The organism is Providencia alcalifaciens, from assembly GCF_020271745.1.
In the GTDB taxonomy this organism is placed as follows: domain Bacteria; phylum Pseudomonadota; class Gammaproteobacteria; order Enterobacterales; family Enterobacteriaceae; genus Providencia; species Providencia alcalifaciens_B.
On the sequence record NZ_CP084296.1, the window covers coordinates 57,672 to 173,014 of the forward strand.

100 protein-coding genes and 1 other RNA gene (2 of these 101 cut by a window edge) are annotated in these 115,343 nt (G+C 42.3%); 32 read left to right on the top strand and 69 right to left on the bottom strand.

Annotated features, from left to right (window positions below):
* From LDO51_RS00265 to LDO51_RS00290, 6 genes are all read right to left on the bottom strand, one after another.
* Positions 1–175, bottom strand: partial view of a carbamate kinase family protein gene (locus tag LDO51_RS00265; protein WP_225575916.1) — the 5' portion only. 776 nt of this gene lie to the left of the window's left edge; 175 of the gene's 951 nt are visible here — the first part of the coding sequence; its start codon is at positions 173–175; its stop codon lies beyond the left edge, outside the window.
* A gap of 74 nt (positions 176–249) precedes the next feature.
* A complete protein-coding gene (locus LDO51_RS00270) occupies positions 250–1,812 on the bottom strand; it encodes a xanthine permease (RefSeq protein ID WP_225575917.1) in 1,563 nt (520 codons plus the stop codon).
* Between the two features lie 156 nt (positions 1,813–1,968).
* Positions 1,969–3,384, bottom strand: a complete 1,416-nt coding sequence (locus LDO51_RS00275) for a DUF1116 domain-containing protein (RefSeq protein ID WP_225575918.1) — start codon at positions 3,382–3,384, stop codon at positions 1,969–1,971.
* Positions 3,384–4,934: an acyl-CoA synthetase FdrA gene (gene fdrA / locus LDO51_RS00280; RefSeq protein WP_225575919.1), complete on the bottom strand. Its 1,551-nt coding sequence runs from the start codon at positions 4,932–4,934 to the stop codon at positions 3,384–3,386. Before fdrA ends, LDO51_RS00275 begins: the two co-directional genes overlap by 1 nt.
* Positions 4,924–5,847 (bottom strand): DUF2877 domain-containing protein, encoded by a 924-nt coding sequence (locus tag LDO51_RS00285; RefSeq protein WP_225575920.1) that lies wholly within the window; start codon positions 5,845–5,847, stop codon positions 4,924–4,926. The genes fdrA and LDO51_RS00285 overlap by 11 nt, the downstream gene beginning before the upstream one ends.
* An 18-nt stretch (positions 5,848–5,865) precedes the next feature.
* Complete coding sequence (locus tag LDO51_RS00290; RefSeq protein ID WP_225575921.1) at positions 5,866–6,471, bottom strand: ankyrin repeat domain-containing protein; 606 nt, start codon at positions 6,469–6,471, stop codon at positions 5,866–5,868.
* Positions 6,472–7,071: 600 nt separating this feature from the next.
* Between LDO51_RS00290 and LDO51_RS00295 the strand changes: the two genes are divergently transcribed.
* Positions 7,072–8,007 (top strand): LysR substrate-binding domain-containing protein, encoded by a 936-nt coding sequence (locus LDO51_RS00295; RefSeq protein WP_225575922.1) that lies wholly within the window; start codon positions 7,072–7,074, stop codon positions 8,005–8,007.
* A 145-nt stretch (positions 8,008–8,152) separates the two neighbouring features.
* Entirely contained in the window at positions 8,153–9,337 is a 1,185-nt protein-coding gene (locus tag LDO51_RS00300) for a cyanate transporter (protein ID WP_423810952.1), read from the top strand.
* A 41-nt stretch (positions 9,338–9,378) separates the two neighbouring features.
* On the opposite strand, the gene LDO51_RS00305 is transcribed toward LDO51_RS00300, so the two are convergent.
* Positions 9,379–9,822, bottom strand: a complete 444-nt coding sequence (locus LDO51_RS00305; protein ID WP_225575923.1) for a PACE efflux transporter — start codon at positions 9,820–9,822, stop codon at positions 9,379–9,381.
* Positions 9,823–9,918: 96 nt separating this feature from the next.
* On the opposite strand from LDO51_RS00305, the gene LDO51_RS00310 reads away from it, so the two are divergent.
* The 7 genes from LDO51_RS00310 to LDO51_RS00340 all read left to right on the top strand — a co-directional run bounded on the left by LDO51_RS00310 (position 9,919) and on the right by LDO51_RS00340 (position 17,310).
* Entirely contained in the window at positions 9,919–10,803 is an 885-nt protein-coding gene (locus LDO51_RS00310) for a LysR family transcriptional regulator (RefSeq protein ID WP_225575924.1), read from the top strand.
* Positions 10,804–11,023: 220 nt separating this feature from the next.
* Positions 11,024–11,215, top strand: coding sequence for a hemin uptake protein HemP (gene hemP / locus LDO51_RS00315; RefSeq protein ID WP_336432177.1), 192 nt, complete (start codon positions 11,024–11,026; stop codon positions 11,213–11,215).
* A gap of 377 nt (positions 11,216–11,592) precedes the next feature.
* The gene (locus tag LDO51_RS00320; RefSeq protein WP_225575925.1) at positions 11,593–13,617 is read left to right on the top strand and encodes a TonB-dependent hemoglobin/transferrin/lactoferrin family receptor; all 2,025 of its coding nucleotides are present in this window, start codon (positions 11,593–11,595) and stop codon (positions 13,615–13,617) included.
* A gap of 25 nt (positions 13,618–13,642) precedes the next feature.
* Positions 13,643–14,692, top strand: a complete 1,050-nt coding sequence (locus LDO51_RS00325) for a hemin-degrading factor (RefSeq protein ID WP_225575926.1) — start codon at positions 13,643–13,645, stop codon at positions 14,690–14,692.
* A gap of 15 nt (positions 14,693–14,707) precedes the next feature.
* Positions 14,708–15,529, top strand: coding sequence for a heme/hemin ABC transporter substrate-binding protein (locus LDO51_RS00330; protein ID WP_225575927.1), 822 nt, complete (start codon positions 14,708–14,710; stop codon positions 15,527–15,529).
* On the top strand, positions 15,526–16,527 hold the full coding sequence (locus tag LDO51_RS00335; protein ID WP_225575928.1) for a FecCD family ABC transporter permease: 1,002 nt from the start codon (positions 15,526–15,528) through the stop codon (positions 16,525–16,527). The genes LDO51_RS00330 and LDO51_RS00335 overlap by 4 nt, the downstream gene beginning before the upstream one ends.
* A 3-nt stretch (positions 16,528–16,530) precedes the next feature.
* Positions 16,531–17,310, top strand: a complete 780-nt coding sequence (locus LDO51_RS00340) for a heme ABC transporter ATP-binding protein (protein WP_225575929.1) — start codon at positions 16,531–16,533, stop codon at positions 17,308–17,310.
* A gap of 78 nt (positions 17,311–17,388) precedes the next feature.
* Here LDO51_RS00340 and LDO51_RS00345 read toward each other — a convergent pair whose 3' ends face one another.
* Positions 17,389–18,306, bottom strand: a complete 918-nt coding sequence (locus tag LDO51_RS00345) for a bestrophin family protein (protein ID WP_225575930.1) — start codon at positions 18,304–18,306, stop codon at positions 17,389–17,391.
* 495 nt (positions 18,307–18,801) lie between these two features.
* Between LDO51_RS00345 and LDO51_RS00350 the strand changes: the two genes are divergently transcribed.
* The gene (locus tag LDO51_RS00350) at positions 18,802–19,743 is read left to right on the top strand and encodes an ATP-grasp fold amidoligase family protein (protein ID WP_225575931.1); all 942 of its coding nucleotides are present in this window, start codon (positions 18,802–18,804) and stop codon (positions 19,741–19,743) included.
* A gap of 79 nt (positions 19,744–19,822) precedes the next feature.
* On the opposite strand, the gene LDO51_RS00355 is transcribed toward LDO51_RS00350, so the two are convergent.
* Together LDO51_RS00355 and prpR are read right to left on the bottom strand one after the other, a co-directional pair.
* Positions 19,823–20,965, bottom strand: coding sequence for an MFS transporter (locus LDO51_RS00355; protein WP_225577318.1), 1,143 nt, complete (start codon positions 20,963–20,965; stop codon positions 19,823–19,825).
* Positions 20,966–21,625: 660 nt separating this feature from the next.
* Positions 21,626–23,203, bottom strand: coding sequence for a propionate catabolism operon regulatory protein PrpR (prpR, locus tag LDO51_RS00360; RefSeq protein ID WP_263869883.1), 1,578 nt, complete (start codon positions 23,201–23,203; stop codon positions 21,626–21,628).
* Positions 23,204–23,514: 311 nt separating this feature from the next.
* On the opposite strand from prpR, the gene prpB reads away from it, so the two are divergent.
* The 3 genes from prpB to LDO51_RS00375 all read left to right on the top strand — a co-directional run bounded on the left by prpB (position 23,515) and on the right by LDO51_RS00375 (position 27,103).
* The gene (gene prpB, locus LDO51_RS00365; protein WP_225575933.1) at positions 23,515–24,405 is read left to right on the top strand and encodes a methylisocitrate lyase; all 891 of its coding nucleotides are present in this window, start codon (positions 23,515–23,517) and stop codon (positions 24,403–24,405) included.
* Between the two features lie 74 nt (positions 24,406–24,479).
* The gene (prpC, locus tag LDO51_RS00370; RefSeq protein ID WP_225575934.1) at positions 24,480–25,634 is read left to right on the top strand and encodes a bifunctional 2-methylcitrate synthase/citrate synthase; all 1,155 of its coding nucleotides are present in this window, start codon (positions 24,480–24,482) and stop codon (positions 25,632–25,634) included.
* A gap of 14 nt (positions 25,635–25,648) precedes the next feature.
* The gene (locus LDO51_RS00375; protein ID WP_225575935.1) at positions 25,649–27,103 is read left to right on the top strand and encodes a bifunctional 2-methylcitrate dehydratase/aconitate hydratase; all 1,455 of its coding nucleotides are present in this window, start codon (positions 25,649–25,651) and stop codon (positions 27,101–27,103) included.
* A gap of 248 nt (positions 27,104–27,351) precedes the next feature.
* Here the strand turns inward: LDO51_RS00375 and dbpA are convergent, their stop codons facing one another.
* The 3 genes from dbpA to LDO51_RS00390 all read right to left on the bottom strand — a co-directional run bounded on the left by dbpA (position 27,352) and on the right by LDO51_RS00390 (position 30,907).
* A complete protein-coding gene (gene dbpA / locus LDO51_RS00380) occupies positions 27,352–28,725 on the bottom strand; it encodes an ATP-dependent RNA helicase DbpA (protein WP_225577319.1) in 1,374 nt (457 codons plus the stop codon).
* A 64-nt stretch (positions 28,726–28,789) separates the two neighbouring features.
* The gene (locus tag LDO51_RS00385; protein WP_225575936.1) at positions 28,790–29,830 is read right to left on the bottom strand and encodes a galactose-1-epimerase; all 1,041 of its coding nucleotides are present in this window, start codon (positions 29,828–29,830) and stop codon (positions 28,790–28,792) included.
* Between the two features lie 147 nt (positions 29,831–29,977).
* Positions 29,978–30,907: a cation diffusion facilitator family transporter gene (locus tag LDO51_RS00390; RefSeq protein WP_225575937.1), complete on the bottom strand. Its 930-nt coding sequence runs from the start codon at positions 30,905–30,907 to the stop codon at positions 29,978–29,980.
* A gap of 377 nt (positions 30,908–31,284) precedes the next feature.
* Here LDO51_RS00390 and LDO51_RS00395 point away from each other — a divergent pair, with 377 nt between their 5' ends.
* The gene (locus LDO51_RS00395) at positions 31,285–31,722 is read left to right on the top strand and encodes a universal stress protein (RefSeq protein WP_225575938.1); all 438 of its coding nucleotides are present in this window, start codon (positions 31,285–31,287) and stop codon (positions 31,720–31,722) included.
* Positions 31,723–31,783: 61 nt separating this feature from the next.
* Here LDO51_RS00395 and eco read toward each other — a convergent pair whose 3' ends face one another.
* Positions 31,784–32,260, bottom strand: coding sequence for a serine protease inhibitor ecotin (gene eco, locus LDO51_RS00400; RefSeq protein ID WP_225577320.1), 477 nt, complete (start codon positions 32,258–32,260; stop codon positions 31,784–31,786).
* 265 nt (positions 32,261–32,525) lie between these two features.
* Between eco and LDO51_RS00405 the strand changes: the two genes are divergently transcribed.
* From LDO51_RS00405 to LDO51_RS00415, 3 genes are all read left to right on the top strand, one after another.
* A complete protein-coding gene (locus tag LDO51_RS00405) occupies positions 32,526–32,738 on the top strand; it encodes a DUF465 domain-containing protein (RefSeq protein ID WP_225575939.1) in 213 nt (70 codons plus the stop codon).
* Positions 32,739–32,981: 243 nt separating this feature from the next.
* Positions 32,982–33,338 carry a nitrous oxide-stimulated promoter family protein gene (locus LDO51_RS00410; protein WP_225577321.1) on the top strand — a complete coding sequence of 119 codons (357 nt, stop codon included), beginning with the start codon at positions 32,982–32,984 and terminating at the stop codon, positions 33,336–33,338.
* Positions 33,339–34,229: 891 nt separating this feature from the next.
* Complete coding sequence (locus LDO51_RS00415; protein ID WP_225575940.1) at positions 34,230–35,045, top strand: helix-turn-helix transcriptional regulator; 816 nt, start codon at positions 34,230–34,232, stop codon at positions 35,043–35,045.
* Positions 35,046–35,196: 151 nt separating this feature from the next.
* On the opposite strand, the gene LDO51_RS00420 is transcribed toward LDO51_RS00415, so the two are convergent.
* The 7 genes from LDO51_RS00420 to xerD all read right to left on the bottom strand — a co-directional run bounded on the left by LDO51_RS00420 (position 35,197) and on the right by xerD (position 47,220).
* Positions 35,197–39,918 carry a hypothetical protein gene (locus tag LDO51_RS00420; RefSeq protein WP_225575941.1) on the bottom strand — a complete coding sequence of 1,574 codons (4,722 nt, stop codon included), beginning with the start codon at positions 39,916–39,918 and terminating at the stop codon, positions 35,197–35,199.
* On the bottom strand, positions 39,915–40,415 hold the full coding sequence (locus LDO51_RS00425) for a hypothetical protein (RefSeq protein WP_225575942.1): 501 nt from the start codon (positions 40,413–40,415) through the stop codon (positions 39,915–39,917). Before LDO51_RS00425 ends, LDO51_RS00420 begins: the two co-directional genes overlap by 4 nt.
* Positions 40,416–41,103: 688 nt before the next feature.
* Positions 41,104–42,621 (bottom strand): lysine--tRNA ligase, encoded by a 1,518-nt coding sequence (gene lysS, locus LDO51_RS00430; RefSeq protein WP_036951129.1) that lies wholly within the window; start codon positions 42,619–42,621, stop codon positions 41,104–41,106.
* 7 nt (positions 42,622–42,628) lie between these two features.
* A protein-coding gene (gene prfB, locus LDO51_RS00435; protein ID WP_225575943.1) for a peptide chain release factor 2 occupies positions 42,629–43,730 on the bottom strand; the annotation gives its coding sequence in 2 pieces (ribosomal slippage) (positions 42,629–43,651 and positions 43,653–43,730; 1,101 coding nt in all).
* A 126-nt stretch (positions 43,731–43,856) separates the two neighbouring features.
* The gene (gene recJ / locus LDO51_RS00440; protein WP_225575944.1) at positions 43,857–45,590 is read right to left on the bottom strand and encodes a single-stranded-DNA-specific exonuclease RecJ; all 1,734 of its coding nucleotides are present in this window, start codon (positions 45,588–45,590) and stop codon (positions 43,857–43,859) included.
* 8 nt (positions 45,591–45,598) lie between these two features.
* Positions 45,599–46,300 carry a bifunctional protein-disulfide isomerase/oxidoreductase DsbC gene (gene dsbC / locus LDO51_RS00445; protein WP_225575945.1) on the bottom strand — a complete coding sequence of 234 codons (702 nt, stop codon included), beginning with the start codon at positions 46,298–46,300 and terminating at the stop codon, positions 45,599–45,601.
* Positions 46,301–46,317: 17 nt separating this feature from the next.
* Complete coding sequence (gene xerD, locus LDO51_RS00450; protein ID WP_225575946.1) at positions 46,318–47,220, bottom strand: site-specific tyrosine recombinase XerD; 903 nt, start codon at positions 47,218–47,220, stop codon at positions 46,318–46,320.
* A 117-nt stretch (positions 47,221–47,337) separates the two neighbouring features.
* Between xerD and fldB the strand changes: the two genes are divergently transcribed.
* Complete coding sequence (fldB, locus tag LDO51_RS00455) at positions 47,338–47,856, top strand: flavodoxin FldB (protein ID WP_154602566.1); 519 nt, start codon at positions 47,338–47,340, stop codon at positions 47,854–47,856.
* A 25-nt stretch (positions 47,857–47,881) separates the two neighbouring features.
* On the opposite strand, the gene LDO51_RS00460 is transcribed toward fldB, so the two are convergent.
* Positions 47,882–48,292: a protein YgfX gene (locus LDO51_RS00460; protein WP_225575947.1), complete on the bottom strand. Its 411-nt coding sequence runs from the start codon at positions 48,290–48,292 to the stop codon at positions 47,882–47,884.
* Positions 48,273–48,539 (bottom strand): FAD assembly factor SdhE, encoded by a 267-nt coding sequence (sdhE, locus tag LDO51_RS00465; protein WP_036951240.1) that lies wholly within the window; start codon positions 48,537–48,539, stop codon positions 48,273–48,275. Before sdhE ends, LDO51_RS00460 begins: the two co-directional genes overlap by 20 nt.
* Before the next feature lie 291 nt (positions 48,540–48,830).
* On the opposite strand from sdhE, the gene ygfZ reads away from it, so the two are divergent.
* Positions 48,831–49,817: a tRNA-modifying protein YgfZ gene (ygfZ, locus tag LDO51_RS00470; RefSeq protein WP_225575948.1), complete on the top strand. Its 987-nt coding sequence runs from the start codon at positions 48,831–48,833 to the stop codon at positions 49,815–49,817.
* A gap of 11 nt (positions 49,818–49,828) precedes the next feature.
* Positions 49,829–50,449, top strand: a complete 621-nt coding sequence (locus LDO51_RS00475; protein ID WP_036951137.1) for an HD domain-containing protein — start codon at positions 49,829–49,831, stop codon at positions 50,447–50,449.
* A 70-nt stretch (positions 50,450–50,519) separates the two neighbouring features.
* Here the strand turns inward: LDO51_RS00475 and gcvP are convergent, their stop codons facing one another.
* The 7 genes from gcvP to LDO51_RS00510 form a co-directional block, all read right to left on the bottom strand.
* The gene (gene gcvP, locus LDO51_RS00480) at positions 50,520–53,396 is read right to left on the bottom strand and encodes an aminomethyl-transferring glycine dehydrogenase (RefSeq protein ID WP_225575949.1); all 2,877 of its coding nucleotides are present in this window, start codon (positions 53,394–53,396) and stop codon (positions 50,520–50,522) included.
* Between the two features lie 188 nt (positions 53,397–53,584).
* Entirely contained in the window at positions 53,585–53,977 is a 393-nt protein-coding gene (gene gcvH / locus LDO51_RS00485) for a glycine cleavage system protein GcvH (protein WP_154602560.1), read from the bottom strand.
* Positions 53,978–54,055: 78 nt separating this feature from the next.
* The gene (gene gcvT / locus LDO51_RS00490) at positions 54,056–55,150 is read right to left on the bottom strand and encodes a glycine cleavage system aminomethyltransferase GcvT (protein WP_225575950.1); all 1,095 of its coding nucleotides are present in this window, start codon (positions 55,148–55,150) and stop codon (positions 54,056–54,058) included.
* A gap of 475 nt (positions 55,151–55,625) precedes the next feature.
* Positions 55,626–56,852, bottom strand: a complete 1,227-nt coding sequence (gene ubiI / locus LDO51_RS00495) for an FAD-dependent 2-octaprenylphenol hydroxylase (RefSeq protein ID WP_225575951.1) — start codon at positions 56,850–56,852, stop codon at positions 55,626–55,628.
* 25 nt (positions 56,853–56,877) lie between these two features.
* Complete coding sequence (ubiH, locus tag LDO51_RS00500) at positions 56,878–58,056, bottom strand: 2-octaprenyl-6-methoxyphenyl hydroxylase (protein WP_225575952.1); 1,179 nt, start codon at positions 58,054–58,056, stop codon at positions 56,878–56,880.
* Positions 58,057–58,093: 37 nt separating this feature from the next.
* Positions 58,094–59,416 carry a Xaa-Pro aminopeptidase gene (gene pepP / locus LDO51_RS00505; RefSeq protein ID WP_225575953.1) on the bottom strand — a complete coding sequence of 441 codons (1,323 nt, stop codon included), beginning with the start codon at positions 59,414–59,416 and terminating at the stop codon, positions 58,094–58,096.
* 163 nt (positions 59,417–59,579) lie between these two features.
* Positions 59,580–60,158 carry a YecA family protein gene (locus LDO51_RS00510; protein ID WP_225575955.1) on the bottom strand — a complete coding sequence of 193 codons (579 nt, stop codon included), beginning with the start codon at positions 60,156–60,158 and terminating at the stop codon, positions 59,580–59,582.
* Between the two features lie 221 nt (positions 60,159–60,379).
* Here LDO51_RS00510 and zapA point away from each other — a divergent pair, with 221 nt between their 5' ends.
* The 3 genes from zapA (at position 60,380) to LDO51_RS00525 (ending at position 61,742) form a co-directional block, all read left to right on the top strand.
* Entirely contained in the window at positions 60,380–60,709 is a 330-nt protein-coding gene (zapA, locus tag LDO51_RS00515; protein ID WP_036951152.1) for a cell division protein ZapA, read from the top strand.
* A 110-nt stretch (positions 60,710–60,819) separates the two neighbouring features.
* Positions 60,820–61,002, top strand: a non-coding RNA gene (ssrS, locus tag LDO51_RS00520) — 6S RNA.
* 137 nt (positions 61,003–61,139) lie between these two features.
* Positions 61,140–61,742 carry a 5-formyltetrahydrofolate cyclo-ligase gene (locus tag LDO51_RS00525; RefSeq protein WP_225575956.1) on the top strand — a complete coding sequence of 201 codons (603 nt, stop codon included), beginning with the start codon at positions 61,140–61,142 and terminating at the stop codon, positions 61,740–61,742.
* A gap of 37 nt (positions 61,743–61,779) precedes the next feature.
* On the opposite strand, the gene serA is transcribed toward LDO51_RS00525, so the two are convergent.
* Positions 61,780–63,030, bottom strand: a complete 1,251-nt coding sequence (gene serA, locus LDO51_RS00530; protein ID WP_154627364.1) for a phosphoglycerate dehydrogenase — start codon at positions 63,028–63,030, stop codon at positions 61,780–61,782.
* A 440-nt stretch (positions 63,031–63,470) separates the two neighbouring features.
* The gene (rpiA, locus tag LDO51_RS00535; protein WP_225575958.1) at positions 63,471–64,130 is read right to left on the bottom strand and encodes a ribose-5-phosphate isomerase RpiA; all 660 of its coding nucleotides are present in this window, start codon (positions 64,128–64,130) and stop codon (positions 63,471–63,473) included.
* A 197-nt stretch (positions 64,131–64,327) separates the two neighbouring features.
* Between rpiA and LDO51_RS00540 the strand changes: the two genes are divergently transcribed.
* On the top strand, positions 64,328–65,248 hold the full coding sequence (locus LDO51_RS00540) for a LysR family transcriptional regulator ArgP (RefSeq protein ID WP_225575959.1): 921 nt from the start codon (positions 64,328–64,330) through the stop codon (positions 65,246–65,248).
* Here the strand turns inward: LDO51_RS00540 and LDO51_RS00545 are convergent.
* The 14 genes from LDO51_RS00545 to nadC form a co-directional block, all read right to left on the bottom strand.
* Positions 65,238–65,966, bottom strand: a complete 729-nt coding sequence (locus LDO51_RS00545) for an oxidative stress defense protein (protein ID WP_225575960.1) — start codon at positions 65,964–65,966, stop codon at positions 65,238–65,240. The two genes, LDO51_RS00540 and LDO51_RS00545, sit on opposite strands and share 11 nt — an antisense overlap.
* 115 nt (positions 65,967–66,081) lie before the next feature.
* Positions 66,082–66,699 carry an arginine exporter ArgO gene (gene argO, locus LDO51_RS00550; RefSeq protein WP_225575961.1) on the bottom strand — a complete coding sequence of 206 codons (618 nt, stop codon included), beginning with the start codon at positions 66,697–66,699 and terminating at the stop codon, positions 66,082–66,084.
* A 218-nt stretch (positions 66,700–66,917) separates the two neighbouring features.
* Positions 66,918–67,790: a small-conductance mechanosensitive channel MscS gene (gene mscS, locus LDO51_RS00555; RefSeq protein WP_225575962.1), complete on the bottom strand. Its 873-nt coding sequence runs from the start codon at positions 67,788–67,790 to the stop codon at positions 66,918–66,920.
* A gap of 152 nt (positions 67,791–67,942) precedes the next feature.
* Positions 67,943–68,308: a YacL family protein gene (locus tag LDO51_RS00560; protein WP_036951163.1), complete on the bottom strand. Its 366-nt coding sequence runs from the start codon at positions 68,306–68,308 to the stop codon at positions 67,943–67,945.
* A gap of 133 nt (positions 68,309–68,441) precedes the next feature.
* Positions 68,442–71,039 (bottom strand): bifunctional aconitate hydratase 2/2-methylisocitrate dehydratase, encoded by a 2,598-nt coding sequence (gene acnB, locus LDO51_RS00565; RefSeq protein WP_225575963.1) that lies wholly within the window; start codon positions 71,037–71,039, stop codon positions 68,442–68,444.
* Between the two features lie 586 nt (positions 71,040–71,625).
* Positions 71,626–71,865: a hypothetical protein gene (locus tag LDO51_RS00570; RefSeq protein WP_225575964.1), complete on the bottom strand. Its 240-nt coding sequence runs from the start codon at positions 71,863–71,865 to the stop codon at positions 71,626–71,628.
* A 72-nt stretch (positions 71,866–71,937) separates the two neighbouring features.
* Positions 71,938–72,162, bottom strand: a complete 225-nt coding sequence (locus tag LDO51_RS00575; protein ID WP_225575965.1) for a hypothetical protein — start codon at positions 72,160–72,162, stop codon at positions 71,938–71,940.
* A 272-nt stretch (positions 72,163–72,434) separates the two neighbouring features.
* Complete coding sequence (locus LDO51_RS00580; protein WP_225575966.1) at positions 72,435–72,794, bottom strand: hypothetical protein; 360 nt, start codon at positions 72,792–72,794, stop codon at positions 72,435–72,437.
* Between the two features lie 325 nt (positions 72,795–73,119).
* A complete protein-coding gene (locus tag LDO51_RS00585; protein WP_225577194.1) occupies positions 73,120–73,464 on the bottom strand; it encodes a DUF3969 family protein in 345 nt (114 codons plus the stop codon).
* 430 nt (positions 73,465–73,894) lie between these two features.
* Entirely contained in the window at positions 73,895–75,322 is a 1,428-nt protein-coding gene (lpdA, locus tag LDO51_RS00590) for a dihydrolipoyl dehydrogenase (protein WP_036951171.1), read from the bottom strand.
* A 205-nt stretch (positions 75,323–75,527) separates the two neighbouring features.
* Positions 75,528–77,390: a pyruvate dehydrogenase complex dihydrolipoyllysine-residue acetyltransferase gene (gene aceF, locus LDO51_RS00595; protein ID WP_225575967.1), complete on the bottom strand. Its 1,863-nt coding sequence runs from the start codon at positions 77,388–77,390 to the stop codon at positions 75,528–75,530.
* Positions 77,391–77,403: 13 nt separating this feature from the next.
* Positions 77,404–80,070, bottom strand: coding sequence for a pyruvate dehydrogenase (acetyl-transferring), homodimeric type (gene aceE / locus LDO51_RS00600; RefSeq protein ID WP_225575968.1), 2,667 nt, complete (start codon positions 80,068–80,070; stop codon positions 77,404–77,406).
* Between the two features lie 212 nt (positions 80,071–80,282).
* The gene (pdhR, locus tag LDO51_RS00605) at positions 80,283–81,059 is read right to left on the bottom strand and encodes a pyruvate dehydrogenase complex transcriptional repressor PdhR (RefSeq protein ID WP_154602546.1); all 777 of its coding nucleotides are present in this window, start codon (positions 81,057–81,059) and stop codon (positions 80,283–80,285) included.
* Between the two features lie 584 nt (positions 81,060–81,643).
* Complete coding sequence (gene nadC, locus LDO51_RS00610) at positions 81,644–82,561, bottom strand: carboxylating nicotinate-nucleotide diphosphorylase (protein ID WP_225575969.1); 918 nt, start codon at positions 82,559–82,561, stop codon at positions 81,644–81,646.
* A 101-nt stretch (positions 82,562–82,662) separates the two neighbouring features.
* Between nadC and ampD the strand changes: the two genes are divergently transcribed.
* From ampD to yacG, 7 genes are all read left to right on the top strand, one after another.
* Entirely contained in the window at positions 82,663–83,199 is a 537-nt protein-coding gene (ampD, locus tag LDO51_RS00615; protein ID WP_263869884.1) for a 1,6-anhydro-N-acetylmuramyl-L-alanine amidase AmpD, read from the top strand.
* 296 nt (positions 83,200–83,495) lie between these two features.
* Positions 83,496–83,921: a prepilin peptidase-dependent pilin gene (gene ppdD / locus LDO51_RS00620; RefSeq protein WP_225575971.1), complete on the top strand. Its 426-nt coding sequence runs from the start codon at positions 83,496–83,498 to the stop codon at positions 83,919–83,921.
* Positions 83,922–83,935: 14 nt separating this feature from the next.
* Positions 83,936–85,330, top strand: coding sequence for an ATPase, T2SS/T4P/T4SS family (locus LDO51_RS00625; RefSeq protein WP_225575972.1), 1,395 nt, complete (start codon positions 83,936–83,938; stop codon positions 85,328–85,330).
* Between the two features lie 4 nt (positions 85,331–85,334).
* The gene (locus tag LDO51_RS00630; protein ID WP_225575973.1) at positions 85,335–86,519 is read left to right on the top strand and encodes a type II secretion system F family protein; all 1,185 of its coding nucleotides are present in this window, start codon (positions 85,335–85,337) and stop codon (positions 86,517–86,519) included.
* 154 nt (positions 86,520–86,673) lie between these two features.
* Positions 86,674–87,279: a dephospho-CoA kinase gene (coaE, locus tag LDO51_RS00635; protein ID WP_225575974.1), complete on the top strand. Its 606-nt coding sequence runs from the start codon at positions 86,674–86,676 to the stop codon at positions 87,277–87,279.
* 8 nt (positions 87,280–87,287) lie between these two features.
* A complete protein-coding gene (gene zapD / locus LDO51_RS00640) occupies positions 87,288–88,046 on the top strand; it encodes a cell division protein ZapD (RefSeq protein ID WP_225575975.1) in 759 nt (252 codons plus the stop codon).
* Between the two features lie 15 nt (positions 88,047–88,061).
* On the top strand, positions 88,062–88,259 hold the full coding sequence (gene yacG / locus LDO51_RS00645) for a DNA gyrase inhibitor YacG (protein WP_225575976.1): 198 nt from the start codon (positions 88,062–88,064) through the stop codon (positions 88,257–88,259).
* Between the two features lie 81 nt (positions 88,260–88,340).
* Here yacG and mutT read toward each other — a convergent pair whose 3' ends face one another.
* The 3 genes from mutT to secM all read right to left on the bottom strand — a co-directional run bounded on the left by mutT (position 88,341) and on the right by secM (position 92,133).
* The gene (gene mutT, locus LDO51_RS00650; RefSeq protein WP_225575977.1) at positions 88,341–88,739 is read right to left on the bottom strand and encodes an 8-oxo-dGTP diphosphatase MutT; all 399 of its coding nucleotides are present in this window, start codon (positions 88,737–88,739) and stop codon (positions 88,341–88,343) included.
* 60 nt (positions 88,740–88,799) lie between these two features.
* Positions 88,800–91,511, bottom strand: a complete 2,712-nt coding sequence (gene secA / locus LDO51_RS00655; protein WP_225575978.1) for a preprotein translocase subunit SecA — start codon at positions 91,509–91,511, stop codon at positions 88,800–88,802.
* A gap of 94 nt (positions 91,512–91,605) precedes the next feature.
* Positions 91,606–92,133, bottom strand: a complete 528-nt coding sequence (gene secM, locus LDO51_RS00660) for a secA translation cis-regulator SecM (protein WP_225575979.1) — start codon at positions 92,131–92,133, stop codon at positions 91,606–91,608.
* An 86-nt stretch (positions 92,134–92,219) separates the two neighbouring features.
* Here secM and LDO51_RS00665 point away from each other — a divergent pair, with 86 nt between their 5' ends.
* A complete protein-coding gene (locus tag LDO51_RS00665) occupies positions 92,220–92,741 on the top strand; it encodes a DUF721 domain-containing protein (RefSeq protein ID WP_225575980.1) in 522 nt (173 codons plus the stop codon).
* Between the two features lie 36 nt (positions 92,742–92,777).
* On the opposite strand, the gene lpxC is transcribed toward LDO51_RS00665, so the two are convergent.
* From lpxC to LDO51_RS00765, 20 genes are all read right to left on the bottom strand, one after another.
* The gene (gene lpxC / locus LDO51_RS00670; RefSeq protein ID WP_006660764.1) at positions 92,778–93,695 is read right to left on the bottom strand and encodes a UDP-3-O-acyl-N-acetylglucosamine deacetylase; all 918 of its coding nucleotides are present in this window, start codon (positions 93,693–93,695) and stop codon (positions 92,778–92,780) included.
* A gap of 99 nt (positions 93,696–93,794) precedes the next feature.
* Complete coding sequence (ftsZ, locus tag LDO51_RS00675; RefSeq protein ID WP_036951193.1) at positions 93,795–94,952, bottom strand: cell division protein FtsZ; 1,158 nt, start codon at positions 94,950–94,952, stop codon at positions 93,795–93,797.
* Positions 94,953–95,009: 57 nt separating this feature from the next.
* Positions 95,010–96,266, bottom strand: coding sequence for a cell division protein FtsA (gene ftsA, locus LDO51_RS00680; RefSeq protein WP_036951194.1), 1,257 nt, complete (start codon positions 96,264–96,266; stop codon positions 95,010–95,012).
* A 44-nt stretch (positions 96,267–96,310) separates the two neighbouring features.
* The gene (ftsQ, locus tag LDO51_RS00685; protein ID WP_225575981.1) at positions 96,311–97,123 is read right to left on the bottom strand and encodes a cell division protein FtsQ; all 813 of its coding nucleotides are present in this window, start codon (positions 97,121–97,123) and stop codon (positions 96,311–96,313) included.
* Position 97,124: 1 nt separating this feature from the next.
* Positions 97,125–98,045, bottom strand: coding sequence for a D-alanine--D-alanine ligase (locus LDO51_RS00690; RefSeq protein WP_225575982.1), 921 nt, complete (start codon positions 98,043–98,045; stop codon positions 97,125–97,127).
* Positions 98,046–98,047: 2 nt separating this feature from the next.
* Complete coding sequence (murC, locus tag LDO51_RS00695) at positions 98,048–99,466, bottom strand: UDP-N-acetylmuramate--L-alanine ligase (RefSeq protein WP_154602698.1); 1,419 nt, start codon at positions 99,464–99,466, stop codon at positions 98,048–98,050.
* Positions 99,467–99,581: 115 nt separating this feature from the next.
* Positions 99,582–100,655: an undecaprenyldiphospho-muramoylpentapeptide beta-N-acetylglucosaminyltransferase gene (murG, locus tag LDO51_RS00700; RefSeq protein ID WP_225575983.1), complete on the bottom strand. Its 1,074-nt coding sequence runs from the start codon at positions 100,653–100,655 to the stop codon at positions 99,582–99,584.
* On the bottom strand, positions 100,652–101,845 hold the full coding sequence (gene ftsW / locus LDO51_RS00705; RefSeq protein WP_225575984.1) for a cell division protein FtsW: 1,194 nt from the start codon (positions 101,843–101,845) through the stop codon (positions 100,652–100,654). The genes murG and ftsW overlap by 4 nt, the downstream gene beginning before the upstream one ends.
* Positions 101,845–103,170 carry a UDP-N-acetylmuramoyl-L-alanine--D-glutamate ligase gene (murD, locus tag LDO51_RS00710; RefSeq protein WP_225575985.1) on the bottom strand — a complete coding sequence of 442 codons (1,326 nt, stop codon included), beginning with the start codon at positions 103,168–103,170 and terminating at the stop codon, positions 101,845–101,847. Before murD ends, ftsW begins: the two co-directional genes overlap by 1 nt.
* Position 103,171: 1 nt before the next feature.
* The gene (mraY, locus tag LDO51_RS00715; RefSeq protein WP_006660755.1) at positions 103,172–104,254 is read right to left on the bottom strand and encodes a phospho-N-acetylmuramoyl-pentapeptide-transferase; all 1,083 of its coding nucleotides are present in this window, start codon (positions 104,252–104,254) and stop codon (positions 103,172–103,174) included.
* The gene (murF, locus tag LDO51_RS00720; RefSeq protein WP_225575986.1) at positions 104,248–105,606 is read right to left on the bottom strand and encodes a UDP-N-acetylmuramoyl-tripeptide--D-alanyl-D-alanine ligase; all 1,359 of its coding nucleotides are present in this window, start codon (positions 105,604–105,606) and stop codon (positions 104,248–104,250) included. The genes mraY and murF overlap by 7 nt, the downstream gene beginning before the upstream one ends.
* Positions 105,603–107,090, bottom strand: coding sequence for a UDP-N-acetylmuramoyl-L-alanyl-D-glutamate--2,6-diaminopimelate ligase (gene murE, locus LDO51_RS00725; protein ID WP_225575987.1), 1,488 nt, complete (start codon positions 107,088–107,090; stop codon positions 105,603–105,605). The genes murF and murE overlap by 4 nt, the downstream gene beginning before the upstream one ends.
* Positions 107,077–108,843, bottom strand: a complete 1,767-nt coding sequence (gene ftsI / locus LDO51_RS00730; protein ID WP_225575988.1) for a peptidoglycan glycosyltransferase FtsI — start codon at positions 108,841–108,843, stop codon at positions 107,077–107,079. The genes murE and ftsI overlap by 14 nt, the downstream gene beginning before the upstream one ends.
* 12 nt (positions 108,844–108,855) lie before the next feature.
* The gene (gene ftsL, locus LDO51_RS00735) at positions 108,856–109,176 is read right to left on the bottom strand and encodes a cell division protein FtsL (RefSeq protein ID WP_036951205.1); all 321 of its coding nucleotides are present in this window, start codon (positions 109,174–109,176) and stop codon (positions 108,856–108,858) included.
* Positions 109,176–110,129 carry a 16S rRNA (cytosine(1402)-N(4))-methyltransferase RsmH gene (gene rsmH, locus LDO51_RS00740; protein WP_225575989.1) on the bottom strand — a complete coding sequence of 318 codons (954 nt, stop codon included), beginning with the start codon at positions 110,127–110,129 and terminating at the stop codon, positions 109,176–109,178. Before rsmH ends, ftsL begins: the two co-directional genes overlap by 1 nt.
* A 2-nt stretch (positions 110,130–110,131) precedes the next feature.
* On the bottom strand, positions 110,132–110,590 hold the full coding sequence (gene mraZ / locus LDO51_RS00745; RefSeq protein ID WP_154602526.1) for a division/cell wall cluster transcriptional repressor MraZ: 459 nt from the start codon (positions 110,588–110,590) through the stop codon (positions 110,132–110,134).
* Positions 110,591–111,313: 723 nt separating this feature from the next.
* The gene (gene cra, locus LDO51_RS00750; RefSeq protein ID WP_225575990.1) at positions 111,314–112,324 is read right to left on the bottom strand and encodes a catabolite repressor/activator; all 1,011 of its coding nucleotides are present in this window, start codon (positions 112,322–112,324) and stop codon (positions 111,314–111,316) included.
* An 84-nt stretch (positions 112,325–112,408) separates the two neighbouring features.
* Complete coding sequence (ilvN, locus tag LDO51_RS00755; protein ID WP_036951209.1) at positions 112,409–112,900, bottom strand: acetolactate synthase small subunit; 492 nt, start codon at positions 112,898–112,900, stop codon at positions 112,409–112,411.
* Positions 112,901–112,902: 2 nt separating this feature from the next.
* Positions 112,903–114,630: an acetolactate synthase 3 large subunit gene (ilvI, locus tag LDO51_RS00760; RefSeq protein WP_225575991.1), complete on the bottom strand. Its 1,728-nt coding sequence runs from the start codon at positions 114,628–114,630 to the stop codon at positions 112,903–112,905.
* A 329-nt stretch (positions 114,631–114,959) separates the two neighbouring features.
* Positions 114,960–115,343, bottom strand: partial view of an AMP-dependent synthetase/ligase gene (locus tag LDO51_RS00765; protein WP_225577195.1) — the end only. 1,374 nt of this gene lie beyond the right edge of the window; the window shows 384 of its 1,758 coding nt (coding positions 1,375–1,758); its start codon lies off the right edge, out of view — the gene reads right to left on this strand; it ends in the stop codon at positions 114,960–114,962.

Consider the following 115,343-nt stretch of genomic DNA (forward strand, 5'->3'; position numbering starts at 1 on the left):
ACCCTACCTGTGGCCCATTACCGTGAGTCAGCACAATATTGTAATTGCCCTTGAGCATATCGCTGATGTGCTGAGCCACTTCTTGAACCGCTTTTTCTTGAGCTTCAATGGATTGGCTGCTGTTATCTTTAATAATACTGTTGCCCCCGATGGCAACAACCACGAGTTCTTTCATGATTAAGGATCCTGATACCGATAATTTAGCAGATAGCAGGTGCACCGCGTGCACCCACTATATGGATTGGCGTATTACGCTGATTTGCTGAGCTTTTCAGCTTTTTCAGCTTGTTGCTGCTCCACTGATTGGCGACCATCTAAAAAATGTTTGATAACAAACAAAGCCGCCATCATGAGGTATGCGTAGACAAACATCAATGTTGAACCTGTCGCAATTCCCACTGCCGGAGAATGAATGATACCGAAAAAGACCAGAACCGCACCCACTGCCGCCGCAATCGCACCACGTAACGGCTTGTTTAAGATAGCGAAGATAGCGATACAGCCCCATAACATACTTGCCAGCGGTGCGCCGTTACCTAAGTGAACCAGACCTTGATAGTAAACACCTTTATGTAACAGAACTTCCGTACCAATGGCGCTTGCAGACGTACCTGCCGCTCCCATGACACTATTAACCATCGTCAATGCCCAGTTCGCAATCCATGGGAATAGACAGATGAAAATCACAGGCACTTCGACTTTCGGTGTTTCTCGTACCACTTGGTTGGCTGTCACTACGCCGATAAACACTAAGATAGGGACAATGGCCGTCATTGGGATCACCGCGAGCATAAATGCTCCGATACCAAATAACGGGACGATAAACATGGTGATACCGGATGCTAAGGTATAACCCACACTCGCGCCCATCGCTTTCCAACCCGCATGACCCACATACACAGTCACAGGGAATGGGTTACCCAGCACGACACCCACGGTTGAAGATAAACCGTTTGCTAACATCACTTTACGTGTGTTGTATTCATCACCCGCTGCGTGAGCACTTTCAATATTTTCAAGGTCGAAGATATAGTTCGCTAAACCTAAAGGTACCGCTGAGGCCAAGTACGGCAGTGCGTGAGGTAAACCTTGGAAGAAGCTATCCACATGGATACTTGGCGGGTTAAAACCAAATGATGCCATTGACGCTGTAATCGCTTCCGGGCTTTGTAAGCCAGAAATCCATGCTAGGGCAGAACCTGCGATAAGCAGTAACAACCCAGTAGGAATACGTGCAAAGATCGGCTTTTTACCAAACCAGTTGATGAAAATTAACAGCAGGACAATAAACGAAACCGTTGGTGCTTCAAATGCTTGTAGCATCGGGTTCATTGCCAGTAACAATAATCCGAGACCCGATAAGCACGATAATAAGACGGTACGTGGGATCATCTTACGGATGGTTTCACCGAGGAAAGATCCACCCACTAAAATCATTGATTCCACAAAGCACCAGACTAACGCAATTTGCAGAGCAAATTCAGGATCTTTGGTGGTTTGGTAAACTGGCATGATCACTAAGAAGGTAACAGTGAAGATAGAAGGTGCGCTTGGCCCTGAAGGTAGTGCCGTGACGTCATTTCGTCCCGTTTGTTTGATCATCTGCTGACCAAAGTAAGCGTAACTTACACTGGCAAGCAATACAGCAAAACCAAACGCTGGAGCGATACGACCATAAACAATTTCCGCTGGGATGCCGACAACAAAAATCAGTAAGCCCATCATGGTGAGTAGGTTTGTGAGGTTATTGGTCATCAAACCAAAATAGGCTGCCAAATCACCACGTTTCCATTTAATATTTAATAGACTCATATTCTTACTCCCATTCCCTTCACACCTTAAGCAGCACGTTGTTGACGGTCTATCTCTTATGCCACTGAATAATTCAGGGAATGCGTTGCTTTATTTTTATCGCCCGACCGAAGCCGGGCATTATTTTTTGCTTAGTGAGTTTTGGGCTCAATACCACTATGCATAGTGTTTCGCGTAAGACAGCATCGCTTTTTCGAAGCAATCAAACGGAGGATGTACAATCCCTGCCCCTATCATTCCAATACCCGCATCTTTATGCGCAATCGCTGTGTTAATCACCGGAAGAATGCCACTAGCGGCAACTTTCGTGATATCAATGGCTGTCGGAATTCCCATAAAACCTAATAATGGAATGGTGACATTCGGGTTCTCTCCAAGGGTGATTTCTCGCATTTGGCGAGAGAAATCCACTGCTTCTTCAACAGTTCCCCCAACGAGTGCGACGATAGCTGGCGCTGTTGCCATCGCAAATCCACCAATACCGTAAGTTTCCGTGATAGCCGAGTCACCAATATCTAAACCTGAGTCTTCCGGTTTATAACCTGCGAACATTGGGCCAATCACTTGCTGAGAGGGACCTGTGAACCATTGCCCCGGTAACCCGCTAATGCGTAAACCAAACTCATAACCATTACGCGCCATGGTGGTCACGACGGTGCTGTATTCAATACCGTGCGCCGCATCCATTGAGGCTTTACACATTGCCATCCATGTAGGACCCGAGAAATAGTCGCTACTTGCAACGAAATCAAACACTTCTTTTTGCTGTGCAACCGTAAAATTAGTTTGAATAATTCCCGTAGTCAGCGCTTGGATCAGCAATGTTGTTCCCGCATTGTTACGGTTATGGCATTCATCACCCATATGTAACGCTTGCGCCAACATTAAACGTAGGTCGATTTCACCCACGATTTTCATGGCGTCACGCAGCATAGGACCCAGCACATCACGCATCCAATTCAAGCGGTCAATAACGCTTTGGTCATTGGCACCCATGCGTAGAATTTTTGCCATCTGCTCACTTAGGTTAGTGAATGCGCGGTTGCCGTAAGTTTTGTTTTCGACAATGTGCATAAACATCGATGCCGATGTCACGCCAGCCATTGAACCTACGCAATCATGTTCATGGCATGGGGAAAAGATAACGTCACCAGAAGCCGCAACACGTTCCGCATCCGCTAAGTCTTTCGCCAATCCTTCAAAAACTAAAGCGCCTGTCACCGCGCCTTTCATCGCGCCACACATATCCTTCCATGCTACTGGCGGACCGGCATGTAGAATGGTGTTTTTCGTCATGCCCGGTACTACATTAATGGCTTGATCATAACCCACGAGCACTGGCTGGGATTGAATAATGCGCTCAAGCGCTTGTGCGTTCGCTGCTGCGATTTTTTCTTGTAACGCGGCGTTGCCTTCAATTTGGTCAAGGGCACGGATCACGGCAATGTTACCTTGTCCCGGCGGCGTCCAGTTCAGTTGAGTCACCGGAACGTGTTGTTTTTTCAGATCATCACTGAACATCTCAATGCCGATATTAATAACGTTCAATGGTTGTTTAAATAATGAAGTCATTACGCTTTCTCCCCTTTCCAGACAAACTCACGTCCTAATAAACCTGTATTGGTACTGCTACTCGCCCAAATCACGCCTGCGTCAGTGAGCATCTTGACCTGTGCATCCATCGATGGCGTATCTTGGTCAGTGCCCAGCACATAGCCGAGGATCACCAGTTCGCGTCCTTCTTGTTTCGCTACCTCTTTTGCCGTTTTAATAGCCTCAATCATGACACCGACCGGATCTTCATGAGAGCCAAAGCCAAGCACGAAATCCATCATGATCACACCAACTTCCGGGTCACGAGCTTCTTGCAATAAACGTTCGATGCGGTTTGTCGGGTCAATCATTGGATGTGGCTTACCGTTGGTAAAATCATCATCACCAAAATCGAGGAAGGTATGGGCGACACTCTTATTGATATCTTTCAGACGGTAGTCAGGGTTAGGCTGAATATTGCTGTAGACATCATCGTATTTTTCCAGCGCTGCAAACATCGCTTCATCACACAATGTACCGCCACAGAAAAGACCGCGAATGTATTTTTGTTCCGGTTTGAGTAACGCTCTAACTTCGTCAATTAAAGGTAAATTAAGAGGATGAAGATCTAAATCCTCTTTGCGAATGCCAGTCAGTAAAACGGCTTTCAGAGCGGCTTCTTTAGTACCTTGGGCAAAGATTAAGCCTGGTTTATCATCCGGTAACGGTTGACTACCTAAGAAACAAACCACCACTGGCTTATGACATTTTTCAGCTTGTTCTAACACTTTTTTGGCAACCATAGGTGCTGGTGGCTTAGAAATGAGTGCAATGACTTGGGTTTCATCATCCGCATCCAGCATTTTAAGTGCATCAATCATCATGATGCCGCCAATTTTTTCACTCAGATCACGACCACCCGTACCAATTAGCTGAGAAACCCCGGCACCGAATTCATGGATACGGACACTCAGTTCTTGGCTACCTGTGCCTGAAGCACCAATAATCCCGATGCTACCGCGGCGAACGTTGTTACCAAAACACAACGCTGTACCATTGATAATCGCCGTACCGCAATCTGGGCCCATCATCAATAACCCTTTTTGACTCGCTAACTGTTTCAGCGCCAGCTCATCATCAATCGAGACGTTATCGGAGAACAGCATCACGTTGAGGTCATTTTCTAGTGCAATACGCGCTTCACGAGCCGCAAATTGCCCATTGACCGAAATAACCGCTAAGTTGGCATCAGGAATGTGCGTTTTTGCAGAATTGATAGTGGCGTATTTGGCTTCATGCTGCCCACCACCTTGGTTTTTCTTATTAAACAGCTCTTCGATTGCAATTAATGTCGCATCATTGGCATCATCACTAGGCCCTTTAATCACTATCATTAAATCGCCATTTTTTGCATCTTCTAATTCCGGCGTTAATAAACCTAAGTTTCTTAAAACGCCCTTATTCATTTCTGTTGCCATTGCCACAAAAGCTTGCTCAACATTATCGAGCTGGTTTGCTTTAGTGGAAATAGACATCAATGACACGGAATCAAAATAAGTATTCTTTTTTATGACAACTTTAGTCGACATGTGTTTCTCCGAAATAATGGGTTAGAAACAGTGCATCGCGAATACCAAATAGCATGTCGCAACCTGAACTAGACCCGATATTTAAAATCTCTAGAATATGTGGATAAATATTTGTTTTTCGCCCATCAACTAAACATTGGATCAGTTGATACATATTTTCGCGATACTCTTGGTTTAATGCTTTTTCTAATGTGATGGCACTAATGGGTGTTGTATTCGCCTTGCTCTGCATAATTCCTTGAACGAAATCAGCACGAAAAGAGTTCGCAGGGTGATGTTTCAACAGCAAAAAGGCCATTAATCCCACTAAATAATCATCTCCCGAAGGTGTTAACCCAATCCCTAGCCCAACAAACTGGCTCACAATATTAGTCAATGCCTGGTGCCGTTTATTGATAAATAAATTAATTAAACTAAAACGTAATTCATTTAATTTTTTGGATGATTCAAGATAAAAACAATTATCCCCTTGATAGTTAAAAAGAGAATCTGTTTGGTTATTTAAAATAGAATCAATTTCGTTAATTGTAGACTTAAGGAAATGACGATATTTTTCCTCGGTTAATTTTTCATTAATAAAATAAACTGTCGATGGAACCCATTTTTTACATAATAAAAATGAAACACTATATTTTTCACCAATATGTATTTCATTATTTAGAATACAAACACAATCCCCTGCCATGATACTTAATGATGAAAAATTTTTATTAATTATTCGGCAGCTATTAGGTGCATTATCCGTTTGCGAGCCAAGCAAGGTATAAAGTTGGTTACCAATAGAAAAATTAATGGCTTTATTAAAAACTTGCTCTACATTCCCTGTTAGTAATGGCTGATGCAAAAGATGCAAGAAATGTGCATCAGCCGTTAACCCATAAATGCTTTGCCGCTGAGATTGGTGTCTGTTCACAATCCCCCTTATGGGTGGTTACGCACCCGCTGCAATCAATAATTCAGCGATTTCGTGATAGCCTTTTTCCTGTGCTAGCTCTAACGGTTTTTTACCGTATTTGTCCGTCATATGTGGGTTAGCACCGTGCTCTAACAGCATTTTTACGATTTGCTGCTGTTTTATACCACCATCATTCAGCACAATCGCTTCTAGCAATGGAGTCCAGCCGACAAAGTTGGTGTGGTTAACATTAATGTCCGTGTTTTCAAGTAATTCACGCACAATTTCCACATGCCCTTTTTCGCTAGCTGGCGTGATCCCAACACCACCAAAACGGGTTAATAAATCTAAATTAGGATTAGCAGGTAATATCAAACGTAATAATGTTAAATCATTATTTAAGCAACTTAATAAAAATGGATTAAAACAGGTTTGGTCTTGTTTATTAATATCAGCGCCAGCATGAATAAGAAAATCAACGCATTCATAGTGCTGATTTAAACTAGCATTCACAATAGCAGTACGACCTTGGCGATTGGTACTATTAATATCAACACCTTTTTCAAGGCAACTTTTTAAAATAGCTAATTGGCCTTGTTCTGCTGCTTTAAGAAAATCTTGAACGAGTGTGTTTTCTGTCATAACGCTCTCCACATTTAGCTATTTAAATTTCCTAATAGCTAAATTAAATATGAATTAAAGATTATTTAGCATGGCTAGAGCATAGCAACTGCCATTAATAAATAGAATCCATTTAAATTTAATTCATCAATCTGCTACCTTATTATTGATTTAAATTCAACAATCTGGCATTTTTGTGCGTGAAAGCATCCTTCACTGACCTTTATTGATGTTTTTTTGTCTATTTTTCACTCAATTTAACCAAATTATTTTGTTAATCTTTTTGCCAATTTATTCTTTCTTCAATTTTGTGACAGCCATCAAGCCAAAGGTTTTTAAATTGTTAAAATTGTGATTTTTTTGTTTATTAACTCAATGTTTCCCAATGGCTAATTTTTCATTTAACTCAATAATATTAATTAGTTTGAATGTAAACATGCGTTTCATTAGTTGCTTTTTGGGGTGACATAAATTAAATACTATTTATTGAACAGAATAGATAAATATCCCCGCAGAGGGCTAGCAAAAACAATCAATAAAAAACCTATTTTTTAAGCTATTGAATTGTATTCACAGAAAACGTTATTTAGGCTAATTTTCACGCACTTTGGGATACGACACATGAACTCTATTTTTACCGAAGAGAATTTATTGACCTACACCACCGCCGCTAAATTTGCCAGTTTCAGCAAAGCGGCTGAAGAACTTGGGATTACCACCTCAGCGGTGAGCTACACCATAAAACGTATCGAAACCTATTTAGATGTCGCACTGTTTATCCGCGATACACGTAATATTGAACTGACCGAAGCGGGATACTATTTTTATCGCAAAGCCACCGACCTTCTGAATAATTTTCATCTCATCAAAAAAAGTATCGATTCCATTGAACAAGGTATTGAAGCTCGTGTTCGTATCTGTATCAATCAGTTAATTTACACCCCTTACCATACAGCGAAATTGCTGCAAATCTTGAAAAAGCAATTTGGTTCCTGTCAGATAACCGTTACCACGGAAGTGTATAACGGTGTTTGGGATGCCATTATCAATAACCATGCGGATATTGCGATTGGGGCGCCGGGTACACTCATGGATGGCGGCGGGATTGATTACACAGAAATTGGTGCCATACACTGGCAGTTTGCCATCGCCTCTAGCCACCCTTTGGCCTTAATGCCTGAGCCAATTGCCGAAAGCCAGCTGCGACTCTACCCAAATATTATGGTGGAAGATACCGCCCATACCATCAATAAACGTGTTGGGTGGCTACTGCACGGGCAAGAGGCGATTCAAGTGCCCGATTTCAACACCAAATGCCAGTGCCAAATCTTAGGCGAAGGGATCGGATTCCTACCCGACTATATGGTCAAAGAACATGTAAAAAACGGTGTGTTAGTCACTAAGCAAATACAAAATCCAAGACAGGATTCTCACATGCTATTAGCCACCCAACACTCTGCTACAGGGCTAGTTACTCAATGGATCAGAAAAGAGTTTATGGCAAACGGGGTATTAACAGAGCTTTACAGTGACTTGCTCAAACCCATCGCCAATTAACGTTGTGCTAGTTTCATTAGTATAAATAAAATCGTACCGAGCCAACTCATCAATGGCCTTATTCAACTACTTGATAAATCTGGAGTACAAGTGAAGCACCGCCCATGCTGTATCAAGCTCAGTGGCAACCGCATCACGCATAAACATGAAAAAACCACTTTCTGCCTCTTTCGGCTTGATTCTGACGATTGCCCTTGTCGGTATCAATTTACGCCCCTTTATGACAGGGCCTGGGCCAGTCATCGATAATATCATTCACACCACGGGAATGAGCTACCAGAGCGTTTCACTGTTAACGCTGATCCCCATGTTACTCATGGGTTTTGGGGCTTTAGTCGTCCCTGCATTAAATCAAAAATTAGGCGACAAACTGGGTATTAGCCTTGCCATGTTATTGCTGCTAATCGGTTCATTTTGCCGATTATTTGTTTCTGATGCGACCGCACTCTTAATGACCGCATTTTTGTGTGGAATCGGAGCGGCTTATATTCAAGCGGTTTTTCCCGGTTTGATAAAATTTTCGTTTCCACACAAAATGGCCGCCATGACGGGGTTATATTCAGCCACATTAATGGTCGGTGGCGCGCTGGGAGCGCAATTAACACCACTGATAACCCACCTTTCAGGAAATTGGCAGAGTGGGCTCGCATGGCTTGCATTTCCAGCACTGATCGCGCTAATTGCCGTCATCATGAATATTCGCTCTTCAGATACGAAAAATACACCAGCTCAGCTCAGTGTATTGACTTATCTTAAGCAGCCCAGAGCCTGGCTATTAATGGCGGGGTTTGGCTTAGTGAATGCAGGTTACGCAACTGCCGTGACATGGCTGGCGCCTTTCTTTCAACAACAAGGATTCAGTGCCACAGAAAGCGGTTCTCTGGTGGCGATTTTAACCATTTTCCAAGCTGCTGCGGCATTGATGATCCCGATATTAGCGTCCCATAATATTGACCGCCGTTTTTGGCTCACTGTCACGCTGGCAAGCCAAGCATTCGGATTTGCGGGGTTAATCCTGTTTCCTAGCACTCTACCATTGCTGTGGGTGGGTCTGCTGGGCTGTGGTTTGGGTGGTTGCTTCGCCTTAACCATTATTACCTCTTTAGATCATATCCCTCATCCTGCCAGCGCAGGGATCCTGACGGCCTTAATGCAAGCAGGCGGTTTTATCATCGCGGCTTTTGGACCTTTGCTTGCGGCAGCATTACAACAATTTAGCCACAGTTTTACCCCTGTTTGGCTGCTGCATTGTGTCCTGGTTATTATCACATTACTGCTATTTTTGCGTTTAAATCCTAAAGGATATCATCAGATTTTTAGTGTCAAATAAGCTTATAACCAAAGAGATGGCTCATTGCCATCTCCTTCACATTACGCCGCGGTTTCTTCTTGTTGCACCAAGGCAGATTTTGGTAACCCAAAAATTTTGTCAAATGCCCAGTTAAAGAAAAAGGTATAAATCGGGATAAAGATAATCAGGGCAAAATCTAAAATAAGTGCCTGCCAGAGTGATATTGATAGCCACCATGCAATCAGTGGGATTAAAAATACCACCAGCGTTAGCTGGAATAACACCGCATGGGCGAAACGACGCCTAAACGTTCTAATTCTTGATTTCTGCTTTGATTCCCAATATTCAAATGCCACATTGAAAATAAAATTCCATGTCACCGCAATCGTGGTGATCACCAGTGCCAAGGGTCCTGTGGTTCCCGTGGAATTCCCCGAAAGAAAAGCCAACGCCAACGATGAAATCATCCAACCAATGACTTCGTAGCTCGTAATAAAAACCACTTTACGTTTAATACCTTGCATTTTTATCTCACCTTCTATTTGCCGAAGACTGGTAAATTAAATCAACATTAATGATAATAAAAGTCAGCTACTATCAACAAAACTGAAAGGTCTAAGATGCCATTTAACAGCGAAAACCTAATGATTTTTTTAACCGTACTCGATAAAGGTTCCTTTTCCGCAGCGGCTAGAGCACTGCATAAAGTGCCTTCCGCGGTTAGTATGGCGATTGCCAACCTTGAAGCAGAGCTTGGTTTTTCGCTGTTTGAACGCCATACGCGAGAACCCAAACCCACAGAACAAGCGCTTTCCCTTGCCCCTTATGCTCGAAATATTGTGGATAACTTGCGTCAGTTGAATGTTTTCTCACGAGAACTTACCCAAGGCGTGGAAAGCACACTCACGATCGGAGTGGCAGAGGGGGTTAATCCCAATGTGTTAGTTGATGCATTGCATACGTTAAGCCAGCGTTACCCTTTAATGCATGTGGAGCTGATCACTGCGCCTCAAGACGATATTTTGCCACTACTGCACAGTGAGCGCGTTCAGTTAGCCATCGCCTTTGGTGGGTTATATGTCAATGCTCAGGAACAATTCGAATGTATTGGCTATGAATCATTAACAGCGACTATCAGCGCCGATTATCCCTCTAATAAACCGAATAATGCACTGTATATCGAAGATCTCGTTCAGACACGCCAAATTATTGTCGCGAGCCCTCACCACCCAATCAGTGATTTTCGCTCTATCGTTTCTAGCCATTATTGGCGCACGGATAGTTTTACCATGGCGTTAGAATTAGTTAAAAAAGGGATGGGTTGGGGAAATTTACCGGCTTCATTAATCAAAGCTGATTTAGAGGTAGGATTACTCAAGCGTTTAGAATTTAAAAACACCCCAAATGGTTTAGTGCTTCCTATCCATGTTGTCTGCTTAAAAGGTCAAGTGCTCAAGCGTGGCGCCCAAGAGTGTATAGAGCTTTTAAAAACAAATATGCTTTAACAATTTTGAACAATTTCAACATCGGCTCAATCCACTATCCCCAAGTCAGGCAAACCTCCATTTACATCATAACGGTAGCCCTCATTCGCGATGCGCCCCTTTTGTTGGTGAGCTGTATTTGTTGATCAATTGTGAAAATCGCTTGATATTGCCAATGGTTTTAAAGATAATAATTATCAATATCATTCTTATTAACAACAAAATCTATGTGGTGAATAACATGACCAAGCCACTTTCTTCCATTATTGAAGAAACCACAAAATCAACATTATTGACTGATTTTGCTGCTAAAGATGGGCTTATTGAAAGCCAAAAGTTATTAGGTGCCTCAGGCAAAATTGCTATTGAGCACCGCGGTGAAATTTATCAATTACGCCAAACTCGAACGGGTAAATTAATTCTGACCAAATAGTATTTTAGTCTTCACAACGCAGTTTGTTTTAAAAATACAGTTTGTTTTAAAAATACAATTAGCTTTAAAAACACATTATATCTCGCAAGCCACCTAAGTCGTCATGCTAGGCAGCCAGCTTAACTCTATACATCAGGACACAGTTTTTATGGTGTTTATTACGGGCTTTGCTGCTGTACATCTGGATAACCTCAAGGCGAACTTTCGAACCCTATCATCACTTGTTGGGTTCAAATACCCCTTTTCCCCCTATTCCATTGCAAGCGTCTTTGTCTCAATACCCTATAAACACACCATAACGCTCTGATGATAAGTCTGTTTTTAACGGTGCATCGCACTCATCAAAGAGTTAACAATTTTTAGGGAGTATCACCTGTATGTCTCAAGTATTACGCTTATCTGTGCTGGCGAGTGCCTTGCTGCCGCTAATGGCGACCGCACAGACTGAAAAATCACCAACTAACAATAACCATTCTCTAACTAACAGTCACCACAATGTGATGACGGTGTATGCCACGGGTAATGAGCGAGATAGCTTTAATACGCCAATGATGGTTACCGTCATTAAAAATGATTCACCAGAAACCAAAACAGCCAACAATGCGAACGATATTTTGCGGAAAGTGCCGGGTATTGCACTGACGGGAACTAGCCGTACTAACGGTCAGGATATCAGTATGCGCGGGTTTGACCGTCGTGGAATATTGACGCTAGTCGATGGCATTCGCCAAGGTACAGATACCGGACACATTAACGGAACATTTCTTGACCCTGCGCTTATCAAACAAGTGGAAATTATTCGCGGCCCGTCAGCGCTGTTATACGGCAGCGGCGCTATGGGTGGCGTGATTGCTTGGGAAACCGTGAATGCAAAAGATTTACTGCGTGAAGGTCAAAACCAAGGTTTCCGCGTCTTCACTCAAGGCGCTACTGGGGATCACAGTTTTGGCTTTGGCGGCTCCGCTTTTGGTAAAACCGATGATTTTGACGGTCTATTCAGCTTTGTGACGAAAGAAAGCGGTGATGTTCGTCTTGGCGGCGGCGAGAAAATGGATAATAAAGAAACCATTGCCAATATGCTGGGTAAAGGAACATGGCAGCTGGATGATGCGCAAACTCTGTCTGGGCAAATTCGTTATTACAATAATGATGCTTATGAGCCAAAAGACCCGCAACAGCTCGCCACCAGCAATGATAATAAACAGGTTAACCGCACGACGCGTCAGCGTGATTTGCAAGCGACCTATCAGTTAAACCCAGATGATAATTCATGGCTTAATTTAAAAGCGACTCCGTATTACTCTGATGTAAATATTACCTCGAAAGGTAAAGAGTCTAACTACGAAGGCCGTAGCCAAAAAACGTATGGTATCAAGTTAGATAACCGCTCCGATATCTATGAGTTACCACTCGCTGCGCATAACTTTACCTACGGCACTGAAGCGTATCGTCAAAAACAGACCCCTTACGCTGGAACCACTCAGTTCCCTGATGCAGAGATAACCTTTGCGGCTGGCTTTATTCAGGATGAGATTACCTTAAAAGATTTGCCTGTTTCCTTCATTTTGGGAACTCGCTATGACAACTACAAGTCCAGCGCCAAGGGCAATAAAGATGTCAAAGAAGATCAATGGTCATCAAAAGCGGCAGTGAGCATCACGCCAACCGAGTGGTCAATGCTGTTTGCGTCCTACTCTGAAGCCTTCCGTGCACCAACGATGATGGAGATGTACAACGATTCTCTTCACTTTAAAGGCGGTCCTATTTCTAACTATTGGCGCCCTAACCCAGACTTAAAACCTGAATCCACACGTACTGCGGAATATGGTTTTGGTCTACGTTTTGACGACTTACTCATGGCTCGCGATAACCTGCGCTTTAAAGCCAGCTATTTCGATACTAAAGCCAAAGATTACATTAACACCTACGTCAATACAGACCGTGTTAACTGGAATAATAACTACACCACATCCATCAATACCAAACGCGCCAAAATTTGGGGAACGGATGTGTCATTGGATTACACCACTGACTACTTTGCGTGGGGGCTCGCCTATAACCACACCGTCGGCGTCAATGAATATACGGGCAAATCCATTGAATCCATTAAACCGGATTCACTCACCAGTAACCTCTCCATTCCAGTTGCAGACAGCGGTTTCTCTGTGGGTTGGTTAGGTGAGTTCACTACTCATACCGATTTCGATAAAACATCCAAATTAAAACAACAACCGGGTTATGCCGTTCATGATTTCTATCTAAATTATCAAGGTGATGGAAGTCTTAAAGGGTTAGATACCAGTGTTGTTTTAGGAAATGCTTTTGACAAAGAGTATTACTCCTCTCAGGGGATTCCCCAAGATGGTCGTAATGCTAAGCTGCTCGTCAGCTTCCAATGGTAATTCACACTACATAAAGGAGAAACCTGTGAATTCAGCACTTTTCGAACGTTATCAACAAGCCAAAGCAGATAATAAAGCTAAGTATGCGAGAGATCTCGCTGCTTATCTGAATGTTTCTGAAGGGGAATTATTACATAGCCGTGTTGGGCGAGATAAAGCTAAACGCCTGAACGTTGATGCGCCAACGTTATTAACTGCTTTGGAAGCTGTCGGTCCAATCAAAGCTATTACCCGTAATGAGTATGTGGTTCATGAGCAAGTCGGTCGCTATGAAAATGCTAAATTTAGCCCTCATGGCGGTTTAATTCTCAATCCACGCGCACTGGATTTACGTATGTTTTTCTCTCACTGGGATAGTGCTTTCGTGCTCACTGAAGAAGCGAAACACGGTGAACGCCACAGTATTCAGTTCTTTGATAAACATGGCGATGCACTGCACAAAGTGTATACCACTGATGAGACCGATATGGATGCATGGAATGCGCTTATCGAAAAATACATGACCACCGAAAACCCACAGTTAACCATTGAAAAAGTACAGCCGCACCACGCACAGCCAATCAGCGATGAGCTGAAACAACAGCTTGACCAAGAGTGGCGCAATATGACGGATGTTCATCAATTTTTCATCTTATTGAAGAAAAATAACTTAAGCCGTCAACAAGTGTTCCACGCGGTCAGTGATGATTTAGCTTGGCAGGTGCCAAATGATTCATTCAATCAGCTCGTTAATACTGCTTTCGCTGATCAAAACGAAATTATGATTTTCGTGGGTAACCGTGGATGTGTGCAGATTTTCACAGGCAAAATCAAACGTTTGATGCCACTCCAAACTGAAGGCTCTGACATCAAGTGGCTGAACATTTTCAACCCTGATTTCACTCTGCATATGATTGAAAATGGTGTTGCGGAGTGTTGGGTTACTCGTAAACCAACGGAAGATGGTTTTGTGACAAGCCTTGAAGTGTTTGATGACCAAGGCAATCAAATCGCACAAATGTACGGACAACGCACTGAAGGAACGCCAGAGCAAGAACACTGGCGCCAGCAAGTCATGTCCCTGCCAAGAATCTAACACAGGTATTTGACTATGAAACAATGGCTTCTAATGGTAATCACACTGGCAACCTCGTTGGTTGCCCATGGCGCTGACCGTTTAGTAACACTCGGTGGCGATGTGACTGAAATAGTCTATGCGCTCGGCGCGCAAGATAGCCTGGTTGGGCGCGACAGTAGCAGTTTACATCCAGAGCAAGCAACCAAGCTGCCCGATGTCGGCTATATGCGAATGCTCAATGCAGAGGGCGTACTCTCTTTGCGTCCGACGTTGATGCTCGCCAGTGAGCTTTCCCGACCTTCTATCGCCTTAACCCAAATAGAAAAAAGTGGCGTTAAAGTGATTAAAGTCACAGGAGAGCCGAAATTAGAAGCCATTCCTGAGAAAATCACCACGATTGCACAAGCAATGGGATTATCCGAAAAAGGGAAAACATTAGTCGAACAATTTAATGCCGAGCTACTCGCCGTTCCCACCAGCCCGATTAACAAAAAAGTGGTTTTCTTAATGAGCCATGGCGGAATACAACCGATGGCCGCTGGGCAAAAAACAGCAGCCGATAGCATGATCAAGGCCGTTGGTGCACAAAATGCAATGCATAACTTCTCCAGCTATCGTCCACTGTCCCAGGAAGGTCTTATTTACAGCCAGCCAGACCTCATTGTGATCTCTGAGCAAGGTGTAAAATCCTTAGGTGGCGTTGAAAAAGTTTGGGAGTTACCGGGGCTAGCACTCACTCCAGCAGGAAAAAACCGTGCTCTTTTAGTCGTGGATGATACTGGCATGCTGAGCTTCAGCTTAAGTACGCCAAAAGTCATGCAACAATTAAGAGAGGCGTTAGAAAAAAGCGAATGAGCCGTTTTAAGCACCCTTTATTTAAAATTTTGATGTTATTGGTGCTACTGGGGGCAGTCACTGTGGCTGCCTCCACCGCTGGCGCAATTCACTTACCTTTAAACACACTTTGGTTCGCACCATCAACCGATCCCGACTGGCAAATTTGGCTCACCATTCGCCTCCCAAGAGTGTTGCTCGCCATTTTAGTGGGGCTAGCTTTAGCGGTTTCCGGCGCGATGATGCAAGGGTTATTTCGCAACCCTCTCGCCGACCCGAGTTTATTAGGGATCAGTAGTGGTGCCGCGTTGTGTGTGGCCGCCTTCATTATTTTACCGTTCTCCTTACCCACATTAATGCTCAATTACGGTCATCTTGGCGCAGCATTCGTTGGCAGTTTAGCGGTTTCGCTGATCATTTTTAGCCTCAATAAAATGTCTAATGGCAATTTGGCACGGCTGCTATTAGCAGGGATTGCCATCAATGCCCTGTGTATGTCGCTAATTGGGGTACTCAGCTATATGAGTAATGACCAACAATTACGCACATTTAGTTTGTGGATGATGGGGTCATTAGGCAGTGTGAATTGGACATCGTTAGCAATTGCCGCCAGCGTGATTATCCCCGCTTGTTTACTCTGCTTTTGGCAAGGCAATACGCTGAATATTCTGCAATTAGGGGATGAAGACGCCCACTATTTAGGGATAAATGTTGAGCGCAGTAAGTTTGTTTTATTATTCCTAAGCGCCCTATTAATTGGCTGCGCCGTCGCCATGAGTGGCGTGATTGGCTTTATCGGCCTCGTTGTTCCTCACTTAATCCGTATGACATTGGGGCCTGATCATCGTTGGCTTATTCCCGGCTCAGCCATTGTGGGGGCTTGCTTACTCTTAGCTGCTGATACCCTTGCTCGTACTTTAGCAATTCCCGCAGAAATCCCCGTGGGCTTATTAACTGGTTTGATTGGCGGCCCTTACTTTTTATGGCTAATACTGCGCCAACCAGCAGGAAGGATCTAACGGATGTCCAATTTACTCGACGCTAAAAACCTCAGTTATCGTATTAATAATCGAACATTAATCGATGATATCAGTTTATCTATACAACAAAATCAAATGGTTGTGATTATTGGTCCTAATGGTGCTGGCAAATCCAGTTTACTGAAATTGCTCACAGGCTACACGTCTCCCTCTCAAGGGGAGTGTCAGCTTGAAGGTCGCTCGCTACCAGAATGGGAGCCACAAAAGCTGGCTAAAAAACGCGCGGTGATGAAACAGCATAGCCATTTACAGTTTGCCTTCAGTGTTGAAGATGTTGTGGCGATGGGAAGAACACCTTACGGTTCAGAACATAAGCAACACGCCATTGATATTGCTATGGAGCAAACTCATTGCACCCCACTACGCCATCACGATTATCGCCTATTATCTGGTGGTGAACAGCAGCGTGTTCAGCTTGCGCGAGTGTTAGCTCAGTTATGGCAACCTGAGCCAACACCAGCCTGTTTATTCCTTGATGAGCCTACTTCAGCCCTTGATTTATACCATCAACAACACAGTTTACGGCTATTGCATCAGCTTACCCGAGAAAGACCACTAGGTGTTTGTTGTGTATTGCATGATTTGAATCTCACCGCACTTTATGCCGATAAAGTGTATCTTATTCATCAAGGGAAATTAGTTGTGTCTGGAACGCCACAAGAAGTGCTCACTACCGAGAATTTAACTCAGTGGTATCAAGCTGATTTAGGGGTGCAGCCGCATCCTGAAACGGCAACCCCCCACGTATATCTGCGCCATTAATGGCTAGCCGCGGTCTATTTTTCATAATGCTATATTGCATAATGAAAGCCGCGGCTTACAATCATAATAATAAATTAATTATAATAAATTAAAGTATTTATTTGGCTTAGGTGGCGGTGGAAGCTGCTTAGCATCAATCATATCAAGAGCATTGCGCTCAAGCCCCGTACATAACGCATTCAGTGGCAAGCTGTTATCCAGTACATCGAATGGATCTTCCAGTTGTTCCGCTAATGCGTCCCACGCTAAGAACGTATAGGAAACAAACACTGAAACCAAAGGGGTCATATAATGTAAATCCCCCACCAGTGCAAACGGCAATAATGTACAAAATAAATAGACCGTACGTTGCAGGATCAATGTATAAGCAAAGGGGATAGGCGTATTCGAAATACGTTCACAGCCGCCTAAGACTTCAGATAACCCATTGACATCTTTATTGATAGACTGAAACAGAACATCACTGATCAGATTGTTATCCCGTAATGCCCCCACACTCAAACCAATATGCATAAGGATTCGGCTAGTGGGAAAAGGGCTTTTAATAACATCTAAAAAAACATCCCGCGGCAATAAACGATACAAATCGATATTTGGATTAGTACGTCTAAGTTCGTGATTTAAGCTCCAACTAAATGCAATTAATAAATTAGCAAATGTGCGATGCGCTTCAGGATCATTCGGTAATAATCCTTTTATGTTTCTTAAAATATTACGTTGATTGGTTAATATTGCGCCCCAGAGCGTTCTTGCTTCAACTAAACGGCTGTAGCAGGCGTTGTTGCGGAACCCCAAAAAGATGGCTATCGCTATCCCTAATAAGCTAAATGGGGCGATTGTCAGATGTATTCCTAATTTCTCGTACCATTGATAGATTAAAATAGCGACAATGGACATCATAATATTAAGCGATAATCTAAAGGTGATTTTAGACAACACGGAACCGTGCCAGTCGAACAACCTAAAGAACCAGTGTTGATGCGGGCGAATGACCATAAATTAATAATAATTGAAAGGATAGTTATGTGTGATGATTATCACATAAATTATTTCGGCAATCCATATCTTGATGAGCGCATCTATTTACTCATCTTAAGCTAAATAATTTAGTAATAACTTATTTAATTTCTTATTTATTCTATCACTTATTCATTTTTTCATCTTTTAAAGATTTCAGGTATTGACTCAGATTGATTTATAATTAATTTAGTAACACTGGCATTTGAAATGCTTATTTAATTTAAAATTAATAACTGAGTAAATTAAACAATTGATATACAGCATGCAAATATAATCAATTGATTATCTTATAACTACATTTTCATTAAATATCATTTAGCTAGCATTGTATTAAGTGGAATCCTTAAGGAACTCTTAATATTGATAATTATATTACCACTATCATTTAATCATCATTTAAAAAATGATTAATATAATTCCGATGATAAAAAATTAATAAAATATTAATTTATTAAGAATGGTTGCTTGTTTATGAAAAAAACAGAATATTTTCTAAAAAAACTTCGTGTGCTAATCATGAGTGACAAAAGTTATCTCACGAATAAATTTATTAAAAAGTTAGGGTATTACCCTAACTTTAATGCGCCGAAAAGCTTTAATGAAAAAGTGAATTTCCGTATGATCCATGACCGAAATCCACTACATAGTCAATTCGCCGATAAGCTAGCGGTGCGGGATTATGTTACGCAAACCATCGGTCAAGAACATATCGTTCCGATTCTCGCCACGTATCAACATGTGGATGAAATCGATATTGCGAAGCTGCCCCAACGCTTTGTATTGAAATGCACCCACGACAGCGGCAGCAGTATTATTTGTACCAATAAATCACAGTTTGATTTACAAAAAGCCAAAGATAAGTTGTCATTCCATTTACTCAAAAATCTCTATTACATTACTCGTGAACGTCATTATAAAAATATCCCTGCGCATATTATTTGCGAGGAATATATCGATTTATTTGAGCAGAAAAAGAGAAAGCTAGTACCCGAAACCTGTCGCATTCATTGCTTTTCAGGTAAGCCAGTTTATGCAGAAATCGATTATGCCGACGAAGATGGCACCGAGTTTATCAACCTTTATGATACGGACTGGCAATTGCAGCCGGTGAGTTTTGGTCATCCTCAAATGCTAGAACCCATCAGCGAGCCTGCACAATTTAGAGAGATGCTAAGACTGGCTGAAATTTTAGTGACGCCATTTGATTATTGCCGAGCTGACTTTTTAATGACAGAAAACAAACTCTATTTTAGTGAACTCACTTTCGCACCGAATGCAGGACGTACCGTGATCAGCCCACTCTCTTGGGACTTTAAACTTGGGGAGTTGTGGGAGCAGAAAATCACAACGCCAAACATGCTTCATGCACGCAAACCTGAGCTCGCTCTCGCCAACCTTAATAAGAAAAAATAACCATAAAAAAACGCGCTACTGATTCAAGATAGCGCGTTTTTTGTTTTCATTGCCAATGGCGACCTTTTACCAAACCCGATCAATTTGCCAATACGCTTGCCTTACGGCGTAAACTCGCTATCAGCATATAAATTGCCGTCACTAACAACACAATAAAGAAGAAGTTAGTTAACCCACTATGCTGTTCTAACAGGGTACCCGCCGCGATAGGTCCCATCGCAGAACCCACGCTATAACTAAATAACATCACTTGGGTCGCAGCCACAATAAATGACGAATCCAAGTTATCGCACGCTAAAGTAATAGCAATCGGATACAAGGCGAATGATGACATTCCCAGCAAAGCTAACGCCACAATCATCACCACATAGTCTGATGAGATGTAAATCATGCCCATCGCAAAAACACCTAACAATGAAACCATGGCTAACAATAAGGTTTTGCTCATCATTACCGACAATTTACTGATCACTGGCTGAATTAACATACCACCCAAAATAATGGATGCCATCAAAACACCAACTTGATCCGTCGTAAAATTATCTTTTTTCAAGGATAGCGGCATTAACCCATAAATGGTTCCCATCACGATACCGGATACCATGCAACCCATAATGGCAGGCTTACTTAAACGGGAGATCTGCTTCAATGATAATTTTTGATGTAAACCACTTGCTGGTTGCCCTTGGCGTATCAATAACGGCGGTAAAACAGCCACAAGCAGTAAGCCGAGTACCACAATAAAAGGAACAAATCCCTGAGTACCAATCACACCTATAGCAAGCTGCCCAAGTGTTGTTCCCCCATATAATGAGGTCATGTAGAAACTCAGTCGTTTTGCACGCTCTTTTGGGTTATCGCCAATCAGTAGCCAAGATTCCACCACCACGAAAATCCCTGCTACCGCAATACCCGCAATTAAACGGTTTGGTAGCCAAGCTTCAATAGCCGGTGTCCATGGCAGTAAAACAACTGTTGCTGCCAACATTAATAGGAAACTAATAAAGGAGAGGCGGTGACCAATTTTTGCGATCACAGGCTCAATCATCATTGAGCCAATTAATAAACCAATATAATAGGCACTCGCTAACCAGCCTGCATATTGCGTATCAATGCCAAAGCTACCCATTGATAGCGGGATCAAGCTCATCAGGTAACCTGAAGCAATAGCAAATAGTGTTAAACCTGCAACAGGTACAAAGGTATTGTCGCCTTTACGCATTAACATGGTGGACATTTTCACGCCCTACTCTCCAAAAACAAGATAAATATTGTGCGCTGCAGACGTCGATAATCACGGCAAAATTATTCATAAAAATGAATATATTTTAGCGACCAGTGCAGTGATGAAATTAAATAGATGAGGCTAATTTGAGCGCAATATAGATCTTTCAAGACGGGAATGACAATGAGAAAAACTAATGATGACGAGTACATTTATTTATGTGAGAAAAATCACGTTTTTTTATGCAGTAAAAACCCCTGAAAAACCGCTGAAAAAACAAACAAATCATTGATTATCAATATGATAGAAAATGAATTTCAAAATCTCTATCGTTACTTTTTGAAACGCAATTCCTTACTCCCATTCCTTCTTTCAAAATATATTTATCTCTTTTTTAAAACGAAATTTATTCAAAACTCATTTTGCTAATTAATTAACCTCAAGTTTATCAATGAACTTAATTAGTAGTATTCATTATCCAAACACCCATTCTTTATAAATAATTACTATCCTGCTTTAATAATTTTCTTCTAACTTCTGGTTGTCTTCTAACTAGTTTTTGCAGTGGCAAGGCGGTAAGCATCAGTTAGCCTGGGGAGCATACATAAGTATGTGACTCAGGTAACTTATGCGAAACCAACACAGCCACAGTGAAAACTAGGACGAAGACAGGCGGCGCCATAAAGTTGTACGACTGATACCGAGAAACTCCGCCACCGCCTTACGATCCCCATTAAACCTTGCCATCACTTCCTCTAGCGTCTCGGTTCTTTCCTGAGTCTTTGCCGGAGTTACCTCTGTTCGCCTTTCTGGCGATAGCATTTTAAGCATGTCTGGTGTGATGCTTTTATCTGCATAGGCACTGCAATAGAGTGCAACACGCTCCATTAAATTACGCAATTCTCGTACATTTCCTGGCCATGCATAGGAAAGAAAAAAGTCTCGGCAGCTGAGAAGTTGCTTAACTCTAAAGGCTGGAAGCGGCAGTTGTAATCCGGCAAAAGCGAGTTTCAATAATCGTTCTGCGAGCGTGAAAATATCCTCATTACGCTCTGATAATGCAGGAACTTTCATACGAAGAACACCTAGGCGATAGAAAAGATCGCCACGGAATTTGCCTTGCACTACCCATTCATCAAGGTCGCAGTGGGTCGCACAAATCACCCGAACGTCCACCTGTAGAGGTCGATACCCCCCAATTCGTACCACGGAACGCTCTTCTAATACACGCAATAACCGAGTCTGTAACGCTATTGGCATTTCACCAATTTCATCAAGAAAAAGAGTTCCGCCATTCGCCAGTTCAAATAGCCCTGCACGACCTCCTCGACGCGAACCCGTAAATGCGCCTTCTTCATAACCAAACAGTTCCGCTTCCAGTAATGTTTCAGGAATGGCGCCACAGTTAACGGCTACAAACGGCATTTGCTGTTTACTGCGTTTTTGCTGATTAAACAAACTGTATTCGTGATGGATAGCTTGTGCCACCATCTCTTTCCCCGTGCCACTGTCACCTTGTATCAACACCGTGGCATCTGAACGGGCATATAACATAATGGTTTGCCGAACTCGTTCCATCGCTGGCGACAAGCCAATCAGGTCATTAATCGTGTGTCTAACCTTTGCAGTGCTCTGCTGAGGGTAACGTAATTGCTCAGTCACATGGTGATGGGACATTCTGCTGAGTTCGATAGCATCAGAAAAGGCTTGTCTAATGGTCTGTGTGGAATAGATAAAAATCCCTGTCATACCCATTTCTTCAGTGAGGTCCGTAATTAATCCCGCCCCCACAACGACGTTTACCCCCATGGCTTTTAGTGCTTTTAGTTGTGCGCGAGCATCTTCGGCAGTGATATAACTACGCTGTTCAATCTGTAGGCCAAAACTATGTTGAAATTGCTCTAACGCAGGAATAATTTTTTGATAACTAATAATGCCAACTTTATCGCTAATTTCTCGTGCTTTCGCTAATGCTTGCATTACATCAAAGCCGTTAATATTCACAATAATAACGGGAACCGAGACATGACTTTTTAAATAAGCCCCATTAGAGCCTGCGCTGATAATCGCGTCACAGTGCCCCTCCTTTAAACGGCGCCGAACCTCTTCCACGGCTTGCTCAAAACCGATATTCAGTGGAGTGATGTCAGCTTGTGCACTAAATTCAGGGCTAATATCACGAAACAACGTGTAAAGACGAGACACTGACACCGTCCAAATAATGGGCTTTTCCATTGTTCTTCTCCGCTGGGTTTGCTCTGCGCTAGGTTTGCTTCGCACTTTGATGTTTCATTTTTGTTTCATTAAACAATATATCGATTCAATGAAACACACCAATCCATTGATTAAAAAATGGCTTTCTTGTCACATAAAAATAAAAACTTTTATCTTATTGATATTTAACACTTAATAATAATTTCCTTCTCTCTTTCCGGACTGGCACGTCAATTGCTATCTAACTATCATTAGTAAAAGTCATATTGTTAGTAAAAGTCATATCGTTAATAAAAGTCATTGATAAATGATTAACCCACTCCGAGGTGTTTATGTCTAGCCGTTCTGCAGGTCAAAAATTTCGAGATGCCGTTAACAGCGAATCTCCTCTTCAATTGGTCGGTACTATCAATGCAAACCATGCACTCCTTGCTCAACAAGCTGGTTATAAAGCCATTTACTTGTCTGGCGGCGGTGTTGCGGCTGGCTCGTTAGGGATCCCCGATTTAGGCATTTCTACGCTGGATGATGTGCTGATTGATATTCGCCGCATTACTGATGTCTGTGATTTGCCGTTAATGGTGGATGCGGATATTGGCTTTGGTCCCTCCGCATTTAACGTAGCCCGTACCGTCAAATCGATGGCGAAAGCAGGTGCTGCTGGTCTGCATTTGGAAGACCAAGTTGGCGCGAAACGTTGTGGACATCGCCCTAATAAAGAAATTGTTTCCACTCAAGAGATGGTTGACCGAATCAAAGCTGCTGTCGATGCAAGAACAGATGAAAACTTTGTCATTATGGCACGCACTGATGCGCTGGCAGTTGAAGGGCTTGAGGCAGCTCTAGAGCGAGCAAGTGCTTACATCGAAGCGGGTGCCGATATGCTGTTTCCCGAAGCGATTACTGAGTTAGATATGTATCAGCAATTTACTCGCCATACGCAAGTGCCTGTATTAGCTAACTTAACTGAATTTGGTCAAACGCCGCTGTTTACTTTGGATGAGTTACGAAGTGTCGGCATTGCCATCGCCCTATATCCACTCTCCGCCTTTCGCGCGATGAATAAAGCCGCAGAGCAGGTATATAGCACTTTGCGCCAGCAAGGCACTCAGAAAAATGTCGTGCCACTTATGCAGACCCGTGAAGAGCTCTATAAATCCATTAATTACTATCAGTATGAAGAAAAGCTGGATGCGTTATTTTCACAGAATAAAAAACGCTAATCCCTTTTCTAGTACCGCTTAAACCGTGAACAGAGCAAGTTGTAATCTCTTCTGCCCTCAACAAGGAATCAATGATGAATGAGCAACTTACAAGTACTGGGTTCAAACCCAAAAAATCAGTCGCCTTATCAGGTGTAACCGCCGGCAATACTGCTCTTTGTACCGTGGGTCGAAATGGTAATGACCTCCACTATCGGGGCTATGATATCCACGATTTAGCCACTCAGTGTGAATATGAAGAAGTCGCCTATTTACTTATCCACGATAAGCTTCCTAACCGCACTGAACTGGCCGCGTACAAAGAAAAACTTAAGCCCCTAAGAGGCTTGCCGACAAATGTAAAACAAACATTAGAATCCATTCCTGCCAATACACACCCGATGGATGTGATTCGCACTGGCGTTTCGATGATGGGCTGTGTGTTACCAGAAAAAGATCTTCATACCGTCGCTGGTGCGAAAGATATTGCCGACCGATTACTCGCATCTTTAGGTTCCATTTTGTTGTATTGGTACCACTTTAGTCACCATGGTCGCCGAATTGAAACCATGACTGACGATGACTCCATTGGCGCCCACTTTTTGCATCTGTTACACGGTAAAAAACCGTCTGCTCAGTGGGAAAAATTCATGCATATTGCCTCTATTTTATATGCAGAACATGAGTTTAACGCCTCGACATTTGCAGCTCGCGTAATTGCAGGAACGGGTACCGATTTCTACTCAGCAATTACAGGTGCCATTGCGGCATTAAGGGGGCCGAAACATGGTGGCGCTAATGAAGTTTCATTAGAAATTCAGCAACGCTATGCCTCTATTGAGGAAGCTGAGCAAGATATCGTGGCTCGAGTTAAAAACTCAGAAGTCATTATCGGTTTTGGTCACCCTGTTTACACCTTGGCAGATCCCCGCCACCCAATCATCAAATCCGTCGCCTTACAGCTTTCAGAGCAAAGTATGAATCGGCATTTGTACACCATTGCCGATCATATTGAATTGGTCATGAAACGTGAAAAAGGTATGTTTCCTAACCTCGATTGGTTCTCTGCGGTGGTTTATCACTTAATGGGGGTTCCTACGCCGATGTACACCCCATTATTTGCTATCGCACGGATTGCCGGATGGTCAGCTCATGTGATTGAACAACGCCAAGATAATAAAATTATTCGCCCTTCCGCAAACTACACGGGACCAGAAAATAAACTCTTTGTTCCCATTGAACAGCGCTAATTAAGGTAAAAATAATGACCACGCAAAATCAAACGGCTCCACATGTTCAATTTGATAAAGTGATGACCGACATTGTCGATTATGTTCTTGATTTCCCTATCACTTCAACATTGGCTTACGATACCGCCTATTATTGTTTACTGGATACGCTAGGCTGTGGGATGGAATCCCTTGAATATCCGGCTTGCAAAAAGTTATTAGGTCCTATAATCCCTGGCACCCACGTCCCAAATGGCACCAAAGTTCCCGGAACACAGTTTCAATTAGACCCAGTACAAGGGGCATTTAATATTGGAACCTTATGCCGCTGGTTAGATTTTAACGACACTTGGTTAGCTGCGGAATGGGGACATCCCTCCGATAACCTCGGTGGCATTTTAGCCACCGCCGATTGGCTTTCTCGTGAAAATCTCGCTAAGGGTAAAAAGCCGTTAGTGATCCGAGATGTCCTCACCGCCATGATCAAAGCTCATGAAATTCAAGGCTGTATCGCTCTTGAAAACGCGTTTAATAAAGTCGGTCTTGACCATGTCATTCTAGTCAAAGTGGCCTCAGCTGCCGTCGTTGCTCAAATGCTAGGACTTTCCCGTGAGCAAATTCTCAATGCAGTTTCCCTTGCATGGGTTGATGGCCATAGCTTGCGTACCTATCGACACACTCCAAACACAGGCTCCCGCAAGTCATGGGCGGCAGGTGATGCCACCTCTCGCGCAGTTCGCTTGGCGCTTATGGCGCAAAAAGGCGAAATGGGTTATCCAACCGCATTAACCGCAAAAACATGGGGCTTTTACGACTCACTGTTCCGTGGTCAGCCGTTTAAATTCCAGCGACCTTATGGCTCTTATGTGATGGAAAATGTGTTGTTCAAAATTTCTTTCCCAGCAGAGTTTCACGCTCAAACCGCGGTTGAAGCCGCTTTACAACTGTATGAACAACTTAGTTCAATGGGAAAAACTGCTGACGATATCCAGTCTATCTCAATTCGTACCCATGAAGCTTGCGTGCGTATTATTGATAAACAGGGCCCATTACAGAACCCGGCAGACCGAGATCATTGCATTCAATATATGGTAGCAGTGCCGCTTATTTTTGGTCGCCTCACCGCATCTGACTATGAGGATAGTATCGCTCAAGATAGCCGAATTGATACGCTGCGTGCCAAAATGCATTGTCATGAAGACCCTGAGTTTACGCAGGATTATCATGATCCGGAAAAACGCGCTATCACCAATGGTCTGACTATCACATTAAAAGATGGGCAAACCTTGAATGAAGTCGTGATTGAATACCCTGTTGGCCACAAACGCCGCCGCCCTGAAGGCATGCCACTATTACTTAAAAAGTTCAGAACCAACTTAGCGCGCCAATTCCCAGAGGCCCAACAACTGCGGATTTTAGCAGCTTCACTGGATAAGCCATTGTTTGAGAATATGCCTGTTAATGAATTTCTCGATTTATGGGTGATTTAGTTTTGTGATTTTTTTAATTTACAGACAGCCAAAGGCTCCGATCCATTGAAGACCGTTGACTGTCTGCTCATCACAAATACCACGGTTTATGGAATGGAATGCGCTTCGCAGAAATCGTGGCAAGAATAAAACAGACAAGATAATATCAAAGTAAATTATTAAGTTTTATTTGTTTATTTTGATTGTGATAAAAACAAAAAAAGCCCCAGTTTACTCAACTAGGGCTTCAAATATGTCAGCCTAGGAATTTACTTTAGCAATCTCGCTCTCACTGATTTGCCTTTGATTTTACCTTGCTGTAATTGCTTCCACGCTTTGTTCGCCACTGATTTTTTAATCGCAACGTAGGCATGAATTGGGTGAATCGCGATTTTACCAATATCATCCCCTTCTAGACCAACGTCTCCGGTCAATGCGCCTAAAATATCTCCAGGGCGTATTTTCGCTTTTTTACCGCCATCTAGGCATAAGGTCGCCCATTGGGCTTCTAATGGCGTAATGCGTAACCCTGTCGGCTCTGGCAGCCAGTTCAGCTTCATGTTGAGCATCTCTTCGAGCACGTTTGCGCGTTGGGCTTCTTCTGGTGAACATAGGCTTATTGCTAAGCCGCTTTGTCCTGCACGAGCTGTACGGCCAATGCGGTGAACATGCACTTCAGGATCCCAAGACAGCTCAAAGTTAATCACCATTTCCAGTGCTTTAATGTCTAAACCTCGAGATGCTACATCCGTCGCAACCAAGACTCGACTGCTACCATTTGCAAATTGAACTAAGGTTTGGTCGCGATCGCGCTGTTCCATATCACCATGCAAGACTAGGACACTTTGACGGCTATCCATTAAAGCATCATAGACAGCCTGACAATCCTTTTTCGTGTTACAGAACACGACACAAGAAGCTGGTTGTTCACGGCTTAGCAGCTTTTGCAGTAAGTCAATTTTGTCATGTCGAGATACTTCATAAAACTGCTGTTCCACATCAGGTAATTCGTTAACCGAATTAATTTCAATGGTTTGTGGATTATTTTGGATGCGTCGGCTAATTGCTGCAATGCTATCCGGCCATGTTGCTGAGAATAAAAGTGTTTGTCTATCTTCTGGCGCGAAAGAGATCACCGCGTCAATATCATCCGCAAACCCCATATCTAACATGCGGTCAGCTTCATCAAGTACCAGTGTCTGTAAATGATCTAATCGCACCGTTTCTTTATGTAAGTGGTCAAGCAAACGTCCCGGTGTTGCCACTAAAATATGTGCAGCATGTACTAAAGAATCACGCTGAACACTAAAAGGTACACCGCCACATAAGGTTAAAATTTTAAGATTAGGAATATAACGCGCTAAACGGCGTAATTCATTCGCGACTTGATCCGCCAACTCTCTTGTTGGGCATAAAACGAGGGATTGTGTATTAAAGTTTTTAGCATCAATATGTTGTAATAACCCTAGGCCAAAAGCAGCCGTTTTTCCACTCCCCGTCTTAGCTTGGGCTCGCACATCTTTGCCAGCAAGGATAGCGGGTAATGCCGCTTCTTGAATTGGAGTCATGGTTAAAAAGCCCAATTCATTGAGATTGGAGAGTTGCTCCGCAGGAAGCGCATTTAGTTCAGCAAATGAAGTCACAGTTAACATTCCGAATAAAATAAAAGAGATCATCACAAGGGATCATAGCCCCTCGCACATGATACTAAAAAATAAATTGATAGCGAGTTTGGCTGGTATAAATCTGATCAGTTTTAGCAATAATAGGATTTGCGCTATCTGATTCGGCATGCCCAAAGCCATCAAATGGGTATTGCGGAGCCAACACTATCCCAGAGAATGGCGTATAGGTTTTACTTTTGCCTAATACGGAAACTAAATGGTTCCCCGTATAAAGATGAATAGCAGGTGACGTACTCACCATATTCATTTGCACATCACCATTGGGAGAGCTCAAAGTCCCCACAATTTGCCGTCCATCAACGACTGACTCATCAAACACAAAAGTATGGTCGTATCCGCCTACCGCTTGTTGCTCTTCATCTTGTAAAAAATCATAACCAATGCGTTTCTTTTGCCTAAAGTCAAAATAAGTACCAGTGACTTCACGCCATTCCCCTGTTGGGAGTCCTTCACTATCCTGCGGTAAGAAATACGTAGTCTGCATTTGGAGGTCATGCTCAAATGCAGTGCGATCAGACTGTTCACCCGCAAGATTAAAATAGGTGTAATTAGTCAGATTAACAGGGCAATCTTGGTTACATTGATATCGGTAGTTAATGACCACTTGATTATCGTCAGTGAGTGTATAATGCACTTCAACTTTTAACTCACCCGGAAAACCTTGGTCACCATCAGAAGAGACAAGAGTAAAAATCGCTTGCTGTTGGTCAGGCTGAGCGATTGACCATACTCGATAACTGAAGTTATCACCCCCACCATGCAAACAATGCACACCTTGATTATGTGCAAGTTGATACTTACGTCCTTCGAGGTCGAAAGTGGCATTTGCAATACGATTTGCGACTCGCCCTACTGTTGCGCCAAAATAGACTCGCTGCTCCATTTGAGCGGCCATATTAGGTGAACCTAAAATGACATCGCGTTTACCACTCGCCAACGGCAATATACAGCTCACCCAGCTGGCACCTAAACTACTCAAAATAATTTTCATTCCCTGTTTATTTGTGAGTGCAACGACCTTCGGTGTGCGTAGAGTGTGGCGTTGTTGCTTGGTAAACTGCATTTTTCCCCAATATTCCTTATATTTTCACTTATCGTGTAACCAACATAATTTAACAATAATAAAACGAATTCTCGATAACGTAAAAAGAAAAAAGCTGAGCGCATAATACGTCAGCTTTTTCAAAAATGCTTAGTACTTAAATAGGAATCAATGCAAACAATCTTTATCGTAAGGGTCTAAGTGGGTCATAACATCCAGTATTTGTGGATTTTTCATTAACTGTTTACGCACATTTACTGCAATATCATGCCCTTCCAAGATTGTCATTTGGCCATCTAACTCTAAGTGAACATCCACAAGGAAAAAGTCGCCAGATTTACGTGTTTTTAAATCATGGAATCCTTTAACTCCCGGAATACCTCGAAGAACATCGTTCATTTGTTCGAGCGTTTCTTCATCAGCCCCTTTATCCATTAAATCTTGCATAGATTGATAAGTGAATTTAAACCCCATTCGGAAAACAAATGTCCCCACAATTAAGGCGGCAATAGGGTCAAGAATGCGGATACCGCATAAACTACCAATAATCCCGATAGCGACGACTAATGAGGAGGCTGCATCAGAACGCGCATGCCAAGCATTCGCCACTAACATGCTTGAATTAACTTTATTGGCGACATGCAGCATGTAGCGGAATAAGCCTTCCTTCGCAACCAGAGCCGTTAATGCAGCGACTAATGCAATCGTATGAACTTCTGGGATTAACTCTGGGTTAATCATTTTTTCGACCGCAGACCACCCCATTCCCACACCCACGATCAACAAGATAATCCCTAAAATAAGGGACGCTCCATTTTCATATCGAAAATGGCCATATGGGTGGTCAGCATCTGGTTTTTTATGACTTTTTTTATTCGCAATAAGGACAACAAAGTCTGCAATTAAATCCGAAAGTGTATGAATACCATCAGCAATTAAGCCGGATGAATGGGAAAATATACCGACAATGATTTGCCAAATGGACAACAGCGCATTCACAGCCACACTGATCAATGTGCTTTTTTTTGCGGCTTTAAATTTCTCTTGTTGTAATTCGAATTCATTTTCCCCAGAAGTTGGGATTTCATGTTTATGCATAGTTTATTTTCTTAATGAAAAACAAAACAATTATCATTTAAATATGGTTTATTTTCAATGACTTAATTAATTTTAATAATACTCTCACATTATTTGTTAAATGTCTCATAATAAATTGTAAATAATTGATTACATTGATTGAGAATGGTTATTCTTTATTTTTCTATCTCTGATAAGGTAAAAACCATAATCAGATAAAAGCCATAAATAGATGATATTCATGACTAGCCTATCCTCTATTATAGATAAGAGTGTAGATTTATCTTTATTAGATAGCCATGCTTCTGTGAATCCAATATCACAAAATCATAAGTGTCATATGACTTATAAAATGATAGGTATATAATCAAATTAAAATAACAAATGAAGAGGTAGCTATGTATAAGAAGATATTGGTTCCTATTGATCTGTTAGAAGATGATTTAAATTCAAACATCATCAAACACGTGGAAGATTTGGCAACATTGGGTAAGCCTGAGATTCACTTTTTCTCGGTGATCCCGAGTGTTGAACTATTTTTTGGTATTGAAGTTGCTATTTTACCTGAAAGCCATAAAAATTCGGCTGAGCGTGCAACACTCGCAATGCGGGCATTAGAAGAAGTGATCAAAAAGGCTAAAATTCCAGGCTCTCAAATTACATGTCAAGTCAGCATTGGTTCAGCAAAAGACGAAATTTTAGATTACGCAAAAACCATTAATGCCGACCTGATTGTCGTCGGTTCTCATCATCCAAGTACATCCACTTATTTATTAGGTTCGACTGCATCCGCCATTGTACGTCATGCGCAAACATCAGTGTTTGTCGTTCGTTAATCTAAAGCTTATAAAATAAAAAATGCCGCATCATAGAAAACTGAGGCGGCATTTTAATGCATTATTTCTTAGCCGAGTTCATTAATTTATCGTCTGTCGACCAAATGCGGTACTTCACTTCCATATCTTTTGGTGCATAAACAACTATTGGTAATTTACTGTTGTAACGTACAAAAGCATCATCCCCTAGTTGGGTGGTGATAAAACGATTTTTCGCAGATTCGCTACATGCCATCATTGTTGAGGCTGGTCCTTTAACTTCATCTAATTTGTAGTAGCTATATCCCCATCCATCTAAGGTTTTTTCTTCTAAATCCCCTGAGAACCATTGACGGTTACAATCCGCTTTGATGGTTTTACCGATAACCAGCTCAACCATATAGTCATATTCATTTTGTTGAGTCTCAAGCTGGATCACATGACGAGTCATCCCGGATTCTGCTTTCGGATAGGGTGCGATCTTTCCTAAATCTTCAGTCGCCATTGCACAAGAAGACACTGCCACCGCAGCCATTACAGATAAAATCGCTTTTTTCATCATAAAATTCCTATTGGTAAAAAAATAACAACATTAAAAACTAGAGCTTGATACATAGTAGGTCAATTCAGTTATTTTAATCACTATAGATGATTCTTAATTACAAAAATATAGATAACTCATTAATCCTTTAGTGATAATACTTAATATTAGTATAAGGATCATAAAATTAATAAAAATTATGTAAATCCACCCCATTGATATGTACATAAAACAATCAATGGTTATACTGAAAGTGAGGCTTAATTCATTCTGAGGAGGTAGTATGTTATCTGCTGATCAAGATTTAGTTTCACAATTAATCTCCACACATCCCCGCTTTCAATCTCTCTATGAGAAGCATCACCAGTTAGATAAAGAAATTAGTAAGCTTGAAGGACCTTCAGGTGCCGGCTATAACGATCAGGTCGCCAAACTTAAAAAAGAAAAACTGCATCTAAAAGATGAAATGCAGAGAATCATGCAAACCAGCCGATAAGGTGCCTTTAGCTAATCTCGCTTTATCAAGTACATTGGAGTCTTAGCTTCAGTGCATTTTACTCCAATAAAGCTAGCTACAACACAATTGGCAACAATCCAGTGTTAATGGCATAAGAAATTTCTCTTATGCCATTTTTGTTATTAATTGGGGTAAAAAATGCTTTTATATTGATTTAATCGCCTATGAATAGTTACCTTAAAGATATATATTAAATATATCTTTATTGAAGGGGAAGTGATGATGGTGGATAAAAGAATATCTCGGGAAATCGTAACTATAGAGAAAATGATAAAAATCTATGAAAAAGCCCATCCAGCACCACATGACGAGCCAGAGTATTACCAAACTCTTTTTTCTTATGCAATTAATCGCTTAGAAAAATGTCGTTATGGTAAAGAAAAACCAGCTTGCAAACAATGCCCTATACATTGCTATCAGCCAAAGCAACGCGAACAAATGAAAATTATTATGCGCTGGGCTGGACCAAAGATGCTTTATTGTCACCCGATCTTAGCAATCCGCCATCTTATTGATGATAAAAAGCCAGTGCCCGAATTACCACCAAGGCAACGCACAACATCTAATAGGGATAAATAACTCTGAGTGCAAAATATTTCACTAAGCCGATGGAAGAGAATACTCCCGCAGAAACTAAATATTTCCATGTAAATGTTAAATATATTTAACCACTACTTATTTATCTAAATCTTCGGTTTATTTTTACTATCCTATTGGTTTTTTGTCACTTTTTATAACATCACTCATCCGACATTCAATTTCTGACAAACAAAGTCTATTGACTTAAACACATCATAAATACCCCCCTCTCAAAAAATGACGTTCTTATAAAAATTAGTAACCAATAAAAATTAATAATCAAAAACCATGTTTATAATAAAGCTAAAATCTATAGCCCTAACATATACATGTTAGGAATGAGATTAAAATCTCAATATTTAGCTTAAATCAAGCATTTTAATAAAAAAACAAAATCAATATGATTAAAAATATTAATTGATAATAAGACTAACCATAAAAATCATTAGATAAATTTATTATTGATACTTTTAACGAATGTATCCCAAATAATTTACATCGCTATTATTTATGATAAAACACAAATAACGACTACTTACCTTTAAAAGATAAAAAAACAATGGAAAAGCGTAAAAAATCATAAAATATTAAAAACCACAAAATATAATAAAGTTAGAATTTAAAACCATAGTTACCGGTAACTTGCAGGATAAATGAATAGAACACCAAATGAGTCACTCGGAATAATCGATGAATATTCATAAAAACATCGTAAAAACCATATTTCGAAACATTTATTAATACTTTAATTTACGATATGACATATAAAAAAACAGCTCATATAATTTTAATCATCAAAGTAATAGTGATTTTTTATATCAATAGAAGTTAAAAAATTGACATTTGATTTCGACTCTTACTTAAAGAGCTAATTTGAATAAAGGTGCTACCATGAACAGTAAATTAAGTCATCAGGTGATAAAAAAAGTACGCATAGATAAAAGTAACCCACATGCAATACTCGATTTAACCTCTAAGGGCCTTATCATCATAGAAAAAGGGTCAATATTACTGGAAACTCCAGCCGCAAATGAAAGCCTACATGAAGGTGATATTCTCTACCATAAGCAGGGGTCATATTCGTTTAAAACAGAGAATAATGAATTAGATGGTGAATTCTTATGGATCTCATTGGATGATAAGTTTTTACGTGAGTATTTGTCTCATTACGGATCTCAACTCAGTGAGATTGAGCGAACTGAAAATGTCGCTAATGACATCATCAAGTTTACAACAAACCCATTAATTAATGAGCTAAAAAATAGCTTAGAATCATTTATTCAAACTCAATATCCTGAAATGATCCTCAAATTAAGAATTAATGAGCTACTCTTGTTATTATCTTATAGTGAGCAAGGAGCAACCCTGTTGTCCCATTTACGACAACTCAGCAATCGCCAAGCTGAGCGTTTGCAGACCTTCATGGAGAATAATTATTTAAAAGAGTGGAAGTTAAATGAGTTTGCCAGAACGTTTGGCATGGGCTTAACAACATTCAAAGAGCTATTTCATACTGTTTATGCGACATCACCACGCTCTTGGATCAGTGAGAAGCGCATCATGTACGCACATCAATTATTGATAAATACGTCGATGAGCATTGTTGAAGTTTCTATGGAAGCCGGCTTTTCAAGTCAGTCTTACTTTACTCAAAGCTATCATAAGCGCTTTGGTTATACCCCCAGTAGGTCGCGTAAAGCCGCCTAGTATCTTCCTCACGTTATACGCCCTGTCAGTATAGGATTAATGTCTTAGCTACACTGGCAGAAAGGCAACCTCGCAATAAATCATATCGTTGGAAATAAAAAAAGAGCCTACTATTTAAGTAAGCCCCTCTTTCTATTTAGAACCTGATTAATCAGTTTGCTTGAATCACTTTCAAATCAATAATTGACATTGAATTTGGCGGTACTTCGCCTGGAATACCTTCTGGACCATAACCACCTTGAGGCTCAATATAAATTTTGACCATTCCGCCTACACCAACCTTTTCTACGAACGAGTTCATCGGTGGTGGAAGTTGGTCATAAGGTAACACCATTGGATTTTTTTCTGTATGCATAACGGTCACCTTACCATCGGTGAGTTGCTCACGCATAATCAATGTGATTTTCTTATCTTTCACATTTGCAATTGGCGTACCTTTTTGTAAAACCTTATAGTAAGTATAATTATCTAACTTACTGTATTTCTGCTGTTTTATTTCCTGCAGGATCTTCTGATTTCGCTTTTCATTCTCTTTGGCAATCGTGGTATTATCCGCAGATGGGATTTGGAGAATGGTCGGTGTCTTACCTGTAGGTGTTTTTTTGCTCGCTCTTAATACATCATTTTCTTCACGTAACTGAGTCACGCGCTGATTAAGATCCCTAATTTGCTCTTTCAATCCCTCATCTGTTGAAAATGCTTTCAAGGTTGCCAGCTCATCTTTTGCTTTATTTAAATTACCTTGAATACTAGCAAGCTCCAGCTTAGATTTATTATCTGACGCTGTTTTTTCATCAAGCAGTTTCTTAAGCTGAAGCAATTCCTGATCTTTTTTCGAGAGATTCTCTGCATTAAATTTTTCAGCATCTAACTTCAATGCATTCAGTTGTTTGTTGGCATCTAGCAGCTTTTGCTCGATTTCAACTTGCTGTTTGTTGCGATTGGCAATGTCACTTTCAAGCTTAGCAATCAATGCTTCTTTTTCTTTGGTTTGTGACATCAACTGAGTATTTTTAGACTCTAGCTGCTGTTTATCAGATAGTTGTGCTTTTAACGAATCTTGAATACCTTTATTTTCTACATCTAATTTGGTTAAAACTTCTTCTCGGCCTTTGAGTAAGCTAATTTGCTTATTCAATTCCGCCGTTAATTCTTTGATTTGTAGGTCAGTATCTTTACCTGCAATTTCAGTCTGTTTTTCTAATTCAGTACGCAGTTTTTGTACTTCAGTATTTGCTTGTGCTAACTGTTTTTTCGCATCCGCATAACTTTGCTCATTAGATGTTAGTTTTGCTTGTAGCTGTGTGTACTGATTCTGGCTATCCGCCAGTTGCTTCGCTATTTTTTCGTAAGCATTTTGCTGAATAGCCTGTTGTTTCTTCGCTTCTGCTAACTCAGCATCCAGCGCATTTTTTTGCACTAACTTAGCGGTTTGCTCAACTAATATTGCTGTGGTCTTATCGTTCTGCTGAGATTTTTCAGCGAGTTGAGTCAAGAGTTTCTGATTTTGCTCAGATAAATCTTTAACTTGTTTATCGCTAGCTTGAGCCATCAACGTTGCTTTCTTTTCCAGCTCTTGCTTCACGTTTTGCAAGTCTGTACTAGCCTTAACTAACTGCTGCTTAGATGTGGCTAATTCGGCTTCTACCGTAGATTTTTGTTTTACTTTATCAGCCAGTTGCTGATTCTGTTGCTCAAGCTGCTTAACCGCATCTTGCTGTTGTTTCAGCGCTAATTGGACATCACTTTTTTGCGCTTGCGCCAGCTTTAACTCGTCTTCACGCTGCTTCAGTAAGGCTTCTTGCTGTAATAAGTTGGCATTCACCGATTTTAACTGCTCATCCGTATTGCCGGATAATTGCAGTTGCTGCTTCGCGTCAGATTGCAGTTTGGCGATCTCGGCGGTTAATTGTTCAATACGCTGTTGAGCATCCGTGACTTGCTTGTCTTTGTCGGTCAACTGCTGCTTCATTTGCTCAGCCAGTTGCTGATTCTGTTGCTCAAGCTGCTTAACCGCGTCTTGCTGTTGTTTCAGCGCTAATTGGACATCACTTTTTTGCGCTTGCGCCAGCTTTAACTCATCTTCACGCTGCTTCAGTAAGGCTTCTTGCTGTAATAAGTTGGCATTCACCGATTTTAACTGCTCATCCGTATTGCCGGATAATTGCAGTTGCTGCTTCGCGTCAGATTGCAGTTTGGCAATCTCGGCGGTTAATTGTTCAATACGCTGTTGAGCATCCGTGACTTGCTTGTCTTTGTCGGTCAACTGCTGCTTCATTTGCTCAGCCAGTTGCTGATTCTGTTGCTCAAGCTGCTTAACTGCATCTTGCTGTTGTTTCAGCGCTAATTGGACATCACTTTTTTGCGCTTGCGCCAGCTTTAACTCATCTTCACGCTGCTTCAGTAAGGCTTCTTGCTGTAATAAGTTGGCATTCACCGATTTCAACTGCTCATCCGTATTGCCGGATAATTGCAGTTGCTGCTTCGCGTCAGATTGCAGTTTAGCGATCTCGGCGGTTAATTGTTCAATACGCTGTTGAGCATCCGTGACTTGCTTGTCTTTGTCGGTCAACTGCTGCTTCATTTGCTCAGCCAGTTGCTGATTCTGTTGCTCAAGCTGCTTAACTGCATCTTGCTGTTGTTTCAGCGCTAATTGGACATCACTTTTTTGCGCTTGCGCCAGCTTTAACTCATCTTCACGCTGCTTCAGTAAGGCTTCTTGCTGTAATAAGTTGGCATTCACCGATTTTAACTGCTCATCCGTATTGCCGGATAATTGCAGTTGCTGCTTCGCGTCAGATTGCAGTTTGGCGATCTCGGCGGTTAATTGTTCAATACGCTGTTGAGCATCCGTGACTTGCTTGTCTTTGTCGGTCAACTGCTGCTTCATTTGCTCAGCCAGTTGCTGATTCTGTTGCTCAAGCTGCTTAACCGCGTCTTGCTGTTGTTTCAGCGCTAATTGGACATCACTTTTTTGCGCTTGCGCCAGCTTTAACTCATCTTCACGCTGCTTCAGTAAGGCTTCTTGCTGTAATAAGTTGGCATTCACCGATTTTAACTGCTCATCCGTATTGCCGGATAATTGCAGTTGCTGCTTCGCGTCAGATTGCAGTTTGGCAATCTCGGCGGTTAATTGTTCAATACGCTGTTGAGCATCCGTGACTTGCTTGTCTTTGTCAGTCAACTGCTGCTTCATTTGCTCAGCCAATTGCTGATTCTGTTGCTCAAGCTGCTTAACCGCGTCTTGCTGTTGTTTCAGCGCTAATTGGACATCACTTTTTTGCGCTTGCGCCAGCTTTAACTCATCTTCACGCTGCTTCAGTAAGGCTTCTTGCTGTAATAAGTTGGCATTCACCGATTTCAACTGCTCATCCGTATTGCCGGATAATTGCAGTTGCTGCTTCGCGTCAGATTGCAGTTTAGCGATCTCGGCGGTTAATTGTTCAATACGCTGTTGAGCATCCGTGACTTGCTTGTCTTTGTCGGTCAACTGCTGCTTCATTTGCTCAGCCAGTTGCTGATTCTGTTGCTCAAGCTGCTTAACTGCATCTTGCTGTTGTTTCAGCGCTAATTGGACATCACTTTTTTGCGCTTGCGCCAGCTTTAACTCATCTTCACGCTGCTTCAGTAAGGCTTCTTGCTGTAATAAGTTGGCATTCACCGATTTTAACTGCTCATCCGTATTGCCGGATAATTGCAGTTGCTGCTTCGCGTCAGATTGCAGTTTGGCGATCTCGGCGGTTAATTGCTCGATACGCTGATGAGCATCCGTGACTTGCTTATCTTTATCGGCAAGTTGTTTTTTCGCATTCGCCGCTTCAATCACGCCATCACTCAGCTGTTTTTCCAACTGCTTGATAGTGTCTAATGACTGATTATTTTGTTTGGCAAGGTTATCCAGATTAGCTTGCTTTTCAGCTATCACTTTCTGCGATTTGGTTAATTCATTGTTCAGCTCATCGATAACAACTTTATTATCAACGGATTTTACAACATTTTGTAATTGCTCAATTTGCAACTTACTTGCTGCGATGTCGTCACTGAGTTTAGCTATCGTCGTTTGCTTTTCAGTAATGATGCGATTTAATTCAGCAATGCTTTTATTGTAATTAGTCAGTTTAGTGACTAACTGACCATCAGTTAACAGCCTATTGTACGAAATTAGCTCACCAACACCTTGAGCAACGCCAAAGCGATACAGGTTCTTTAATTGCTGCTGCTCAATGAGTTTTGCCAACTGAGCCAGATTGACTGAGTTATCAGTCCCTGCTTTCTTCGTGAAACTCGAAGAATATAAGCCGAGAGGATCAATAATGACTTGGTATTTAGCAAAATCCTTCGCCAAATACTTAGGATTCCATTGATTACCTTGTAGCAAATAGGAAGATACAGGCTGGTAAGATTGAGACTCAGAAGGCAACGAACAAACGTCGATAACAGGCTTTATTATTTCTGTTCCTGCTACTTGGGCTGGCTCTGTTACTTGAACAGGTGTTTTAGGCTCAGCAGGTGTTGCTGACGATATTTTTGTACTTTTAGATTGAGTAGATTGAGATGACGTCACCGTATTCGATGATCGTTGAGCCACCTTTTTCTCTTTAGTATTCTTTGCTTTACCCGTCGTGACTTGACGGTTTTCTTTCGGCAGAGGAACTGGCGAAAGAGAAGATAAGACATCATAACCTTGGGCTTGTGATTTAACACTCAGTGGTACTTCGACAGGTCGTGGCTTTGGCTTTTGACCTTCATTTTCAGATTGAAGGTAAGTATCAAAGTCATCGATGACATTATTAAAACGCTCCGCGTAGGAGGCGGTTGAAAAACATGTCGAAAAAAGTGCCAGAGAGACACAAAGCCTTAAGTTAAGTCTCATAATCCATTAATTTTCTGCAAAGTTGATTCCGTTGATAGCACTGCGTTGTAACGCACCTTAGCACAAAGAACTTTTGTTTTAGATTCAATAGCCATTTGTAATAGCTCAATAGTATCTGGGCTAGCAGTTGCTTCGATTTGTTTGTACAGCTGATTAATTTCACTCACTTCTTTAAATGATCCTACCAGACGATTATAACTTTCTGGTGATAGCGTTTTCAGTGAACTGAGTTCTTTAATACAAGTATTTAGTGGTGCAACACCTTGCGGCTCAACACCATTTGATGAACGTTCTAAAGCATTATTTAAAACATTCTGAGATTCAGGGTAAGAATCATCAGCTTTACTATTTTGCGGTGAATTATTTGTTGCTACTGTGGAGGTTTGAGAATCAGCTAATGCCGCCTTTTGCTCATTTTGACCAGTGACACAGCCAGAAAGTAAAACCGTGCTTACCGCAAGCAAGGACGCGACATAAAATTTATTTTTTAAAAACATATATTTACCTTACCAGTACTTTTCTTCGCTATTATTATGATGTCCTAGAAACCTAGTGTAAGCTAAAAACTTGCTATTTTCTATATAGCCGATTAGAGAAATAGAGACTTCTCATAAATCTTATGCTTTTTTTATTTTGTGCCAATTTAGTTTTACAACCACGGAATTGTTATTTTAGTACATTAATACTCATATCTCTCTAAATAAGATATTGCATACTTGTGTTTACTGATTATTTTTGCACATTAATTAACATCAAAAACACATTTCATTAGTAATAAATCAAAATAAGCTTTGCTCGCACACCTTATCTTTCAGGCTTTTATAAAGTTAAATTAATTAAATTAAAATCATGATGTTACGGACAAGTAAATTGACTCTATCAAAAATTAGAAATACTCACATCTTGAAATATTACAATGAGATGATAAAAGTGACTCCGATGATAAAGATAGATATTGAGTAAAATAAAATTCTACACTTATTAAAGCAGTCAAAGAATAGCAGTTATCTTAAAAAGATATTGAGCTTCAATTAACTCATAACGTGATGTAACGCAGATTTTTATTTTTATATCGGCAAGCTACAACAAATTAACTGAGGGCTTGAATGTGAATATTAAATAAAAATATCATGATTCATTGAGAAGATTCATGCCCAGTTATTAACTGGGCATGAAAAACAAAGCTTAAGCTTTGCTAGGACGTAATGCAGGGAACAGGATTACATCACGGATAGTATGGCTATTGGTAAATAGCATGACCATACGGTCAATACCAATACCTAAACCTGCTGTTGGTGGTAAACCGTGCTCTAATGCGGTCACGTAATCTTCGTCGTAGAACATCGCTTCATCATCACCTTCGTCTTTCTGACGAACTTGTTCAGCAAAACGTTCTGCTTGGTCTTCTGCATCATTTAACTCAGAAAAACCATTACCGATTTCACGGCCACCGATGAAGAATTCGAAGCGGTCTGTAATGAATGGGTTGTCATCATTACGGCGTGCTAAAGGAGAAACTTCAGCCGGATATTCAGTAATAAAAGTAGGCTGAATTAAGTGGCTTTCAGCAACTTCTTCAAAGATTTCGCACTGAACACGACCTAAGCCCCAGCTCTTCTCAATCTTGATACCGATAGACTGAGCAATTGCAACTGCTTTATCCATATCATCCAGATCAGCAACGTTAGTTTCTGGACGGTATTTGCAGATAGCTTCTTTCATGGTCATTTTGGTAAATGGCTTACCAAAATCGAACTCTTGCTCACCATATTTAACAACGGTATTACCTAATACTTTCTGCGTTAAAATACGGAATAAGTCTTCAGTCAGCACAATCAGGTCACGGTAATCAGCATACGCCATATACAGTTCCATCATTGTGAATTCTGGGTTATGACGAGGAGATAAACCTTCGTTACGGAAGTTACGGTTGATTTCAAATACGCGTTCAAAACCACCTACAACTAAACGCTTCAGATACAGTTCTGGCGCAATACGCAGATACATATCGATATCTAACGCATTATGATGAGTCACAAATGGACGTGCAGAAGCACCACCCGGAATGACTTGCATCATTGGAGTTTCTACTTCCATGAATCCATGCTCAACCATGAAGTTACGAACTTCAGCTAAGATCTTAGAACGGATGATGAAAGTGTTACGAGACTCATCGTTAGCAATCAAGTCAAGGTAACGTTGACGATAACGTGTTTCTTGGTCTGATAAACCGTGGAATTTGTCTGGTAATGGACGCAGAGCTTTAGTCAGCAAACGAACTTCATGACAGTGAACGGTCAATTCGCCTGTTTTAGTTTTAAATAAACGACCTTTAGCGCCTAAAATGTCACCTAAGTCCCATTTTTTGAACTGCTCGTTGTAAATACCTTCGGGCAAATCATCACGTGAAACGTAAATCTGAATACGGCCACCAACATCTTGTAATGTTGCAAATGACGCTTTACCCATGATACGACGAGTCATCATACGACCCGCGATAGTCACTTCAATATTCAGGTCTTCCAATTCTTCTGCTGATTTTTCACCAAATTCAGCGTGAAGCTTATCGGAGACATTTTCACGACGAAAATCATTTGGGAATGGGATACCCTGTTCGCGCAATGCAACCAGTTTTTCTTTACGGGCTTTGAGTTCGTTATTTAAATCGGGAGCTTGTTCTGCACCCTGTTGCTCTTGAGACATTTTTTCCTCACAGGCCAGCTTTTAAACTAGCTTCAATGAATTTATCCAAATCACCATCCAGCACGGCTTGCGTGTTACGCGTTTCCACACCAGTACGTAAGTCTTTAATGCGTGCATCATCAAGGACGTAAGAACGAATTTGGCTTCCCCAGCCAATGTCCGATTTATTCTCTTCCATCGCTTGCTTATCTGCGTTTTTCTTCTGCATTTCCAGTTCGTATAATTTCGCTTTTAACTGGCGCATGGCTTGATCTTTGTTTTTATGCTGTGAACGGTCGTTCTGGCACTGAGTCACAATGTTGGTCGGTATATGGGTGATACGTACCGCAGACTCAGTTTTGTTAACGTGCTGACCACCGGCACCCGAAGCACGGTATACGTCGATACGTAAATCAGCAGGGTTAATTTCGATATCAATATCATCATCAACTTCAGGATAGATAAACGCTGAACTGAATGAGGTATGACGACGACCGCCGGAGTCAAATGGGCTCTTACGCACTAAACGGTGAACACCCGTTTCTGTTCTTAACCAGCCATAGGCATAATCACCGATGATTTTAATTGTTGCAGATTTTAAACCCGCCACATCACCATCTGACTCTTCGATAATTTCTGTTTTGAAGCCTTTTGACTCAGCCCAACGCAGGTACATACGCATGAGCATACTCGCCCAATCTTGCGCTTCTGTACCGCCAGAACCTGCTTGTAAGTCGATGTAGCAGTCAGCGCTGTCATATTCACCGGAGAACATACGGCGAAATTCAAGTTGCTCTAACTTGCCTTGCAGTACTTCTAACTCAGCGCCCGCTTCGTTGAACGTTTCTTCGTCATCAGCTTCTATCGCTAATTCCAATAAACCTTCTACGTCTTCAATACCTTGGGTCAGTTGGTCAATTGTCTCAACAATCGCCTCAAGGGAAGAGCGTTCTTTGCCAAGTGCTTGAGCGCGTTCTGGTTCATTCCAGACATCCGGCTGCTCAAGTTCTGCATTCACTTCTTCTAAGCGTTCTTTCTTGGCATCATAGTCAAAGATACCCCCTCAGAACCGTTGTCCGTTCAGACAGGTCCTGAATTTTGCTTTTTACTGGGTTTATTTCAAACGTCATTTTCACTATCTTATAGTTGATCAATAAAGATAAATATTTTCATTCACGAACCGTTTAGTATAACGGAATTCCTGTCAGGTTTATAGGGCATGACTCCCCTATTTCTGTACGAATTGTATCGTCAGTTTAATCCGGCCAAATATGCTCAATCATCAATTGCACATTTTTATTGCCACGAAACTCATTCACATCTAACTTAAACGCGATTTTCGCTTTTTTGACGCTATTATCTGGCCATCTACGGACATCAATGTTGAACATAATGCCATCCAACATCGGTCCTCCATTGACGGGTTCTAACATCAATTTTAAATGCTTCTCGCCCACCAGTTTTTGTTGCAATAACTGGAAGTGTCCATCAAATACAGGTTCAGGAAAAGACTGTCCCCACGGGCCGCTTTCGCGAAGTAATTCAGCTGTCTCTAATGACAGTTGATTACGCATTAATTCACCGTCACTCCAAATAACGCCCGATAATTGCTCAGGTTGAATAAGTTCTCCCATCAGCATTTCGAAATGGTATTTGAATGCGTCAAATTTACTCTCTTCAAGCGACAGACCCGCAGCCATGGCGTGTCCACCAAACTTTTGCATTAAACCTGGTTGCAACGTATTTAATCGCTCTAATGCATCGCGCATATGCACGCCCTGCACAGAACGACCAGAACCTTTTAATAATCCATCTCCGGCAGGTGCGAACGCAATAACGGGGCGATGAAATTGCTCTTTAATTCGTGAAGCCAAGATCCCAACCACCCCTTGATGCCATTCGGGATGATATAGTGCTAAACCGTTCGGTAACTGATTCTCGCTGTATTCTATTTTGTTAAATAGTACCAATGCTTCTTGCTGCATACCCGCTTCAATTTCACGACGGGTCTGGTTTAAACCATCTAACTCATTGGCTAGCTGGCGTGCATGTGCCATATCATCCGTCAGCAGTAATTCAATGCTGACTGACATATCATCAAGCCGACCAGCCGCGTTAAGTCTAGGCCCTAGTGCAAAGCCAAAATCATTCGCCACCAGACGAGAAGCATCTCGTTTGGATACCTCAATTAACGCTTTGATCCCCGCACAACAGCGCCCTGCTCTCACTCGATTCAACCCTTGGTGCACCAAGATGCGGTTGTTCGTATCCAATGGCACCACGTCGGCTACAGTACCCAGCGCAACTAAATCAAGGTATTCCGCTAAATTAGGCTCGCTAATCCCTTGCTTTTCAAACCACTGCTGCTGACGTAAATGGGCTCTTAACGCTGACATTAAATAAAACGTTACCCCAACACCGGCCAGTGATTTCGACGCAAATTGGCAATCATTAAGATTCGGGTTGATAATAGCATCTGCCGTCGGTAACGTTTCTCCCGGTAAATGGTGGTCGGTAATAACCACCTTCATCCCATACTCGTGAGCTGTGAGCACGCCATCATGAGAAGAAATACCGTTATCTACCGTAATAATCAGGTTAGTTCCCTGCTTATAGGCGTCATCCACGACCAATGGCGTTAAGCCATAGCCGTTTTCAAAACGGTTCGGGACGATATAGTTTAAATTCCTATACCCCATCGCTTTAAGCGCACGGATAGCTAATGCAGTACTCGTTGCGCCATCAGCATCAAAATCCCCCACGATAGTGATTTTTTGGTGCTCCACCAGCGCCAAATAGAGCAGCGTTAGTGCATTTTCAACTCCTGATAGCGAACGGTAATCAAGCAAATTAGATGCTTTACGCTCCAATTGCGCGAGAGAGGTTATCCCTCTAGAGGCATAAATGCGCTGCAAAAGTTCAGGAATATTAGGCAATGCCGCGGCATCACCCGTTAATTCTCGTTGACGTAAAAAAGTTTCGACATTCACAATTATGATTATTTCTGTTCAAGTATTTGGAGTAATTCGTCAGGTTTTAAAAAGCCAGGGAGTACTTGTCCGCTTGGTAAAATAATGGCAGGCGTTCCCGTAACTTTAAATAATTGGCCTAATTTCAAATGATTGCCTAAATCGATTTTACAATCATCAATCATGGCAACTTCGTCACCTTTGAACGCTTTAGTCAACGCATCTTTTGGTAACGCATTACACCAGATTGATGCCATCTGTTTTGCCGTGTCGCTCTTCATTCCTTGACGCGGGAAGGCTAAGTAGCGCACAGTCACCCCTTTACTGTTTAGCTCACCCACTGTTTCATGTAATTTCTTACAGTAACCACAGCTAATATCAGTAAAGACAGTCACCGCATATTTTTCATTGGGTGCTTTGAAGATGATCATCTCGTTTTTCAACGCTTCTATCTTCTTCAACAAAGGCTGGTTACTGATGTTCACTGGAACTTTGCCACTGAGATCATAAATTGGGCCTTGTAACAGATACTTACCGTCATCCGTCACATAAATTACACCGTTATCCGTTTCCACCGTATTTAATCCAACAATTGGGGAAGGCTTAATGGATTCCACTTGCATGTTATAATGTGCCAGTTTTCCGATAATCAGTTTTTCTTCTGTTGCACCATAAACCGATGCCGTTAATGAAGCTATGCAGGCGGCTAAAACAAGTAATTTGCGTTTCATATTTATCCTTTCACCCATCACCCTCTCGGATGATGCTGCTCATGTAAAGCACGTAGCCGCTCAGTAGCGACATGTGTGTAAATTTGGGTTGTGGATAGATCGCTGTGACCTAACAACATTTGTACAACGCGTAAGTCCGCGCCGTGATTCAATAAATGGGTTGCAAATGCGTGCCTTAATACGTGAGGAGATAACGCATCCCCATCAATATTAGCAAGAACGGCATAATATTTTATTCGGTGCCAAAATGTCTGGCGGGTCATCTTCGTACCACGTTTGCTTGGAAATAAAACATCGCTGGTTTTCCCATTCAGTAAATCTGGGCGCCCCTGCGCTATGTATTTTTCCAGCCAGTAAATCGCCTCTTCTCCCAGAGGGATTAAACGCTCTTTATCACCTTTACCAACGACTCGAACGACGCCTTGACGCAAGCTGATATCCGAAAATGTTAGCCCTGTCAGCTCAGAGACTCGTAACCCACAAGCATACAGGACTTCCAACATGGCTTTATCTCGTAACTCGAGCGAATCTTCAGTTGCAGGTGCATTCAACAAATCTTCAACTTGTTGTTCACTGAGATCTTTGGGTAAGCGCTGCGGAATTTTTGGTGCTGCGATTACCGCAGAAGGATCATCCGCCCTTATCTTTTCGCGGTAAAAATATTGAAATAACCGACGAATCGAACTTAATAAACGCGCAGAACTTGCGGCTTTGTATCCGCCATCAATACGTTCCGCGAGAAAAGATTGCAAATCAATCGACTGAACATTTTCCAAATGCAATTGCTGCGCATCCAGCCATCTATCTAACGATTGCAGATCATTACGATAAGATGCCAAGGTGTTTTCAGCAAGATCTTGCTCCAACCAAATTGTATCAAGAAACTGTTCAATTAACGGATTTAGTTGTTTACTTTCCACGCCAGATCCTATGCCTCTTTATTATTACTGTACAATCTATTATGCCTGATTGTAGCACCATCTGTTACAATACGTCCCTCGTGATAAAAACCAGCGCTGGATATAGTAATAATATATATGAAAATAGGTCTTTTTTACGGTTCAAGCACCTGCTACACCGAAATGGTTGCAGAAAAAATACGTGACATTCTTGGTGATGATTTCATTACCCTCCATAACGTCAACGATACACCACCAGAATTAATGGAACAGTACGACGTTCTTATTTTGGGGATCCCTACGTGGGATTTCGGTGAAATTCAGGAAGATTGGCTAGAAATTTGGGAAGCGCTTCCCAAACTTAACCTTGCGGATAAAATGGTCGCAATGTATGGCATGGGTGACCAAGTTGACTATAGCGAATGGTTTTTAGATGCACTCGGTATGCTCTATCACCAGCTAAAACCGACTGGCGCACAGTTTATTGGTTTTTGGCCGACTGAAGGTTATGAGTTTGAAAGCCCGAAACCGCTCACTGAAGATGGTAAGATGTTTGTGGGTCTTGCATTAGATGATGTGAACCAGTTTGAGCAAACCGATGAGCGAGTCGCACAATGGTGCGAGCAGATCCTACAAGAAATTGAAGCTGCTCTTTAAGCGCCAAATACAACTAACTGCAATATTAAATATCAGGATATTGCAGTAGTAATTGATTGAGATTACGCCAATTCTCTTCGGAAATAGAATCCTTTGCAATCCACAAGCGAATCTTCTGAGGTTTACCTTGCAACGCATTGAGCGTTAATAAAATACCGAAGCGGCTACACCATGGCGCTTTGATAATTTCCCACTCATTCTTTTTCCATTGAAGCTTGTTGCCATTCACCAATACAGCCACACCTTTGACTTTACTGATATTTTTTTGGCTTTTCGCCCAACTTGCTACCAACACAACTAATAAGGGTAGCCAAATCATTGAATTACCTGGCGCCCATGGTGCAACAAGCAAAATAATGCCCGTTACCCCATGAAGACAGGTGGAAAAAAGCTGAGTTTTCCATGAAATGGAAAGATTAGATTTCCACAGGACCACGATTTTTATTTCTTTCTTGAATGAGTTTAATCATAGAGAACAGTTCTTCATCCTCCGGACGCCCGTGATTCATCAGCCAATTGAACAAATCTGGGTCTGGACATTCGAGCAGGCGCACAAAAACACGCTTGTCGTGGTCTGTTAGTTCGTCATATTCATATTCAAAAAATGGCATGATAGAAATATCAAGCTCACGCATGCCTCTTCTGCACGCCCAATGAATTCGCGCCTTGTTATTAATATCGATTTGACTTTGCCCGCTAGGCATTCCATTATCCATTTCACTACGACCTTTTGTTGCAGTTGACTGATAAGATTGATTATTTTAAATACTCTATCAGATAATCTGTCAATAAAACATGTCACACTCTACATAGTTCACATTTTAGGTTGTAAAATACCGTTTTTCTACAAACTATTTACCCTCTTATGCTGAATAATAGGTTAATGGCACTTTAGTTCGGTTTGAAGCTTGCAATGTGACCTAGCTATTTTACCATTAAGCACCATTATCAAATAAAGAACAACAGGTGAAATCATGACTTCCCATGTAGACAACGCACAACAGTTTCCCCACGATTCTCAGTCTTTACCCCTTGTTTTGATTTCACTGGAAAACTGGGAACTTATTCATCTCCACGGCGCCGATGCAGAAAAATATCTGCAAGGGCAAATCACCGCCGATATCAGCACACTTGAGCACGCACACACACTCACCGCCCATTGCGATCCAAAGGGAAAAATGTGGAGTGACCTACGTTTATTCCATCACTTAGCGGGTTTTTCTTATATTGAAAGACGCAGTGTTGCTGATGCTCAACTCGCAGAATTAAAAAAATATGCCGTTTTCTCTAAAGTCACTTTTGAAAAGAAATCAGAACTGAAATTACTGGGTGTGGCAGGTCAAGGTGCTAGAGAGGCGCTGGCTTCGCTGTTCACTACGCTACCGGATAGCCAAAACCAAGTCATCACAGAAGGCAACAGTACTCTTCTACATTTTGACCTTCCCGCAGAGCGATTTTTAATTATTACAGACGAAGCAACTGCGCAAAACATCACAGAAACCTTAAATGCGACACAGGTTTCTGACCAGCAATGGCTAGCATTAGAAATTGCCGCGGGCTTTGCCGTTATCGACCAAGAAAACAGTGCCCAACATCTGCCACAAGCTGCAAATTTACAAGCCATTCCTCACGGAATTAGCTTTAAAAAAGGCTGCTATACCGGCCAAGAAATGGTCGCTCGCGCCAAGTTCCGCGGCGCCAATAAACGCGCTATGTACTGGCTAACAGGCACAGGCTCCTCACTTCCCGCTATTGGTGATGGTGTTGAGTGGCAACTGGGTGAAAACTGGCGCCGTACCGGAACAGTACTTGCCGCTGTACGTTTAGGGAATGGAGAACTTAGCATCCAAATCATCATGAACAACGATATGGAAGCCGATAGTGTATTTCGCGTTATGGGTGACGAACAAAGTCGCCTGACTATTGCACCACTGCCTTATTCATTAGAAGAAGATAAATAATTGGGGTTTTTATGTCATCTGCAATAAGTAATAAGCCACTCGACGTTTTGAATTTTGGGGCTTTTACTGAAGTCGTCCAATTTTTGATGGAGCTCGATAAACTGAAAAGTGTTTATCGCAAGAATAAATTATTAAACCGCGAAAGACACGAAAATACCGCCGAACATAGCTGGCAGTTTGCTGTTGCTGCGATGGCTTTTGCCCCTTATGTGCCGGGGGTTAACCTCGAGCGTGCCATTAAACTTGCGCTCGTTCATGATATCGTCGAAATCGATGCAGGTGACGTTTTGGTGTTTGATAATGCCGCTCGTGAAGCCATTCATGATGACGAAGTCAAAGCGGCTAACCGCCTGTTTAACTTACTGCCAAGTCCGCAAAATGCTGAATTCTTAGCATTATGGAATGAGTATGATGCCGTCGAGACATTGGAATCGAAGTATGCCAATGCCATTGATAGAGCCATGCCGATGTTATTGAACTTGCATAATCAGGGTCAAAGCTGGGTTGAAAACCATATTCGTCATGAGCAGGTCGTCAGTAAATGTGACTATATTCAGGAGATCCTCCCTGAATTTTGGTTGCAGCTTAAACAGCAATTAGAGCAAGCCCACCAAAAAGGCTGGCTGCTGTAGTTAAAAAAATAAAACAAAAAACGCCAGATAAAATATCTGGCGTTTTCATATTAAGAAACTCGAAAATTAATTACATATACTCATCGATAGGCACGCAAGAGCAATGTAAATGACGGTCGCCATAAACATCATCAAGGCGTTTCACCGCAGGCCAATATTTATTCACTCGTGTTGCATGAGATGGGAATACCGCCAATTCACGGCTATAGCTATGTGCCCACTCTTCTGCCAACTCGGTTTGAACGTGTGGCGCATTGACTAACGGGTTATCTTCCAGCGTCCATTTACCTTGGACCACGTGGTCAATCTCATCACGAATAGCCAGCATTGCATCGATAAAGCGATCGATTTCCACAATACTTTCTGACTCAGTAGGTTCGATCATCAACGTCCCCGCCACAGGGAATGACATCGTTGGTGCATGGAAACCATAGTCAATCAGGCGCTTAGCAATATCCAGCTCACTGATTCCCGTATCTTTCTTGATTGGACGCAGATCCACGATACATTCGTGAGCCACATAACCTTCTTGTCCGGTATAGAGGATCTCATAACGCCCCGCTAAACGCTTCGCAATATAGTTAGCATTCAAGATTGCCACTTGGCTGGCTTTTCTCAACCCATGGGAGCCCATCATGCGGATATACATCCAGCTAATTGGCAGAATAGAAGCGCTACCAAATGGCGCAGCAGAAACCGCACCTTGTTCGGTCAGCATTTCTTGGGTGACGACAGAGTGCCCTGGTACAAACGGTGCTAAATGTTTTTTCACACCGATAGGTCCCATACCCGGCCCGCCACCGCCATGTGGAATACAGAAGGTTTTATGTAAGTTCAAGTGAGAAACATCCGCGCCGATAAAGCCCGGTGTTGTCAGCCCCACTTGTGCGTTCATATTTGCGCCATCTAAGTAAACTTGCCCGCCATATTGGTGGATAATTTCACACACTTCACGAATGCTCTCTTCATAAACGCCATGAGTTGACGGATAAGTCACCATCACGCAAGAGAGTGCAGCACTGTGCTCCTGCGCTTTTTCTCGCAAGTCAACAAGGTCAATGTTACCTTCATCATCACAACGTACTACCACGACTTCCATACCCGCCATGTGAGCAGATGCTGGGTTAGTTCCGTGAGCTGAGGCTGGTATCAAACAGATATTACGTGCGCCTTCATTGCGGCTTTCATGGTAACGACGGATAGCTAACAGCCCCGCATATTCCCCTTGAGCCCCTGAGTTAGGCTGCATACAGACGGCATCATATCCCGTCAATTGAACTAACCAGTGGGAAAGCTGCTCAATCATTTGGTGATAACCTTGTGCCTGCTCTGGTGGGCAGAACGGGTGTAATTCACCAAATTCAGGCCACGTAATTGGCAGCATTTCAGCAGCAGCATTCAGTTTCATGGTGCAAGAACCTAATGGGATCATTGCTTGGTTCAGCGCTAAATCTTTACGTTCTAAGCTGTGCATGTAGCGCATCATTTCCGTTTCGCTATGATAACGATGGAAATTTGGATGGGATAAAATCACATCATCACGCAACATGGCGGCTGGAATTGCACTTTCACTTTCTGAAACTTGCTTATCTAATTTTTCGAAATCCAGTTTTTGGTCAATGCCTGTGATCACAAAGAACAGTTCGTTCAGGTCTTGGCGCGTGGTGATTTCACTGAACGTAACGCCCACTGCACCGTGAATATCTGTGCGTAAGTTGATTTGCGCTTTTTCGGCACGTGCTAAGACAGCCGCTTTGTCTGCCACTTCGATAGCCAGAGTATCGAACCAAGTTTTATGGCGTAGAGCGATACCTGATTCCGTAAGCGCTTTCGCAAAAATCGAGCTAAAGCGATGAATGCGCTGAGCAATCATTTTCAAGCCTTCCGGCCCATGATACACCGCATACATCGCGGCAATATTAGCCAGTAAAACTTGGGAGGTACAAATGTTGGAGTTCGCTTTTTCACGGCGGATATGCTGTTCACGGGTTTGCATCGCCATACGTAGCGCAGTATGACCGGCAGCATCACGAGAGACCCCGATAATGCGTCCCGGCATCGCACGTTTGAACTCGTCTTTACACGCAAAGAATGCAGCATGAGGACCACCGTAACCCATTGGTACCCCAAAACGCTGCGCTGAGCCGAAAACAATATCCGCCCCTTGTTTTGCAGGTGCCGTCAATAGCACTAATGCCATCATATCGGCAGCCACACAACTGACAATATTCTTCGCTTTTAGTTTGGCAAATAGCTCACTGTAATCATGAATATTCCCTGTCGTGCCGACTTGTTGCAGTAATGCACCAAACACACCTTCGTGTTCCAGCACTTTTTCCGCACTGTCGACAATCACTTCAAAGCCAAATGTACCCGCACGAGTCCGCACAACATCAAGAGTTTGAGGATGAACATCATCCGCAACGAAAAAGCGTTCTGCATTTTTCAATTTGCTGATACGTTTTGCCATCGCCATCGCTTCCGCAGCGGCTGTCGCCTCATCCAATAACGATGCCGAGGCTAAATCTAAGCCTGTTAAATCAATCGTTAATTGTTGGAAATTCAGCAGTGACTCAAGACGACCTTGGGAAACTTCGGGCTGGTAAGGGGTATAAGCCGTATACCAGCCTGGGTTTTCGAGCAAATTACGTAAGATAACAGGAGGAAGGATCACAGGGGCATAGCCCATACCGATGTAACTTTTATAACGTTTATTTAGGGAAGCAATCCCTTTTAATTCGGCGAGCGCTTCTTGCTCGGTTGCACCGCCGCCAACTCTTGGTGGCTCAGGCAGTAAAATGGCTTTCGGGACAATTTTGTCCATTAAATTATCGAGGGAAGTCGCGCCAACAGTACCTAACATGGTTTTTATTTGTTGTTCTGATGACCCTATATGGCGCGAGATAAATTCTGAACGGTTTTCTAGTTGACTCAGTGACATCGACATATCTGTGTTCCCATCCTTTTTGCTATGCGTAGCGTAGGTTATAAGACTCTAGCGATGATAAAACCTATTGATAAACTGCGAGATAAGTAGACTAGTTCAAACTAACCTTGGTTAAAAAATATTCACTTTTTTGATATTTCGCACTGTAGCAAGCGATTACGCTACAGCGCGAAACATGATGCAGTGGATTACTCTTCCGCAGCAATCATGCTCAGATAACCTTGAGCATCGATAAGATCAGCTAACTGAGAGTCATCGCTCATCTTAATACGGAAAATCCAGCCTTCTTGATATGGCGATTCGTTCACTAGCTCTGGAGAGTCGCTGAGTGCATCGTTAACCGCGATAATTTCACCACTAATCGGTGCGTAAATATCGGATGCTGCTTTTACTGACTCAACGACGGCACAGTCGTCCCCTGCGCTCACGACATCACCCACGTCCGGTAAATCAACAAACACCATGTCGCCTAAAGTTTCTTGCGCATGTTCAGTGATACCCACCGTGAATTCACCATTACCTTCATCACGCAGCCATTCGTGTTCGCGGGTATATCTTAATTCTTTAGGTGCATTGCTCATTTCTAGCCTCTCTTTTGATTCTGAAAATATGTTCTTGAGAAAAAGTTTGAAAATCAATTTGTATTAGAAAATATCTAATTACACTAATGCCTTACCTTCACGGACAAACCCTGGTTTCACCACTTCAACCGGCATTTCCCGCTGACGGATTTCAACGATGGCGTGATTTTTAATGTCACTCGGCACACGCGCTAGCGCGATACTGAAACCCAACGTTGGAGAGAATGAGCCACTGGTGATCACTCCCTCCTGCAATTTACCTGATTCATCCGTAAAGCGCACAACCTGTTCGGCACGTAGAATGCCTTTTTCGCGCATCACGATGCCCACCAGCTTATCGGTACCTTTAGCCCGCTGTTTTTCCAGTGCTTCACGACCGATAAAGTTTCTGTCTTGCGGCTCCCAAGCTATTGTCCATCCCATATTGGCAGCTAATGGAGAGATAGACTCATCCATATCTTGCCCATAGAGATTCATGCCCGCTTCGAGGCGCAGAGTATCGCGAGCCCCCAAACCAGCAGGGTGAACACCCGCCTTCAGCAATTTATGCCAGAAATCAACTATCTGCTGTTTCGGCATCGCAATTTCATACCCTTTTTCACCCGTGTAACCCGTGGTCGCAATAAAGAGATCCCCAGTTTGGACACCATAAAAAGGCTTCATATCTTTGATGGCAGCGCGCTGTTCATCGGTCAGCAAAGTGTGAACTTTCTCTTGAGATTTCGGACCTTGAACGGCAACTAACGCTAAATCATCACGTACAGTAATCGCGACTGCATAATCTTTTGCGTGCTGCTCAATCCATGCAATGTCTTTATCTCGCGTCGCAGAGTTCACTACAAGGCGGTAGAAATCATCTTTCAGGTAGTAAACAATCAGGTCATCAATCACACCACCTGATGCATTCAGCATACCGGTATACAGTGCGCGACCTTTGATGGTGAGCTTAGCGATATCATTGGCGAGAAGATAACGGAGAAAATCACGGCAACCTTCGCCGTGTAAGTCAACAATCGTCATGTGGGAAACATCAAACATTCCTGCATCGGTTCGGACAATATTATGTTCGTTGATTTGCGAACCATAGTGCAGTGGCATCATCCAGCCATGAAAATCCACCATTTTTGCACCGCAGGCTATATGCTCATCATATAGAGTCGTTTGCTTTACCATGAATACCCTCTTTACATTACTGTGTCTGATGGGGTGATTGCGTAATGAACGGCATAAATTTTTTTCTGTAAACCCCGTTTCATCAAAACGCAAATCATCGGATTTGATTCAAAACTGCTAACATTCAAAATTGGATGCTATAAATAAAAATAGGGTGACGTACTCTCTGTATTACTGATTGCGCCATCACATTACCAGTGGTTTTTGTTAAATAATTGAGAACGATCACTCAATCCCTTCATATTTGGTTTATTACTGTGCAAAATATCATCCAAAATGAGTCTTAATCCCAAAATACGGATAAATTCAGAAAAACGCATTAATTAGAAAAACTAATCCGAAATCATGGGTAAATTAGTTTTTCTCAGCTATTGGTAGGAAAGGCGGGCTGCTAACAAGGTGGAATGAGAAATAAAAAACCTGAGTATTTAAAATTAAACACTCAGGTTATTTGGAAGAGAAAATTCAGGCGGAATTAAGCGTTATTAGTCGGTAGTTGCTTTAACCATTTAGGCATATCCGACAAACCCATAGCGTGGTTCAATAATTGCGGTTTAACCCCCGGCAAACTGTCCGCTAAAACAAGGCCAATATCCCGTAGCAACTTCTTCGCAGGGTTGTTGCCATCAAACAATTCACGGAAACCTTGCATTCCCGCTAACATCACCGCAGCACTGTGCTTGCGGCTACGTTCATAGTCACGCAAATAGAAGTATTGACCAAAATCTTTGCCTTCTCGGTGCAGCCTTCTGATTTCACCTATCAGCATGGCGACGTCCATAAAACCAAGATTTACACCTTGACCTGCCAAAGGATGAATGGTGTGAGCTGCATCCCCAAGTAGCGCTAAACGCTGCGCCGCAAACTGACGCGCATAACGTCCGGTTAATGGGATAGTTAAACGGTCGCTTTCTAATTGGCAAAAACCTAAATTAACATCAAATGCGACGGTCAATTCTTTCTCAAATTCTAACTTATCTAAATCTTGACGACGCGCAGCGGCTAAGTTTGGCTGAGACCAAACAATCGAACATAAGTGCGGGTCACTTAACGGTAAGAATGCGAGGATGCCTTCACCATTAAAGGCTTGGCGAGCAATGCCTTCATGGGGACGTTCAGTTCGAATGGTAGCCACCAGTGCAGTATGTTCATAATCCCAGAAAGTGAGTGGAATATCTGCATGGCTACGCAACCATGAATTTGCGCCGTCAGCCCCGACTATCAAGCGAGCCGTGAGCATATTTTCATCATCTAACGTGATGAAAACGTCATTTTCCCCCCACACCACTTTTTTGATGGTTGCAGGTGCCAGTAAAGTCACATCACGCAATTGGCTGGCTTTTTGCCATAAGGCATCGCGCACTACATTGTTTTCAACGATATGACCTAAATGCGAGAGATTTTGGTCTTGAGCCGAAAAAGCAATACGACCAAAACTGTGGTTATCCCACACTTCCATCCCGTTATAGGCAGCTGCACGCATCCCTTTGATTGCTGACCACACTTCTAAATGAGTCAATAATTTTTCACTGGCGGCATTGATTGCCGACACGCGTAGCGCATAAGGATCGTTAGCAGAGAATGGGGTTTTAGGTGGATGGTTTTCAATGACCGCTACACGCAAACCACTGCCTTCGAGTCCACATGCCAGTGCGAGCCCAACCATACCACCACCGGCGATAACCACATCAAACGATTGCATATTTTTATTCCTCTTAGTTTTGTGGTTATTTATGTGCGACCCAACCAAGGGTTTGGCGGGCTAAAACATCACGAACAGGCGGCAACATTTCCATCGCCATCAGACCCAAATTGCGTCCCACAACTAATGGGAAGCAACGGTTAGCAAATAAACGCACCAAACCATCGGTCATGGTAACGGTTTTTTCTCGGTCGGCTAATCGGGTTTGTTGGTACTGACTGAGCAATGAATAACTGCCAATATCTTGCTGGTTATTATGAGCATCGACGACTAACTCAGCTAATTGCATGACATCGCGGATCCCAAGGTTGAAGCCTTGTCCTGCAATTGGGTGTAATGTCTGCGCCGCATTTCCCACCAGCGCAACACGGTGAGTAACGGGACTCACCGCTTTCCTTAACACTAATGGGTAACAATTACGTTTACCCGCTTGGGTAATTTCCCCTAAGCGCCAGCCAAATGCTTGCTGTAATTTGCGAATAAAAGTTTCATCATCCCACGCATTAATATCGTCAGCATGTTCTTGGTGATGACACCAAACTAACGAGCTACGCCCTTCAGACATAGGCAATAATGCCAAAGGCCCAAATTCAGTAAAGCGTTCGAAGGCACGCCCTGCGGGGTCAATCGATGTTTTCACATTGGCAATAATCGCCACTTGTCCATAATCATCTTGCTGCCATTGCATGTTGCAAGCTTGGCCAATCGCAGAACGGCTACCATCCGCCGCCACTAATAGACTGCCCGTGATTTGCTCACCACTGTCTAATGTCACCGTGACATTATCCACGGTACGCTCAACATGCTCCACTTTAGCAGGGCAATAAAGTGTAACGCCGGGCGCTTTACGTAACAGTGAAAATAAACGAGCGCCCGCTTCATGCAATTCAATCACATTGCCCAATTCGGTGATTTGGTGATCTTCCGCATGAATATTAACGAACCCTGCGTGCCCTCTATCGGACACATGAACGTGATTAATGGGGGTGACGCAATCAGCAAATGCAGACCAAACACCTATCGATGATAAGTACTGGCAAGTGCCGTGAGCTAACGCAATCGCTCGTGCATCAAAGCCCGGATGCTGGTTATCTGGTTTAGATGCTTCGATAAGTGATACCGAAACACGTCCTTGACTGAGTGATGAAATTGCCAGTGCCAATGTCGCGCCAGCCATTCCTCCCCCAACAATAATCACATTCATAGGTTGTTAATTACCTTCTATTATTACTTTTTACTGCTTAACCTAAGCGTTTTTTAGCTGCCGCCATTAACGCTTCAATTTCATCAGGATCTTTGACGACCATCGCCGTTAAGTTTTCATTCCCATCTTCAGTGATAAGAATATCGTCTTCAATACGTACGCCAATACCACGGTATTGAGGCGGTACATCAGCGTCTGGCGCAATATATAATCCCGGTTCAATGGTCAGCACCATGCCCGGCTCTAAAATGCGGTCTCTTTCTACACCGTAAAAACCGACATCATGAACATCTAAGCCCAGCCAATGGCTTAAACCATGCATAAAAAATGGATGATACGCTTTGTTTTCGATCAATTGTTCGACGTCACCCTGCAAAATGCCTAATTTCACTAAGCCTTCAGTTTTAATACGAACAATTTGACGAGTCACCTCGTGAATACTGGTGCCAGGGCGATACAGCTCTAATGCGGTGTTGATAGATTGAAGAACAATATCGTAGATTTCACGCTGCTCTTTGGAAAATTTTCCATTCACAGGGAAAGTTCGGGTGATATCCCCTGCGTAACCTTCTAACTCTGCACCCGCATCAATCAGGACTAAGTCCCCGTCTTTCATCGCACATTCATTTTCTGTGTAGTGCAAAATGCAGGCGTTTTCGCCACTACCGACGATGGTGTTATAGGATGGAAAACGCGCACCATGGCGAGTAAATTCATACTCAATCTCACCACAAAGCTGGTATTCATACATATTAGGGCGGCAAGTTTCCATCGCACGAATATGGGCTAATGCCGAAATTTCACCTGCTTTGCGCATGACGGCCATTTCTGCATCCGACTTAAACAAGCGCATTTCGTGCACCATTGGACGCCAGTCAATGACAGTGCGAGGGGCTTTTAAGTTGCGACGGCTTCCTCGGCGTAGGACATCCAGCGCACCGAAAACCAGTTTATCCGCGTAATCAAATTCACCTTGGGCGTGATACACCACATCGAGGCCATTGAGTAATTGATAGAGCTGATCGACGATCTCATCAAATGGCAGCGCTTTATCAACACCGAGTTTTTCCGGTGCCGCATCTTGCCCTAAGCGACGCCCAAACCAAATTTCTGCGGTAAGATCGCGAATACGGTTGAACAGCACGGTGTGGCTATGTTTCTCGTCACTTTTAATTAAAACTAAAACCGCTTCTGGCTCACTAAATCCAGTCAGATACAAAAAGTCACTGTGCTGGCGATACGGATATTCGCAATCCGCATTACGTTGTGCTTCAGGTGCAGAGAAAATAATCGCAGCACTTGCTGGCGCCATTTGAGCCAATAATGCATTACGACGAGAAATAAATTCCTGCTTATTCATACCGTTATTGCCTTATTATTTGGGTTTTAGGTTGGTTGCTTGTTTGATAATTAGCTAAAAATCAAACGACAATCAGTTTAAATTAGGTAAATCCGTTCCTTAACCGTAGGTGACTGACAATACAGAAAGCCTACAGTTAATGGTCTCTACCCAATATTATAGATTAGTGAAGAACGGGCTTGATATTCTCGACAGCGGTTGGACCTTTTTTCGGCTCAGCCAGTGCGATGTAACACAGTTGAACGGCAACTCTCACATATTCAACAACTTCTTCTAATGCTTGCTCTAACTCTTCTTGATCTTCTTCTTCATCATAACCAAGCATACCGATATTACGGAGATCAGTAATTACTTCACTAATCTCTTTTTTATCAGTCAGCTTAGGTTGAGCAACGCCAATGCCAAGTAAGAAGTGGTTAACCCAGCCAGCCAATGCGTCAGCATGGTCAAACACAGAAGCGTCTTCATCCGGAAATAGCATATTAAATGTAAATTCGGTGTCATCTAATGCTTCAAATGTAAGGTCATACAGTTCACGCAGCGGTTGTGAAACGGTTTGCGGAAATGCAAGTCCGTCATTCGCCAGATCATGAACAAGAGTTTGCCAACCGTGGTCACGGCTTCCTCCACAAATCAGTCCGGTTATTAAACCATGGATCTCGGCGGCAGTGAGTGCGATTGAGTGCTGTTGGAGTAAGTTGTCCAACGATTCATAGTTAGGTAAAGATTTTTGTATAGACATCTGAATTCGTCATGTTAGCTTGGGATTCGTGATATGCTACCACCAAGGATAGCCGCTAGACCAGTCTGCTTTTTTTGTCTGAGTTATTATTAGCTTATTTTTATTCTAAACTAGTAATATATCGCCAATGCCTATCTAAGCATAAGCTATGCAAAAATTAACAACATTTACGCCAAATGTCCTACTTTTATTGGCGAAAAAGATTTTAGTATGGAGGTATCATGTCCGCACAACCCGTTGATATTCAGATTTTTGGGCGCTCTATGCGCGTTAATTGCCCAATAGAACAAAAAGAAGCGCTCTTAGAGTCAGCAAAAGAATTAGAAGAACGCTTAAAAACGTTAAAAGACCGAAGCGGGGTCACTAACACTGAACAACTTATTTTCATTGTCGCATTGAACGTCTGTCACGAATTAGCACAAGAAAAGACAAAAACGCGTGATTATGCTTATAATATGGAAGAGAAGATAAAAGTATTGCAACAGACAATTGAACAAGCGTTACACGATCAGGTCAAAATCACTGAGAGGCAGGTATTGCCCCTAGAGTAAATATGCTTATTAATCAATCGCTAGTGAAAAAATAAAACGAAAAATTAGGTTGCATTTACACTCTAATTTCGTACAATGAAATCACTGAGTAACGAAAGTTCTCAAAATAAATTTCTCTGAGATGTGCGTCAGTGGGTAAGTCCCCTGAGCCGATATTTCATACCAAACAGAATGTGGTTATTGCGCTGGTGAGCATGCCTGATTCGCTCAGGAAGCCTAAAGGTTGCTAAACTGCGTTCACCTTGAACCAAGGGTTCAAGGGTTACAGCCTACAACGGCATCTTGGAGACCTCCCTTCTATTTAGTCTTTTCTGTATTCTTTGCACAATATCCCAAACCCACGCTAAAAATTACTTATTCCTATTCCTTGCGATATACTGTTTCGTAGATTTTTCCGCGAGTTATCAACTTGATATTAGGAATATGATTGATGGAAATGGTTATGTCAGATACGCTCTCTTCACTACGTCAGCAAATCCGTAAATCTATTCGAGCAACCCGGCGAGAACTGACGCCTGAAGCCCAAGATGATGCGGCACAACACATTATCGCCCGCACACTTAATCACCCAAAAGTCGCACAGGCTAAAACTATCGCTCTATTTCTTTCGTTCGATGGTGAAATTAATACACGTCCATTAATCCAAACCCTTTGGGCTCACGGAAAACAAGTTTATCTTCCCGTTATTCATCCTTTTAATCCTCACCATCTATTATTTTTGCATTACACGCCGAAGACTATCTTAGTAAAAAATAAATTTAATATTGAAGAGCCACAATTGAATGTGTTGGATGTATTACCTATCGAGCAACTGGATATTATGATGATCCCGCTGGTGGCCTTTGATAGCCAAGGACAACGGTTAGGAATGGGGGGCGGATTTTATGATAGAACCTTGGCTAATTGGCAAAAAACTGGCTTTTATCCTATTGGGCTCGCCCATGATTGTCAGTTAGTTGAAGATTTACCCATAGCGCACTGGGATATTCCGTTGCCAGAAATTATTACCCCGAAAAAAATATGGCGCTGGTAAATACCAACGCCATCTCTCGATAACAATCTAAATGTAATTAGAACAGCAGACGAGCGCGGATGGTGCCCGGTAGAGATTTTAATTTCAGTAATACTTCATCCGCTTGGCTTGGTGACTGCGTTAGCACATCAATAACCACGTAGCCCACATTACCTGATGTTCTCAGATATTGTCCGACCACGTTAATGTTATTTTCAGTAAACACTTGGTTGATACTGTTCATGATGCCAGGGCGATTTTCATGAATGTGCAGTAAACGGTTAGTATCATCCATATGCACTGGCAGAGAAACTTCAGGGAAGTTAACCGCAGATAATGTTGAACCGTTATCTGAGTATTTTGCCAGTTTACTTGCTACTTCTAAGCCGATATTTTCTTGCGCTTCTTCTGTTGAACCACCGATATGTGGAGTCAGGATCACGTTATCGAATTTAATCAATTCAGAGATGAATGGGTCATTAGGATCGTTGTTTGCCGCTGGTTCCGTTGGGAATACGTCAACCGCTGCCCCTGATAGTTTTTTGCTTTCTAACGCTGCACTTAATGCAGGGATATCAACGACGGTACCGCGTGATGCGTTGATAAAAATAGCACCTTGCTTCATTTGCTCAAACTGTGCTTCACCAAACATATTCTTTGTGCTTGCAGTTTCAGGCACATGTAAGCTCACCACGTCGCTCATTTTTAATAATTCTGGTAATGAACGAACTTGAGTTGCGTTACCTAATGGTAATTTATTTTCGATATCGTAGAAGTAAACATCCATACCAATTCCTTCAGCTAAGATCCCTAACTGAGTACCGATATGACCATAACCAACAATACCTAAACGCTTACCACGAGCTTCAAAACAGCCTTTCGCTTGTTTTTCCCAGATCCCACGGTGAGCTTGCATATTCGCTTCAGGAATACGACGTAACAACAGTAATAACTGGCCTAATACCATTTCCGCCACGGAACGGGTGTTGGAGAATGGTGCGTTAAAGACAGGAATACCGCGCTTCGCTGCAGCATCGAGATCAACTTGGTTGGTTCCAATACAGAAACATCCCACAGCCACCAGTTTTTCAGCTGCGGCAAAGATCTCTTCCGTCAAATGAGTACGGGAGCGGATCCCCACAAAACGTGCGTCTTTAATCGCTTCTTTTAATTCTTCGTCCGACAGCGCACTTTTGTGATATTCGATATTGGTGTAACCCGCCGCTTTGAGATTATCCACAGCACTTTGGTGAACACCTTCAAGCAGTAAAAATTTAATTTTGTCTTTCTGCAAAGATACCTTGACCATTTACCCTACCCTATCGTACTTAATTTTGACCGATGAATTTCGTATGAACTCAAAATAATTCGAGATACACGCCATGAAATTAAGGCACTCCCGCCCCTCACATGCACCTTGAAATAAAAAGAGAATACCAACATAGCAAAATCCAGCGCAGTAGCAATACAAACGATTGCTTAGACTCTGCTAAAAAGTGTGATGAAAAAGAAGTTATGTGGTGGAAAATCTAGAGCAGTAACACAAAATAAGCATTTTGCCCACCCAATGGGCATTTTTGTGAGATATATCACCAAAATAACGGAAGGTAAAAAAATTTAAATAATTTTCATGTTGATGATATTTACAAAAGTCATAAACCATCAAACTATCGAGTCAAAAATCTTTTTAGCCAAAAAATAAGCCAGTGAACTCGAAAATCCACTGGCTTAGCATGACATTCTGGTTAATTACAACTTAATCGTTTTTACGCCGTCAGCCGTTCCCATCAGGACGACATCAGCACCACGGTTAGCAAATAAGCCCACCGTCACAACGCCAGCAATGCCATTGATTTTATTTTCTAATGCGACTGGGTCGAGGATCTCTAAATTGTGAACATCTAAAATAACGTTGCCGTTATCAGTCACCACATTTTCACGGTACACTGGCTGACCACCTAGTTTAACTAGCTCACGAGCCACATAGCTACGCGCCATTGGGATCACTTCCACTGGCAGAGGGAATTTACCCAACACACCCACCAGCTTAGATTGGTCCACGATACACACGAATGTTTTAGCAATAGCAGACACGATTTTTTCACGGGTTAATGCTGCACCGCCGCCTTTAATCATGTTCATGTTACCGTCAACTTCATCAGCACCATCAACATAGATATCTAATGAATCCACGCTATTACAGTCAAAAACGGGAATACCCAAGGATTTTAATTTTTGCGTTGATGCTTCAGAGCTAGAAACTGCGCCTTCGATTTGCCCCTTCATTGTTGCTAATGCATCAATAAAGTGAGATGCAGTAGAACCAGTACCAACACCAACAATGGTGCCCGGTTTAACATATTCTAATGCCGCCCAACCTACTGCTTTTTTTAATTCATCCTGAGTCATGCGAGAGCCTTATACTGAAATAATGAGTCATTAAGTAGATGCTCAATAGTATATACCGGACACCCAGCAAGTTGCAGTATTGTTATTAGGGATTGTGCACTACTTCTTATGAAAAATACCCTTTAGGAATATTTGCAAGTGTTATCCCTAAAAATATGGCATAGTGATTAGCAGAATAACAAGAAGGAGAGTTTTTGATGAAGCGCCCTGATTATCGCGCCTTGCAAGCACTGGATGCCGTCATTCGTGAACGCGGATTTGAACGAGCAGCACAAAAATTGTGTATCACCCAATCTGCGGTTTCTCAACGAATCAAACAGTTAGAAAACCTTTTTGGTCAACCTTTACTCGTGCGTACCGTTCCACCACATCCGACTGAACAAGGCCAAAAGCTGCTAGCACTGCTTCATCAAGTAGAATTACTCGAAGAACAGTGGCTTGGGGATGAAAATAGTGGCTCTACCCCATTATTGCTCTCCTTAGCGGTAAACGCCGATAGCTTGGCAACCTGGTTCTTACCTGCATTAAATCCCGTGCTGGGCAACACCCCTATTCGCTTGAATATCCAAGTGGAAGATGAAACCCGTACCCAAGAGCGTTTAAGACGTGGTGAAGTGGTCGGTGCTATCAGTATTCAGCCACAAGCATTACCGGGCTGTTTAGTCGATAAGCTGGGCGCACTGGACTATATTTTTGTAGCTTCTCCTGCCTTTGCCGCTAAATACTTCCCTGAAGGTGTTACTCGCGCATCGTTATTAAAAGCGCCAGCCGTGGCTTTTGACCACTTAGATGATATGCACCAAGCTTTTGTTCAACAAAATTTTGGTTTATCTCCGGGAAGCGTGCCCTGCCATATCGTTAACTCATCAGAAGCCTTTGTACAACTAGCAAAACAGGGTTCAACATGCTGTATGATCCCGCATTTACAAATTGCCAGTGAATTAGAAAAGGGTGAGCTGATTGATTTAACGCCGGGGCTCTGCCAGCGCCGTATGCTTTATTGGCATCGTTTTGCGCCAGAAAGTCGCACAATGAAGAAAGTGACTGACGCCCTGCTCAAAACAGGACGCCAGATGCTAAAACAAGATGATGAAATTGCTGCCGAAATTAACGCTTAATTTCAAAAACCACATCGACTTGATCATTAAAATCAATACTTTGTTGCTCATAGGTCTCATCAACTTTGAGATCTTGAGCAACTGCTTTCAACGAACCACCACGGCTGCGCATCGCCATTGGGTATGGCGCATCTGATGGGGCATTATAATTAATACTGTAAATCGCCCCTAACTGCGCATTAAACCCTTTAGCCAATGCTTCAGCCTGCTGTTGAGCATTCTTCATCGCTTGATCACGCGCCGCATTACGATATTTTTGTGGATCATTCACGCCAAATTGGACTGAATTGATTTCATTCAATCCTGCTGCTAATGCGCCATCGAGCAGAATATTCAGTTGATCCAATTTTTTCACTTTGACTTCAACCGTTCTTGTTGCGGTATAGCCTTTTAAGGATGCTTTTGCAGACGAACTATAATCATAGTTTGGTTGCGTACGCACATTGGCAGCTTCAATATCTTGCTTTTCAATCCCATTTTTCTTTAGGAATTCATAGTATTCAGCAACACGCTTATCAACGGCAGCTTTCGCAGCTGCAGCATCTTTATTCGTCACTTGCACATTAATGCTCAGCGTCGCCATATCTGGCGCGACTTTCACAGCACCACTTGCTGACGTTGAAATATGCGGCCCCTCTGGTACGGCACTTGCCAATGACATGGTTGGTACCGCAAGACCTGCCAGCAGGGCAGCAGCAACGATAGATTTCAATTTCACAGAACCTCCCAGTGGTGTTTTTCTCTACAATAAAAAGAAAGTTCATCATAAACTTCCTTTGATTAAGGTTCACATTATCATACTCAGCGCAAACTGCGATTCAGAATAATGCTAATTAATAACTCAGACCATGTATAGCGAGTTGAAATGCAATAAACCACATAACACAACCGACAAATAGGTTAATAAAACGCTGAGAACGTGGTTTATTCAGTATAGGAGAAAACCAAGCGGCTAATATGGCTAATAAGAAAAACCACACAAATGAAGCCGTCAAAGCCCCTGCGGTAAACCATGGGCGTAACTGGCTCTCTAGTTGCCCACCAACACTGCCTAACACCACAAATGTATCCAAGTACACATGAGGATTCAGCCAAGTGACAGCAAATAAAGTCACAATCACTTTCCAGCGCGTCATCATTTTACTTTCTAACTGTAGCACTGCATCATTTGGGGTCATGGCTGTACGAAACGCACCATAGCCATACCACGCTAAGAAAGCGACTCCAGCCCATGTAATTAACGCCATCAATAACTCAGACTGGCTTAATAAGGCACTACCGCCAAATACACCAGCAATGATTAAAATCGTGTCACTTAGTGCACATAATAATGCACTCATCAAATGAAATTGTTTGCGGCTACCTTGTTGCAATACAAACGCATTTTGTGGCCCCAAAGGTAATATCATTGCTGCTCCTAACAGCGCTCCCTGAAAATAAATCGTAAACATGCAATTTTTCCTAATAATTATTCAGATTATCTGCACAGAATGATATCCAGAAAAAATTATTAGTGAAAACGATTAACTCTAATGCGCCATAAGCAAGGCTAATCAGAATTGGCGATAAAGAAATGATAAAAAGTAAGGAGGAAGTTAAGGACAAAGTACAAATAAAAATGGCGCAACTTTTTAGGTCACGCCATTTTTAAGGATAAATACGTTAATACTTATTCCGCAGAAATATTTTTTGCGCTGGTATTAACTTGGTGAAGATGAACATCCATTTGTGGGAATGGAATACCAATATTGTGCTTATCAAGAGCACGCTTAAAGTTTTCCATTAAATCCCAATAAACCGGCCAAGTATCGCCGTTCGTTGTCCAGAAACGTACTAAATAGTTTAATGAAGATGGTGCCATTTCATTTAAACGGATAGTCACGCCTTTATCATGCAAAATACGCGTGTCAGCAGCAACGATATCACCCAAGACTTTTTTAACCACATCAATATCAGAATTGTAAGCAACACCGACCATGATATCTTGACGACGAAGCGGCTCACGAGTCACGTTGATGATGCTGTCACCGATAATTTTACCGTTTGGGATCACCACGATACGGTCATCTGCCGTTCTCAATGTGGTTGAGAAAATTTGCACACTTTGTACTGTACCATCAATCGCGCCAATCTTAACAAACTCCCCCGCTTTTAATGGTCTGAATACCACCAGCAGAACGCCCGCAGCAAAGTTACCTAATGAGTTTTGTAATGCCAAACCCACCGCTAAACCGGCGGCACCCATTACCGCGATAACCGAGGCCGTTTGTACGCCAATTTTGCCCAGCACAGCAATTAAGGTAAATGCTACAATGGTATAGCGAGCAATAGCAGATAAGAATTCGCTAACAGTGGCATCGATCCCTCTCAATGTCATCACGCGATTCAAACCACGGCTAACCCATTTAGCAATCATCAACCCCACAATTAAAATAACAAGTGCGGAAACGATATTGACGACATACTGGACTAGCAGATCCTGATTTGCCACAAACCAATTTGTTGCATCATTCAATGCGCCTGTAACATCATCAGTATTCATATGTATATCCTTTTCGATCAAATTTAGACTAGGAAAACTCGCTTAATTCAATTAGTAACCTTAGAAACCATGAGTAAATAATTGAATAATACGCTTAAAATAATAGCTATAAATTATCAAAATATAAAATTAATCGATAAATAAAATGTTATTTATCGATTTTCGATAACAAACTCACGGTAATCATCCAACATATCGAAAAAGTCATTTACGCCACAAAAGGCAATACTTTCATTATCATAGTAACTCATGCCTTCTTCTAATCCATCCGTCTCAAAAGCTAACTGGTTCGCACGGATCATCACTTCCTCATCATCGAGAATAAGTGTGTATTCGTGACCAATAAATTCCCATTGCTTTTCACTACCTTTAATCAGTTCATAATTTTCTGCGATGGTGTCCAGTAAACTGAGGTCATTTTTGATTTCTTCATTTAGCCAATAGCCGATAGCTTCATGATCCATTGAAAATTTAGCGGTAATACTTCCTGTAATATCCTTTAAGAATTGGTAGTCCATATGCAATACCTCACACTTTGCGTCTTTGAATTAAGTATAACGCGAGATGATGAATATGAGTGAGAGGTTTCATAGATACTGAAAAGCAAAAGGCTCCACCATGGGAGCCTTTTAGACATAAATAACCGATAACTTACACAGCCGTTTGGAAAATCACACCATCAGCTTTTTCAGTGTACTGATCCAGTCGGTCAAAGTTCAGATAGCGATATGTATCTTCCGCAGTCTCGTCAACTTTATTCATAAACTGTTGGTACTCATCTGGCGTTGGTAAACGACCTAACAGAGAAGCCACTGCGGCTAACTCTGCGGATGCCAGATACACATTCGCCCCTGTACCTAAACGGTTCGGGAAGTTACGAGTCGATGTCGATACAACTGTCGCCCCATCAGCCACGCGTGCTTGGTTACCCATACACAGTGAACAGCCAGGGACTTCAATACGCGCTCCGCTCTTACCAAATACGCTGTAATAACCTTCTTCAGTTAATTGCGCGGCATCCATCTTCGTTGGTGGCGCAACCCACAGGCGAGTTGGTAATTGACCTTTATGAGAATCCAGCAGTTTACCTGCCGCACGGAAGTGACCAATGTTAGTCATGCAAGAACCAATGAATACTTCATCGATTTTTTCATTCTGAACATCAGACAGTAAACGTGCATCATCTGGGTCATTTGGCGCACACAGAATTGGCTCTTTGATCTCATTAAGATCAATTTCAATCACTGCGGCATATTCTGCATCAGCGTCGCCTTCGAGTAACTCAGGGTTTGCTAACCAGTTTTCCATACCTTTGATACGACGCTCAATGGTACGACGGTCACCGTAACCTTCTGCAATCATCCATTTCAAAAGAACGATGTTAGATTGCAGATATTCGATGATTGGCGCTTTATCCAGTTTGATAGTACAACCCGCTGCGGAACGTTCAGCCGACGCATCTGCTAATTCAAATGCTTGCTCAACTTTCAGCTCAGGAAGGCCTTCAATTTCCAGAATACGACCAGAGAAAATGTTTTTCTTACCTTTTTTCTCAACAGTCAGTAAGCCATCTTTAATCGCATACAGTGGAATAGCATGAACGAGGTCACGTAATGTGATACCCGGCTGCATTTGCCCTTTGAAGCGAACTAATACGGACTCTGGCATATCCAGAGGCATAACACCGGTTGCAGCGGCAAAAGCCACTAAACCAGAACCAGCTGGGAATGAGATACCAATTGGGAAACGGGTATGCGAGTCACCACCAGTACCAACAGTATCTGGCAATAGCATACGGTTTAACCAAGAGTGAATAATACCGTCGCCCGGACGCAGAGAAACCCCACCGCGATTCATAATAAAATCAGGCAGCGTATGGTGCGTGGTAACATCGACAGGTTTTGGATAAGCCGCCGTGTGACAGAATGACTGCATGACTAAATCTGCAGAGAATCCTAAACACGCTAAGTCTTTCAGCTCATCACGCGTCATTGGGCCTGTGGTATCTTGAGAACCGACAGACGTCATCTTAGGTTCACAGTATTCACCAGGACGAATACCTTGACGACCGCATGCACGACCGACCATTTTTTGTGCTAATGAGTAACCACGATTGCTTTGTGCAACAGGTTTCGCAAGACGGAACATATCCGTTGCACCTAAACCTAATGCTTCACGTGCTTTTGTGGTTAAGCCACGACCGATGATCAGTGGAATACGACCACCAGCACGAACTTCGTCGATTAACACATCCGTTTTTAATTCGAATGTTTCTAACAATTCGTTAGTTTCGTGGTTACGAACTTCACCTTTATATGGATAGATATCAATTACATCGCCCATATTCAGCTTAGATACATCCACTTCAATTGGCAGTGCACCCGCATCTTCCATTGTGTTAAAGAAGATAGGTGCAATTTTACCGCCCAGTACCACACCGCCGCCGCGTTTGTTAGGCACGAATGGAATATCGTCACCCATAAACCATAGAACGGAGTTCGTTGCTGATTTACGAGAAGAACCCGTACCGACAACGTCACCCACATAAGCCAGCGGGAAGCCTTTTTTGTTCAGTTCTTCGATTTGTTTAATTGGACCTACGCTACCCGCTTCATCAGGAACGATGCCATCACGTGCGTTTTTCAGCATCGCTAAAGCATGCAGAGGGATATCTGGGCGCGACCATGCATCTGGTGCAGGAGATAAATCATCAGTGTTTGTTTCGCCAGTCACTTTAAATACAGTCACTGTCATTTTTTCGGCTAATTCAGGACGCTGGTTGAACCAATCTGCATTTGCCCATGATTCAATCACTTGCTTAGCATGTGCATTTCCCGCTTTCGCTTTTTCTTCGACATCGTAGAAGTTATCGAACATCAATAGTGTATGGGAAAGTGCTTTCGCTGCGATGGCTGCCAATTTGGCATCATCTAGAGCTTCGATTAGCGCGTGAATATTGTATCCGCCCTGCATAGTACCAAGCAGTTCGATGGCTTTTTCAGGGGAGATAAGAGGGGAGGATGTTTCGCCTTTTGCTATCGCGGCTAAAAATCCAGCTTTAACGTACGCTGCTTCATCAACGCCCGGTGGAACTCGGTTGGTCAGCAGGTCTAACAAGAAATCTTCTTCACCTTTGGGTGGGTTTTTCAGTAACTCTACTAGTGCAGCTACTTGTGACGCATCTAATGGCTTAGGGACAATCCCTTGAGCGGCACGCTCGGCTACGTGCTTACGGTATTCTTCTAGCACGACGTTCTCCTCGCTTCTTTGTTATTTATATACCCGGCTGTCTGCACCATCCTGAAAAAATCATCATCCGGTGCCAGGTCAGAGGAATTTGCTCACATAATCTCAATGGCGATAAAATTATGTCCAGCTTCGGGCAATCAGCATAGCAGAATTTAAACGTAATGTTAATTCATTCACAAGAAAGTAACATTCTTCTGCTAACTTAACCCATTAACAAACTTTATAGGGCAATTTTTAAGCTTGAAACATCATAATCCATTATAAACATCCATTAAGACCCTACTTTTTATAATCCATTTCATGACTGAAAGCACCCTAATTAGTGCCTTTTTTCATCCCTTATCACAAATTATATTTAATAACCCATTTTTACTTATCTGACTAATTGATAAGGCAAATCATTGCGATTGGTTTAAAATTTTTTAACGGATTTTATGGGGTTTATTAGTCTTTTTAGTTCAACCAGATTACTGAGAGGAAGCAATAAAAAAGAGCCTATAAAAATCTAGACTCTTCAATTGAAACTTAAATTATTTCAAATAATTGATTGATAAGTGAAAACTTTCTAAATGAGAATAATGCAATACTAGCCTTCATTTTTAAGCGTATCACGAGCTTCAACTAAAATAGATATCAAGTCATCTAATGGCATCTTTGCAATAAAATTATTTGGTAAATCAGAACAAAATAATTCAACTTCTAAATTTTCCGTTCCTTTATCTTGATTTATTTCAGCGATCCTTTGCCATCCTAATTGTACTTCTAATGTCAAATTTCCATATTCCATAGAACTTGAAAAAAATAATTCTAAGTTTTTTTCTTTCATTTTTCTTTAGCGCTAATAGTGTATTGGGCATCTATCAATACAAGTGAGGGAGGTTAACTTAATTATGTAAAATTAAATTAATGGCTCTAACAGTAAAAGATGATCTTTAGCCTTTTCTATCAATGATAGAAACTCATTATACTTAAACTTTAAAATTTTTGAGTCTGGATAAATAATGATATTTACCTCTTTCTTATCTTCAGAAAGTGATATCTCTCCCCATTGAATATTATTCAAGGAGAGTTCCGCATATAAGTCATCTCGATTCAAAGAACTGCCAACACTATATTCTAACATGAATATCCTCCATCAATTAATTTCCAATTTCATGGTTCTCTAAAACCAATAAATTTCTTACCATCTCTATTAAACCTTAATGCCTGACCACTGTATGAAGACAATTGGGAAGCAATGACTAAACAGTCCATTGTTGCCTCTTTAGTAATATACAATCAGATGATATTGCGTAATTTTCTTATAAAGAACTATGAATCACAGATAAATACCCCTATAAATACACAAAACTATTTACAGGAGTGAGATGTTCAAAACCAACTGAGGCAGAAAATTTAGGATCCCACATATTTTTCAAACTCATCTTTCCACAAAATAGCCAGCATCTCATAAAAATACATGTTCAAATCATCATCTTCTCCCTCAGAATTTTCAGGCCAGTGTACTTCAAGGTAGTTAACAATTTCTTGGCTATTAGCATTCCAATATGAAATATTTTTACCTAAAGGATCATCAGGAGAACAAAATTTAATTATTTGATCATCTAATAACTTTTTTATCACATAGAAAAAGATATTTTTATGTTCATAAAAAGATTTATTTGGATTCCAACCAACTATGGAACCAAATAACCCTGATAGCCATAGCCCTTTTGCATCATCAATAATTTCATCAAAATGTAAAATTTTTTCCATTTATAGGCTCACTTTAAAAATTTTATTGATCACTTTCTTGTTAAACCAAGCTAAACCTTCTTGAACATCAGGTACATAAATTAAAATTGCAAAGAGTTTTAGTAAAATGATAGCTAGTCTATTTATATGGGGTGTTCCGATTCTTTTTACCTTAATACGTTATAAGGTGAGGTCAAGAATGTTATTGATTCAACGTGTGATTGACAGCAGTAAATTATGGTTATTCCGTACTATTTATTTGATTGAAACACATAATATCGTTAAATTTAACCAGCTTATCAACCATGATAAGCTGGTTAAAGTGAGCATTAATTCAGTTATAAATTCAATCTTCTACAATTTTAATTTCTCTATCAATCAATCTACCAAAGCTCTTACCATGTGAAATTACTGATAGAGTTTTATCTAATAGATCTTTTATCTGATCTTGAAGATCTTCTGGATATAGACTAGCCACATCATCCAACTCACAGCCAAGGTTTACTATATCTATTAACTTCTCCTCAGAACCAATTTTCTCCAGCAGTTTGCTTAAATAAGGTTTGAAAATATATCCTTCTGCTTCATCAATTGATATCAGGTTTTTATCTAATGCGGTTAATACACCTAAAGCTAAAAAACTTATAAATTTGCTTGCATGTTCATCAGCAAGACTGTAACTGAGTTTTATAAAATATTACTCCAACCAGCTTTTACTTTTACATTAATTACTCTACCACTTTGACTTTTAAAATAATGAATTGATACTTTATTTCCAGCTAAATCATATCCATTTTTATAAAATTGATGCCATTTCTAGACTATATTCACCTAAAATATTTACGTAACCGCTTATTATTCACAATATTTCTTATCGTTCCATTTTGAGTTTTTCTAAACCCTATAGAGTATAATTAACATCCTTGTTGTTATTTAAAAACAGCAAAGAAATTAAATTTAAAATTTTTTATAGTCAACTAAGTGTAAATATCAAAATTATAGCAATTATAATATTTATATAATTAAGAAAATAAGTTAATGTATTTATTCATTAAAATAAAAAAGACCAAAACATTTCTGCTTTGGTCTTCAATTCACTTATTTCTTGCTAAAAAGGAAAATTATTTTTTCTTTTTCGCTTTAGCGTTTGGTAAGTCAGTGATGCTACCTTCGTAGATCTCTGCCGCCATACCAATTGATTCATACAGTGTTGGGTGAGCATGAATAGTTAATGCTAAATCTTCAGCATCACAGCCCATTTCGATTGCCAGGCCGATTTCGCCCAGTAATTCACCACCGTTAACACCAACAACCGCACCACCGATAATACGGTTAGATTGTTTGTCGAAAATCAGCTTAGTCATACCTTCAGAGCAATCAGATGCAATTGCACGACCTGATGCAGCCCATGGGAATGTTGCTGTTTCGTAGCTGATGTTTTTCTCTTTCGCTTCTTTCTCAGTTAAACCAACCCATGCAACTTCTGGCTCAGTATAAGCGATTGATGGAATCACTTTAGGATCGAAGTAGTGCTTCAGACCAGAGATAACTTCTGCTGCCACGTGACCTTCGTGAACACCTTTGTGAGCCAGCATTGGTTGGCCAACGATGTCACCGATAGCAAAGATGTGCGGTACGTTAGTACGCATTTGTTTATCAACATGGATAAAACCACGATCGTCAACTTCAACGCCTGCTTTGCCTGCGTCTAAGTTCTTACCGTTAGGTACGCGACCGATAGCCACTAATACAGCGTCATAACGCTGTGGTTCAGCTGGTGCTTTTTTACCTTCCATTGAAACGTAGATACCATCTTCTTTCGCTTCAACAGCAGTCACTTTAGTTTCTAACAGTAAGTTGAATTTCTTGCTGATTTGCTTAGTGAATACTTTAACCACGTCTTTATCCGCAGCTGGGATAACTTGGTCAAACATTTCAACCACATCAATTTGTGAACCCAGTGCATGGTATACAGTACCCATCTCAAGACCGATGATACCACCACCCATTACCAGTAGACGCTCTGGAACTTCTTGCAGTTCTAATGCATCTGTTGAATCCCAAATACGTGGATCTTCATGAGGAATAAATGGTAACTGAATTGGACGTGAACCCGCAGCAATGATCGCATTATCAAAATTGATAGTGGTGCTGCCGTTTTCGCCTTCAACAACCAGTGTATTCGCGCCAGTAAATTTACCCAGACCGTTAACTACGTTAACTTTACGGCCTTTCGCCATACCCGCTAAGCCGCCAGTCAGTTGGGTGATAACTTTCTCTTTCCACAGACGAACTTTGGAAATGTCAGTTTTTGGCTCGCCAAATACGATACCGTGTTCAGCTAATGCTTTAGCTTCTTCGATAACTTTAGCAACGTGCAGTAATGCTTTAGAAGGGATACAACCAACGTTTAAACAAACTCCACCAAGAGTTGAGTAACGTTCTACCAAAACAGTTTCTAAACCTAAGTCAGCGCAACGGAATGCCGCAGAATAACCTGCTGGGCCTGCACCAAGCACAACGACTTGGGCTTTAATTTCAGTACTCATCATGACCTCTTTTTGTTTTGTCCAGCGGGGCCGCCGAATAAACGAATTTTCCACTGGTAAAGTACACACCGCAAGCAGTTTACAGAATTGTTAACATCCTGAAAAGGCTGAATACGTGACGTAACTCCCAACCTTTCGTTGTAACAGCGAAAAACTCTGCCCCAGCCTAAATAAAACAGACCGGTCAATTGACCGGTCTTATTAGTTACATTACCAGACGGCGAATATCGCTCATCAGTTGTCCCACTAAAGTGATGAAGCGCGCACCATCAGCGCCATCAATCACACGGTGGTCAAATGACAGAGACATTGGCAGGATCAGGCGTGGAACGAACTCACTACCATTCCAAACTGGTTTGATAGAAGAGCGGGACAGCCCCATAATTGCCACTTCCGGCGCATTCACAATCGGTGCAAAACCGGTAGTTCCGATACCACCTAAGCTAGAGATAGTGAAGCAACCACCTTGCATATCAGAAGCGGTCAGTTTACCTGCACGTGCTTTCTTAGACACTTCACCCAGCTCACGAGATAACTCCATAATGCCTTTTTTGTTCACGTCTTTGAAAACAGGAACAACTAAGCCATTTGGCGTATCTACAGCGATACCGATGTTGATATATTTTTTCAGGAACAGACGCTGTGCATCTTCTGAAATAGAGCTGTTGAAGCGTGGCATTTCTTCCAGAGCACGAGCAACCGCTTTCATCACGAAGACCAGCGGAGTGATTTTCACATCCAGTTTTTTCTTCTCAGCTTCTTTGTTCTGCTGCTTACGGAACTCTTCAACTTCAGTGGTATCCACTTCTTCCATCAGAGTTACGTGCGGGATCATGACCCAGTTACGGCTCAGGTTAGCGCCAGAAATTTTCTGGATGCGGCCCAGCTCAACTTCTTCAACTTCACCAAATTTGCTGTAATCAATTTTCGGCCATGGAAGCATACCTGGTAAACCACCGCCAGCTGCTGCTGGTGCTTCTGCACGTTTAATTGCATCTTTAACGTAAGCTTGAACGTCTTCACGTAAGATACGACCTTTACGGCCTGTACCTTTCACTTTCGCTAAATTCACACCAAATTCGCGCGCTAAACGGCGAATTACTGGTGTTGCATGAATATACGCATCGTTCTCAACAAATTCATTTTTGCTATCAGCGGCTTTAGCTGGCGCAGAGGCTACTGGCGCTGCTGGAGCTGCAACTGGTGCAGAAGCAGGAGCTGCTGTAGGTGCAGGTGCTGCACCCGCAACTTCGAATACCATGATCAGCGAGCCAGTTTTGACTTTATCGCCAGTCGCAATCTTAATCTCTTTAACTGTACCTGCGAATGGTGCCGGTACTTCCATTGATGCTTTGTCGCCTTCAACGGTGATTAAAGATTGTTCAGCAGTTACGGTGTCGCCAACTTTGACCATGACTTCGGTAACTTCAACTTCATCACCACCGATATCTGGTACGTTAACGTCTTTGATTGCCGCTGCGGCTGGTGCCGCTGCCGGTGCTGCTGGAGCAGAAACCGCTGCTGCAGGCGCTGCGCCCGCAACTTCGAATACCATGATCAGCGAGCCAGTTTTCACTTTATCGCCAGTCGCAATCTTGATCTCTTTAACTGTACCTGCGAATGGTGCCGGTACTTCCATTGACGCTTTATCGCCTTCAACGGTAATCAGAGATTGTTCAGCCGTGATTGCATCACCCACTTTAACCATGATCTCAGTGACTTCAACTTCATCGCCACCGATATCTGGTACAGCGACTTCTTTCAGTGCTGCTGCAGCAGGAGCAGCTGGCGCCGCCACTGGAGCCGCAGGCGCTGCTGCTGGCGCAGATGCACCTTCTGCTGAGTCAAAAATCATGATTAATTTACCAGTAGCAACTTTGTCACCCACTGCAATTTTAATCTCTTTAACCACACCCGCTTGTGGAGATGGGACTTCCATAGAAGCTTTATCACCTTCAACAGTGATGAGCGATTGCTCGGCTTCTACTTTATCACCAACTTTTACCATTACTTCGGTGACTTCAACTTCATCAGCACCGATATCTGGCACTTGGATTTCAATAGACATTGATTATTACCTCTTATGCCAAACGTGGGTTAACTTTATCTGGATTGATGTTGTATTTTTTAATCGCTTCTTCAACGACTTTAACATCAATCTCACCACGTTTAGCCAATTCACCTAACGCTGCAACGATGACATACGTTGTATCCACTTCGAAGTGGTGACGCAGATTCTCACGGCTGTCAGAGCGACCGAAACCGTCAGTACCTAATACACGATACTCACTGGCTGGAACATAAGTACGGATTTGCTCAGCAAACAGTTTCATGTAGTCAGTCGATGCAACAGCTGGTGCATCATTCATAACTTGCGCTACATAAGGTACACGTGGCGTTGCTGATGGGTGCAGCATGTTCCAACGCTCACAATCTTGACCATCACGAGCCAATTCAGTGAATGATGTTACGCTATACACGTCAGAACCAATTCCGTATTCCGCAGCCAAGACATCGGCAGCTTCACGAACGTGGCGCATCATAGAACCAGAACCTAATAACTGCACTTTACCTTTGCTGCCTTCAACTGAAGCCAGTTTATAGATACCTTTACGGATACCTTCTTCAACGCCTTCTGGCATTGCGTGCATGTGATAGTTTTCGTTCAGAGTCGTGATGTAGTAGTACACATTCTCTTGTTTCTCACCATACATACGCTCTAAACCGTCTTGCATGATAACCGCAACTTCGTAAGCGTAAGCTGGGTCATAAGAAATACAGTTAGGGATAGTCAGTGATTGAATATGGCTATGACCATCTTCGTGCTGTAAGCCTTCACCGTTCAGTGTTGTACGACCAGAAGTACCACCGATCAGGAAGCCACGAGCTTGTTGGTCACCTGCTGCCCACATTAAGTCGCCAATACGTTGGAAACCAAACATAGAGTAGTAGATATAGAATGGGATCATAGGCAGGTTATTGGTGCTGTATGATGTTGCAGCCGCTAACCATGAAGAACCTGCACCCAGTTCGTTGATACCTTCTTGCAGGATCTGACCTTTAGAGTCTTCTTTATAGTAAGCAACTTGCTCACGATCTTGCGGAGTATATTGCTGACCTTTCGGGCTGTAGATACCAATTTGACGGAACAGGCCTTCCATACCAAAAGTACGTGCTTCGTCAGCGATGATTGGTACTAAACGCTCTTTGATCGAGTTGTTTTTCAACATAACATTCAGTGCGCGGACGAATGCGATTGTTGTTGAAATCTCTTTAGATTGTTCTTCCAGTAATTGGCTGAAATCTGACAAAGCTGGAATTTCCAGTTTTTCATCAAATTTAGCGCGACGAGCTGGTAAGTAACCACCCAGAGCTTGGCGACGTTCGTGCAGATATTTGTATTCTTCGGAATCTTTATCAAAAGTGATTAATGGCAGTTTTTCGATTTGATCATCAGCAACTGGCACATTGAACTGATCACGGAAGTGGCGAACGCCGTCCATGTTCATTTTCTTAACTTGGTGAGCAATGTTTTTGCCTTCTGCTGTTTCACCCATACCATAACCTTTGATGGTTTGAGCTAAAATAACAGTTGGTTTGCCTTTGGTTTCTTGTGCTTTTTTGAATGCTGCATACACTTTCTTCGGATCGTGACCACCACGGTTCAGCGCCCAAATTTCGTCATCAGTCATATCTTTCACTAATGCAGCCGTTTCTGGATAACGGTTGAAGAAGTGCTCACGTACGTATGCACCATCACGTGATTTAAATGTTTGATAGTCACCGTCAAGGGTTTCGTTCATCAATTGAACCAGTTTGCCGGTTGTATCTTTACGCAGCAGCTCGTCCCAACGGTCGCCCCACATAACTTTGATAACTTGCCAGCCAGCACCACTGAAGATGCCTTCTAATTCGTTAACGATTTTACCGTTACCTGTTACTGGGCCATCAAGACGTTGCAGGTTACAGTTAATAACGAAAACTAAGTTATCTAACTTATCGCGAGTTGCGATAGTAATTGCACCTTTAGATTCTGGCTCATCCATCTCACCATCACCTAAGAACGCATAAACACGCTGTGCTGAAGTATCTTTCAGACCGCGGTTATCCAAATATTTCAGGAATTTAGCTTGGTAGATAGCATTGATTGGACCCAGACCCATCGATACGGTTGGGAACTGCCAGAAGTCAGGCATTAATTTAGGGTGCGGATAAGAAGACAGACCGTTACCACCAATTTCTTGACGGAAGTTATTCATCTGCTCTTCAGTTAAGCGGCCTTCTAAGAATGCACGCGCATAGATACCAGGGGAGATATGGCCTTGGAAGAAGACTAAGTCACCACCGTCATTATTGTTATGAGCACGGAAGAAGTGGTTGAAGCAAACTTCATATAAAGTTGCGGAAGACTGGAATGATGCCATATGACCACCCAGTTCTAAATCCTTTTTAGATGCACGCAGAACGGTCATTACAGCGTTCCAGCGAATTGCAGAACGGATACGGCGTTCTAAATCCATGTTACCAGGGTATGCAGGTTCATCTTCAACAGCAATTGTGTTGATATAATCAGAACTACCAGATGCACCAGCGGCAATGTTAACACCGCCTTTACGTGCTTCGCTTAATACCTGTTCGATAATAAACTGTGCACGATCAACACCTTCTTCACGGATGACCGATTCAATCGCCTGTAGCCAGTCGCGAGTTTCAATCGGATCCACGTCATTTTTTAACATATCTGACATGGTGTATTCCTTATCTGTTATCTATTTTATATGGTTATGTGGAGCCTATCTTCCTGCCATTTTCTTCATGTTAATGAAAACAGCGGGAAGATAGGCCCTGATGTAGTTGCCGCTTTATCTCTAATTAAGAGTACTCACAGTAATGTAGACGCAGCAGTCAGGATCTACACTACCAATTTTAAATCTGGTCTAGCTTTAAAGCTAATCTTGCCTTAAATCTGGTCTAGATCCGGATGTTGCTGTAAGCGACGTAATGAACGCTCTCGACGAGTCTGCTCACGCCCAATGTCCAGCAACAAATCTTCAATAAAAGCAAGATGTCGATGAGATGCTTCTCTCGCTTTTTCAGGTTCCCTTGCGACAATAGCAGAAAAAATCTGTTCTCTATGCTCGCTTACCGCGTTGTACATCTCTTTACGGGTATATAGGAACTCAAAATTCTGGCGAATATTTTGCTCTAACATAGGGATCATGCAACGCAACAAGTGTAACAGCACTACATTATGAGCAGCTTCCGTTACAATCAGTTGATACTGTAATACCGCATCTGATTCCGCGTTAAGATCACCACTTTTCTGAGCTGATTTAATCAATTCATAGCTTTGGCGGATACGCTCTAAATCTTCTTCCGTACCACGTAATGCAGCATAGTAAGCAGCGATGCCTTCCAATGCATGACGCGTTTCAAGAAGATCTAATTGAGATTCTGGGTTACCAGCAAGTAATTCGGTCAATGGGTCACTAAAACTTTGCCACATCTGTTTTTGTACAAATGTGCCACCACCTTGACGACGAGATAGAAGACCTTTGGCCTCTAAGGTTTGAATAGCTTCACGTACTGATGGCCTTGAGACATCAAATTGCTTAGCAAGTTCACGTTCAGGAGGCAGCTTTTCGCCGGGGCGTAAAGTCCCCTCGAATATGAGATGCTCAAGCCGCTGCTCGATTACATCTGATAACTTTGGTTGGCGAATTTTACCGTAAGTCATAATCTGCCATTTTCATAGTGAGTAATTATTGATTATCTAGTACCCAATGTTAATTGGTCATACCAATTATTTTATGGCTTAATAAAGTAACAAAGTATTCACTATCTGTCCATAAAGACCTTGAGCTAAATCATAAAATCCTGCAAGTTTTAACGATTTTTTTTAAAAAAAGCACTAATTAATAACCACCCCTTGATTAAACAACACACAATTTTAACAAAAAATATGATTTTTTATGCCGGAAAAATCAAAACTGAACCGTTACAGCTTACCAATTTATGCATTGAAAATCATAAAAACAGAATAAGAAATCAAAGAATAAACATTGAGCACACTTTTACAAAAAACGCCCCTAACAAAGTTAATGATTTGTTAAATCCATAATTAGTAAAAATACGCTTGCGCAATTAATCACATGAAAACGGCATGTCAATGGTAAAAAGTATTCTGTAAATATTCAGTACAATGCAATCATCATGAATGAGTGTTTAAAAGATAGTCGCTATCTACATAGCCCTTCATTTTTTAAGGGGTGATGTATAATCTATCAACCTCCCCTTGTCTTTGTTGCCTCACTGTATAGTTTAAATCAGCTCAGTCTGGCTTTCAGGTTCAATGAATCGCATTGAGAGATCTAATGCCTGAATATGTTTCGTCAAGGCGCCTACTGAAATGAAATCAATACCTGTCAATGCAAACTCTCGGATCGTTTTATCTGTCACATTTCCTGATACTTCTAAAGCAGCTTTACCATCCGTGAGAACAACGGCATCTTTCATCATGTCAGTCGTAAAGTTATCAAGCATAATAATATCAGCTTGAGCTTTGAGAGCCTGTAACAGCTCTTCTAGATTTTCGACCTCGACTTCAATAGGAACATCTAAATGAGCTTGGCGAGCAAGCGATACCGCTTGGGAAACAGAGCCGGCTGAAATAATATGATTTTCTTTGATTAGATAAGCATCAGACAAACCTAATCGGTGGTTATATCCCCCCCCCATGAGAACTGCATACTTTAATGCGCTCCGCAAACCTGGGATAGTTTTACGGGTATCTAATAATTTAGTTCGAGTACCTTCAAGAAAAGCAACATACTTTGCAGTCACTGTGGAAACCGAAGATAGCGTTTGCACAAAATTCAACGCCGTTCTTTCACCAGTGAGTAGAATTTGAGAAGGTCCTCTCATCTCACATAATATTTGATCTGGTGAAACCTTATCGCCGTCTTGAACCTTCCAATCCACCTTAACTTTATTACCTAGTTGGTAAAAAACCTCCTCGAGCCATTTTTGTCCGCAAAAAATACCTTCTTCACGGGTAATAATTCGAGCTGTAGCTTGGGCATCTTCATTTAATAGCTGCCCTGTAATATCCCTTTTATAATCAACGACCTGACCGAGATCTTCTTTTAAAGCAACACTGACCATAAAAGGAATATCGGTAATCAATCTTGCCATTAACAGTTTGCGTCTTTCTTGTTCATCATAGCGTCGTGTAGTCATTATTTACTCCAAAATATGCACCCGTATGGATTTCAACTATGCTAATCTTTCTTAATTACGGGTACTTACAAAAAAGAAAAGAGCATACTATGGATACTGATATGAAAATACATGATGGTTGGCTAAATAATGTGACTCATATCCCTTCCCTACATCATGATGACCGGCCTGAGGGCGAAGAACCTTCACTTCTCGTCATTCACAATATCAGCCTTCCACCTGGGCAGTTTGGTGGTCCTTATATTAACCAACTATTTACTGGCACTTTAAATCCCGAAGAACACCCTTTTTTCGATGACATTAAACATCTACGTGTTTCAGCCCATTGCCTCATCCGTCGTGATGGAGAAATTATTCAATATGTACCTTTCAATAAGCGCGCATGGCATGCAGGACAATCCAATTATCAAGGACGAGAAAAATGTAACGACTTCTCTATCGGCATTGAACTTGAAGGTACGGATTATGAAGCCTTCACTGAAGCTCAATATATAACTTTAGCCAAACTCACCAAGTTACTGATAACTGAATTCCCTCAGATTGAGCAGAATATTACAGGTCATAGCGATATTGCTCCCCATCGAAAAACTGACCCAGGCCCTTACTTTGATTGGCTGCACTATAAAAACGCACTCTAAGCTTTGCCAACTGATAATTTTTACGAATCATCCGCCTATTATCTTAGCTAATGAGGGCAACTACCCCATTAGCCCCTTTTCCTGATATGCCTCTATTTATATCAGTCTGACAAACTCATTTTTATTAGAAAAAATATTCTTGGCATGTTTTTGCGAGAACGCTCGAAATAAAATGAGACATCTCATCATTTGCAAGATCACTTTACAAAGCCACTCGTAACCTGAATTTTCAATTCGTATTTTCACTAAAAATGTCTTTTATGATGAAGCCTCACACTATCAAAGAGGTTTTGCTCATGGATCAGAAAGGATTTTCCTTAATCGAAATAATGGTTGTTATCGCAATAATTTCAATACTCAGTGCAGTTGCTATACCGGGTTATCAAAGCTATATGCAAAAAGCAGCCATGACCGATGTACTACAAACAATTTTGCCTTATAAAAACAGTGTGGAACTGTGTAGCTTTAACCAAGGTCTTTTAGACAAATGTAATTCAGGAAAAGAAGATATACCGAGCAATATAAAAGGAAAGTATCTAAAACAGGTTGATGCAAAAGCAGGTGTCATTACCTTTGTTGGTGACAAAACATTAACGGGTCTTACGGGTATTTTGACCCCCACCAGCTCAACAGCCACATCGCCATTTTCGTGGAGTATCAATTGCCAAGCTGATACTAATGCGGATCTAAAAAAACTTTGTGAGAAAACACTGAACTTCTAATTAAGGGATTAACAATGCGCACATCTAGGGAAAGCCATTATATTTTCAAAGAACTCAAAGTGCTTTGTGACAAAAACTATATCGTGATTATCGATTACAACGAAAAAAGGCTATCCATCGCTACGATAGAAACACCCAATGATAATTTATTATCCACATTACGTTTTATTGCCAGCGTACCCGTTTGTTATGAAATATGGCCTAAAGAAAAAATTGACCATTATTTCAATCGCCATGTTTTAGAAATCAATGACGAGGAAAATGATTATCAGGCTAACACTCTTGAACCTATCAATGTGGTATCGCCTGCCGTTGATTTTGTCGATGATTTATTAAAGATGGCGGTAAGAAAGCGTGCATCTGATATTCACCTTGAACCAACCAAGCATAACCTAAAAATTCGCCTTAGAGTGGATGGAAAACTCTACGTTATCCCTTCACCGCCTCATGAAATAAACAATGAGGTTATTGCCCGAATAAAAATATTGTCAAAAATGAATATTGCAGAAAAAAGAATGCCTCAGGATGGGCAAATGAATTGGAATTTTGAGCGCAAGAACTTTAGTATCCGTCTTTCCAGCATACCCACACTTCACGGTGAGAAATTAGTTCTGAGATTATTAAATACTCAGCTGAAATACTCCCTTGAACAAATTGGAATGTGCCCGACTCTATTACCCTTACTAAAAAACACATTACAAAAACCGCAAGGATTGATTCTCGTGACGGGACCTACAGGTAGCGGTAAAACTGTCACACTTTATAGTGCACTGGAATACCTTAATCAAACATCAAGAAATATATCCACCATTGAAGACCCTATTGAGATCCCCCTAGGGGGAATCAACCAAACACAAGTACACGAAAAATATTCACTTACTTTTGCTTTTATTCTTCGTGCACTACTTCGACAAGATCCTGATGTTATTATGATAGGTGAAATTAGAGACGAAGAAACTGCTCAAATAGCTGCTCGAGCTGCACAAACAGGCCACCTTGTTCTATCAACGCTCCATACTAATTGTACAGTCAGTGCTATTACACGCATGGAACAACTAGGCGTTGATAGAAACCAGCTTCAATCTTGTTTAAAAATGGTTATCGCTCAGCGCTTAGTTAGAAAACTATGCACATACTGTAAACAAGAAACGACACGCATTACTCCGATAAACCCAATGCGGAATATTAATGAATATCACTCTACAGGGTGCGAACACTGTTTTTCTGGATTTATGGGGCGCACCGCAATTTATGAATACCTCGATCAAACGCAACTTGACTTTATATTAAAAGATAATGGTGATTTAGCTGATAATTTCAAAAATTTATTTCAAGCAGGCCTTGAACGAGTTGAAGCTGGAGAAACAACATTACAAGAAATTTATTCCGTCATCGGGCAAGGAGAGTAAATTAATGTTTGTATATTATTACACTTCACTTGAAAATAATTCCTATATAACTGATAGCTTAGTAGCAAAAAACAAAAAACAGGCTTTTTTAGAAATAATCAAACGAGGTCAAATTCCAATATCAATAAAATTAAAATCTATATTCATATTAGATATGGAAAATTTAAATTACAGAATTCATTTTTTCCATCAACTAAATATACTATCTTCCTCAGGCATTAGTTTATTAAAATGCTTTCAACTACTTAAACTTAATTGTCATTTACCTTTTTGGAAGGATCTCATCAATCAAGCAATCAATGATCTAGAAAAAGGCATTAGCTTTATTAAAAATCTAAAAAATTACCCACATATTTTTAATAGCACAATAATTAGCTTGATCCTAATCGCCGAAAAAACCGGAAAATATGATGAAAGCTTTTTGATTATAAAGAACATGCTTGAACATAACCAAAAAACATCAGTTTTAATAAAAAAAGCCTTACGTTACCCAATTACCCTCATAGGATTTTCAAGCCTATTAATTATTATCATGCTGTGTTTTGTCATCCCGCAGTTTGTTGAAATTTACGAAAGCTTTCAACAAGAATTACCCCCCATAACAAAGGCGGTCATCATAATATCGGATACTCTGATTGAAAATGTTCAATGGATTCTATTCACACTGATTACAACTATATTTTCATTTATTAAATACAAGTCCTTTCTGTTCAGAAAACTGAGTCATTTAATACAATATCTTCCCTATATAACGAATATTATCAGAGCCAAAAATTTGAATATCTACTTTTTAACATTATCTTCCACACTAAAATCAGGATTACCTCTCATGGAATGCATTGATTGCTCAACTAAAACAATAATGAATCATAAATACAAGGAAGAGTGTCATGAAATTTATCACTCAATTCTTAGAGGAGCTTCATTATCTGATGCAATGAAAAATACTCAACTATTTCCAAAATTAGCAATTCAATTAATATCTTTGGCAGAAGAATCTGGCAAACTAGAATATTTTACATTATATTTATTTAAGTATTACTCTCAGCAATATAAGACCATTACAGAACATCACCTTAAGAACCTTGAACCTATATTACTCTTATTTATAGCTATCATTATCTGCCTAATAATGTTTGCAATGTATTTACCAATATTTAAATTAGGCTCAGTCATTTCTGGAGTGTAGCTTATTATCAATAAAAAACAGTTCAATTTAGATAGTAAAAATAGATTGTAATCAAACATATATCCATAACATGATAACTTGACTCAATTGTATAAAGACAAATTAAAACTTTCAGTGTACTCTGACTTATTTCCCGTGAACTAATGAATCATTTATGTCTTATATTGTTGCCCTCACAGGGGGGATAGGAAGTGGTAAAACAACTGTTGCCAACGAATTTGCTAAACTTGGGGTACCCCTTGTTGATGCTGATGTCATCGCCCGCCAAGTTGTTGAACCTAATACCTCTGCATTGATCAGCATTCAACAGCACTTTGGTCAATCTGTATTAAACCATGATGGCACTTTAAATAGAGGTTTTCTGCGGACAGTTGTTTTTTCCGAACCTAAGGAAAAAGCGTGGCTAAATGCGCTGCTTCATCCTTTGATACAACAAGAAACGCAGAAACAACTTCAGCAGGTTAACTATCCTTATGTTCTATGGGTGGTCCCCCTGCTTATTGAAAATAAAATTTCGCATTTAGCAGATCGTGTTCTTGTCGTTGATGTAACAAAAGAAGAACAAATAGAGAGAACCATTAGACGTGATGACACCAGCCTAGAGCATGTTATTAATATATTAAATGCTCAAGTATCTCGAGAAGAAAGGTTGTCGTATGCTGACGATATCATCACTAATCATACAGATGATACTGAGCTGCCAAATAGAGTTGCAGAACTACACAGGCAATACCTAGCACTTGCAGCACAAAAAGAATAGGAATGAGCATGAGCGAAAAAATCGAAACAACTTTGGTTACTTATGAATATCCAATGAATGAAAAAATTCGTTCTTGGCTGCGGCTTGAAACATTATTAATGCAAATTTATGAACAGAGCCATATTACCTCCTACTCATCTGGAATCGCCTTTTTCCGCTCTGTTTCTGAACTGATTGAAATTTTGGATAGAGGTGAAGTTCGCTCTGACCTTATCAAAGAACTCGAAAAACAAAAAAGTAGGCTACTCAGTTGGGCCGATGCCCCAAACGTTGATAAAACATTAATCACCGCTCTTTTAAACGACCTAACACCGAAACTAAGCAGTTTAATGTCCGCACCTCGATTTGGTCATCAACTACGTAATGATAAAATTATTAGCATGGTTCGCCAACGCCTCAGCATTCCCGGTGGATGCTGTAGCTTTGATTTGCCCACCCTTCAACTGTGGCTAAATATCCCTCAATCAGATAGAGATAATGAAATCCAAAGCTGGCTAAATAGTTTAGATCCTCTGCAAGATGCCTTAAAAACCGTGTTATCGCTAATCCGCCAGAATGGAAGTTTTGAATCTTCCGAATCTCACAATGGTTTTTTCCAAGGTAATGTCGAAGGAAAAGAGCTTTTACGTATTAGATTATCGCCTGAACATTTGATATACCCTCAAATTTCAGGGCATAAAACGCGTTTTGCCTTACGTTTTCTTCATATCGATAGCGAGAATGGTATACTCCCAGACATAATTCGTTTTCAGTTAGCCTGTTGTTAGTTTGAGAGTCGATGTATGAATGAAATTATTGAAGTCAATTGTCCGACTTGCCAAAAAGTCGTGACTTGGAATGAATCCAGCCCTTTTCGTCCATTTTGCAGCAAAAGATGTCAATTGATTGATTTAGGTGAGTGGGCCGCCGAAGAAAAACGTATTGAAAGCCAAGGTGAAATTTCCGATAGCGATAATTGGAGTGAAGCACCTGAGCATTAATTTCACTTATCTGCGTTGATCCTGAAAATAGCCAAATCTCTGCATTAGGCTATTTTCATCTTTATTACTAACGACTTGCTGTTATGCGTCCTTCGTCAGCATATCAACAATCACGCGATTAGCAGGTGGAAACTCTTCAGCCACTAAGCTTTGCTGTTCAACCCAACGTGATTTTTGCCCTTCTTTTCCATAGGGATCATTTTCCCAGCCTGAAACCATAAAGAAGTAGAGCGTAATAAATCTATCGTCAAATTCATGATCAACTTGATGGAATAAATCACAGTCAATCACCGCAATACCCACTTCTTCTTCCAATTCACGGACCAGTGCGTCCTTAGGATTTTCCCCTTTTTCCAGCTTTCCCCCAGGAAACTCCCAAAACCCAGCCATGTGAGTACCTTCTGGTCGCTGAGTAATAAAAATATGTTGCTGAGCATTACGAATGATCCCAGCGGCAATATGCAGATGTTTTTTTTCCATAATTTCTTCACTAAAAAGGCGGGTTTCCCCGCCTTTATTGATTATCTATTGAATTCTAAATTAATTTAAGCGGCCATGGCACTGCTTGTATTTCTTACCGGAACCACAAGGGCATGGGTCATTACGACCAATTTTATTACCTTGGGTTGCAATCTTCGCCTCTGCCTCTGTCATTAGCGATTCAGCTTCAGCCTCATGGCTTAAATGCTGTTTCTTCGCCAGACGTTCAGCTTCTTCACGACGTTGTTGCTCTAACGCTTCAACTTCTTCCGGTAAACGTACTTGTACTTTTGACAAGGTACTGATTACTTCATATTTCAATGCTTCCAACATGTTGGCAAACATACTGAAGGATTCACGTTTGTATTCTTGTTTTGGATCTTTTTGTGCATAACCACGTAAATGGATACCTTGACGTAAATAGTCCATGGAAGCCAAATGCTCTTTCCATAATGTATCCAGCGTTTGCAACATAACGCCTTTTTCGAAATTACGCATTGCTTCAGAGCTAACGATCTCTTCTTTACGTTGGTAAATTTCAATCGCTTTTTCCATAATGCGTTCACGCAAGGTTTCTTCGTGAAGTTCAGGCTCTTTATCTAACCACTCTTGAATTGGTAAATCGAGGTCAAAATCGTTTACTAAACGTTTTTGCAGACCATCGATATCCCACATTTCTTCCAGTGATTGAGGCGGAATATATGCATCAATAATAGTGGTAAATACATCTTCACGAATGCTGTCTACGGTTTCTTTAATATCGCCGCCATCCAGCAGTTCATTACGCTGAGTATAGATGGCACGACGTTGGTCACTAGCCACATCATCATATTCAAGTAATTGTTTACGAATATCAAAGTTACGGCTTTCAACTTTACGCTGTGCGTTAGCAATTGCTTTTGTGACCCAAGGGTGTTCAATAGCTTCACCCGGTTTCATACCCAGTTTTTTCATCATGCCCGTTACACGGTCTGATGCGAAGATACGCATTAAAGCATCTTCCATTGACAGATAGAAACGTGATGAACCAGCATCACCTTGACGTCCCGCACGACCACGTAACTGGTTATCGATACGGCGAGATTCATGGCGCTCTGTACCGATGATATGTAAACCACCAGCCGCTAATACTTCATCGTGACGAATTTTCCAGTTCGCTTTGATTTCATCAATTTGTTCTTGCGTTGGGTTTTCTAACGCAGCCACTTCTGACTGCCAGCTTCCCCCTAACATGATATCGGTACCACGACCCGCCATGTTAGTTGCGATGGTTACCGCGCTTTTTTGCCCCGCATTCGCGATAATATCAGCTTCCATTGCGTGGAATTTCGCATTCAATACGTTATGAGCAATTTTCGCTTTAGTCAGCGCATGGGAAATTAATTCAGACTTTTCAATCGAAATAGTACCGACCAGAACTGGCTGACCTTTGGCGGTTTTATCACGGATATCTTCAATAATTGCATCAAATTTGTCTGCTTCAGTCATATAGACTAAATCAGGCATATCTTTACGAACCATTGGGCGGTTAGTTGGGATAACAATCGTGTCCAGCTTATAGATAGAGCTAAACTCGAAAGCTTCCGTATCCGCAGTACCCGTCATGCCCGCTAATTTTTCATATAAGCGGAAATAGTTCTGGAAAGTAATAGAGGCTAATGTTTGGTTTTCATTATGGATCTCAACACCTTCTTTCGCTTCAACAGCTTGGTGTAGACCATCAGACCAACGGCGCCCTTCCATTGTACGGCCTGTATGTTCATCGACAATGATGACTTGGTTATCTTTAACAATATAATCAACATCACGAGTAAACAGTGCGTGGGCACGTAAACCCGCCATGACGTGGTGCATCAGCATGATGTTTGATGGCGAATAAAGCGATTCGCCTTCATCCATTAAACCTGCTTTTACCAGTAATTCTTCAACCAGAACCAGACCGCGCTCTGTAATTGTTACCTGACGAGATTTTTCATCAACAGAGAAGTGACCTTCACCTTGGAAAGTGTCTGAGTCTTCTTTTTCTTGGCGAACTAATTTCGGGATCAGTTTATCCACTTTAATATACAGGTCTGAGCTGTCTTCCGCTGGACCTGAAATGATCAGTGGCGTACGCGCTTCATCGATAAGAATGGAGTCCACCTCATCCACTAATGCGTAGTGCAGTTTACGTTGAACGCGATCTTCTGGGCTAAACGCCATGTTGTCACGTAGATAGTCGAAACCAAACTCATTGTTGGTACCGTAAGTAATGTCTTCCGCATAAGCTTGGCGCTTTGCAGGTGGAGCCATACCCGATAAGTTAATACCAACGGTTAAGCCTAAAAACTCGAATAATGGACGGTTATTTTCCGCATCTCGTTTTGCTAGGTAATCGTTCACTGTAACAACGTGAACCCCTTTGCCTGATAATGCGTTAATGTATGCTGGCAGCGTTGCAGTCAGTGTTTTACCTTCACCTGTACGCATTTCTGCAATACAGCGCTCATTCAGAACCATACCACCGATTAACTGAACGTCGAAGTGACGCATACCGAATACACGTTTACTCGCTTCACGCACTGTCGCAAACGCTTCAGGGATCATATTTTCAATGCTTTCGCCCTGTTTTAAACGCTCACGAAATTCTACGGTTTTGGCTTTCAGCTCGTCATCCGATAATTTCTCAAACTCAGGCTCTAGCTTGTTAATTTTTTCCACTTCTTTACGTAGGCGGCGCAGAGTACGGTCATTACGGCTACCAAATACTTTGGTTAATAATTTAGTTAACATATTTTTTCTCAGGTAAATCAATTAATTATTTGAATCAGTAATTTTTGACACGATGAGAAGCGCCCAATGGCAGGCTTTGCATCGTTAAATGGATTTAGGCGAAAAAGGGTCCAGCCCGAATGCCATGTACCTGAGCAACCCAAATCGCGGGCTGATAAACAGTAAAGAGAGGGTAGATATGTTCGCTAGCTTGAGTTGTTGCCACGTCCCATTGTAGAGATCGCTGAGCCAACATCGCGTATAGCGTATCTAGCATTAACTGAGGGGCAAATAGCGTCTCTTTTTGTAGCTTGCTTTTGTCGGTATCTTCATCTTCTGTTGTTGAAAAGGCAAAAGTCAGTTGGCGGATGACATTACGTACCGCATGTTGCTGCCAGTAATTAACCGAGTAAGAAGATGAGGATGAAGAGCGTTGAGAGTTCTGCTGTGCAAATAAGTTATCGAAAGCATTTACAGCTTGGCTTTGTCGATTGGCTGGCGCAGAATTAACTTGAGCTTGCTGAGATTCTGATAAGGCATTTAAAATTGTAGGCAAGCCAACACCCGTAGCCACAACACCTAATAACAGGTGGGACCAAAAGTATCGTCTACCTAAATGTCGCCAAAAATTTAAAATGCCCATCAAACTCTTATATAATTTATAGATTAAAGTATGATTCCCAATTATGTTCTGACATCTTTAGCAATCGCGCAAAATGAGAGTCCACAATGAGAGATAGTCATCCACAAGCACTTTTCGATGTTCTCGAAGAATCTCTGGCGAAAACATCAAACACTTTACAAACTATTCAACGAAATGCAAAAGCCATTCTAAAATTGAATCGTGTTGTTAAAAGTTTGCTGCCAGCAGAAATTAAACCTATGTGTCGTGTGGCAAACTACCGTAATAACATTATGGTTATCGAAGTGGCTAATGCCAGTTGGATGACCCGCCTTAATTATGAAAAAATTAACCTTCTTTCCGCATTAAGGTCGTCTATTCTACCATCTTTATCTTCCATCGACATCAGAATCAATCCCGATCTTATACGAAAATCTAAGCAAAATAGCTCATTGAATAAGCAATCAGTGAATCAAAAAGAAAATCGCAATCAAAGACAGATTAGTATGCAAACTGCTGAGCAGTTATTAAGACTAGCACAAAAGAGTCCAAAGGGATTAAAAGAGAAGTTTGAGCGGTTGGCTGCATTAGCCGGAGAGAGTACTAATGCAGCCAACAGAAAAGGCTAACTCTGACTGGCAGAGATAGCCGCATAATAGATACTATTATGCAAATACAGTGGAAGGCGCTTTGAATGCTAGAGGTAATTCAGCTTCGTCTTCAAAAGTGACCAGATCCCAAGCAGACTCTTTAGCAAGAACCGCTTGCAGCAATTTATTATTCAGTGCGTGGCCAGATTTAAATGCAGTGAATGCACCAATAATGTTATGTCCACACATGAATAAGTCACCAATTGCATCGAGCATTTTGTGACGAACGAATTCATCTTCAAAGCGTAAACCATCTTCGTTAAGTACTTTATAGTCATCAACGACGATAGCACAGTCAAAACTACCACCTAAGCATAGGCCTTTCGATTGCAGATATTCAATGTCACGCATGAAACCGAAGGTACGCGCGCGGCTAATTTGGTTTACAAAAGATTCCGCAGAGAAATCCATTGCATAGCGTTGCGTGCTGCTATCAATTGCAGGGTGTTGAAAATCAATAGTAAAATCAAGGCTAAAGCCATTGTATGGAGACATTTCTGCCCACTTATCACCATCTTCAACACGTACAGTTTCTTTAATGCGTAAGAATTTCTTCGCACAATTTAATTCTTCAATACCGCCATCTAGCAGTAAGAAAACAAACGGTGCAGCACTGCCATCCATAATCGGGATTTCAGGCGCATTGACTTCAATAACAATGTTATCGATGCCTAATCCTGCTAAAGCAGCATTCAAATGTTCAACCGTCGAAATACGTACGTTATCTTCGTTGACTAAGCAAGTACATAACATAGTATCGCGAACTGATTTCGCATCTGCCGGAAAATCTACCGGTGGATTAAGGTCAGTACGACGGTAGATGACCCCGGTATTGGCCGGTGCCGGACGTAAAGTAAGCGTAACTTTCTTGCCGGTATGTAAACCAACACCAGTCGCTTTAATAATACGTTTAAGTGTCCGTTGTTTGATCATCGTATTTTCTCGCAATGTTATAAGTCCTACTGGCTATCTTAACTGATAACCAGTAGAAAATTTTAGCACAAAAAGCGGAAAAACCAATCTAATTAAAAATTAATCGGCCTGTTTACGCAAGAAAGCTGGGATGTCTAAGTAATCCGGCTCTTTATTTACTTGTGTATTTTGGTCGTTAACGGCTTTTGCAGCTGGTTTTTCATCGTTTAATGAAGACATGCTATTTTGCATTTGCTGATAGCGTTGCTCCATAGAAGCTTGCTGAGACATTTTATTGCTCACTAAAGTAATTTCTGGACGTTTGTCCATACCAATACCCGTAGCAACAACAGTCACGCGCAATTCTTCATGCATTTCTGGGTCTAAAGAGGTACCGATTACGACAGTCGCATTATCCGATGCGAATGCACGAATGGTATTACCCACTGTTTCAAACTCATCCAAGCGCAGGTCAAAACCAGCAGTGATGTTGACCAGAACACCACGCGCGCCAGACAGGTCGATATCTTCCAAAAGTGGGCTAGAAATTGCCATTTCAGCAGCTTCTTCAGCTCTATCTTCGCCACGAGCCACACCTGAACCCATCATCGCGTAACCCATTTCTGACATCACGGTACGTACGTCAGCAAAGTCCACGTTCATTAAACCTGGGCGAGTGATCAGCTCAGCGATACCTTGAACCGCACCTTTTAATACGTCGTTAGCCGCACCAAAAGCATCCAGTAAAGAGATACCACGACCAAGTACTTTCAGTAACTTGTCGTTAGGGATAGTGATCAGCGAGTCAACGTGCTTAGACAGCTCAGTGATACCCGCTTCCGCGAATGCCATGCGCTTTTTGCCTTCAAAATTGAATGGCTTAGTCACGACAGCAACGGTTAGGATACCTAATTCTTTAGCAACTTCAGCAACAACTGGTGCTGCACCAGTGCCAGTTCCACCGCCCATACCCGCAGCAATGAACACCATGTCTGCGCCATCAAGAGCATTGCGCAGTGCTTCACGGTCTTCTTCTGCCGCATTACGGCCGACTTCTGGATTTGCACCCGCACCCAGACCTTTAGTAATACCTGTACCGATCTGAATGGTTTGCCCAACTGCGGTTTTACGCAGGGCTTGTGCGTCGGTGTTGACTGCAAAGAACTCAACACCCTCAATGCGCTCGCGTACCATGTGTTCAACGGCATTTCCGCCGCCGCCGCCAACGCCGATGACTTTAATCACCGCATCGTTGGTTAGCTCCATTGGTTCAAACATAATGTCTCTCCGTTTTGTGCTTACTATCGAAGCTAATCATATGCTTCTAAATAAAAATTAAAATTCTTTTCTCAGCCAACTGGTGAGCTTACTAAACCACCCGCTAACTGAAGCACGTTTTTCCGTTTCGGTATCATCGCCAAGGTGGCTTTCTTTACCGTAATGCAGAAGCCCTACCGCTGTGGAGTAGTACGGCTCCTGAGCATAATCCGTTAATCCTGTTATATTAAGTGGGGTACCAATTCTGACCTGTGTATGGAACACTTTTTGAGCGCATTCAACTAGCCCATCAATCTGTGCTGCCCCACCAGTCAAAACTATCCCTGCCGCTAAGTGGTGTTTGACACCTTGCTGGCGTAACTGTTCCTGTAAATTTAAAATTTCTTCATTGACTAAATTTAACAGCTCAGTATACCGTGGCTCAATCACTTCTGCTAAGGTTTGACGCTGTAAACTTCTTGGTGGACGCCCGCCAACACTCGGTACTTCCACCGTTTCATCTTTACTCACAATCGAACCCACTGCACAACCGTGACGCACTTTAATTGCTTCTGCGTCTGTTGGTGGCGTACCAAATGCGTAAGCGATATCACTTGTCACCACATTACCTGCGTATGGGATCACTTTGGTATGACGCAAAGCACCACCCGTATAAACCGCCATGTCCATTGTGCCGCCACCAACATCAACAACACAGACACCTAATTCGCGCTCATCTTCAGTCAACACACTGTAACTTGCAGCAAGGCCAGCAAAAATAAGCTGGTCAACTTTTAATCCGCAACGCTCAACGGCTTTCACAATGTTCTTCGCCATATCGTTATGGCAAGTGATCAGATGAACTTTAGCTTGCATACGAACACCAGAAAGACCCACTGGATTTTTAATGCCTTCTTGGTAGTCAATCGCGAATTCTTGCGGAATAACATGCAAAATTCGGTGTTCGTCTTTAACTCTGACAGATTTCGCCGTGTGAACTACGCTGTCCACGTCTTCTTGTGTCACTTCTTCTTCGGAGATTGGCACCATCCCAATCTCATTTTGGCAGCTCACATGTTTACCTGATAATGCAAGGTAAACAGAAGAAATTTGGCAATCTGCCATTAATTCAGCTTGGTCAATCGCTCTTTGGACGCATTTAACAACCGACTCAAGATCGTTAACGCCACCTTTGTCCATTCCGCGAGATGGACAGCTTCCCACCCCAATAATATTAACCATACCATCGGGCAGAATTTCTCCTACAAGGGCTGACACCTTGGAAGTTCCAATTTCAAGGCCTACCACTAATTTTCTGTCCGTCGCTTTAATCATTTGCTTCTGCCTATCTGCCTAATTTGAGTTATTAGCAATTTGTCTTATTGGAAGCCTTGCGGTGCGTCAACTAATAAAGGAGCCCACCCCACCGCTGCCCCACTGGTATAACGCAAATCAACATAGTCAACGCGTTTATCAGTCGTTTGCTGTAAAAGCGGATAAAGCTCGAGAAAACGGTTTAACCGTTCTAACACATCTTTTTTCCCAAGCTCGACTCTTACATCATTATCTAAAATAATCTGCCATGCATGGCGTGCTGTCATAGAAACGGATTTTAGTTTCAAATTATTTTTCGCCAAAATACCACTTAGAACAGCAAATTCTTTCAAAACCTCTGTTTGGCTTCCTTGCGGACCATAAAGCATTACATAATCGCCTTTACCATTTTGACTTGGCGGAAGGGTAAATACACGCCCTTCTTGGTCGACCATGTTTTGGTCATTCCATCTTGCGTAGGGTTTGTACTCAGCAATATGGATTTTTAATTCATCAGGCCACTGTTTACGCACTGTAACTTGGCGTATCCACGGCATCATACTGATTTGGTTTTGAATCGCTTTCACATCCACCGTCATAAAGGTTCCCGGCTGACCTAATGACAAAATTGCCTTTCGCACATCGTCATTGGTGGTGTAATTGCGCTCTCCCGTTAATATCAGTTTGGACATTGGCAGCCTATCTGCATCCTTCATCCAATTCATCACAGTCCAGCCGCTCCACACAATGGTGCCGACAACCATGAGGAAGAAAATCAATCCGCCCAAAAAAGCCCCATTACTTGGTCTTAAGCGCGGATCTTCATCTTGACCGCTATTTTGATTATGATGCCTTACATTTAACGCTGCCTGTGACATATCAACTAGCCAATTCCAAAATACGTACCACTAACTGCGAAAAATCCAAACCTGCTTGACGCGCAGCCATTGGAACTAAACTGTGACTGGTCATTCCCGGCGAAGTATTCACTTCGAGTAAATAGAACTCCCCATCACTATCTTGTATCACATCAACCCGTCCCCAGCCACGACAGCCTACCGCTTGATAAGCTTGTATTGCGATATCTGCCAGTTTTGCTTCAAGGTCGTTTGTTAAACCACTTGGGCAGAAATATTGAGTCTCATCAGATAAATATTTCGCTTCATAGTCATAAAAAATACCCGGCGGCTGAATGCGGATTGAAGGTAGAACCTCATCACCGAGTACCGCTACCGTATATTCAGGACCACTTAACCACTTTTCAATCAATAACGTATCATCAAACTGGAAAGCAAGCTCAATGGCTTCTGGCAATGCATTCAGAGAGTCAACCTTACTCATTCCAACACTGGAACCTTCCAAACTCGGTTTAACGATAAGTGGCAGTCCTAAGTGCTTAACTTGCTGAGCTAACTGCTCTTTTTTAATATTAGTATATTTCTGCTTGTTAAGTGAAATATATGGAGAAACACTGAGTCCAGCACCTTGCCAAAGTTGTTTGGTGCGTAGTTTATCCATACTCAGCGCAGATGCCATTACGCCACTGCCAGTGTATGGAAGCCCCAGAAACTCAAGCATACCTTGGATCGTGCCGTCTTCCCCGCCACGACCATGTAAGGCGATAAAGGCTTTATCAAACCCAGCCTCTTTTAATGCAATAACAGGAAAATCTTGGGTATCAATTGGATGCGCATCAACGCCCGCTTGGCGTAATCCCGCCAATACGGCATTGCCAGACTGAAGTGATACTTCACGCTCAGCAGATGTGCCGCCAAATAGAACCGCGATTTTTTCTGTCATGCTTATTCCTCAACCATCGGTGGCTGTAATTTCGTTTCTGCTAGATTTTTGGCTATTTTACCAATATTTCCTGCGCCTTGAACTAAAATTAAGTCGTTATCATCAAGAACTTGTGCCAGCATATGTGAAACTTGTTCAGGTTCTGCCACAAAAATAGGATCAACCTGCCCACGACTGCGGATTGTACGGCATAGTGAGCGGCTATCAGCCCCCGGAACTGGCTTCTCACCCGCCGAATAAACTTCCAACATGAGCAAGACATCGACCTGCCCTAGCACGTTTGCAAAATCATCGTATAAGTCACGAGTACGTGTATAACGATGAGGCTGGAAAACCATCACGATGCGTTTATCTGGCCAGCCTGCGCGAGCGGCTTTAATCGTGGCGTCGACTTCTGTAGGGTGGTGACCATAGTCATCCACTAGCATCACTTCGCCTTCTTTACCATTCACATTACGCAGCGCATAGTTGCCTAAGAAATCGAAACGACGGCCAGTTCCTTGGAACTCCACTAATGCAGATAGAATATGTAAATCGTCGATGCCTTCTTCGGTTGCCACCGCAACAGCGGCCGTCGCATTGAGCGCATTGTGGCGACCAGGTGCATTCAGTACAACAGTCAATTCTGGCATACCTTCACGAGCAATGGTGAAAAAGCCTTGGTTCCCTTTTTGCTCGTACTTGGTGATACGAACATCCGCATCGTCACTAAAGCCGTAAGTGGTAATGTAACGGCCGATTTTTGGTAATAATGAACGGATCACGGGATCATCGATACACATCACTGCACGGCCATAGAATGGCAAGTTATGCAGGAAGTTGATGAAGGTATCTGTCAGGTTTTCAAAATTGCCCTGATAGGTATCCATGTGGTCAGCTTCAATATTTGTCACAACCGCAACAAGTGGCTGTAAATGCAAGAATGATGCATCACTTTCGTCCGCTTCAGCGATTAAATAACGGCTACTACCTAAGCGCGCATGGGTTCCCGCAGATTTCACTAATCCGCCATTCACAAATGTTGGATCTAAGCCTGCTTGAGCGTAGATCCCTGAAATCATTGCCGTTGTCGTTGTTTTACCGTGAGTTCCCGCCACTGCGATACCATGACGGTAGCGCATTAATTCAGCCAGCATTTCAGCACGACGAATAACGGGGATTCGCAGCTCTTTTGCAGCTTGAATTTCAGGATTCTCTGCAGAGATAGCCGTAGAAACTACCACCACACTCGCGTTTTCAACGTTTTCAGGGCGATGATTAAAATAGATAGTGGCGCCTAACTCTGTCAGTTGCTGGGTCACTGCGTTAGGTGCTAAATCTGAACCACTAATTTCATAACCTTCGTTAGCCAACACTTCAGCGATACCACCCATGCCAGCACCACCGATGCCGACAAAATGAATGTGCCGTACTCTACGCATTTCTGGCACCGATGTTCTTAATTTCGCTAACTGTTGTGTATTCACTGTATTTCGCTTCTCTATCAATTCTGTCTACATTCTATTTTGTATGGTCAGGCTATTTGCGAGACTTACGCTATTTCGCAACATCGCAAATAACCGCCGCAACACGTTCGGTTGCATCCGTGATGGCACAGCCATAAGCTTTATCTGCCATCGACAATAATTCGGCTCTATCCCACTTGTTGAGTAACTCAACAACGGCTTCAGGTGTAAACTGCGGTTGCTCAATAATCTTCGCAGCCCCGGCTTGTTCTAAAGGCAGTGCATTCCAATATTGCTGGCGGTCTTTATGCTGGAAAGGAACAAAAATCGCGGGTAAACCTGCCGCGGCTATCTCACTGACAGTTAATGCACCTGAACGACAAACCACAATATCAGCCCATGCGTAAGCTTGTGCCATATCATCAATAAATTCAGTCACTTTAAACTCAGAATCGCCTGAATTTTGCAAAAAATCATTATACAATGCTTCTGTCGATTCCTTACTGCCTTTTCCAGCCTGATGCCAGATATTTAACTGTTTGCTCACATTTCCAGCAACTGCAGGCATGACTTGATTTAAAATTCTAGCCCCTTGGCTCCCCCCAACAACCAATACGCGAATTGCGCCTTCGCGACCCGTTAAGCGCTCTTGCGGTGCCGGCAATGCCAGTACATCCTCACGCACAGGGTTACCTACAACAGGTGCATCAGGGAATGCGCCGGGGAAAGCTTGCAAAACACGTTTAGCAATTTTTGATAACCATTTATTGGTTAATCCCGCGATCCCATTTTGTTCATGGAGAACAACAGGAACACCACATTGCCAAGCAGCGATACCTCCGGGACCAGACACATAACCGCCCATACCAAGAACCGCATCAGGTTGATAGCGTTGAATAATGGTTTTCGCTTGGCGAATGGCTTTATAGATACGCCAAGGTGCACCAATTAATGCACCAATGCCTTTGCCTCTTAAACCCGAGATCTGAATAAACTCAATATCAATACCGTGTTTCGGTACTAAAGTGGCTTCCATGCGATCCGCGGTACCTAACCAGCGAATTTCCCAACCTTGAGCCTGCAAATAGTGCGCCACAGCTAAGCCGGGAAAAACGTGTCCCCCAGTTCCGCCTGCCATAACGAGTAATTTTTTTGCCTGACTCATTTGGAACTCCTTACAAACGCCTGAGCTTTCTCAAGTCGTGTTTCATAATCAATTCTAAGTAACATAGCGATCGCCGCTGACATCACTAATAAACTCGATCCCCCATAACTGATTAACGGGAGTGTTAAACCTTTAGTTGGCAACATACCTGCCGCTGCTCCCACATTAACCAATGCTTGGAAGGTAAACCAAATACCGATGGCACACGCGAGATATCCACCAAATAATTGGTTGGTTAGCAGTGCTCTACGCCCTATCATCATCGCTCTAAACGCCAGCATGAATACCATCAGTAACACCAGAACCACACCCACATAACCTAGCTCTTCAGCCAATACAGAGAAAATAAAGTCCGTGTGTGCTTCCGGTAAATATTCTAATTTCTGTACTGAGTTACCCAAACCTTGCCCGAGGAGCTCTCCTCGACCAAACGCCATCAAAGATTGCGTTAACTGATAGCCGCTACCAAACGGATCATCCCACGGGTTTAAGAAGGATGTCACACGGCGCAAACGATACGGTTCAAAGATAATCAAAGCCAGTACACCTACGCCACAAACCGCGATACCAATAATAAACGGTGCTAAACGCGCACCGGCTAAAAACAGCAACCCTAACGTAGTCACAACCAGTACAACCACTGTTCCTAAGTCTGGCTGCAACAGCAGCAATAGCGCCATCATAATCAAAATACACATCGGTTTCACAAAGCCGAAAAACTTGGTGCGTACTTCATCTGACTTACGAACTAAATAGCTGGAAACGTAACAAAACAGCGCAAACTTAGAAATTTCTGCGGGCTGAATTTTCACAATACCGATGTCAATCCAGCGTGATGCCCCATTAACAGAGCTCCCCGCAACCAACACCACTGCCAGCATTCCCAATGCACCCATCAGCAAAATAAAGCTGTATTTTTCCCATGTTGCCATTGAGATACGCATAACGCCTAAAACCAGAAGAAATGCAACGACCAAATACACTACGTCACGTTTAGCAAAATAGAATGGGTCATCCGTTAATCGCTGTCCGACTGGCATCGATGCAGAGGTCACCATAATGAAGCCGATTGCCGCTAAACCGAATGCTAACCAAACCAATGTACGGTCGTAGAGCGTCGTGCCTGAAATCACGCCGTTCTTTTCACCGATGATCCAGTTTTTTAAACGCAAAGCACCCGGTATGGTCATTAACCTAACTCCTTAGCGAGTTGAGCAAAAACATCACCTCGCTGCTCAAAACTTTTGAACTGATCTAAGCTGGCACATGCGGGAGATAACAGCACCATGTCGCCAGATTTTAACAACGGCGCAATTAGGCGCATACTCTGCTCCATCGTATCTGTCAGTACGGATTTTTCTGGTGCAAGCTCCGCTAATTGTTGACCGTCACGACCAAAACAATACAAGCGGTAGTTATCCGCCGAAATGTATTCTTTGAGCGGAGAAAAATCGGCTGATTTACCGTCACCACCTAACAACAAATAAATGTTGCCATCCACATGCAAACCATTCAGCGCCGCTTCTGTACTGCCCACATTGGTCGCCTTCGAGTCATTAATCCAACGCACTCCGCGATTGAAAAAGACCAACTGGAAGCGATGCACTAAACCGGCATACTCTTTTAAGACTTTAAGACTAGCTTCACGAGGGATTGCCACGGTATCCGCTAAGGCTAATGCAGCCAGCGCATTCATATAATTATGCTGTCCAGTCAGATGCATTTGTGCCACATCCAACACCACTTCACCTTGAGCAACTAAGACACGCTTTTGCGTATCAAAGTAGTAATCACCACTATTTAAACCAAAACTGGTGTATTGGTTAACGCTCTGGTCATGTGGAAATGTTAGCGGGTCTTGCGCGTTCACAATGCCGTGTTGCGCATTATTATAAATACGTAATTTTGCTGCGCGATATTGCTCAAGCCCCAATGGATAGCGATCCATATGATCTTCAGTCACATTCAACACGGTCGCTGCTGCTGCTCGTAGGCTAGACGTGGTTTCCAATTGGAAGCTAGACAGTTCCAACACGAACAGGCTATGCCCTTGATTAAGTAAGGAAAGTGCAGGAATACCAATATTCCCACCCACACCGACGGAAATCCCAGCCGCTTTCGCCATTTCCCCCACAAGGGAAGTCACCGTGCTTTTACCATTAGAACCTGTGATTGCGACAATTGGCGCATCCGCCTCACGGCAGAACAGCTCAATATCACCCACAATCTCAATACCGTTGCTTGCGGCTTCCTGTAACTGCGGCGTTGCCAACGCAACGCCTGGGCTGGCAACAATCAAGTCAGCTTGTTGCAGCCATTCATTATTTAAGCTGCTACTATGACAAGCAACATTCTCCGGAAGTTTATCAACACCAGGTGGCACAGCGCGGGTATCCATCACACGAGGAACAACCCCACGAGCAAGGAAAAAGTCAACGCAGGAAAGCCCAGTTAAACCTAAGCCGATAATCACTACGTTTTTACCCTGATACTGCTGAGCCTGTGAACCAATCATCTTAACGCACCTTCAATGTTGCTAGTCCAATCAGGACTAACATGAGAGAGATAATCCAGAAACGCACGATAACGCGTGGTTCTGGCCAACCTTTCAATTCATAGTGATGGTGAATTGGTGCCATACGGAAAATTCGTTGACCACGTAATTTGAAAGAGCCAACTTGTAAAATCACCGACAGCGTTTCAACCACAAACACACCGCCCATGATCACTAATAAGAATTCTTGGCGCAGTAAAACAGCAATAGTTCCTAATGCTCCACCTAATGCCAGAGATCCTACATCACCCATAAATACTTGTGCTGGGTAGGTGTTGAACCATAAGAAACCTAAACCCGCCCCAACAATCGCCGTACACACAATTACTAACTCACCGGCATGTGGTAGGAATGGGATGTGTAAGTAGTTAGCGAAGTTAACGTTACCCGTTGCCCATGCCACTAGGGCAAAACCTGCGGCAACGAACACGGTTGGCATAATGGCTAAACCATCTAAGCCATCTGTTAAGTTAACGGCGTTACTGGTTCCAACGATAACGAAGTAAGCGAGTAAGATGTACAGCACACCTAATTGCGGCATCACATCTTTAAAGAATGGAACAACCAGCTGAGTTGCTGGCGTATCTTTCCCAATCGCATACATAGAGAATGCAACAACGAGTGCTAATACTGATTGCCAGAAGTATTTCCAACGGGCAATCAGACCACGAGTGTCTTTTCGAACGACTTTGCGGTAATCATCAACAAAGCCAACAATACCGTAGCCCACTAAAACCAGCAGTACACACCAGACGTATGGATTATCTAAACGTGCCCATAACAACACTGACATGCAGATAGAAAATAGGATTAAAATCCCACCCATAGTTGGCGTGCCACGTTTACTAAAGTGAGATTCAGGGCCCTCGTTACGTACCACTTGCCCAATTTGCATTTTTTGCAAATAAGCTATCAGGTGCGGTCCCATCCACAGAGCAATAATTAATGCTGTCAGCAAACCGACAATGGCTCTGAACGTCAAATAGGAGAAGACGTTAAAAGCAGAAAATTTATGAACCAATAATTCGGCTAACCAGACTAACATTCGAAGCACTCCTTCAATGCATTCACGACATCTTCCATCGCAGAGCTGCGTGAACCTTTAACTAAAATAGAAACAACATCATTCTGCTGTACTAGCGGAATTAGTCGGGTTAATAAATCTTGTTTCGCTGTAAAATGCTCACCACGTTCGCTAGATTGGCTAATAACTTCGCTTAACTGTCCAACACTGAGAACTTTATCTAAGCCCGCTTGCTTCGCGGCTAAACCAACACGTTCATGGCACTCATGGGCATAATCACCAAGCTCACCCATGTCACCAACAACTAAAATGCGATAGCCCGGCATTTTCGCCAGCACATTAATCGCCGCAATCATCGAACCATCATTGGCATTATAGGTATCGTCCAGTACGACTTTCGTCTCACTTAAACTCACTGGGAATAAACGCCCCGGTACCGCTTTCGTGGTGGCTATACCTTGTTTAATATCTTCTAAGGTTGCACCAACCGAGATGGCTAATGCACTTGCCGCTAAAACATTGGCAATGTTATGCACGCCCGGTAATGGCAATGTGATCTCAACCTGTCCTACTGGCGTATGCAGCGTGAAATCCGTTGTAAGCTGTTTGATTTGAATATCGGAAGGGTAGAAATCCGCTTTTTCAGTCAGCGAGTAATACCAAACGGTTTGACGAGGGTTAAATTGCCACTTATCAGAGTAGCTATCTAAGTTCACAATCGCCGTGCCTTCTTCTGACAGGCCTTGGTAGATTTCACCTTTGGCTTTAGCGACACCTTCAGGAGAGCCGAAACCAGCAAGATGCGCACCAAATAAGTTATTCACTAATGCAGCTTCTGGCTTAACGATATTGGTCGTGTATTCAATTTCATATGGGTGATTAGCCCCCATTTCGATCACGGCAAACTGATATTCATCCGTTAAACGGAACAGTGTCAGTGGAACACCAATATCATTATTCAAGTTGCCTGCGGTATATAACGTTTTGCCACGTTGTGCCAGAATCGAGGCGGTCATCTCTTTCACGGATGTTTTACCGGAAGAGCCAGTCAACCCGACCACTCTCGCTTTAGACTGTTGACGCACCCAAGCGGCGATTTGTCCCATCGCAATACGCGTATCTTCCACAATCACCTGTGGGCAGTTCACATCCAGTTGATGGTTAACTAACAGTGCTGCAGCGCCCGCATCCACCACTTGAGCGGCAAAATCATGGGCATCAAAACGCTCGCCTTTTAAGGCAATAAACAGGCAGCTAGCATCGATTTTACGGCTATCAGTACTCACGTTTAATAACACAAATTCGTTATTGCTCGCTTTTTCAATGCGACCGTGAGTGATTTGCGCCAGTTGGGTTAAGGTCATCGGGATCATGCCATCACCCCCAACAATCTTGCGACAGTCAAGCGGTCTGAATAATCTAAACGGCGAGAACCAATAATTTGATAATCTTCATGGCCTTTACCCGCCACTAAAATCACATCATCAGGTTGTGCTTGTAAGATAGTATTGGTGACGGCTTCTGGACGCCCCGGGATCGCGAATACGCGGCTAGAATCTAAAATACCCGCCATGATGTCGTTGATAATATCCAGCGGATCTTCGCTGCGAGGGTTATCGTCGGTGATCACCACTTTATCAGCGTATTGCTCTGCGGAGGCTCCCATCAGAGGGCGCTTGCCTTTGTCTCTATCACCGCCACAACCAAAGACGCACCACAGCTTGCCTTTACAATGTAAACGCGCTGCCGCTAACGCTTTTTCTAATGCATCAGGGGTATGCGCATAATCCACAACCACGGTTGGCTTGCCTGCAACGCTGAACACTTCCATACGACCACAGACTGGCATTAACGCGTCGGTTGTCGCTAAAAGTTTCTCTAATGGGTAGTCCATCATTAACAGTGTTGCCATCGCTAGCAATAAGTTGCTTACGTTAAACGCCCCCATTAATGGGCTTTCAAATGAACCTTCACCCCAGCTTGACGTGAAATGAATGGTTGCGCCTTTATCGTGATAATCCACGTCAGTGGCTTTTAACCATGGGCCTTGCCAGTTAGCCGGTATACGATTTTCCATCGTCACGGCACAAGCTTGCGGCAAGCGCTGCAACCACTTCATCCCCACTTCATCATCCGCATTAATAATTTGAGTTTTAGTTTGATGAGTAGAGAAAAGTAACCATTTCGCGGCCTCGTAATTAGCCATATCACCATGATAATCGAGATGGTCACGGCTTAAATTAGTGAATACTGCTGCGTCAAATTGCAGCGCAGCAACACGACCTTGAACCAAGCCATGAGAAGAAACTTCCATCGCCGTCAACGTCGCTTTTTTATTCAGTAATTGAGTCAGTTCTAATTGAATATCAACGGCGGAACCCGTTGTGTTCTCACTTGGAGAAACTTGCCCCAGTAGCCCATTACCTACCGTTCCCATCACTGCCGATGTTTCGCCTAATCCTTTAGCCCATTGCGCAATTAATTGCGTCGTGGTGGTCTTACCGTTGGTTCCCGTCACACCCACTAATTTCATTTGGGATGAAGGTTGATGGTAGAACTCACCCGCTAATGCGGATAAACGGTTGTTTAGGTCGTTAAGATAAATGACAGGCACACCATGAATAAAGCGAATTTCGCCTTCTTCTGCTTCGCCTTGTGCTTCTGCAATCACCGCAGAAACCCCTTGAGCGATAGCTTGAGGAATATAGTGTCTACCATCTGACTGATGGCCTTTTACAGCAATGAACAGATCACCCGCGGCAGCCTTTCGACTGTCTAGCGTCATCTCTCGTAAAGAGACATTTGTTGTACTCACACCAAATGGGGCGAGGAGTTCACAAAGATTACGATCTGCCACTTTTAACCTCTTTTTGACTGTTCACGATTTCACTTTTATCGTCTGTTTGCAATGCATCTGGCTCAACGTTCATGAGACGTAAAACCCCGCCCATGATAGAACCAAAGATAGGTGCAGATACCGCACCTCCGTAGTACTTACCGGCTTTTGGCTCGTTGATTAACACAACGAGGGCATAGCGCGGGCTGCTTGCGGGTGCAACCCCTGCGGTATAAGCGATATATTCGTTGATATAGCGCCCTTCAGGTCCGACTTTTTTCGCGGTACCTGTTTTAATTGCAACACGATAGCCTTTAATTGCGGCACGTGTTCCCCCGCCACCTGGCAGAGCAACACTTTCCATCATATGCACAACGGTGCGCATTATTGGCTCAGGAAACACTCGCGTCCCCGGAACAGGCGGGTCGACTTTAGTAATCGATAACGGGCGATATACCCCGAAACTACCGATCGTTGCATAGGCACGCGCAAGTTGTAATGGAGTCACCATCTGCCCATACCCAAATGAAAAGGTGGCCCTTTCTAAATCAGACCACCGTGTTTTTTTACTTGGAAAGATGCCACTACTTTCCCCGACTAACCCCAGATTAGTCGGCTTGCCAAACCCAAAGCGGCTATACACGTCCACCAGCTCTGTGGCAGGCATCGCTAACGCTAATTTTGAAACACCAACGTTACTCGACTTCTGTAAAATACCCGTGATTGATAACTCCGCATAACGCGCAACATCTTTGATTTCATGCCCATTAACGCGGTACGGATAGGTATTTAATACGGTATTTTCTTTTACTATCTTGTTATTCAGCGCACTCATTACGACCAGTGGCTTCACGGTAGAACCCGGTTCAAAAATATCCGTGATGGCGCGGTTACGCATGAAATCCATCGGCGTGCCCGCGAGGTTATTTGGGTTATAGGATGGGCTGTTTGCCATCGCTAAGATTTCCCCTGTATGCACATCCACAAGGATTGCCACACCGGATTCAGCTTTGTTCTCTTGAACGCCTTTCGTCAACTCGCGATACACAATAGATTGAATACGCTCATCAATACTGAGCATCAAGTTATGTGCTGCTTGGCTATCGACTGAAGAAACAGTCTCAATAACACGTCCATTACGGTCTTTGCGTACCGTACGTTCACCCGGAGAGCCCTTTAACCAACGGTTAAAGCTTTTTTCTACCCCTTCAATCCCCTCACCATCGATATTCGTTACGCCTAATAAGTGGGCAGTCACTGGACCTGATGGATAGTATCGGCGAGATTCTTTACGTAAATAGATCCCCGGAACTTTTAGTTTGCGGACATATTCACCAATAGATGGGTTAACTTGACGAGCGAGGTAAACAAAGCGCCCTTTCGGGTTAGCAGAAATTTTGGTGGTGATTTGTTCAAGAGGAATATCTAATGCATCGGCGAGCGCTTTCCAGTGTTCATCGTTACTTACGCCCCCTTTTTCAAAGACTTCTTTAGGATCAGCCCAGATAGCGTTGACCGGAACACTAACCGCTAATTGACGACCTTCTCGGTCACTGATCATTCCTCGAGCCGTTGATACTTCTTGAACGCGAAGGGAGCGCATGTCTCCCTCTTTTACCAGTTTTTCTGGGGCAATAATTTGTAGATACGCAACGCGAGTCAACAACCCTGCTAATGCCAACCCAATACATCCACACAACAAAACAAAACGCCAGCGAACAAAGCTGGTGACTTCTTCTGTTTTCTTGTTCTTAGCGGGTTTGGTTGCTTTCATTCTTAACCTTCGTTATTGCTTGGAAACAATAATATTTTCTTGGGATGGCTCCACATGAACCATTTGTAATTTCTCAACAGATAAACGCTCAACACGGCTGTGACTGGCTAACGCATTCTCCTCAAGGATCAAGTTTCGCCATTCAATATCGAGAAAATCTTTCTCTTCGTACAGCTTATCCTTGGCGGCAGTCAGCAGTCGTGTTTCATGAGCGGTGGTCACCACAAACACAGCGCTAATCACTATCGCGGCTAGCAATATCATCGGAATAATTCCGTAACGAAATAAATCGCGACCGATGACTCTGGCTAAACTGTGTCTTTCTGGTGTCATTACTCTACCGCTCGCTGTGCAAAACGTAACACCGAGCTACGTGCTCGTGGGTTTTCGTCAACTTCACTCTCGGAAGGCTTCATTTTGCCTAGTGCACGTAATTTAGCGGCACCTAGCTCTTTGATTTGCGCTTCTGTCAGCGGAATTCCCGCAGGAACAGAAGGCCCGGTACTGTTTTGACGAATAAAGCGTTTTACTAATCTGTCTTCCAATGAATGGAAGCTGATCACAGATAAACGCCCTTCAGGTGCTAAAACAGACATCGCACCATTTAATGCTTTCTCAATCTCTTCCAGCTCGCTATTGATATAAATACGAATCGCTTGGAAGCTGCGGGTTGCTGGGTGTTTGTGCCTGTCTTTAATCGGACTGACTTTGGCAATCAACTCAGCCAAGTGGCGCGTACGCGTTAACGGCTCTTCTTCTGGATTATGATTACGCTCAACAATGGCTCTTGCGATGCGCTTTGCAAAACGCTCTTCACCAAATGTTTTTAACACCCATGCGATATCATCCGCTTCTGCCGTCATCAGCCATTGCTGTGCTGATTGGCCACGAGTGGGATCCATACGCATATCCAATGGCCCATCACGCATAAATGAGAACCCACGCTCTGGGTCATCTAACTGTGGAGAAGAGACGCCAAGATCCAGCAACACACCATCAATCTTGCCGACTAAGCCTTCTTCTTCCACATAATCTGCAATTGCTGAAAATGGGCCATGCTTAATCATAAAACGTGGGTCATCAATCGCTTGAGCGGCTTTAATCGCCTCAGGGTCACGGTCAATGGCAATCAAGCGACCTTGCTCCCCCAGTTGGCTTAAAATCAAGCGAGAGTGCCCACCGCGACCAAATGTGCCATCAATATAGATACCATTTGGTTTAAGATTTAAGCCGTTCACTGCTTCATCGAGCAGTACTGTTACGTGTTTAAATTGTTGCTGTGTCATTGTTATAGTGACAAATCCTGTAGACGGGCGGACAGCGGTTCGTCGGCTAGACGCTCAGCAGCGATGTCAGTTTCCACCTGCTGGTACCACATCTGTTCATCCCAAATTTCAAATTTATTTATTTGGCCCACCAACATGACCTCTTTTGTTAGCCCTGCGTGTTGACGCAGCGTGCTAGCTAGCAAAAGACGTCCTGCATTGTCTATCTGACATTCACTGGCATGACCAAGTAAAAGGCGCTGTACTCGACGTTCTGCGGGATTCATGGTGGATAACTTAGACAGTTTTTCCTCAATGATTTCCCATTCGGGTAAGGTATAAAGCAGCAGGCATGGCTGGTGAAGGTCAATGGTACACACCATTTGCCCTTTCGATTCCTCGCTCAGCATCCCTCGATAACGAGTAGGCACGGTTAGCCGCCCTTTGCTGTCGAGATTAACCAGTGTAGCCCCACGAAACATACCTGATTTTTCCCCTTTATTTCCAACTGCCCCACTTTACCCCACAATTCTCCACTTATAAAGTTTACGAATGGTATGAAAACGTTGTCAAGCCAGCCGCACGTAGCTTTAGCTTTATTTACAGAACGTTTTAGAAAAGAAAAAGTTGGAAAAAATCTTACTTGGAAAGAAAAAGAGAAATAACAAGTTGATATAATTCACTTATTTTATAAAACGCAGGTAAAACATATTTAAATCCATTTTATTACTGCAAAATCATACAAATTTGAGTAAATGATATATACATCTCATTTTTAATCAGTTTATTTCGTGTCTATTTTTTACCTTTCGATCATCATTTATTGATGATTATTTAAACAAAACTACCAAACAATACGTATCACTATATAAAATCATTATATTTCAACACATTAAACAACTGTTTTAATTCACAGTGTTATTTTGCTCACAATAATTTTCTCATTGTATTTATCGGTTTTTTTATAGGTTATAAAAAAATTAATTTGCAAAAAAACAAATCAATACAAAATAATCAAAAAAAGTATTAGGAAAACTCCTAAAGTGAAATATTTATAGGATAACACAATAAATAAATCGCAATCGCCCATAAATTTCACCAAAAAAAAAGCCCCTAATAGATAGGGGCGGATATATTACTAAGAATCTTGATTAACATCACTAACTATTAAACTGGTTTTTTCACCATTGGATAAGGTTTATCCACTACTGTTTACGACCTAAACTACCACGGCGACATAAGTCCCTGCGAATTCGTCGAATTCCAGTTTCTGGCTTCTGTTTCTCGTCTAGGCTGGCTAATACCAATTCTAAAATACGCTCTGCGATATCACGGTGGCGCTGAGCAAGAGACAGCACAGGACAACCGAGGAAATCCAGTAATTCGTTATCACCAAAGGTGCTGATAACCATGTTTTCAGGTAAGCGGCCATTGCGTTTCAATGCGACATCCAACACGCCTTGCAGCAAAGAAAATGACGTTGTGAATAACGCATCCGGCATCTCGTTACCGCTATCTAGCCAATGGGAGAAAACGTCTGCTGCAGCATCGCGCTCATAACTATTCGCGTATAAATAATTGACTTCGCGGGTGTCCCCTTCCCATGCTTTACGGAAACCTTGTTCACGTAAATAACTGACAGAAAGTTCTGGTAATGCCCCGAGATACAAGACCGATTCAGCTGAGAATCTGCGTAATTCTTTAGAGATCATCAGAGCATCTGCTTGGTCATCACCCACCACGCTAATGAAATGCTCTTTTTCTAATGCTCTATCCAGTGCGATGATAGGCAGTGAACGGTTCGCCCAGCGCTGATAAAACGGATGTTCAGGGGGCAATGCGGTAGACACAATAATCGCGTCAACTTGGCGCTGAAGTAAATGTTCCACACAACGAATTTCGTTGTCAGGCTGGTCTTCTGAACACGCAATTAAAAGCTGATATCCACGCTGACGAGCCTGTCTCTCGAGATAATTAGCTATACGGGTATAGCTAGTATTTTCAAGATCAGGGATCACCAACCCGATTGAGCGAGTGCGACCTGCGCGTAATCCTGCAGCGACTGCGTTTGGATGGTAATTGTGCTCTCTGACGACTGCCATCACTTTTTCAACAGTTTTATCGCTGACTCGATACTGCTTGGCCTTGCCGTTGATCACATAACTAGCCGTTGTGCGGGAAACACCCGCTAAACGGGCTATCTCATCCAGTTTCACGTTAACCTCTTTGCAATTTGGGAAACAGCCCCGAGTCATTCGGGGCCTTAATCCGCTCTATTCTACCTGCGGCGGATAAATTTTTCATCGCATAATTTTATCGCCACGAGAAACACCAACGATCCCTGAGCGTGCAACTTCAACAATTTCAGCAACGCCACGCACAGCTTCAAGGAATGCATCCAATTTATCGCTTGTTCCTGCGAGCTGAACGGTGTACAGCGTTGGCGTCACATCCACGATTTGCCCACGAAAAATATCGGCACTTCGCTTAATTTCATCACGCCCATAACCGGAAGCTTGCAGCTTCACTAACATGATTTCACGCTCGATATGGGCTGACGCGGTCAGCTCACTGACTCGCAGTACATCCACCAGTTTATGCAGCTGTTTTTCAATCTGCTCTAGCACCTTGGCATCCCCTTTTGTCTGGATGGTCATTCGTGACAATGTCGGATCGTCGGTCGGTGCAACAGTCAAGCTTTCGATGTTATAGCCGCGCTGTGAAAAAAGCCCAATAACGCGAGATAATGCCCCTGATTCATTTTCTAATAACACTGATAAAATACGACGCATGATCAAGTCCTCTCCGTTTTACTTAACCACATTTCATCCATTGCTCCACCACGGATCTGCATTGGGTAAACATGCTCAGTTTCATCAATATTAATATCTACAAAGACCAGTCGCTGATTTTCATTCACTTCGACTAGCGCTTGTTTCAGCTTATCTTCAAGTTCATCTGGGGACGCAATTGAAATACCCACATGTCCATAAGCCTCGGCTAATTTTGTAAAATTCGGCAATGACTGCATATAGGATTGCGAGTGACGACCTTGATAAATCATATCCTGCCACTGTTTTACCATGCCTAAGAAACCATTATTCAGGTTCAAAACTAACACCGGTAAACCATATTGCAACGCGGTCGAAAGCTCCTGGATATTCATTTGAATACTGCCGTCGCCAGTCACGCACACCACGGTGGATTTAGGGTGCGCCAGTTTTACGCCCAATGCGGCAGGTAAACCAAAGCCCATGGTGCCCAAGCCCCCTGAGTTGATCCAATGACGCGGTTTATCAAACGGATAATAAAGTGCAGCGAACATTTGGTGTTGCCCCACATCTGATGTCACATAGGCTTCACCATTGGTTAAACGGTAAATAGCCTCAATAGCTTGTTGTGGTTTCACTTTACTTGGGTTTAATGCGTATTTTAGGCACTGTTTTTCGCGCCAAACACCGATTTCCTTCCACCAAATTTGTAATGCTGCGATATCTTGTTCAGCAACCGCATGGTCTAGTTGAGCAATCATCTGTTCTAATGTGAGCTTTGCATCACCAACAATGGGAATGTCTGCTTTGACTGTTTTCGAAATTGAGGTTGGATCCACATCAATTTGAATCACGGTTGCATTCGGACAATATTTTTCTAAGTTATTGGTTGTACGGTCGTCAAAGCGAACTCCAACCGCAAAAATCACATCAGAATGATGCATTACTTTGTTGGCTTCGTAGGTGCCATGCATGCCAAGCATACCCACCGATTGTTGGTGAGTTTCAGGGAATGCCCCTAGCCCCATCAACGTTGATACCACTGGCAACTGAAGTTTTTCAGCTAATGTCATTAGTTCCGTAGAGCAATTAGCGTTGATCGCGCCGCCACCGATATACATCACCGGCTTCTTCGCTGCGACTAATTTGGTCAGCGCTTTCTTAATTTGACCTTTGTGCCCTTGCAAGGTCGGATTATATGAGCGTAGTGAGACGGATTCAGGGTAGCGATAAGGGAATTTAGCTGCCGGATTTACCGTATCTTTTGGAAAGTCGATCACCACAGGTCCTGGGCGTCCACTCGCCGCAATATAAAACGCTTTTTTGATGGTTTCAGGGATCTCTTTCGCGTGTTTGATGAGAAAACTATGCTTCACGATTGGGCGTGAAATACCCACCATATCGCACTCTTGGAATGCATCGTTCCCAATCAATGAGCTAGCTACCTGACCCGATAAAACCACCATGGGTACAGAGTCCATATAGGCGGTAGCAATGCCTGTTATCGCGTTGGTTGCACCAGGTCCTGACGTTACCAACACCACGCCAACATCCCCCGTTGAGCGCGCATAGCCATCTGCCATATGCACCGCCGCTTGTTCGTGGCGAACCAAAATATGCTCTACGCCACCCACGGTATGCAGTGCATCATAAATATCGAGAACCGCGCCCCCTGGATAGCCAAATACGTGCTTAACTCCTTGGTCAATCAATGATTTGACGACCATTTCTGCTCCCGACAACATCTCCATGAGTTTGCCCTCAGACTATTTGCAAGTTAACAGAGAGCCGAACGACCCTCTTTAATTTTTATTAAGTTAGTCATAAATTCAGCTATTAACATATCCCTACCATTTGTGGGACGCAAATTTGATTTCGCAGAGAAATTAAGGAAGATTTCATTTTGTCTTGAACATGAAAATTCGGCAGATTCATTGACTAGTTTCCAATCAAAATAGAGCGGAAATAACTAAAAGGTAAGCAAAAATAGTGGCAACGCGATTTTACATAAATGACAGGTAAAACAAAGCCCTTCAGGGATAACCACTGAAGGGCTTGGAAAACACGATTAAATATGGAATTACTCTTGATACATAGATTCAATTTCTAATCGATAGCGCTCTGAAATAATTTTACGGCGTAATTTCAGCGTAGGCGTTAATTCACCTTTCTCCATTGAAAAATTACTTGGTAACAGTGTAAAACGCTTCACTTGATGGAAGCTTTCCAGATTCTTTTGTAGCTCTTTAAGACGGCCTTCAAACAGCGCGACAATTTTAGAGTCTTTTAACAACTCTAAACGATCTCGGTATTTCAAGTTAATTGAATTTGCATACTCTTCAAGGCTGTCATAACAAGGCACAATCAGCGCAGAAACAAATTTACGTGCATCGGCAATGACCGCAATGTGCTCAATAAAACGATCTTGACCTAAAACACCTTCGATAACTTGTGGCGCAATATA

Coding starts and splice junctions, on each gene's coding strand:
- LDO51_RS00295 (WP_225575922.1), top strand. CDS start 7,072: ATGAACTCTATTTTTACCGAAGAGAATTTATTGACCTACACCACCGCC.
- murF (WP_225575986.1), bottom strand. CDS start 105,606: ATGATCCCGATGACCTTAACCCAACTGGCGCAAATCACTCACGGTCGC.
- ygfZ (WP_225575948.1), top strand. CDS start 48,831: ATGACTTCCCATGTAGACAACGCACAACAGTTTCCCCACGATTCTCAG.
- LDO51_RS00375 (WP_225575935.1), top strand. CDS start 25,649: ATGACCACGCAAAATCAAACGGCTCCACATGTTCAATTTGATAAAGTG.
- coaE (WP_225575974.1), top strand. CDS start 86,674: ATGTCTTATATTGTTGCCCTCACAGGGGGGATAGGAAGTGGTAAAACA.
- LDO51_RS00570 (WP_225575964.1), bottom strand. CDS start 71,865: ATGAAAGAAAAAAACTTAGAATTATTTTTTTCAAGTTCTATGGAATAT.
- pepP (WP_225575953.1), bottom strand. CDS start 59,416: ATGAATAAGCAGGAATTTATTTCTCGTCGTAATGCATTATTGGCTCAA.
- rpiA (WP_225575958.1), bottom strand. CDS start 64,130: ATGACTCAGGATGAATTAAAAAAAGCAGTAGGTTGGGCGGCATTAGAA.
- LDO51_RS00320 (WP_225575925.1), top strand. CDS start 11,593: ATGTCTCAAGTATTACGCTTATCTGTGCTGGCGAGTGCCTTGCTGCCG.
- murG (WP_225575983.1), bottom strand. CDS start 100,655: ATGAGTCAGGCAAAAAAATTACTCGTTATGGCAGGCGGAACTGGGGGA.
- LDO51_RS00345 (WP_225575930.1), bottom strand. CDS start 18,306: ATGGTCATTCGCCCGCATCAACACTGGTTCTTTAGGTTGTTCGACTGG.
- pdhR (WP_154602546.1), bottom strand. CDS start 81,059: ATGACTTACGGTAAAATTCGCCAACCAAAGTTATCAGATGTAATCGAG.
- aceF (WP_225575967.1), bottom strand. CDS start 77,390: ATGTCTATTGAAATCCAAGTGCCAGATATCGGTGCTGATGAAGTTGAA.
- LDO51_RS00665 (WP_225575980.1), top strand. CDS start 92,220: ATGAGAGATAGTCATCCACAAGCACTTTTCGATGTTCTCGAAGAATCT.
- ftsL (WP_036951205.1), bottom strand. CDS start 109,176: ATGACACCAGAAAGACACAGTTTAGCCAGAGTCATCGGTCGCGATTTA.
- LDO51_RS00385 (WP_225575936.1), bottom strand. CDS start 29,830: ATGCAGTTTACCAAGCAACAACGCCACACTCTACGCACACCGAAGGTC.
- gcvP (WP_225575949.1), bottom strand. CDS start 53,396: ATGTCGATGTCACTGAGTCAACTAGAAAACCGTTCAGAATTTATCTCG.
- LDO51_RS00305 (WP_225575923.1), bottom strand. CDS start 9,822: ATGCAAGGTATTAAACGTAAAGTGGTTTTTATTACGAGCTACGAAGTC.
- mraY (WP_006660755.1), bottom strand. CDS start 104,254: ATGTTAGTCTGGTTAGCCGAATTATTGGTTCATAAATTTTCTGCTTTT.
- fdrA (WP_225575919.1), bottom strand. CDS start 4,934: ATGTCGACTAAAGTTGTCATAAAAAAGAATACTTATTTTGATTCCGTG.
- lpdA (WP_036951171.1), bottom strand. CDS start 75,322: ATGAGTACTGAAATTAAAGCCCAAGTCGTTGTGCTTGGTGCAGGCCCA.
- argO (WP_225575961.1), bottom strand. CDS start 66,699: ATGTTTACGATTTATTTTCAGGGAGCGCTGTTAGGAGCAGCAATGATA.
- ftsI (WP_225575988.1), bottom strand. CDS start 108,843: ATGAAAGCAACCAAACCCGCTAAGAACAAGAAAACAGAAGAAGTCACC.
- ftsQ (WP_225575981.1), bottom strand. CDS start 97,123: ATGTCACAGGCAGCGTTAAATGTAAGGCATCATAATCAAAATAGCGGT.
- gcvH (WP_154602560.1), bottom strand. CDS start 53,977: ATGAGCAATGCACCTAAAGAATTAAGATATACCCGCGAACACGAATGG.
- LDO51_RS00275 (WP_225575918.1), bottom strand. CDS start 3,384: ATGACTTCATTATTTAAACAACCATTGAACGTTATTAATATCGGCATT.
- ilvI (WP_225575991.1), bottom strand. CDS start 114,630: ATGGAGATGTTGTCGGGAGCAGAAATGGTCGTCAAATCATTGATTGAC.
- LDO51_RS00270 (WP_225575917.1), bottom strand. CDS start 1,812: ATGAGTCTATTAAATATTAAATGGAAACGTGGTGATTTGGCAGCCTAT.
- LDO51_RS00335 (WP_225575928.1), top strand. CDS start 15,526: ATGAGCCGTTTTAAGCACCCTTTATTTAAAATTTTGATGTTATTGGTG.
- prpC (WP_225575934.1), top strand. CDS start 24,480: ATGAATGAGCAACTTACAAGTACTGGGTTCAAACCCAAAAAATCAGTC.
- zapD (WP_225575975.1), top strand. CDS start 87,288: ATGAGCGAAAAAATCGAAACAACTTTGGTTACTTATGAATATCCAATG.
- LDO51_RS00420 (WP_225575941.1), bottom strand. CDS start 39,918: ATGAGACTTAACTTAAGGCTTTGTGTCTCTCTGGCACTTTTTTCGACA.
- gcvT (WP_225575950.1), bottom strand. CDS start 55,150: ATGGTAAAGCAAACGACTCTATATGATGAGCATATAGCCTGCGGTGCA.
- murC (WP_154602698.1), bottom strand. CDS start 99,466: ATGCGTAGAGTACGGCACATTCATTTTGTCGGCATCGGTGGTGCTGGC.
- LDO51_RS00300 (WP_423810952.1), top strand. CDS start 8,153: ATGAAAAAACCACTTTCTGCCTCTTTCGGCTTGATTCTGACGATTGCC.
- secM (WP_225575979.1), bottom strand. CDS start 92,133: ATGGGCATTTTAAATTTTTGGCGACATTTAGGTAGACGATACTTTTGG.
- LDO51_RS00525 (WP_225575956.1), top strand. CDS start 61,140: ATGGAAATGGTTATGTCAGATACGCTCTCTTCACTACGTCAGCAAATC.
- eco (WP_225577320.1), bottom strand. CDS start 32,260: ATGAAAAAAGCGATTTTATCTGTAATGGCTGCGGTGGCAGTGTCTTCT.
- LDO51_RS00350 (WP_225575931.1), top strand. CDS start 18,802: ATGAAAAAAACAGAATATTTTCTAAAAAAACTTCGTGTGCTAATCATG.
- LDO51_RS00330 (WP_225575927.1), top strand. CDS start 14,708: ATGAAACAATGGCTTCTAATGGTAATCACACTGGCAACCTCGTTGGTT.
- LDO51_RS00410 (WP_225577321.1), top strand. CDS start 32,982: ATGGTGGATAAAAGAATATCTCGGGAAATCGTAACTATAGAGAAAATG.
- LDO51_RS00415 (WP_225575940.1), top strand. CDS start 34,230: ATGAACAGTAAATTAAGTCATCAGGTGATAAAAAAAGTACGCATAGAT.
- LDO51_RS00475 (WP_036951137.1), top strand. CDS start 49,829: ATGTCATCTGCAATAAGTAATAAGCCACTCGACGTTTTGAATTTTGGG.
- lpxC (WP_006660764.1), bottom strand. CDS start 93,695: ATGATCAAACAACGGACACTTAAACGTATTATTAAAGCGACTGGTGTT.
- murD (WP_225575985.1), bottom strand. CDS start 103,170: ATGATTGGTTCACAGGCTCAGCAGTATCAGGGTAAAAACGTAGTGATT.
- secA (WP_225575978.1), bottom strand. CDS start 91,511: ATGTTAACTAAATTATTAACCAAAGTATTTGGTAGCCGTAATGACCGT.
- dsbC (WP_225575945.1), bottom strand. CDS start 46,300: ATGAAACGCAAATTACTTGTTTTAGCCGCCTGCATAGCTTCATTAACG.
- LDO51_RS00355 (WP_225577318.1), bottom strand. CDS start 20,965: ATGCGTAAAGGCGACAATACCTTTGTACCTGTTGCAGGTTTAACACTA.
- LDO51_RS00425 (WP_225575942.1), bottom strand. CDS start 40,415: ATGTTTTTAAAAAATAAATTTTATGTCGCGTCCTTGCTTGCGGTAAGC.
- LDO51_RS00405 (WP_225575939.1), top strand. CDS start 32,526: ATGTTATCTGCTGATCAAGATTTAGTTTCACAATTAATCTCCACACAT.
- ubiH (WP_225575952.1), bottom strand. CDS start 58,056: ATGAATGTGATTATTGTTGGGGGAGGAATGGCTGGCGCGACATTGGCA.
- mscS (WP_225575962.1), bottom strand. CDS start 67,790: ATGAATACTGATGATGTTACAGGCGCATTGAATGATGCAACAAATTGG.
- fldB (WP_154602566.1), top strand. CDS start 47,338: ATGAAAATAGGTCTTTTTTACGGTTCAAGCACCTGCTACACCGAAATG.
- LDO51_RS00580 (WP_225575966.1), bottom strand. CDS start 72,794: ATGGAAAAAATTTTACATTTTGATGAAATTATTGATGATGCAAAAGGG.
- ilvN (WP_036951209.1), bottom strand. CDS start 112,900: ATGCGTCGTATTTTATCAGTGTTATTAGAAAATGAATCAGGGGCATTA.
- ubiI (WP_225575951.1), bottom strand. CDS start 56,852: ATGCAATCGTTTGATGTGGTTATCGCCGGTGGTGGTATGGTTGGGCTC.
- LDO51_RS00540 (WP_225575959.1), top strand. CDS start 64,328: ATGAAGCGCCCTGATTATCGCGCCTTGCAAGCACTGGATGCCGTCATT.
- LDO51_RS00575 (WP_225575965.1), bottom strand. CDS start 72,162: ATGTTAGAATATAGTGTTGGCAGTTCTTTGAATCGAGATGACTTATAT.
- ftsW (WP_225575984.1), bottom strand. CDS start 101,845: ATGACCATACCGGGTGCTTTGCGTTTAAAAAACTGGATCATCGGTGAA.
- LDO51_RS00390 (WP_225575937.1), bottom strand. CDS start 30,907: ATGCATAAACATGAAATCCCAACTTCTGGGGAAAATGAATTCGAATTA.
- nadC (WP_225575969.1), bottom strand. CDS start 82,561: ATGACTACACGACGCTATGATGAACAAGAAAGACGCAAACTGTTAATG.
- aceE (WP_225575968.1), bottom strand. CDS start 80,070: ATGTCAGATATGTTAAAAAATGACGTGGATCCGATTGAAACTCGCGAC.
- prpB (WP_225575933.1), top strand. CDS start 23,515: ATGTCTAGCCGTTCTGCAGGTCAAAAATTTCGAGATGCCGTTAACAGC.
- LDO51_RS00310 (WP_225575924.1), top strand. CDS start 9,919: ATGCCATTTAACAGCGAAAACCTAATGATTTTTTTAACCGTACTCGAT.
- LDO51_RS00625 (WP_225575972.1), top strand. CDS start 83,936: ATGCGCACATCTAGGGAAAGCCATTATATTTTCAAAGAACTCAAAGTG.
- mraZ (WP_154602526.1), bottom strand. CDS start 110,590: ATGTTTCGTGGGGCTACACTGGTTAATCTCGACAGCAAAGGGCGGCTA.
- ftsZ (WP_036951193.1), bottom strand. CDS start 94,952: ATGTTTGAACCAATGGAGCTAACCAACGATGCGGTGATTAAAGTCATC.
- ampD (WP_263869884.1), top strand. CDS start 82,663: ATGAAAATACATGATGGTTGGCTAAATAATGTGACTCATATCCCTTCC.
- lysS (WP_036951129.1), bottom strand. CDS start 42,621: ATGTCTCAAGAGCAACAGGGTGCAGAACAAGCTCCCGATTTAAATAAC.
- LDO51_RS00560 (WP_036951163.1), bottom strand. CDS start 68,308: ATGGACTACCAATTCTTAAAGGATATTACAGGAAGTATTACCGCTAAA.
- ftsA (WP_036951194.1), bottom strand. CDS start 96,266: ATGATTAAAGCGACGGACAGAAAATTAGTGGTAGGCCTTGAAATTGGA.
- zapA (WP_036951152.1), top strand. CDS start 60,380: ATGTCCGCACAACCCGTTGATATTCAGATTTTTGGGCGCTCTATGCGC.
- LDO51_RS00690 (WP_225575982.1), bottom strand. CDS start 98,045: ATGACAGAAAAAATCGCGGTTCTATTTGGCGGCACATCTGCTGAGCGT.
- prpR (WP_263869883.1), bottom strand. CDS start 23,203: ATGGAAAAGCCCATTATTTGGACGGTGTCAGTGTCTCGTCTTTACACG.
- hemP (WP_336432177.1), top strand. CDS start 11,024: ATGACCAAGCCACTTTCTTCCATTATTGAAGAAACCACAAAATCAACA.
- ppdD (WP_225575971.1), top strand. CDS start 83,496: ATGGATCAGAAAGGATTTTCCTTAATCGAAATAATGGTTGTTATCGCA.
- LDO51_RS00510 (WP_225575955.1), bottom strand. CDS start 60,158: ATGTCTATACAAAAATCTTTACCTAACTATGAATCGTTGGACAACTTA.
- rsmH (WP_225575989.1), bottom strand. CDS start 110,129: ATGACACAGCAACAATTTAAACACGTAACAGTACTGCTCGATGAAGCA.
- LDO51_RS00340 (WP_225575929.1), top strand. CDS start 16,531: ATGTCCAATTTACTCGACGCTAAAAACCTCAGTTATCGTATTAATAAT.
- mutT (WP_225575977.1), bottom strand. CDS start 88,739: ATGGAAAAAAAACATCTGCATATTGCCGCTGGGATCATTCGTAATGCT.
- yacG (WP_225575976.1), top strand. CDS start 88,062: ATGAATGAAATTATTGAAGTCAATTGTCCGACTTGCCAAAAAGTCGTG.
- LDO51_RS00630 (WP_225575973.1), top strand. CDS start 85,335: ATGTTTGTATATTATTACACTTCACTTGAAAATAATTCCTATATAACT.
- serA (WP_154627364.1), bottom strand. CDS start 63,030: ATGGTCAAGGTATCTTTGCAGAAAGACAAAATTAAATTTTTACTGCTT.
- LDO51_RS00290 (WP_225575921.1), bottom strand. CDS start 6,471: ATGACAGAAAACACACTCGTTCAAGATTTTCTTAAAGCAGCAGAACAA.
- LDO51_RS00395 (WP_225575938.1), top strand. CDS start 31,285: ATGTATAAGAAGATATTGGTTCCTATTGATCTGTTAGAAGATGATTTA.